This window comes from Sphingopyxis sp. GW821-FHT10B01, from assembly GCF_059415685.1.
The window spans coordinates 1-110,684 of sequence record NZ_JBWKNS010000004.1 but is presented as its reverse complement, the minus strand read 5'-3'; the positions used below and the strand labels follow the sequence as shown (position 1 = coordinate 110,684).

General features: G+C 64.8%; 120 protein-coding genes (1 of these 120 running past the window's edge). 56 read left to right on the top strand and 64 right to left on the bottom strand.

From position 1 onward, the window contains the following. The 9 genes from AC07NV_RS13210 to AC07NV_RS13170 form a co-directional block, all read left to right on the top strand. Positions 1 to 385, top strand: the final stretch of a protein-coding gene (locus AC07NV_RS13210; protein ID WP_495166827.1) for a prolyl oligopeptidase family serine peptidase. 1,775 nt of this gene lie to the left of the window's left edge; only the last 385 of its 2,160 coding nucleotides appear in the window; the start codon falls outside the window, past its left edge; the stop codon is at positions 383 to 385. Further along, positions 385 to 879 (top strand): GAF domain-containing protein, encoded by a 495-nt coding sequence (locus AC07NV_RS13205; protein WP_495166826.1) that lies wholly within the window; start codon positions 385 to 387, stop codon positions 877 to 879. The genes AC07NV_RS13210 and AC07NV_RS13205 overlap by 1 nt, the downstream gene beginning before the upstream one ends. A gap of 108 nt (positions 880 to 987) precedes the next feature. Beyond that, positions 988 to 1,845 (top strand): glycine zipper 2TM domain-containing protein, encoded by an 858-nt coding sequence (locus tag AC07NV_RS13200; RefSeq protein WP_495166825.1) that lies wholly within the window; start codon positions 988 to 990, stop codon positions 1,843 to 1,845. Positions 1,846 to 2,039: 194 nt separating this feature from the next. Beyond that, positions 2,040 to 2,570, top strand: a complete 531-nt coding sequence (locus AC07NV_RS13195) for a hypothetical protein (RefSeq protein WP_495166824.1) — start codon at positions 2,040 to 2,042, stop codon at positions 2,568 to 2,570. A gap of 184 nt (positions 2,571 to 2,754) precedes the next feature. Further along, the gene (locus AC07NV_RS13190) at positions 2,755 to 3,297 is read left to right on the top strand and encodes a hypothetical protein (RefSeq protein ID WP_495166823.1); all 543 of its coding nucleotides are present in this window, start codon (positions 2,755 to 2,757) and stop codon (positions 3,295 to 3,297) included. 68 nt (positions 3,298 to 3,365) lie between these two features. Beyond that, positions 3,366 to 4,688, top strand: a complete 1,323-nt coding sequence (locus AC07NV_RS13185) for a M28 family peptidase (RefSeq protein WP_495166822.1) — start codon at positions 3,366 to 3,368, stop codon at positions 4,686 to 4,688. Positions 4,689 to 4,791: 103 nt separating this feature from the next. Then, positions 4,792 to 5,247, top strand: coding sequence for a PilZ domain-containing protein (locus AC07NV_RS13180; protein ID WP_495166821.1), 456 nt, complete (start codon positions 4,792 to 4,794; stop codon positions 5,245 to 5,247). Positions 5,248 to 5,692: 445 nt separating this feature from the next. Beyond that, complete coding sequence (locus tag AC07NV_RS13175) at positions 5,693 to 5,974, top strand: hypothetical protein (RefSeq protein WP_495166820.1); 282 nt, start codon at positions 5,693 to 5,695, stop codon at positions 5,972 to 5,974. Beyond that, a complete protein-coding gene (locus tag AC07NV_RS13170; RefSeq protein ID WP_495166819.1) occupies positions 5,974 to 6,789 on the top strand; it encodes a ferredoxin--NADP reductase in 816 nt (271 codons plus the stop codon). Before AC07NV_RS13175 ends, AC07NV_RS13170 begins: the two co-directional genes overlap by 1 nt. A gap of 141 nt (positions 6,790 to 6,930) precedes the next feature. Here the strand turns inward: AC07NV_RS13170 and AC07NV_RS13165 are convergent, their stop codons facing one another. Continuing rightward, entirely contained in the window at positions 6,931 to 8,343 is a 1,413-nt protein-coding gene (locus AC07NV_RS13165; protein ID WP_495166818.1) for a M20/M25/M40 family metallo-hydrolase, read from the bottom strand. Between the two features lie 126 nt (positions 8,344 to 8,469). Here AC07NV_RS13165 and AC07NV_RS13160 point away from each other — a divergent pair, with 126 nt between their 5' ends. From AC07NV_RS13160 to AC07NV_RS13150, 3 genes are read left to right on the top strand one after another with little or no spacing between them, the layout of a single operon-like run. Then, positions 8,470 to 9,102, top strand: a complete 633-nt coding sequence (locus tag AC07NV_RS13160) for a lysophospholipid acyltransferase family protein (protein ID WP_495166817.1) — start codon at positions 8,470 to 8,472, stop codon at positions 9,100 to 9,102. Next, positions 9,099 to 9,914 carry a DUF1295 domain-containing protein gene (locus tag AC07NV_RS13155; protein ID WP_495166816.1) on the top strand — a complete coding sequence of 272 codons (816 nt, stop codon included), beginning with the start codon at positions 9,099 to 9,101 and terminating at the stop codon, positions 9,912 to 9,914. The genes AC07NV_RS13160 and AC07NV_RS13155 overlap by 4 nt, the downstream gene beginning before the upstream one ends. Beyond that, entirely contained in the window at positions 9,890 to 10,294 is a 405-nt protein-coding gene (locus AC07NV_RS13150; RefSeq protein WP_495166815.1) for a ribose-phosphate pyrophosphokinase, read from the top strand. The genes AC07NV_RS13155 and AC07NV_RS13150 overlap by 25 nt, the downstream gene beginning before the upstream one ends. Positions 10,295 to 10,447: 153 nt before the next feature. Here AC07NV_RS13150 and AC07NV_RS13145 read toward each other — a convergent pair whose 3' ends face one another. Further along, positions 10,448 to 11,377, bottom strand: coding sequence for an isopenicillin N synthase family dioxygenase (locus AC07NV_RS13145; RefSeq protein WP_495167271.1), 930 nt, complete (start codon positions 11,375 to 11,377; stop codon positions 10,448 to 10,450). Between the two features lie 123 nt (positions 11,378 to 11,500). On the opposite strand from AC07NV_RS13145, the gene AC07NV_RS13140 reads away from it, so the two are divergent. Next, positions 11,501 to 11,926: an EVE domain-containing protein gene (locus tag AC07NV_RS13140; protein ID WP_495166814.1), complete on the top strand. Its 426-nt coding sequence runs from the start codon at positions 11,501 to 11,503 to the stop codon at positions 11,924 to 11,926. A 13-nt stretch (positions 11,927 to 11,939) separates the two neighbouring features. On the opposite strand, the gene AC07NV_RS13135 is transcribed toward AC07NV_RS13140, so the two are convergent. The 8 genes from AC07NV_RS13135 to AC07NV_RS13100 all read right to left on the bottom strand — a co-directional run bounded on the left by AC07NV_RS13135 (position 11,940) and on the right by AC07NV_RS13100 (position 16,555). Beyond that, entirely contained in the window at positions 11,940 to 12,263 is a 324-nt protein-coding gene (locus AC07NV_RS13135) for a PilZ domain-containing protein (RefSeq protein ID WP_495166813.1), read from the bottom strand. 89 nt (positions 12,264 to 12,352) lie between these two features. Continuing rightward, entirely contained in the window at positions 12,353 to 12,940 is a 588-nt protein-coding gene (locus AC07NV_RS13130; RefSeq protein WP_495166812.1) for an SOS response-associated peptidase family protein, read from the bottom strand. 71 nt (positions 12,941 to 13,011) lie between these two features. Next, positions 13,012 to 13,185: a hypothetical protein gene (locus AC07NV_RS13125; protein ID WP_495166811.1), complete on the bottom strand. Its 174-nt coding sequence runs from the start codon at positions 13,183 to 13,185 to the stop codon at positions 13,012 to 13,014. Between the two features lie 58 nt (positions 13,186 to 13,243). Continuing rightward, positions 13,244 to 13,645, bottom strand: a complete 402-nt coding sequence (gene arfB / locus AC07NV_RS13120; protein WP_495166810.1) for an alternative ribosome rescue aminoacyl-tRNA hydrolase ArfB — start codon at positions 13,643 to 13,645, stop codon at positions 13,244 to 13,246. Then, the gene (locus tag AC07NV_RS13115) at positions 13,638 to 14,321 is read right to left on the bottom strand and encodes an RluA family pseudouridine synthase (protein ID WP_495166809.1); all 684 of its coding nucleotides are present in this window, start codon (positions 14,319 to 14,321) and stop codon (positions 13,638 to 13,640) included. Before AC07NV_RS13115 ends, arfB begins: the two co-directional genes overlap by 8 nt. 17 nt (positions 14,322 to 14,338) lie before the next feature. Next, positions 14,339 to 15,139, bottom strand: a complete 801-nt coding sequence (locus AC07NV_RS13110) for a DODA-type extradiol aromatic ring-opening family dioxygenase (RefSeq protein WP_495166808.1) — start codon at positions 15,137 to 15,139, stop codon at positions 14,339 to 14,341. Between the two features lie 4 nt (positions 15,140 to 15,143). Beyond that, complete coding sequence (locus AC07NV_RS13105; protein WP_495166807.1) at positions 15,144 to 15,740, bottom strand: FMN-dependent NADH-azoreductase; 597 nt, start codon at positions 15,738 to 15,740, stop codon at positions 15,144 to 15,146. Positions 15,741 to 15,859: 119 nt separating this feature from the next. Beyond that, positions 15,860 to 16,555, bottom strand: coding sequence for a pirin family protein (locus tag AC07NV_RS13100; protein ID WP_495166806.1), 696 nt, complete (start codon positions 16,553 to 16,555; stop codon positions 15,860 to 15,862). Between the two features lie 145 nt (positions 16,556 to 16,700). Between AC07NV_RS13100 and AC07NV_RS13095 the strand changes: the two genes are divergently transcribed. Continuing rightward, positions 16,701 to 17,636, top strand: a complete 936-nt coding sequence (locus AC07NV_RS13095; RefSeq protein ID WP_495166805.1) for a LysR family transcriptional regulator — start codon at positions 16,701 to 16,703, stop codon at positions 17,634 to 17,636. A gap of 191 nt (positions 17,637 to 17,827) precedes the next feature. After that, a complete protein-coding gene (gene ctrA, locus AC07NV_RS13090; RefSeq protein ID WP_495166804.1) occupies positions 17,828 to 18,535 on the top strand; it encodes a response regulator transcription factor CtrA in 708 nt (235 codons plus the stop codon). A 460-nt stretch (positions 18,536 to 18,995) separates the two neighbouring features. On the opposite strand, the gene AC07NV_RS13085 is transcribed toward ctrA, so the two are convergent. Then, entirely contained in the window at positions 18,996 to 20,336 is a 1,341-nt protein-coding gene (locus tag AC07NV_RS13085) for an acyltransferase family protein (RefSeq protein WP_495166803.1), read from the bottom strand. A gap of 353 nt (positions 20,337 to 20,689) precedes the next feature. Here AC07NV_RS13085 and parC point away from each other — a divergent pair, with 353 nt between their 5' ends. After that, a complete protein-coding gene (gene parC, locus AC07NV_RS13080) occupies positions 20,690 to 22,993 on the top strand; it encodes a DNA topoisomerase IV subunit A (RefSeq protein ID WP_495166802.1) in 2,304 nt (767 codons plus the stop codon). Between the two features lie 89 nt (positions 22,994 to 23,082). Beyond that, positions 23,083 to 24,762 (top strand): putative bifunctional diguanylate cyclase/phosphodiesterase, encoded by a 1,680-nt coding sequence (locus tag AC07NV_RS13075; RefSeq protein WP_495166801.1) that lies wholly within the window; start codon positions 23,083 to 23,085, stop codon positions 24,760 to 24,762. Here AC07NV_RS13075 and AC07NV_RS13070 read toward each other — a convergent pair. The 4 genes from AC07NV_RS13070 to AC07NV_RS13055 all read right to left on the bottom strand — a co-directional run bounded on the left by AC07NV_RS13070 (position 24,735) and on the right by AC07NV_RS13055 (position 28,095). After that, positions 24,735 to 25,943 (bottom strand): CCA tRNA nucleotidyltransferase, encoded by a 1,209-nt coding sequence (locus AC07NV_RS13070; RefSeq protein ID WP_495167270.1) that lies wholly within the window; start codon positions 25,941 to 25,943, stop codon positions 24,735 to 24,737. The genes AC07NV_RS13075 and AC07NV_RS13070 overlap by 28 nt on opposite strands. Continuing rightward, positions 25,940 to 26,524, bottom strand: a complete 585-nt coding sequence (locus AC07NV_RS13065) for a CoA pyrophosphatase (RefSeq protein WP_495166800.1) — start codon at positions 26,522 to 26,524, stop codon at positions 25,940 to 25,942. Before AC07NV_RS13065 ends, AC07NV_RS13070 begins: the two co-directional genes overlap by 4 nt. Next, positions 26,524 to 27,108, bottom strand: a complete 585-nt coding sequence (locus AC07NV_RS13060) for a DUF1285 domain-containing protein (protein ID WP_495166799.1) — start codon at positions 27,106 to 27,108, stop codon at positions 26,524 to 26,526. Before AC07NV_RS13060 ends, AC07NV_RS13065 begins: the two co-directional genes overlap by 1 nt. A gap of 483 nt (positions 27,109 to 27,591) precedes the next feature. Continuing rightward, on the bottom strand, positions 27,592 to 28,095 hold the full coding sequence (locus AC07NV_RS13055; RefSeq protein ID WP_495166798.1) for a GNAT family N-acetyltransferase: 504 nt from the start codon (positions 28,093 to 28,095) through the stop codon (positions 27,592 to 27,594). A 90-nt stretch (positions 28,096 to 28,185) separates the two neighbouring features. Between AC07NV_RS13055 and AC07NV_RS13050 the strand changes: the two genes are divergently transcribed. Next, positions 28,186 to 28,569, top strand: a complete 384-nt coding sequence (locus AC07NV_RS13050; protein WP_495166797.1) for a dihydroneopterin aldolase — start codon at positions 28,186 to 28,188, stop codon at positions 28,567 to 28,569. Beyond that, the gene (locus tag AC07NV_RS13045; RefSeq protein ID WP_495166796.1) at positions 28,566 to 29,327 is read left to right on the top strand and encodes an SDR family oxidoreductase; all 762 of its coding nucleotides are present in this window, start codon (positions 28,566 to 28,568) and stop codon (positions 29,325 to 29,327) included. The genes AC07NV_RS13050 and AC07NV_RS13045 overlap by 4 nt, the downstream gene beginning before the upstream one ends. 113 nt (positions 29,328 to 29,440) lie before the next feature. On the opposite strand, the gene AC07NV_RS13040 is transcribed toward AC07NV_RS13045, so the two are convergent. Together AC07NV_RS13040 and AC07NV_RS13035 are read right to left on the bottom strand one after the other, a co-directional pair. Then, a complete protein-coding gene (locus AC07NV_RS13040) occupies positions 29,441 to 30,874 on the bottom strand; it encodes an NAD-dependent succinate-semialdehyde dehydrogenase (protein WP_495166795.1) in 1,434 nt (477 codons plus the stop codon). A 49-nt stretch (positions 30,875 to 30,923) separates the two neighbouring features. Continuing rightward, the gene (locus tag AC07NV_RS13035) at positions 30,924 to 31,523 is read right to left on the bottom strand and encodes a TIGR02466 family protein (RefSeq protein WP_495166794.1); all 600 of its coding nucleotides are present in this window, start codon (positions 31,521 to 31,523) and stop codon (positions 30,924 to 30,926) included. A 46-nt stretch (positions 31,524 to 31,569) separates the two neighbouring features. Here AC07NV_RS13035 and AC07NV_RS13030 point away from each other — a divergent pair, with 46 nt between their 5' ends. Next, a complete protein-coding gene (locus AC07NV_RS13030; protein ID WP_495166793.1) occupies positions 31,570 to 32,490 on the top strand; it encodes an SMP-30/gluconolactonase/LRE family protein in 921 nt (306 codons plus the stop codon). 25 nt (positions 32,491 to 32,515) lie between these two features. Next, positions 32,516 to 33,205: a VIT1/CCC1 transporter family protein gene (locus tag AC07NV_RS13025; RefSeq protein WP_495166792.1), complete on the top strand. Its 690-nt coding sequence runs from the start codon at positions 32,516 to 32,518 to the stop codon at positions 33,203 to 33,205. Here the strand turns inward: AC07NV_RS13025 and AC07NV_RS13020 are convergent. After that, entirely contained in the window at positions 33,202 to 33,585 is a 384-nt protein-coding gene (locus AC07NV_RS13020) for a DUF488 domain-containing protein (RefSeq protein ID WP_495166791.1), read from the bottom strand. The two genes, AC07NV_RS13025 and AC07NV_RS13020, sit on opposite strands and share 4 nt — an antisense overlap. A 56-nt stretch (positions 33,586 to 33,641) precedes the next feature. Between AC07NV_RS13020 and AC07NV_RS13015 the strand changes: the two genes are divergently transcribed. From AC07NV_RS13015 to AC07NV_RS13005, 3 genes are read left to right on the top strand one after another with little or no spacing between them, the layout of a single operon-like run. After that, positions 33,642 to 34,745: a DUF2855 family protein gene (locus tag AC07NV_RS13015; RefSeq protein WP_495166790.1), complete on the top strand. Its 1,104-nt coding sequence runs from the start codon at positions 33,642 to 33,644 to the stop codon at positions 34,743 to 34,745. Between the two features lie 47 nt (positions 34,746 to 34,792). Beyond that, positions 34,793 to 35,197: a hypothetical protein gene (locus AC07NV_RS13010; protein ID WP_495166789.1), complete on the top strand. Its 405-nt coding sequence runs from the start codon at positions 34,793 to 34,795 to the stop codon at positions 35,195 to 35,197. Positions 35,198 to 35,213: 16 nt separating this feature from the next. After that, positions 35,214 to 35,873 (top strand): HAD-IA family hydrolase, encoded by a 660-nt coding sequence (locus AC07NV_RS13005; RefSeq protein ID WP_495166788.1) that lies wholly within the window; start codon positions 35,214 to 35,216, stop codon positions 35,871 to 35,873. 195 nt (positions 35,874 to 36,068) lie between these two features. On the opposite strand, the gene AC07NV_RS13000 is transcribed toward AC07NV_RS13005, so the two are convergent. Continuing rightward, positions 36,069 to 36,962, bottom strand: a complete 894-nt coding sequence (locus AC07NV_RS13000; RefSeq protein WP_495166787.1) for a LysR family transcriptional regulator — start codon at positions 36,960 to 36,962, stop codon at positions 36,069 to 36,071. 91 nt (positions 36,963 to 37,053) lie between these two features. On the opposite strand from AC07NV_RS13000, the gene AC07NV_RS12995 reads away from it, so the two are divergent. From AC07NV_RS12995 to AC07NV_RS12965, 7 genes are all read left to right on the top strand, one after another. Beyond that, entirely contained in the window at positions 37,054 to 37,764 is a 711-nt protein-coding gene (locus AC07NV_RS12995; RefSeq protein ID WP_495166786.1) for a CoA transferase subunit A, read from the top strand. After that, entirely contained in the window at positions 37,761 to 38,639 is an 879-nt protein-coding gene (locus AC07NV_RS12990; protein ID WP_495166785.1) for an HAD family acid phosphatase, read from the top strand. Before AC07NV_RS12995 ends, AC07NV_RS12990 begins: the two co-directional genes overlap by 4 nt. After that, a complete protein-coding gene (locus AC07NV_RS12985; RefSeq protein WP_495166784.1) occupies positions 38,639 to 39,274 on the top strand; it encodes a CoA transferase subunit B in 636 nt (211 codons plus the stop codon). The genes AC07NV_RS12990 and AC07NV_RS12985 overlap by 1 nt, the downstream gene beginning before the upstream one ends. A 130-nt stretch (positions 39,275 to 39,404) precedes the next feature. Beyond that, positions 39,405 to 39,716: a hypothetical protein gene (locus tag AC07NV_RS12980; RefSeq protein WP_495166783.1), complete on the top strand. Its 312-nt coding sequence runs from the start codon at positions 39,405 to 39,407 to the stop codon at positions 39,714 to 39,716. 80 nt (positions 39,717 to 39,796) lie between these two features. Further along, positions 39,797 to 41,092 (top strand): serine hydrolase domain-containing protein, encoded by a 1,296-nt coding sequence (locus AC07NV_RS12975; protein ID WP_495166782.1) that lies wholly within the window; start codon positions 39,797 to 39,799, stop codon positions 41,090 to 41,092. A gap of 84 nt (positions 41,093 to 41,176) precedes the next feature. Further along, complete coding sequence (locus AC07NV_RS12970; RefSeq protein WP_495166781.1) at positions 41,177 to 42,154, top strand: NAD-dependent epimerase/dehydratase family protein; 978 nt, start codon at positions 41,177 to 41,179, stop codon at positions 42,152 to 42,154. Continuing rightward, a complete protein-coding gene (locus AC07NV_RS12965; protein ID WP_495166780.1) occupies positions 42,142 to 42,822 on the top strand; it encodes a glutathione S-transferase N-terminal domain-containing protein in 681 nt (226 codons plus the stop codon). Before AC07NV_RS12970 ends, AC07NV_RS12965 begins: the two co-directional genes overlap by 13 nt. Here the strand turns inward: AC07NV_RS12965 and AC07NV_RS12960 are convergent. After that, positions 42,819 to 43,337 (bottom strand): sterol desaturase family protein, encoded by a 519-nt coding sequence (locus tag AC07NV_RS12960; protein WP_495167269.1) that lies wholly within the window; start codon positions 43,335 to 43,337, stop codon positions 42,819 to 42,821. The two genes, AC07NV_RS12965 and AC07NV_RS12960, sit on opposite strands and share 4 nt — an antisense overlap. A gap of 209 nt (positions 43,338 to 43,546) precedes the next feature. Here AC07NV_RS12960 and leuC point away from each other — a divergent pair, with 209 nt between their 5' ends. The 5 genes from leuC (at position 43,547) to AC07NV_RS12935 (ending at position 47,227) form a co-directional block, all read left to right on the top strand. Beyond that, positions 43,547 to 44,977 carry a 3-isopropylmalate dehydratase large subunit gene (gene leuC, locus AC07NV_RS12955; protein ID WP_495166779.1) on the top strand — a complete coding sequence of 477 codons (1,431 nt, stop codon included), beginning with the start codon at positions 43,547 to 43,549 and terminating at the stop codon, positions 44,975 to 44,977. Then, positions 44,974 to 45,564 (top strand): 3-isopropylmalate dehydratase small subunit, encoded by a 591-nt coding sequence (gene leuD, locus AC07NV_RS12950; protein ID WP_495166778.1) that lies wholly within the window; start codon positions 44,974 to 44,976, stop codon positions 45,562 to 45,564. Before leuC ends, leuD begins: the two co-directional genes overlap by 4 nt. A gap of 31 nt (positions 45,565 to 45,595) precedes the next feature. Continuing rightward, the gene (locus tag AC07NV_RS12945; RefSeq protein WP_495167268.1) at positions 45,596 to 46,591 is read left to right on the top strand and encodes an NADPH:quinone oxidoreductase family protein; all 996 of its coding nucleotides are present in this window, start codon (positions 45,596 to 45,598) and stop codon (positions 46,589 to 46,591) included. A 65-nt stretch (positions 46,592 to 46,656) separates the two neighbouring features. Beyond that, positions 46,657 to 46,866: a DUF167 domain-containing protein gene (locus tag AC07NV_RS12940; protein ID WP_495166777.1), complete on the top strand. Its 210-nt coding sequence runs from the start codon at positions 46,657 to 46,659 to the stop codon at positions 46,864 to 46,866. Positions 46,867 to 46,969: 103 nt separating this feature from the next. Then, complete coding sequence (locus tag AC07NV_RS12935) at positions 46,970 to 47,227, top strand: hypothetical protein (protein ID WP_495166776.1); 258 nt, start codon at positions 46,970 to 46,972, stop codon at positions 47,225 to 47,227. 38 nt (positions 47,228 to 47,265) lie between these two features. Here the strand turns inward: AC07NV_RS12935 and sdhA are convergent, their stop codons facing one another. From sdhA to ald, 7 genes are all read right to left on the bottom strand, one after another. Continuing rightward, entirely contained in the window at positions 47,266 to 49,068 is a 1,803-nt protein-coding gene (gene sdhA / locus AC07NV_RS12930; protein ID WP_495166775.1) for a succinate dehydrogenase flavoprotein subunit, read from the bottom strand. A gap of 1 nt (position 49,069) precedes the next feature. Further along, a complete protein-coding gene (gene sdhD / locus AC07NV_RS12925; protein ID WP_495166774.1) occupies positions 49,070 to 49,471 on the bottom strand; it encodes a succinate dehydrogenase, hydrophobic membrane anchor protein in 402 nt (133 codons plus the stop codon). Further along, positions 49,464 to 49,913 (bottom strand): succinate dehydrogenase, cytochrome b556 subunit, encoded by a 450-nt coding sequence (gene sdhC / locus AC07NV_RS12920; RefSeq protein ID WP_495166773.1) that lies wholly within the window; start codon positions 49,911 to 49,913, stop codon positions 49,464 to 49,466. The genes sdhD and sdhC overlap by 8 nt, the downstream gene beginning before the upstream one ends. Before the next feature lie 252 nt (positions 49,914 to 50,165). Next, positions 50,166 to 51,107 carry a hypothetical protein gene (locus AC07NV_RS12915; protein ID WP_495166772.1) on the bottom strand — a complete coding sequence of 314 codons (942 nt, stop codon included), beginning with the start codon at positions 51,105 to 51,107 and terminating at the stop codon, positions 50,166 to 50,168. A gap of 354 nt (positions 51,108 to 51,461) precedes the next feature. Beyond that, positions 51,462 to 51,941, bottom strand: coding sequence for a hypothetical protein (locus tag AC07NV_RS12910; protein ID WP_495166771.1), 480 nt, complete (start codon positions 51,939 to 51,941; stop codon positions 51,462 to 51,464). A 283-nt stretch (positions 51,942 to 52,224) separates the two neighbouring features. Beyond that, a complete protein-coding gene (locus AC07NV_RS12905; protein ID WP_495166770.1) occupies positions 52,225 to 52,467 on the bottom strand; it encodes a hypothetical protein in 243 nt (80 codons plus the stop codon). Between the two features lie 22 nt (positions 52,468 to 52,489). Next, on the bottom strand, positions 52,490 to 53,605 hold the full coding sequence (gene ald / locus AC07NV_RS12900; protein ID WP_495166769.1) for an alanine dehydrogenase: 1,116 nt from the start codon (positions 53,603 to 53,605) through the stop codon (positions 52,490 to 52,492). A gap of 159 nt (positions 53,606 to 53,764) precedes the next feature. On the opposite strand from ald, the gene AC07NV_RS12895 reads away from it, so the two are divergent. The 5 genes from AC07NV_RS12895 (at position 53,765) to AC07NV_RS12875 (ending at position 58,026) form a co-directional block, all read left to right on the top strand. Next, complete coding sequence (locus AC07NV_RS12895) at positions 53,765 to 54,265, top strand: Lrp/AsnC family transcriptional regulator (RefSeq protein WP_495166768.1); 501 nt, start codon at positions 53,765 to 53,767, stop codon at positions 54,263 to 54,265. 107 nt (positions 54,266 to 54,372) lie between these two features. After that, complete coding sequence (locus AC07NV_RS12890) at positions 54,373 to 55,725, top strand: methyl-accepting chemotaxis protein (protein ID WP_495166767.1); 1,353 nt, start codon at positions 54,373 to 54,375, stop codon at positions 55,723 to 55,725. A gap of 53 nt (positions 55,726 to 55,778) precedes the next feature. After that, positions 55,779 to 56,471, top strand: coding sequence for an SDR family NAD(P)-dependent oxidoreductase (locus tag AC07NV_RS12885; RefSeq protein ID WP_495166766.1), 693 nt, complete (start codon positions 55,779 to 55,781; stop codon positions 56,469 to 56,471). 3 nt (positions 56,472 to 56,474) lie between these two features. Continuing rightward, positions 56,475 to 57,446: a 50S ribosomal protein L11 methyltransferase gene (locus AC07NV_RS12880; RefSeq protein ID WP_495166765.1), complete on the top strand. Its 972-nt coding sequence runs from the start codon at positions 56,475 to 56,477 to the stop codon at positions 57,444 to 57,446. A 37-nt stretch (positions 57,447 to 57,483) separates the two neighbouring features. Beyond that, positions 57,484 to 58,026, top strand: coding sequence for a hypothetical protein (locus tag AC07NV_RS12875; protein WP_495166764.1), 543 nt, complete (start codon positions 57,484 to 57,486; stop codon positions 58,024 to 58,026). 30 nt (positions 58,027 to 58,056) lie between these two features. On the opposite strand, the gene phhA is transcribed toward AC07NV_RS12875, so the two are convergent. The 15 genes from phhA to AC07NV_RS12800 form a co-directional block, all read right to left on the bottom strand. Next, positions 58,057 to 58,926 (bottom strand): phenylalanine 4-monooxygenase, encoded by an 870-nt coding sequence (phhA, locus tag AC07NV_RS12870; RefSeq protein WP_495166763.1) that lies wholly within the window; start codon positions 58,924 to 58,926, stop codon positions 58,057 to 58,059. A 38-nt stretch (positions 58,927 to 58,964) separates the two neighbouring features. Next, entirely contained in the window at positions 58,965 to 59,585 is a 621-nt protein-coding gene (locus tag AC07NV_RS12865) for a molybdenum ABC transporter ATP-binding protein (protein ID WP_495166762.1), read from the bottom strand. Then, a complete protein-coding gene (gene modB / locus AC07NV_RS12860) occupies positions 59,575 to 60,270 on the bottom strand; it encodes a molybdate ABC transporter permease subunit (RefSeq protein WP_495166761.1) in 696 nt (231 codons plus the stop codon). Before modB ends, AC07NV_RS12865 begins: the two co-directional genes overlap by 11 nt. Further along, positions 60,270 to 61,034, bottom strand: coding sequence for a molybdate ABC transporter substrate-binding protein (gene modA, locus AC07NV_RS12855; protein ID WP_495166760.1), 765 nt, complete (start codon positions 61,032 to 61,034; stop codon positions 60,270 to 60,272). Before modA ends, modB begins: the two co-directional genes overlap by 1 nt. Before the next feature lie 7 nt (positions 61,035 to 61,041). Next, entirely contained in the window at positions 61,042 to 62,394 is a 1,353-nt protein-coding gene (locus tag AC07NV_RS12850; protein ID WP_495166759.1) for a PepSY-associated TM helix domain-containing protein, read from the bottom strand. An 11-nt stretch (positions 62,395 to 62,405) separates the two neighbouring features. After that, on the bottom strand, positions 62,406 to 64,415 hold the full coding sequence (locus AC07NV_RS12845; protein WP_495166758.1) for a TonB-dependent receptor family protein: 2,010 nt from the start codon (positions 64,413 to 64,415) through the stop codon (positions 62,406 to 62,408). A 70-nt stretch (positions 64,416 to 64,485) separates the two neighbouring features. Next, the gene (locus AC07NV_RS12840; RefSeq protein WP_495166757.1) at positions 64,486 to 64,890 is read right to left on the bottom strand and encodes a DUF2946 family protein; all 405 of its coding nucleotides are present in this window, start codon (positions 64,888 to 64,890) and stop codon (positions 64,486 to 64,488) included. 67 nt (positions 64,891 to 64,957) lie between these two features. Continuing rightward, positions 64,958 to 66,127 carry a sterol desaturase family protein gene (locus AC07NV_RS12835; RefSeq protein WP_495166756.1) on the bottom strand — a complete coding sequence of 390 codons (1,170 nt, stop codon included), beginning with the start codon at positions 66,125 to 66,127 and terminating at the stop codon, positions 64,958 to 64,960. Positions 66,128 to 66,286: 159 nt separating this feature from the next. Further along, complete coding sequence (gene ligA, locus AC07NV_RS12830) at positions 66,287 to 68,461, bottom strand: NAD-dependent DNA ligase LigA (protein ID WP_495166755.1); 2,175 nt, start codon at positions 68,459 to 68,461, stop codon at positions 66,287 to 66,289. After that, positions 68,458 to 68,856 carry a putative quinol monooxygenase gene (locus tag AC07NV_RS12825; RefSeq protein WP_495166754.1) on the bottom strand — a complete coding sequence of 133 codons (399 nt, stop codon included), beginning with the start codon at positions 68,854 to 68,856 and terminating at the stop codon, positions 68,458 to 68,460. Before AC07NV_RS12825 ends, ligA begins: the two co-directional genes overlap by 4 nt. Further along, positions 68,853 to 69,536 carry a GNAT family N-acetyltransferase gene (locus tag AC07NV_RS12820; protein ID WP_495166753.1) on the bottom strand — a complete coding sequence of 228 codons (684 nt, stop codon included), beginning with the start codon at positions 69,534 to 69,536 and terminating at the stop codon, positions 68,853 to 68,855. The genes AC07NV_RS12825 and AC07NV_RS12820 overlap by 4 nt, the downstream gene beginning before the upstream one ends. Before the next feature lie 3 nt (positions 69,537 to 69,539). Further along, entirely contained in the window at positions 69,540 to 70,199 is a 660-nt protein-coding gene (locus AC07NV_RS12815) for a hypothetical protein (RefSeq protein WP_495166752.1), read from the bottom strand. Further along, complete coding sequence (recN, locus tag AC07NV_RS12810) at positions 70,196 to 71,863, bottom strand: DNA repair protein RecN (protein WP_495166751.1); 1,668 nt, start codon at positions 71,861 to 71,863, stop codon at positions 70,196 to 70,198. Before recN ends, AC07NV_RS12815 begins: the two co-directional genes overlap by 4 nt. Positions 71,864 to 71,910: 47 nt before the next feature. Then, positions 71,911 to 72,705: an outer membrane protein assembly factor BamD gene (locus AC07NV_RS12805; protein ID WP_495166750.1), complete on the bottom strand. Its 795-nt coding sequence runs from the start codon at positions 72,703 to 72,705 to the stop codon at positions 71,911 to 71,913. A gap of 61 nt (positions 72,706 to 72,766) precedes the next feature. Beyond that, complete coding sequence (locus AC07NV_RS12800) at positions 72,767 to 73,480, bottom strand: peptidylprolyl isomerase (RefSeq protein WP_495166749.1); 714 nt, start codon at positions 73,478 to 73,480, stop codon at positions 72,767 to 72,769. 113 nt (positions 73,481 to 73,593) lie between these two features. Here AC07NV_RS12800 and AC07NV_RS12795 point away from each other — a divergent pair, with 113 nt between their 5' ends. The 3 genes from AC07NV_RS12795 (at position 73,594) to AC07NV_RS12785 (ending at position 75,594) form a co-directional block, all read left to right on the top strand. Beyond that, positions 73,594 to 73,971: an ArsR/SmtB family transcription factor gene (locus tag AC07NV_RS12795; RefSeq protein WP_495166748.1), complete on the top strand. Its 378-nt coding sequence runs from the start codon at positions 73,594 to 73,596 to the stop codon at positions 73,969 to 73,971. Between the two features lie 2 nt (positions 73,972 to 73,973). Then, entirely contained in the window at positions 73,974 to 74,507 is a 534-nt protein-coding gene (locus AC07NV_RS12790; protein WP_495166747.1) for an SRPBCC family protein, read from the top strand. Positions 74,508 to 74,616: 109 nt separating this feature from the next. Further along, a complete protein-coding gene (locus AC07NV_RS12785; RefSeq protein WP_495166746.1) occupies positions 74,617 to 75,594 on the top strand; it encodes an acyl-CoA thioester hydrolase/BAAT C-terminal domain-containing protein in 978 nt (325 codons plus the stop codon). 117 nt (positions 75,595 to 75,711) lie between these two features. On the opposite strand, the gene AC07NV_RS12780 is transcribed toward AC07NV_RS12785, so the two are convergent. The 7 genes from AC07NV_RS12780 to AC07NV_RS12750 form a co-directional block, all read right to left on the bottom strand. Beyond that, positions 75,712 to 77,391: a hypothetical protein gene (locus AC07NV_RS12780; protein ID WP_495166745.1), complete on the bottom strand. Its 1,680-nt coding sequence runs from the start codon at positions 77,389 to 77,391 to the stop codon at positions 75,712 to 75,714. 267 nt (positions 77,392 to 77,658) lie between these two features. Then, a complete protein-coding gene (gene pnp, locus AC07NV_RS12775) occupies positions 77,659 to 79,980 on the bottom strand; it encodes a polyribonucleotide nucleotidyltransferase (protein WP_495166744.1) in 2,322 nt (773 codons plus the stop codon). Positions 79,981 to 80,173: 193 nt separating this feature from the next. Further along, a complete protein-coding gene (gene rpsO, locus AC07NV_RS12770) occupies positions 80,174 to 80,443 on the bottom strand; it encodes a 30S ribosomal protein S15 (protein ID WP_293839114.1) in 270 nt (89 codons plus the stop codon). Positions 80,444 to 80,469: 26 nt separating this feature from the next. Beyond that, complete coding sequence (truB, locus tag AC07NV_RS12765; protein ID WP_495166743.1) at positions 80,470 to 81,429, bottom strand: tRNA pseudouridine(55) synthase TruB; 960 nt, start codon at positions 81,427 to 81,429, stop codon at positions 80,470 to 80,472. A 31-nt stretch (positions 81,430 to 81,460) separates the two neighbouring features. Next, complete coding sequence (locus tag AC07NV_RS12760; protein ID WP_495166742.1) at positions 81,461 to 81,871, bottom strand: DUF6491 family protein; 411 nt, start codon at positions 81,869 to 81,871, stop codon at positions 81,461 to 81,463. A gap of 84 nt (positions 81,872 to 81,955) precedes the next feature. Then, positions 81,956 to 82,495 (bottom strand): GNAT family N-acetyltransferase, encoded by a 540-nt coding sequence (locus AC07NV_RS12755; protein ID WP_495166741.1) that lies wholly within the window; start codon positions 82,493 to 82,495, stop codon positions 81,956 to 81,958. After that, the gene (locus AC07NV_RS12750) at positions 82,488 to 83,090 is read right to left on the bottom strand and encodes a thymidine kinase (RefSeq protein WP_495166740.1); all 603 of its coding nucleotides are present in this window, start codon (positions 83,088 to 83,090) and stop codon (positions 82,488 to 82,490) included. The genes AC07NV_RS12755 and AC07NV_RS12750 overlap by 8 nt, the downstream gene beginning before the upstream one ends. A gap of 234 nt (positions 83,091 to 83,324) precedes the next feature. On the opposite strand from AC07NV_RS12750, the gene AC07NV_RS12745 reads away from it, so the two are divergent. Continuing rightward, on the top strand, positions 83,325 to 84,734 hold the full coding sequence (locus tag AC07NV_RS12745; protein ID WP_495167267.1) for a WS/DGAT/MGAT family O-acyltransferase: 1,410 nt from the start codon (positions 83,325 to 83,327) through the stop codon (positions 84,732 to 84,734). 94 nt (positions 84,735 to 84,828) lie between these two features. Here the strand turns inward: AC07NV_RS12745 and rbfA are convergent, their stop codons facing one another. From rbfA to chrA, 8 genes are all read right to left on the bottom strand, one after another. Beyond that, on the bottom strand, positions 84,829 to 85,236 hold the full coding sequence (rbfA, locus tag AC07NV_RS12740) for a 30S ribosome-binding factor RbfA (protein WP_495166739.1): 408 nt from the start codon (positions 85,234 to 85,236) through the stop codon (positions 84,829 to 84,831). Further along, positions 85,233 to 85,790 (bottom strand): DUF1697 domain-containing protein, encoded by a 558-nt coding sequence (locus tag AC07NV_RS12735; RefSeq protein WP_495166738.1) that lies wholly within the window; start codon positions 85,788 to 85,790, stop codon positions 85,233 to 85,235. Before AC07NV_RS12735 ends, rbfA begins: the two co-directional genes overlap by 4 nt. A gap of 37 nt (positions 85,791 to 85,827) precedes the next feature. Further along, a complete protein-coding gene (locus AC07NV_RS12730) occupies positions 85,828 to 86,124 on the bottom strand; it encodes a GIY-YIG nuclease family protein (protein WP_495166737.1) in 297 nt (98 codons plus the stop codon). A 56-nt stretch (positions 86,125 to 86,180) separates the two neighbouring features. Further along, a complete protein-coding gene (gene infB, locus AC07NV_RS12725) occupies positions 86,181 to 88,745 on the bottom strand; it encodes a translation initiation factor IF-2 (protein ID WP_495166736.1) in 2,565 nt (854 codons plus the stop codon). 17 nt (positions 88,746 to 88,762) lie between these two features. Then, a complete protein-coding gene (locus tag AC07NV_RS12720) occupies positions 88,763 to 89,533 on the bottom strand; it encodes a DUF448 domain-containing protein (RefSeq protein ID WP_495166735.1) in 771 nt (256 codons plus the stop codon). After that, positions 89,514 to 91,175, bottom strand: a complete 1,662-nt coding sequence (nusA, locus tag AC07NV_RS12715; RefSeq protein ID WP_495166734.1) for a transcription termination factor NusA — start codon at positions 91,173 to 91,175, stop codon at positions 89,514 to 89,516. The genes AC07NV_RS12720 and nusA overlap by 20 nt, the downstream gene beginning before the upstream one ends. Continuing rightward, positions 91,175 to 91,720, bottom strand: a complete 546-nt coding sequence (gene rimP / locus AC07NV_RS12710) for a ribosome maturation protein RimP (RefSeq protein ID WP_495166733.1) — start codon at positions 91,718 to 91,720, stop codon at positions 91,175 to 91,177. The genes nusA and rimP overlap by 1 nt, the downstream gene beginning before the upstream one ends. A gap of 147 nt (positions 91,721 to 91,867) precedes the next feature. After that, positions 91,868 to 93,049 carry a chromate efflux transporter gene (gene chrA / locus AC07NV_RS12705; protein WP_495166732.1) on the bottom strand — a complete coding sequence of 394 codons (1,182 nt, stop codon included), beginning with the start codon at positions 93,047 to 93,049 and terminating at the stop codon, positions 91,868 to 91,870. 482 nt (positions 93,050 to 93,531) lie between these two features. Between chrA and dmeF the strand changes: the two genes are divergently transcribed. The 3 genes from dmeF (at position 93,532) to AC07NV_RS12690 (ending at position 95,234) form a co-directional block, all read left to right on the top strand. Then, a complete protein-coding gene (dmeF, locus tag AC07NV_RS12700) occupies positions 93,532 to 94,470 on the top strand; it encodes a CDF family Co(II)/Ni(II) efflux transporter DmeF (protein WP_495166731.1) in 939 nt (312 codons plus the stop codon). Between the two features lie 258 nt (positions 94,471 to 94,728). Then, entirely contained in the window at positions 94,729 to 94,935 is a 207-nt protein-coding gene (locus AC07NV_RS12695) for a cold-shock protein (protein WP_039576866.1), read from the top strand. A gap of 95 nt (positions 94,936 to 95,030) precedes the next feature. Beyond that, entirely contained in the window at positions 95,031 to 95,234 is a 204-nt protein-coding gene (locus tag AC07NV_RS12690) for a hypothetical protein (protein ID WP_495166730.1), read from the top strand. Here AC07NV_RS12690 and AC07NV_RS12685 read toward each other — a convergent pair. Beyond that, positions 95,231 to 95,734 carry a hypothetical protein gene (locus tag AC07NV_RS12685; protein WP_495166729.1) on the bottom strand — a complete coding sequence of 168 codons (504 nt, stop codon included), beginning with the start codon at positions 95,732 to 95,734 and terminating at the stop codon, positions 95,231 to 95,233. The two genes, AC07NV_RS12690 and AC07NV_RS12685, sit on opposite strands and share 4 nt — an antisense overlap. A 131-nt stretch (positions 95,735 to 95,865) precedes the next feature. Here AC07NV_RS12685 and AC07NV_RS12680 point away from each other — a divergent pair, with 131 nt between their 5' ends. From AC07NV_RS12680 to AC07NV_RS12670, 3 genes are all read left to right on the top strand, one after another. After that, a complete protein-coding gene (locus tag AC07NV_RS12680) occupies positions 95,866 to 96,351 on the top strand; it encodes an anthrone oxygenase family protein (RefSeq protein WP_495166728.1) in 486 nt (161 codons plus the stop codon). Positions 96,352 to 96,498: 147 nt separating this feature from the next. Then, entirely contained in the window at positions 96,499 to 97,626 is a 1,128-nt protein-coding gene (locus tag AC07NV_RS12675; protein WP_495166727.1) for a cell wall hydrolase, read from the top strand. Positions 97,627 to 97,776: 150 nt separating this feature from the next. After that, entirely contained in the window at positions 97,777 to 98,163 is a 387-nt protein-coding gene (locus AC07NV_RS12670; RefSeq protein ID WP_495166726.1) for a VOC family protein, read from the top strand. 105 nt (positions 98,164 to 98,268) lie between these two features. On the opposite strand, the gene AC07NV_RS12665 is transcribed toward AC07NV_RS12670, so the two are convergent. The 5 genes from AC07NV_RS12665 to AC07NV_RS12645 all read right to left on the bottom strand — a co-directional run bounded on the left by AC07NV_RS12665 (position 98,269) and on the right by AC07NV_RS12645 (position 104,362). Then, complete coding sequence (locus AC07NV_RS12665; RefSeq protein WP_495166725.1) at positions 98,269 to 99,984, bottom strand: ATP-binding protein; 1,716 nt, start codon at positions 99,982 to 99,984, stop codon at positions 98,269 to 98,271. A gap of 73 nt (positions 99,985 to 100,057) precedes the next feature. Further along, positions 100,058 to 100,825: a TIGR02186 family protein gene (locus tag AC07NV_RS12660; RefSeq protein WP_495167266.1), complete on the bottom strand. Its 768-nt coding sequence runs from the start codon at positions 100,823 to 100,825 to the stop codon at positions 100,058 to 100,060. Further along, positions 100,825 to 101,733 carry a sulfite exporter TauE/SafE family protein gene (locus tag AC07NV_RS12655; RefSeq protein ID WP_495166724.1) on the bottom strand — a complete coding sequence of 303 codons (909 nt, stop codon included), beginning with the start codon at positions 101,731 to 101,733 and terminating at the stop codon, positions 100,825 to 100,827. Before AC07NV_RS12655 ends, AC07NV_RS12660 begins: the two co-directional genes overlap by 1 nt. Positions 101,734 to 101,840: 107 nt before the next feature. Continuing rightward, a complete protein-coding gene (locus AC07NV_RS12650; protein ID WP_495166723.1) occupies positions 101,841 to 102,584 on the bottom strand; it encodes a hypothetical protein in 744 nt (247 codons plus the stop codon). A gap of 392 nt (positions 102,585 to 102,976) precedes the next feature. Then, positions 102,977 to 104,362, bottom strand: coding sequence for a glycosyl transferase family protein (locus AC07NV_RS12645; protein ID WP_495167265.1), 1,386 nt, complete (start codon positions 104,360 to 104,362; stop codon positions 102,977 to 102,979). A 172-nt stretch (positions 104,363 to 104,534) separates the two neighbouring features. On the opposite strand from AC07NV_RS12645, the gene nhaA reads away from it, so the two are divergent. Together nhaA and AC07NV_RS12635 are read left to right on the top strand one after the other, a co-directional pair. Beyond that, on the top strand, positions 104,535 to 105,818 hold the full coding sequence (gene nhaA / locus AC07NV_RS12640) for a Na+/H+ antiporter NhaA (protein WP_495166722.1): 1,284 nt from the start codon (positions 104,535 to 104,537) through the stop codon (positions 105,816 to 105,818). Continuing rightward, complete coding sequence (locus tag AC07NV_RS12635; protein WP_495166721.1) at positions 105,815 to 107,164, top strand: hypothetical protein; 1,350 nt, start codon at positions 105,815 to 105,817, stop codon at positions 107,162 to 107,164. Before nhaA ends, AC07NV_RS12635 begins: the two co-directional genes overlap by 4 nt. Positions 107,165 to 107,282: 118 nt before the next feature. On the opposite strand, the gene AC07NV_RS12630 is transcribed toward AC07NV_RS12635, so the two are convergent. Beyond that, positions 107,283 to 109,022, bottom strand: a complete 1,740-nt coding sequence (locus AC07NV_RS12630; protein ID WP_495166720.1) for an N-acyl-D-amino-acid deacylase family protein — start codon at positions 109,020 to 109,022, stop codon at positions 107,283 to 107,285. A 139-nt stretch (positions 109,023 to 109,161) separates the two neighbouring features. Between AC07NV_RS12630 and AC07NV_RS12625 the strand changes: the two genes are divergently transcribed. The 3 genes from AC07NV_RS12625 to AC07NV_RS12615 are packed head-to-tail and all read left to right on the top strand — an operon-like array spanning position 109,162 to position 110,569. After that, positions 109,162 to 109,911, top strand: a complete 750-nt coding sequence (locus tag AC07NV_RS12625; protein WP_495166719.1) for a class I SAM-dependent methyltransferase — start codon at positions 109,162 to 109,164, stop codon at positions 109,909 to 109,911. Positions 109,912 to 109,919: 8 nt separating this feature from the next. Continuing rightward, the gene (locus tag AC07NV_RS12620; RefSeq protein WP_495166718.1) at positions 109,920 to 110,225 is read left to right on the top strand and encodes an alkylphosphonate utilization protein; all 306 of its coding nucleotides are present in this window, start codon (positions 109,920 to 109,922) and stop codon (positions 110,223 to 110,225) included. A gap of 14 nt (positions 110,226 to 110,239) precedes the next feature. After that, a complete protein-coding gene (locus tag AC07NV_RS12615) occupies positions 110,240 to 110,569 on the top strand; it encodes a DMT family transporter (RefSeq protein ID WP_495166717.1) in 330 nt (109 codons plus the stop codon). The last annotated feature ends 115 nt before the right edge of the window (positions 110,570 to 110,684 follow it).

Here is a 110,684-nt window from a genome sequence, read left to right as displayed (position 1 = left end):
GCTGCCCGCCGTGGGTGTGATGGACATGCTGCGCTTCGACCGCTTTACCGCCGGGCGCTATTGGGTCGACGATTATGGCTATCCGTCGAAGGAAGGCGATTTCCGGAACCTGCTCGCTTACTCGCCCTACCACAATATCAAGGACGGGACGCCCTATCCCGCAGTGCTGGTGACGACCGCCGACACCGACGATCGCGTGGTGCCGGGGCACAGCTTCAAATATACTGCGGCGCTGCAGCATGCGAAAGCAGGCGACAAGCCGCACCTGATCCGTGTCGAAACGCGCGCGGGGCACGGGAGCGGCAAGCCGACCGACAAGATCATCGCCGAGGCAGCCGACAAATATGCCTTTGCGGCGAAATGGACCGGGCTGAGCGTGGAATAATGTCCACCGCCCTCGCCTTCACCGCCACCGAATCGACCGAACTCTGGGCCGAGGCAGGCGACGCCGCCGCAGCGCTCGTCGCGGGCGAACCCGACGGCATCGCCAATATGGCGAATATCGCGGCGCTGATCTGGCAGGCGATCCCCGACCTCAACTGGGCGGGTTTCTACCGCTTCGACGGGACCGAGCTGGTGCTCGGCCCGTTCCAGGGCAAGGCGGCGTGCATCCGCATTCCGCTCGACAAAGGCGTGTGCGGCGCCGCCGCTCGCCTCCGCACAACCCAGCGCGTCGAGGATGTCCACGCCTTTCCAGACCATATCGCGTGCGACGCCGACAGCCGCAGCGAACTCGTCGTACCGGTAATCGCGAACGACCGCCTCGTCGGCGTGCTCGACCTCGACAGCCCGGTCCCTGCGCGCTTCACCGCCGCCGACCAGGTGGGGGCCGAAGCGTTGATTGCGCGCATTGCGGCCACGCTCGCACCGGCTTCCTGACCCAAAATGATACGCATCGGTCACGGTTAACGGATTCGCGAAAAGGCGCTAATTTTGCTAACAAGCTGTTAACCAATCGGTTCAGGCCGGGGGAACAGGGAGTTTAGCATGCGCACGATTGTGTTGTTGGGAATGGCCGCAGGGTCGTTGTTGCTGGCGGGACGCGCCGGCGCGGAAATGCCGATGACCGCGGCGCCGAGCCTGTCGGACAGCGCCGCCTATGGCCATGATCCGCGCCCGTCGCTCGACTATGGCAATCCCGATGATCCCGACGCGCGGGTCTACACCGGCTATCCCGACCGCGTGCCCGGCGAAGCCGATTATCGTCAAGTGAATGGCACTTATGACGCCGACGGCCGCTGGACCGGGACCTGGAACGGCACCTATGAAGCGCCCGACGGCCGCCGCTATGACGGCCGTTACGAAGGCACGGTCGAAGGCCATGGCGCCGGCTATCCGCCGCCGCCCGCCTATGATCCCCGTTATGGTGGCGGCTATGACGCACGGTACAACGAAGATATGCAACGCCGCTGTGGCCGGGGGGGCACAGTGGGCGGCGCGGTTGTCGGCGGGCTCGTGGGGGGCATCGCCGGCAACCGCATAGCCGGACACGGCGATCGCACCGCGGGAACGCTGATCGGCGGCGGGCTTGGCGCTATCGCCGGCTCGGCCATCGGCAATGCCTCGGACAAGAAGAAGTGCGAAGAGTGGTGGTCGAGCCGTGGTTCGTACCAGAGCGGCTATTACCCCGGCGGCTATTCTACCAGCTATCAGCACGGCGGCTATGGTTACGGCTATTACACGCCCGGCGTCGTGGTCACGACGATCATCACGAATGGCGCGCCGATCGTGACCGAAACGGTCGAGACATCGACCCGCACCTATTATGAAAATGTGCCGGTGCGGAAACGCTATGTCGCGAAGAAGAAATGGAAGCCCCGGCCCAAGCCGCGCTGCGCTTGCTGATATTACCCGAATAGGTCTGGTCACCTATACTGGTCCCAGGGCCCGCCATCCTCCAGGATGGCGGGCCTTTTGCATATCGCGACTCGGCTCGCCGCGCAGTAGCAACGGTTCAGCGGCGCGAAAGCATCGCACGCCTAGAAAGGCGAGATTGCGGGCCGGACCATCCTGGGCCCGCCAGAGGGGAGTTTTCCTCGATGCGTAAATTGACCAGCTTCACCACCGCGGCAGCGATCGTCCTGACCTCGGTCGGGCTCAGCGCCGTGCCCGCCGAAGCGCGCGGACGCCATCATGGCGGCTGGGGATACCGCGACCGCGACAATATCAGCACCGGCGACGTGCTCGGCGGTTTGCTGATTATCGGCACCATCGCCGCGATCGCCAGCTCGGTGGGCAAGGACAAGCGCGAGCGCGCGCCCGACTATCGTTATGACCCACCCTATCGCGACAACCGGCAGGACGTGCCGCGTTACGAACCGGACACACAAAATGACCCCGTCCCCGGCGCCTATAATCGCGGCGAGACCGAATCGCGTGCCGCCGATGCGTGCGGCTGGGCGGTCGAGGCCGAAATGGGCGACGACGCCCGAGTCGACAGCATCACCGGTACCCAGCCGAACAATGGCGGCTGGTACGTCACCGGAACCGCCTCACGCCTCGGCGGCGACGTGCGCAGCTTTGGCTGCAGCTACCGCAACGGCCGCGTCGTCGACGTCAGCTTCGGCTGACGATTTCCAAATTCAACGCAGGCCCCTTGCCCCACGGCGAGGGGCCTTTTCTTTATGAACGCCGGCAAAACCAAGTCTGAACGCCAGATAAGCGCGGGGTTCAGCACCGTGTCACCGCCGAATCGGTACACCCTCCTCAACAGGCCGCGACGCTGCCGCCTGCGCTTTTAGAGGAGACCGAACCATGGCTATCAAGACCAACCTTACCAGGGCCGCAATTGGTGCGGCCACCGCCGGCGCGATGCTGATCGGCGCCACCCCCGCGATGGCCCGCGACCGCGATCACGATCGCGACGGGATCGGCGCGGGTGAAATCATCGCCGGCGCCGTCGTACTCGGCGGCCTCGCCGCGATCCTGTCGAGCGGCGATAACGACCGTTATGATCGCTACGATCGGGACAACCGCTATGACCGCGGCCGGGGCCGCTATGACGATGGCCGCTACGGCTATGGATATGACTATAACCGCTATGGCAACAGCCGCAGCGCGGTCAGCCAGTGCGTCAATTCGGTCGAGCGCGGCAGCCGCCGTTATGGCCGCACCGATGTCACCGAAGTGACGAGCATCGATCGCAAGCGCGACGGTTACCGGGTCAAGGGCCGCGTTATCGTCCGCGACGGTTACGGCGGTCGCTGGGGCCGCGGCGGATCCTATGACAAGGGCAAGTTCACCTGCGAAGTCCGTTATGGCCGCGTCCAGGACATCCGCTTCTCGGGTCTCGGCTGATATCGTCAAAGCCCCTCTCCTTTTGGGGAGGGGCTTTTCTTTGTCCGCGCCGCAGCGCATGAAGCGGCATGATCAAACAGAGCCTGCTCGCCGCCCTGCTGCTGACGGCGCCTGCCGCGGCTTTCGCCAAGGATGAGACCCCCGCCGCCGATCCGGCACGGCTGAAGGCATCGGTCGAAAAATTGGTGTCCTTCGGCACGCGCCATACGCTGTCGTCGGCGACCGATCCCGAACGCGGCATCGGCGCCGCGCGCAATTGGGGCGCGGGCGAATTCGAACGGATTTCCAAAGCCTGTGGCGGATGCCTGAAGGTCGAGCGGATCGCCGACCGCTTCGAAGGACCGCGCGCGCCGGCTGGCGTGATCGTCGAAAATGTCCTTGCGATCCAGAAAGGCAGTGGCGACCCGGCGCATGTCATCATGATCGCCGGCCATATCGACAGCCGCGTCAGCGACCCGATGAACTTCACCGCTGACGCGCCCGGCGCCAACGACGACGCCTCGGGCACCGCGCTGGTGATCGAGACCGCGCGCCTGTTGTCGAAGCAGAAGCATCGCGCGACGATCGTCTATGCGCTGCTGTCGGGCGAGGAACAGGGATTGTGGGGCGGCAAACTGCTCGCCAAACATGCGAAAGACCAGAATTGGCAGGTCGCGGCGATGCTCAACAACGACATCGTCGGCGGCACCCGCGGCACCGACGGCGCAATCGTCGACAACCGCGTGCGGGTGTTCAGCGAAGGCATCCGCGCATCGGAGGATCTGGCGGCCCAGCTCGCACGGCGCGGGATCGGCGGCGAGGACGACGGCCCGTCGCGCGCGCTTGCCAAGGCGGCCATCCGCGCCGGGGAACGGAACCCCGCGATCGGCCTCGAAGTGCTCGCGGTCCGGCGCCCCGACCGCTTTCGCCGCGGCGGCGACCATCTGCCCTCGCTCGAACTCGGCTATCCCGCGATCCGTTTCACCGTCGGGATCGAGGATTATGATCATCAGCATCAGGATCTGCGCAGCGAGAACGGCCGCAAATATGGCGATACGGTCGACGAGATGGATTTCCCCTATCTGGCACGTGTGACCACGCTCAACGTCGCCTTGGCGGGCGAACTCGCCGACGCGCCGCCAGCGCCGGCCAGCGTCAGCATCGACGGCGCGGTCAGCTCGAACACGACGATACGCTGGTCGCCGGTGACGGACGCCGCCGCCTATAAATTATACTGGCGACGCGCCGACCGCAGCGACTGGTCCGACAGCCAGACCATTTCCTCCGGCGCGCCGACCGAACTGGTGCTGCCCGGCGTCATCGTCGACGATAATTTCTTCGGCGTTTCGGCGGTGTCGGCAAATGGCAGCGAAAGCATCGTCACGTTCGGCGGGCTGCCGCCGGCCAAATAATTACCGAAGACGCTATACGAAAATTTACCTTCGATCTTTACGGCTATCGAGGGACCAAAATGATCGGCCGACGTGGGGGTTGGGCGAAGAAGATGAGTCGCGCATGTCCAGTCCCGAGGTTCCCCCAACCTCATCCGTTCCGTCCGACAAGCGTCAGCCGCGCCAGTCGCGCCTGGTGAAAGGTGCGCTCGCGTGTGCGCGGCTCGGGCAATTTGACGTGACGATCCGCAATGTGTCTGAAACGGGCATCGGTGGGCAGGGCCCCACTGCGCTGAGCATCGGCGAGCGAATCACCGTTTTCCTGCCGGGTCACGACCCGATGCTGGGCACCGTCCGCTGGGTCGTCGACAGACGATTCGGGATCGAAACCGACCGGCCGATCGACACGACATTGTTGCGCGTCGCACACGGCGGTGCGGCGCCCGCTACCCACGCGGTCGCCTCGGGCTTCGAGATCATTCCGCCACCCACCGCGCCCGCGCGCCGTCCGGGACTCGTTCTCGGCGCGTCGCAACCGGCCCATTTTGGCCGCAGTGTGTGGCAAGATAGACGGGAGTAGAGCCAGTCTATCGAAGGGAAAACAGCCATCCCCTTCGTCATACCGGGCCGGCATCCGGCCTTTTCCGATGCCCAAGCAGGCCTGAATCCTGAGCTGGTTCCAAGATCAAGCCCACGGCAACATGATATGAAGCCCTGGCAATCGGTCGGTCACGGTCATCAGCGCGAAAATATTGAATGGCTCTCTGCAGAAATTCTAAATTGCAAATGACTCGCAGTAACATATAAGCCCGTCCGGCGCAGCATCCTGCGCGCTGGAAAGGGAATCGATGTACGCCTTCGTCGACCAACCGGTGGAGAGCCTCGGCAACAGCGGGCGCTTCCTGCTCTGGGCGATGCGCGGCTGGGTTCGGGCGGCCGCGTGCGGGCAATGTCCGCCGCAAGCGTTGCACCGGGGCTTCGCCGCGGTCGACGCGCGGAACGCGCTTCCCGATTTCCATGTCGCGATGGCGCTGCTCGGCAGCGATGCCGTCGAGACGCTTCTTCTTGCACCGATGCCCTGCCCCCAGATTTCAGAGGATGAAGCAATTCTGCTTGGACTCTGGCGCGATATTTCGCTTGGGGATTCGGCAAATGCCCGCAGGGCGCTGGCCTTGCTGGCCGAGGGAGACAGCGTCGGTCCGATCGCGAACGCGATGGGCGCCGTGGTCGGCCAATTGGTCGGGGCGGGATTCGATATGCCGGCCCTCGCGGCCGGCGCCATGACACATCAGGAAAGTTCAAAGTGATGAGTGACCGTATTGCCGAAGCCGCCAAGCTGGCCCCCTCCGCCTCACTGACCGTCGAGGAGGTGCGTTCGGTGCGCCACTGGAACGAGCATCTGTTCAGCTTCACGATCACGCGGCCGCCGAGCTTCCGTTTCCGTTCGGGCGAGTTTGTGATGATCGGGTTGCCGGGCGAAGGACGCCCGCTGCTGCGCGCTTACTCGATCGCGAGCCCCGCTTATGCCGACGAGCTCGAATTTCTGTCGATCAAGGTGCCCGATGGCCCGCTGACCTCGCGGCTCCAGAAAATCCAGCCGGGCGATCCGGTCTATCTCGGCCGCAAACCCACCGGCACGCTCGTCGCCGACGCGCTGCTGCCGGGGCAGCGGCTGTTCCTGCTCTCGACCGGCACCGGCCTCGCACCCTTCCTCAGCCTCGCGCGCGATCCCGATATCTACGAGCGCTTCAGCCAGATCCAGCTCGTCCATTGCGTGCGGCAGGTCAGCGACCTCGCGTTCCGCGACGAGCTGGAAAGCCAGCTTGCCGGCGACCCGCTGGTGCAGGATCAGGCGCTGCTGCAATTTCATTACCTGCCGACGGTAACGCGCCAGCCCTTCCGCACCGAGGGACGCATCGATGCGCTGATCGAGAGCGGTAGCCTGTTCGGCCATCCGCTGACCGGCCCGGCGCATTTCGACCCCGCGACCGACCGCATCATGATGTGCGGCAGCATGGCGATGATTCGCGATCTCGAGACGCGCTTCGAGGCGCTGGGGTTCAAGGAAGGATCGAACGCCGCGCCCGGCGACTTCGTCATCGAGCGCGCGTTTGTGGGGTGAGGGACGGATTGTCTCCGCAGCATAACAGAGAATCGTCGCCCCCGCGAAGGCGGGGGCCGCAGTCGGCCTGACACGGCGTCGAAGGTTTAAACCGCCGGCGCCCCCCCTTCGCGGGGGCGACGAATGGGCAACAAGGACATGCTAAGGCTTGTCGGCATAGGCCTTCACCAGATCGAACATATAGTCGCGCCCGACATAGACCGAGCGGACTTCCATGCGTTCGTTCAGGCCGTGCGCGCCATTGCCGTCGGGGTCGCCCCACATGCCCGGGATGCCATAGGTCGGGATACCGACTGCGCCGAGGAAGGTCGCGTCGGTATAGCCGTTGGCCATCGACGGGATCACCTTCAGGCCGGGCCAATATTTATCGACGAGCGTCTGCATCGGGCCGATGACCTTGGGGTCGAGCGGCGGCGCGGGCGGCGCGGGGCGTTTGGGCGCCAGCTGGGTGATGGTGACGCCGGGGTCGCCGATCACCTTCGCGAGTTCGTCCTTGATCGATTCGATGCTGTGTCCCGGGAAGATGCGGCAATTGATGTTCGCCCCCGCGCGCTGGGGCAGCGCGTTCGGCGCATGGCCGCCGTCGAGCAAGGTCGCAACGCAGGTCGTGCGCAGGTTGCTGTGGAGGAACGCATCCTTGTTGACGATCGCCTCGGCCGCCTTGTCGGCGAGATTCTTCGACAGCGCGATCATCGCGGCGCCCGTCGCGTCACCGCGCGCGGCGCCGGCCTCGGCAAAGAAGCGCCGCGTCGTGTCGGTCATCTCGGCCGGGAAATCATAGTCCGCGACTTTGGTGAGCGCGCGCGACAGCTCGTAGATCGCATTGGCGGGCACCGGTGCCGAGCTGTGGCCGCCGGGATTGCGGGTTTCGAGGCGGAAGTTGGCGAAGGTCTTTTCGCCGACCTGCACCGACTGGCCGAGAATCTTGCCCTTGCCGTCGCTGTCGCCGCCGCCGCCTTCGTTCAACGCGAATTCGGCGTCGATCAGGTCGCGCTTGTTCGCCGCGAGCCATTCGACCCCGTTGAACGCGCCATTGGTTTCCTCGCCGCAGGTCAGCGCGACCTTCACCGTGCGCCTGGGCTTGTAGCCAGCCTGTTTGAAACGGATCAGCGTATCGACCCACACCGCCGCCTGCGCCTTGTCGTCGGCGGTGCCGCGGCCATAGAAATAGCCATTTTCCGCGACCATGACGAACGGATCGCGTTCCCAATCGGCACGCTTCGCCTCGACGACGTCGATATGCGCGACGAGCAGGATCGGCTTGGCACTCTTCGACGTGCCCGGATAGACGGCGACGAGGCCACCTTCTTTCGGATTTTCGGGGGTCGCGAAAAGAGTGAGCTGACCATCGGCGAAACCCGCCGTCTTCAACCGTGCCGCCATGCGTTCGGCGGCGAGCGTGCAGCTACCGGCCGAAAGCGTGGTGTTGGTTTCGACGAGTTCGCGGTAGAGTTCGCGAAAGGCGAGCTGGTCGGGGCGTGGCGGCGGTTCGGCGGCGATCGCGGGCGCCGCGAACAGCAAGGCGGACGTCAGCAACGCGGACAACGTCTTCATCAATATCTCCCCATTTTCATCGCGCGGAAGGGAGCAGAAAGACCGGGCGGCCGCAAGCCCGTGGTGCGCACCCCCTTGCGCCGCGCGCGGCTTTCGCGCAATCGCCGCCGAGGGAGAGGACCAAGCGTGACGAGAATAGATGATGACCCGCCGGGGCTGGTGGCGCGCGCGGTGCGTCGTCTGCTGCTTTTATTGTACCGGATGCGCGGATGGAAAGCGGTCGGCGAAGTGCCCGAGCCGCGGCGCTTCATCCTGATCGCGGCGCCGCACACGAGCAATTGGGATTTCGTGAACTTCCTCGGGCTGACCGCCGACCTCAAGATCCGCCCCTTTTTCATGGCAAAGCTGTCGTTGTTCCGCTGGCCGATCGGCGGTTTCATCCGCCAGATGGGTGGGGTCCCGGTCGATCGCCGCGGCGGCGGCAATGTCGTGCAGCAGACGGTGGAGGAATTTGCGCGGCGCACCGAATTCATGCTGACCGTCGCGCCCGAAGGGACGCGCGGCAAGGCGGCGAAATGGCGCACCGGCTTTTATCAAATCGCGCTCGCGGCCAAGGTGCCGCTCGTCGTCGGCTTCATGGATTATGGGACCAAGACCGGCGGACTTGGCCCGCTGATCTGGCCGACAGGCGATTTTCGCGCCGACATGATGAAGGTATTTGAGGTATATAGGGGCTGCACCGCTCGATTCCCCGAGCGGCAGGCGCGATCGATCGACGATATTGTCGGCGTGGATGACATACCGGATATGCGTGCATGAGTGACGCCCTTTTGCTGCTGGCGATCAATTTCGCGGGACTGCTCGCGGTGATCCTGCTGCTTTGGGGCCTGTCGGTCGTGATCCGCGACGTGTCGTTTATCGATGCTTTCTGGGCGTTCGGTATGGTGCTGCTCGCATGGGGGGCATGGTGGCAGGTCGGCGCCGAAGGGGCGCACGCCAAGCTGCTGCTGGGCCTCACCTCGCTTTGGGGGCTGCGGCTCGCGATCCATCTCGGGGTCCGCTGGGCCACGCATGGCGAGGATCCGCGCTATACGAAGATTCTCGCCCGGACGATGGAAACGAAAAAATGGAGCTGGGGCAAGGCGGCGCTGCTTACCGTCTTCCTGACGCAGGCGCCGTTGCTGTTCCTCACCTGCCTGCCCGCGCAGATCGGGATCTGGGCCAGTGCGGGTCATGCGGCGCCGGTGGGGATCATCGGCGGGATCGGCGCGGCCGCGGCCTTGATCGGCATCGCGTTCGAAACCATCGGCGACGCGCAGCTCGATCGCTTCCGGAAGGACCCCGCGAACAAGGGCAAGGTGCTCGACACCGGCCTGTGGCGTTACACGCGCCATCCCAATTATTTCGGCGATGCGCTGACCTGGTGGGGCATCTGGCTTGTCGTCGCCGACCTTGGCTGGGGACCCGCGCTCGCCAGCGTGATCGGCCCGGTCTTCCTGACCTTCACCCTCACCAAATGGTCGGGCAAGGCGCTGCTCGAAAAGGGGCTGCACAAGACGCGGCCCCAATATGCCGACTATGTCGCGCGCACCTCCGGATTCATCCCGTGGCCGCCAAAGACCAGGGTTTAGGGACCGAGGCGACCGCCGCCGACGTCAGCGCGCTCGGCGACGCGCCGCGCATCCGTGCGATCCTGACCGCCGCAGCGCGCGAGGGGCGCAGCGTCAGCTATTCCGAACTGCTGGGCGATTTGGGTTTCCGCTTCACGCGGCCCAAGATGCGCGCGGTGTGCAAGACGCTGGGCGAAGTCGATCGCCTGTGCGCGCTCGACGGCGAGCCCGATCTCGCGGTGCTGCTGGTGCGCGAAAGCGACCGGCTGCCGGGGCAAGGCTGGTGGGTCGGCGGGACGGCATTGCTGCTCGGCTATGACGGGCCGTGGGAAGGGCCGGCAGCGGCGCGATTTATCCGCGAGCAGCAGCAGCTGGCGTTCGATTATTGGGAGGAGCGGTGACCGCTTTCGGCCGGAAGTAGCGTTCCCCGGCGAAGGCCGGGGTCCAGGGCGCAACCAGCAGACGTCTGCTTTCTAACGCTCTGGGCCCCGGCCTTCGCCGGGGAACAGGAGCGGTAGAGAACGTCCGCTTTCCAGCCCAAAGCCGACGCTAGCCTATTTCTTGAGCCCAATCTCGCGCAGCCGTTCCTGCAGATAGTCGTCCGCCGTAATCGGTGTCGGGTAGAGGTTCGGATGCGACGCATCGATGCAGCTCTCCAGCGTCTCGATCGGATAGTCCGAGCGGAAGTGCAGGAAGAAGGGCATCGAATAGCGCGCAACGCTCGCGCGGCCTGCGTCGGGGTTGCGGACGCGGTGGGTGGTCGAGGGCAGCTTGTTGTTGGTCAGCCGTTGCAGCATGTCGCCGACATTGACCGCCATCGCGCCCGGCGGCGGGCTGACCGGAAGCCAGCTGCCGTCCTTATCGAGGATTTCGAGGCCCGCCTCTTCGGCACCGAGCAGCAGCGTGATCGTGTTGATGTCCTCATGTGCTTCGGCGCGGATGCCCTTTGCGGGGGCTTCGACGGGCGGATAGTGGAGCAGGCGCATCACGCTGTTGCCGTCGGCAACGGTGTCGTCGAAGAAATCGGGCGCGAGGCCGAGGTAGCGCGCGATGCCCGACAGCAGACGGCCGCCGACGCGGTCAAATTCGGCGAACAATTTGTCATAGGCGGCGCGGAAGCCGTCGACTTCGGCGGGCCAGACATTGTTCGGCTGCTGCGCGGCGAGGCGATGCCCGGCGGGCAGGTCGCGGCCGACGTGCCAGAATTCCTTGAGGTCGACTTCTTTTGCACCCTTGGCGATCTCGGTGCCGAACGGGGTGTAGCCGCGCGCCCCGCCGCCGCCGGCGATATGATAGGCGCGCTTCACATCTTCGGGCAGCGCGAAAAAGGCTTTCGCCTTGTCCCAGGCTTCGTCGATCAACGCGGGATCGATGCCATGGTCGGTGATCATCGCAAAGCCGAAGCGTTCGAACGACGCTCCGAAATCTTTCGCGAACTGGTCGGCGGGAAGCGACATGGAAATGGTCGGAACAGCGGCAGTCATCATATCATCCATATTGGGCGCAGGCTTGGGCCTCCGCGACTCTGTTCCCGCATGTACGACCGTCGGCGGTGCAGGGAAAGAGGCTCGCTCTTTTCAAACCGGACGCAGACGGTAAGAGGGCGCATGGCAAAATCATATTGGCTGATGAAATCCGAACCCGACGCCTATGCGTGGGACCAGCTCGTCAAGGATGGCACGGGCATCTGGGACGGTGTGCGCAACCACACGGCAAAGCTCAACCTGAAAGCGATGCAGGTCGGGGACGAAGCGCTATTTTATCACAGCAATATCGGCAAGGAATGCGTGGGGATCATGACGGTCACCGAGGCGGCGTTTCCCGATCCGACTGCCGACGAGGGCGCGCCCTGGGTCGTCGTTCGCGTCGCGCCCATCCGCCCGCTCGCCCATCCGGTGACGCTCGCGGCGATCAAGGCCGATCCCAAGCTCGCCGACATGGACCTGCTCCGCCAGTCGCGGCTGTCGGTCGGGCGCGTCCAGCCCGACGAGTGGAAGCATATTTTGAAGAAGTCGGAAAAGCCCGGGGGGTGATATCCGGCCGCGCCTAGCGCAGCTTCACCTGCAGATGTTTCGCCACCGACGGATGGAGCGGATGGACAAACTCGCAGCCATGATTGTTGCCATCGGACCGGCGGACGATCGCCTCCAGCGGCTGCAGCCCGGGCAGGCTCACCCAGATATGCTTGCCGATCTGCGGGCGCGAATAGGTCATCATACGAAAGCCGGTCGACGACAGGTCGAACAGTTCGACGTCAAAGGGGTTCAGCCCCGGTTCGCGAAAACGCGCGCGCGCGGTCACAGGCGCGCGCTCGGCACCGCGCCCGGCAGCCGGCGCCTTTCTGGCTTCGATAATGCGATTCCCCAACACGGATTTGGTCCCAGCGGTCATTGCTTGATTCACCCGGCTTTTAAGGCGCCATTGGTTACCCCAAAGTGAAATTATATGGTGAAAATCGGCTACACCGGCGGCGCATCGCCGACCGTCATCAACTGGCCCGGATAGGGCACCGCGAGCGCCACCGCCGCGCGCCATTCGCCGCTCATCCAGGTGGCATGATCTTCGGGATGCAGGATCAGCGGCATCCCCTTTGGCTGATGGTGCGCAACCAACCGGTTCGGGTCGGTGGAGATGATGGCGAAGCAGGGCCAATCTTCGCCCTGACGCAGGATACCGGCAAAGGCGAAAACGGGGTGCGCGGGCACCGAAAACCAGTGCTGGCACTTGGCCCCCGGCGGCCCCGACCATTCAGCAAAGGAGGTCGCAGGGATCAGGCAGCGCAGTTCGGGGTGGCGCAGCGTGCCGATCCAGAAGGGGCTTTGCAGGTTGCGGACGGCCGTGACCGGCCGGTCGCCTTGCGGGGGCGGCGGGACACCCCATAGTTTCGGGCGTAAATAGCGGCGCGATCCGCCGCGGCCGTCGCTGACGATTACCGGCGCAGGGCGGCCGGGCGCGACATAATCGCCGGTCCAGGGATCTTCGCCGGCGTCGGCCCCGAACGTTGTGGCGATCAGGCTAGCAGGGGCATCGAGACGATAGAGATTCATTCGGCGACGCTCGCCTCGGGGCGGGATGCTGTCAATGCGGGGGCGTCGCCGCGCAGAGGACGGCGCGGCGACTATTTGTCCCAGGGGGACTTTTCGGAGTGGTCGGGGGTGTCGCTCTGGCTCACCCGATCGGCGGCGCGATCCGCTGCGACGATGACGCCCGCGCCCATCATGCCGCAGCCGACAAAGCTCAGGATGCTGAGGCAGCCAAGGCCCATCAGGACCGATTTCACTATTTCGCTCATATGCGGCTCCGCTGAACTGAACGCGGACGATTCTAGCGGGCGAGCGTAAAAATGCGGTTTACTCTGTTGGCTTTACACGTCCGCGACCGGCTTTGACGCTGCTGCGCGCTTTCTTGCTGTCGACGCGGCGCGCTTTGGCCGCCTTGCTCGGCTTGGTCTTGATGCGGCGCTCGGGACGCACCAGCGCGGCGTCGATCAGGTCGGACAGGCGTTCGCGGGCATCGGCGCGGTTGGCTTCCTGCGTGCGATAGCGGCGCGCGAGGATGATCAGTTCGCCCTCGGTCGTCATCCGGCTGCCGGCAAGGGTCTTCAGTCGTTTATAGGCATCGGGCGTGAGGCCGAGGGCATAGACGTTGACGCGCAATTGGCACGCGGTCGCGACCTTGTTGACATTCTGTCCGCCGGGTCCTGTGCCCGCGAGAAATTTCTCGCTGATCGCGCTCTCCGGTATCTCAGCCACGCGTCGGCTCCGCTCCCTCCGGCGCCGCGAAGCCCAAGGCGATGAAGCTGTCAGGAAAGGGCGCCTCGGCAATTATCGACGGCTTGACGTCACGTTTTACGACCAGCCGTTCGGCGTGCAGCAGCGTGCGGGTTTTGGTCCCGCCGCGCCCGTACACGGGATCGCCGACGAGCGGGAAGCCGAGCCCCTCGAGCGCGTGGACGCGCAGTTGATGCGTGCGGCCGGTTTCGGGGCGGAAGCGGAGCAGGCTGTGCTCGCCCACGACCGCGATCTTTTCCCAGTGCGATACCGACGGCTTGCCTTTCGGGTCGCCAACCATGCGCCAGCCGTCCTCGGCGGTCGATACCTTGCCAAGCGCGATATCGATCGTGCCGCCGTCGCCGTCGGGGATGCCGTCGACGATGGCGAGATATTGCTTTTCGACCTCGCGGCTTTCGAACGCGCGGGTGAAGCGGCCGTGCGCCTTGGGATTGCGCGCGAGCAACAGGCAGCCCGAGGTGTCGCGGTCGAGCCGGTGAACCGCGAGCGGCCAGCGCTTGAAGCCGAACTTCAAAAGGTCGAGATGGTTTTCAAGGCTGATGCTGCCGTCGCGCGGGGCGTCGACGGGCAGGCCGGCGGGTTTGTCGATGACAAGGGCCTCGCCGTCGAGGAAAAGAACACGGTCTGAAAGGAGCATGGCGCGCTATAGGCGCGCTAGCCGAAAGCGTAAACGTCCATCGCGAGCAGGCCGTAGGTAACGCTGTGATGCAGCCGCTCGGCGGCGAATGGCTCGCCGCCTGCTCCCATCGCGACGAAGAGCGGCAGGATGTGGTCGGGCGTCGGATGATTGTCGCGGCCGTGCGGCGCGCGCTCGACACTATGGAGTACATCGTCGATGGCGCCGTTGGCCATGCGATCGGCGACCCAGTCGGTGAAATCGGTGACCCAGGCCGGCGCCGGGGCGTCGATCGGCAAGCGGGCGGAGAAAAGCGCGCGCAGATTGTGCGTGATGCTGCCCGACCCGATGATCAGCACGCCGTCGTCACGCAGCGGCGCGAGCGCCTGGCCGAGGGCATAATGCCATACGGGCGAGGCGTTCGACGCGATCGAAAGCTGGACCACAGGAACGTCGGCGCCCGGATAGACGAGCGAGAGCGGCACCCACGCCCCATGGTCGAGCCCGCGGTCGGGGTCGGCGGTGACGGACAGGCCGTGCCCGGCGAGCAGGTCGACAACCTGCTGCGCCAGCCCCGGATCACCCGGCGCGGGATAGCGCATCGCGAAAAGTTCGTCGGGAAAGCCGCCGAAATCGTGGATCGTCGGCGGCATAGGCGAAGCCGTGACCGTCGCCCGGCCGCCCTGATATGCCGCATCATGATGCGCCGAGACAACAAGGATCGCGCGCGGATGCGGCAATTGGGTGCCCAGCCCGGCGAGGAAGGTCCGCGCCGGGCTGGGCTCGAGCGCCATCATCGGCGAGCCATGCGAAAGGAAGAGGCTCGGGAGACGACGCATCGGTTCAGGCCGCCTGCTTCAGGCCATCGATCACCGAGGTGGCGCGTGTGACGGCTTCGCCGTCCATCATGTGGCCGTCGGCGGCGATGACGGTGACATCGGTGATACCGACGAAGCCGAGGATATGCTTCAGATAGCCGCTGGCGAAATCGACTTCGCTGCCCAGCGGCACGCCGCCCGAGGCGAAGACGATGAACGCGCGCTTGCCCGTTAGCAGCCCTTCGGGCCCGGCCTCGGTATAGCGGAAGGTGCGGCGGGCACGGGCGATCAGGTCGACCCACGCCTTCAGCGACGCGGGGATCGCGAAATTATAGATCGGCGCGGTGATGACGATCGTGTCGGCGGCTTCGAGCTCGGCGATCAGTTCGTCCGATCCTGCAAGCACGGCCTTTTGCTCGTCGCTGCGCGCCTCTTCGTCGGTGAAATTGGCACCGACCCAGCTTTCGGTAAGCAAGGCGGGCGGGTTCGCATGAAGGTCGCGGCGGGTGACGGTGGCGCCATAGCCTTGTTCGACAAGGCGATTGACCAACTGGTCGGCGAGCGGACGCGTGGTCGAACCTTGGTTGCGGGCGCTGGCGTCGATGCGAAGAATATGGGTCATCGGATATACTCCTTTTCACTTCAGGGGGGAGAGGAAGGGGGTGCCGCGAGCCGGGGGAACTCGCGGCACAGGGTGGGCCGCCGTCAGGGAGGGGGAGAGGCGACGGCCCGGGGACTTCTTCAGAGGCTGTCGACCAGCACCAGTTCGGCGTCGTCGAGCGCTTCGACCTTGATCGTGCCGACATCGCGGAGCGCGATGCCGTCGCGGGGGTCGGCATCCTCGCCATTGACGCGGATGCGGCCCTTGGCGGCGACCAGATAGGCATGGCGTCCGGCCTCGAGATCGTAGGAGATGCTCTCGCCGGCGTTCACCGTTGCCGCGGCAACGCGGGCATTGGCGCGGATCGGCAGGGCGTCGTCACCCTCGATGCCGCTTGCCAGCGTCACGAACTGGCCCGAACGGTCGGCCTGCGGGAACTGGCGTGCGCCCCAGCCGGGATTGCCGCCGTCACGATCGGGCATGATCCAGATCTGGAACAGCGTCGTTTCCTCATCCTCGAGGTTGAACTCGCTGTGCGTCACACCGGTACCGGCGCTCATCACCTGGACGTCGCCCGCTGCGGTGCGGCCGGCATTGCCCATCGAGTCGCGATGGCTGATCGCCCCGGTGCGAACATAGGTGATGATTTCCATGTCGCGGTGCGGATGCGGGGGAAAACCTGCCTGCGCCGCGATGGCATCGTCGTTCCAGACGCGGAGAGCGCCCCAGCCCATCCGTTTCGGATCGTGATAATTGGCGAACGAGAAATGGTGACGGGCGTCGAGCCAGCCATGGTCGGCGTGGCCCAGCGTGTCGAATTTGCGAATGTCGATCATGGCCTTGTCCTTTCATCCTGCTTCCGGCTTGCTCCGTCATCGGGGCCGGGAAGCGCTGTCTTGTTGAGGACAAGATAGTCATTGGGATCGTTTCGAAAATAGCATAGATAGAAACCCATCGTTTCCGATTCGAGGGTGAATTTCCATGGCGCTCCCCGATTATGAAGGCTGGGCCTGTTTCGTTGCGGTCGCCGACAGCGGCGGTTTTACGGCGGCGGCGGCATCGCTCGGCCTGTCGAAGGCCAGCGTGTCGAAAGCGGTGACGCGGCTCGAAGCGTCGCTGGGCATCACCTTGCTTCATCGCAGCTCGCGCGTCGTGACGGTGTCGACCGCCGGGGCAGGTTTGCTCGACGAGGCGCGCGCGATGGTCGCAGCGGCGACCGCAGCGACCGAGGCGGCGCGCGGCGACCGGCTCGATCTTGCCGGACCGATCAAGCTCGCGGCACCGATGAGCTTCGGAATCAAGGTGCTGGGCCCGCCGCTGGCGATTTTCCTCGAACGGCATCCGGCGGTCGAGATCGAGGTGGTGTTGAGCGACGCGCGGAATGATCCGGTCGCCGAAGGGATCGACCTGACGCTGCGCATTGCGCCGCTCGCCGATTCCAGCCTGCTCGCGCGCACGATCGCGCCGGTCGCGGCTTCGGTGATCGCCAGTCCGGCCTATCTGGAAAAGCATGGAGTCCCGAAGCACCCGCTCGAACTCGCGGGCCACCGGCTGATCGGATACGGCCACCGCCAGCGCGCGATGCCGCTGCATTTTCACCGCAAGGGCGAAGAGGCAACGGTGCTGCCGACAGGACCTCTGTTTGCGAACAATGGCGATATTGCGGTGCCGCTGGTCGTTGCAGGGGTCGGGATTGCCGTGTTGCCCGACTTCATCGCCGCCGACGAACTCGCATCGGGTGCGGTCGTGCCGATCCTGACCGATTGGTCGACACCGCAGGCGCATCTGCATCTGTTGTCGCCGCCGTCGCGTTTGCGTCCGGCGCGCGTCAGAGCGCTTTCGGATCATCTGGTCGATACGCTGAAAATTTCCTGCACAGGCGCGCATGCGCAATATCTGGCGCTCCGCGGCAACTGAAATCCGGCCAAACCACTGTTGCAAATTGGCCGCGACTCGCGGACTTCTGCGGGTTAAGTCAAAATTAACCTTTTCCCTTCATTAGTTTCATGGTTAATGTTCCGGCAGTCCTGCAACGGGGGTTGGTCGGTGACATCCTTGATGGTCATGCGATCGGTTCGCGGGATTATCGTGGGAAAAAGGGGTGCCCAATGCGCGTACTGCTGATCGAGGACGAGCCGACGACCGCGAAAGCGATCGATACGATGCTCACGACCGAGGGCTTCAATGTCTATACCACCGATCTCGGTGAGGAAGGCCTGGACCTGGGCAAGCTCTATGATTACGATATCATTCTGCTCGACCTGAACCTGCCCGACATGCACGGCTATGACGTGCTGAAAAAGCTGCGCACCGCCAAGGTGCAGACGCCGGTGCTGATCCTGTCGGGTGTTTCCGAAATGGATTCGAAGGTTCGTTCGTTCGGCTTCGGTGCCGACGATTATGTCACCAAACCGTTCCACCGCGACGAGCTGGTTGCCCGCATTCATGCGGTCGTCCGCCGGTCGAAGGGGCACAGCCAGAGCGTCATCAAGACCGGCAAGCTGCAGGTCAATCTGGATACCAAGACGGTCGAGGTCGACACGACCCGCGTGCATCTGACCGGCAAGGAATATCAGATGCTCGAGCTGCTCAGCCTCCGCAAGGGTACGACGCTGACCAAGGAAATGTTCCTGAACCACCTCTATGGCGGCATGGACGAGCCCGAACTGAAGATCATCGACGTCTTCATCTGCAAGCTGCGCAAGAAACTTGCGCTCGCTTGCCACGGCGAAAATTATATCGAGACGGTCTGGGGCCGCGGTTACGTCCTTCGCGACATCGACGACGAAGGCAATGAAGTGCGCCGCGTCGCCTGACGCGTCACTTCGCAAATATATTACCGAGAAAAACCGGCGCGGAGCGATCCGCGCCGGTTTTCTTTTGGCGGTGTTTGGCTCTAGCCCGCTGGAAGGCGGCCGACGACCAATTGGAAGCAGATTTGTTCCCGTTTGCATCGAGCGAAGTCGAGATGCCCATCGGCGTGGCGCAAGGTCGCAGGGTGTCTCGACTTCGCTCGACACGAACGGACGCGGGACGTGTCCGAAAGCGATCAGTCGCTGCCTGTCGGCCGTCGTCACCCCGGGTCAAGTCCGGGATGACGAAGGTCTGAATGGGACCAAGAGTTGCTGTTCCCCGGCGAAGGCCGGGGTCCAGGGCGCAACCAGCAGACGTCTGCTTTCTAACGCTCTGGGCCCAGGCCTTCGCCGGGAAACAGGAGCGGTAGCGAACGACCGCTTTCCACCCCAAAGCGGACCAACCTCCGCCATGCATCGCGCATCATGCCCGCGACTGCGTCAGCCGGTGGACGGGGCCGAATTGCGCAATCGCGGCGCCCACAAAGGGCAACGCAACGAGCCAGAGGCGCACGCCGGTGACGCCGAGCGGGCTTGCTATGCTGATCGCCGCGGTGGCGCCGAGTCCGGCGCAAATCAGCAGTAACCCGACGATCAAGCGCCAGTGCGGCACCTCGCCGCTGTCCTTGCTCGCGCGTTCATAGCGCGCGAAGAGCATGATCAGCGGGAAAAGCGCCGCGATGTAGAGGATGAACCACACCGGGCGTGCGAGCCACCATGCCGCGGTGCCCGGCGCGACATCGAGCCCGATCCCGCCGAGCAGCCAGGCCGCGAGCATCACGAGCACGAAGGCCGTGAGGTGCCAGAGATAGATCGTCATGATCATGCCGTTGACGAGCACGACGCTGGTCCAGAGGCGAAGATTGTCGAGCATCCGCCGCCCTGCGGGTTCGAGCGCCAGCGCGAAACCCGCCTGTGCGATGCCGAGCGCGAGCAAAGCGAGCGTCGGCGGCATCGAGTTGCTGAGGCCGCTTCCCGGCACGCCGATCATCGCGACCGGATAGGGTCCGACGCCGACGAGTAGCCCGAGCGCGAGGAGCCCGCCGACGCCCCACAAAAGCGCCCTGCTCGGCGCCAGCCGTCCCTCGCTCCACGCAAAGCCGAGCTGGTGGATCGCAAGCCAGACGAAGGCGAAGTTGAGGAAATTCACATAGGGCACGTCGAAGCGCAGCGCCGCGACATCGATCGCCACCGCGCCCGCGACGAGCGCCCAGAAGGAAGCGAACCCCCAACGCTTCCACGCCTTCCACGTCAGCGGCACCACCGCCGCGACCATCAGATAGACCGACAGGAACCACACCGGGATCAGCGCGAGCTGCGCCGCCATCGCGACGACGCCGCGATCGATCCCCATCAAGGTGCCGAACATCGCGACGAGCGTCCAGATCAGGAACAAGGGCAGCACCGGATTGATCAGCCGCTGGAGCCGTCCGCTGTACCAGCTTTCATAGCTGCCGCCCTTGCGCAGCGTCGCCGCCCACGACATGCCGTTCGAGAAACCACCGACGAGGAAGAAGAGCGGCATCACCTGAAACCCCCAGGTCAGCCACTGCGTCCACGGGAGGATACCGAGCAGATGCCCGCCCTCGACGGCGCCGTCCTTCATATAGGGCGCAGCGACCAGCCAATGGCCGACGACGACCGCGAGGATCGACAGCGCGCGGAGGAAATCGACGTAGCGGTTGCGCTCGGGCGGCGCCTGAAGCGCCATATGCTTTGCCCGCGACCAGATGCTTTTCCGAACGGCGTCCGTGGTTTCGCTCAAGATACCGTCCCTCCCCGGTGGAAACCCCAAGCTAGTGACGCGCGCTCTCAAAGCAAGGCGCGATACGACGGGAAGCGGTAGAGCATCGCTCCCGTAATCGGGCCTTTCCTACATAATCGCGCTGTGGCAGCCTTCGATTTCGCTCTTTGATTTGTCCACCCCACCCCCTGAAGAGACACGCCCGTCCGGCCGCACTAAAGCGACAAAGGAGACAGTTTCGGCGCGTGCGTACGAATCTTTTGTCGCTTTAAGGCCGAATATGACCGCGTCGCACCATCTCGCGACCCGGCGCGGCGGCACGACGAAGCTTGGCCTTTGCCTTGGCGCGCGAGCCTTGCTATCGGCTCCCGACAATGGCCAGCACCACAGACGATCCCGACAATCCAGAACCCGTCGCCGGCATGACCGACACCCCGTTCGGCAGCGCGCTGTCCGAACGCTATCTCGTCTATGCCCTGTCGACGATCACCGCGCGGTCGCTCCCCGATCTCCGCGACGGACTGAAGCCAGTGCATCGCCGTCTGCTGTGGGCGATGCGCGCGATGCGGCTCGATCCGTCGCAGGGTTACAAGAAATCGGCGCGCGTCGTCGGCGACGTGATCGGTAAATTCCACCCGCATGGCGACGTCGCGGTCTATGACGCGATGGTCCGCCTCGCGCAGGATTTCTCGCTCCGCTACCCGCTCGTCGACGGCCAGGGCAATTTCGGCAACATCGACGGCGATAACGCCGCAGCCTATCGTTATACCGAAGCGCGGCTGACGCGCGTTGCCGTCGACCTGATGCAGGGCCTCGACGAAGGCACGGTCGATTTCCGTCCGACCTATAATGGCGAGGATGAAGAGCCCGAGATCATGCCGGGCCTGTTCCCGAACCTGCTCGCCAACGGCGCGAGCGGGATCGCGGTCGGCATGGCGACGAACATCCCGTCGCATAACGCCGCCGAGGTGATCGGCGCGGCGCTGGTGCTGATCGAGAATCCGCAGGCGGAGCTGTCGGACCTGCTCGAGCATGTCAAAGGGCCTGATTTTGCGACGGGCGGCATCGTCGTCGACAGCCCCGAAACGATCGCCCACGCTTATGAAACCGGCCGTGGCGGCTTCCGCCTCCGCGCACGCTTTTCGACCGGAAGGCTGGAAAGCGGCGACTGGGAAGAGAGCGGGATCGAGAAGCAGTCCGGCGGCACCTGGCAACTCGTCATCAGCGAAATCCCCTATGGCGTCGCCAAGGGCAAGCTGATCGAGCAGATCGCGCAGCTGATCGCCGACAAGAAACTCCCGATCCTCGAGGATGTCCGCGACGAAAGCGCCGAGGACCTGCGCATTGTCATCGAACCCAAGAGCCGCAACGTCGACCCCGACATCCTCAAGGAAAGCCTGTACCGGCTGACCGACCTCGAGAACCGCTTCGCGCTGAACCTCAACGTCCTCGATGCGACGCGCACACCCAAGGTGATGGGGCTGCACCAGCTGCTCACCGAATGGCTGCAGCACCAGATCGTCGTGCTCGTGCGCCGCGCGCAGCACCGCATCGCGAAGATCGACGACCGGTTGGAGCTGGTCGCGGGTTACATCATCGCCTTCCTCAACCTCGACCGGATCATCGAGATCATCCGCACCGAGGACGAGCCGAAACCGGTGATGATCGAAGAATTCATCCTGACCGACCGCCAGGCCGAGGCGATCCTCAACATGCGCCTGCGATCCTTGCGCAAGCTCGAGGAAATGGAGCTGAAGCGCGAGCAGGCCGACCTGACCGCCGAGCGCGAGGAACTCGTCAAACTGGTCGAAAGCCCGGCGCGGCAGAAGACGCGGCTGCGCAAGGATCTGGAAAAACTGCGTAGCGTCTATGGCTTGGAGACCTTGCTCGGCGCACGGCGCACGACGATCGCCGAGGCCGCGCCGGCGCGCGATATTCCGCTCGACGCGATGATCGAGAAGGAACCGGTGACGGTGATCCTGTCGAAGCGCGGGTGGATTCGCGCCCAGCGCGGCCACGTCGCCGCCGACCAGTGGGCCGAATTCAAGTTCAAGGAAGGCGACGAGCTGTTGTTCGCGGCGCATGCGCAGACGACCGACAAGCTGCTGATCGCGGCAAGCGACGGCCGCTTCTTTACCATCGGCGCCGACAAATTGCCCGGCGGACGCGGCTTTGGCGAGCCGCTGCGCCTGATGGTCGACATCGATCCCGAAGCGCGGATCGTTGCGATGATCCCGGCGACCCCCGAAGGACGACTGCTGCTCGCCTCGACCAGCGGCCACGGCTTCGTCGCGCAGATGGCCGAGGTGATCGCCGAAACGCGCAAAGGCCGCAACGTCGTCAATCTGAAGCCCAAGGCATCGCTCGCCATCGTCCGCGCAATCGTCGCGTCCGACGACAGCGTTGCGGTGGTCGGCGAGAACCGCAAACTCGTCGTCTTTCCGATTGCCGAAGTGCCGGTGATGGCGCGCGGCCAGGGCGTGATGCTGCAACGCTACCGCGATGGCGGGCTGTCCGACGCGGTCAGCTTCGCCTTTGCCGACGGACTAAGCTGGGCGATGGGCGGCGACACCGGCCGCACACGCACCGAAACCGACCTCGCCCCTTGGCGCGTCGCACGCGGTGCGGCGGGCAGAATGCCGCCAACGGGTTTTCCCAGGAACAATCGCTTCGGCTGAACGTAAATCCATGTAGCCGTAAATAGCTTCTTTACTTCCCGTAACCTAGGCATGGGGCAATGGGGAAAGGTCGCATAAAACCTTCTGTTATGCCTATCGATAGAACCGGTGAAGACCGGCCCTTGTTGTTTGTCGGCTGGATCGACGCATTGCCTGTTCCGGCCGCGCTGATCAGACCGATGGCGCGCGGCAATTTTCGGCTCCACGCCAGCAACACAGCGTTCGACCGGCTGAAGCTGTCGCCCACGGGCGTCGATGCACCAATTGAATTGCTGCGCGCGATCGAGCGCGCGTCGCAACATCCCGACGACTCGCAGGAATTTTCGTGTCAGCTCGGCGAAGGAGTCAGCGCACGCGATCTGCGCGGATCGATCGGCCCCTTGCCCACCGAATCGGGGGACGACGGGCTGTTCCTGCTGACGCTGATCGACCGGACACAGGAGATGATGACCGAGCGGAACCTGCGCCGCGAACTCGTCTCGGACAGCCTGACCGGTCTTCCCAACCGCGCCGGGTTCGAGGAACTGGTCGAACAGCGCCCCCATGGCGACGGCATCGCGGCCGATCATGCGATCCTACTGCTCGACCTCGCGCGCTTTTCCCGGATCAACGAGCATATCGGCCCGATGGCAGGAGACGAGCTGATCATCACTGTCGCGCGGCGGCTGAAATCAAGCCTGCGTAGTGGCGACATATTGGCCCGTACCGGCGGCGACGAATTCGCTATCTCGTCGCGCGTCGCGGGCGGCCGCGCCGATGTACGCGAAATGGCGCGGCGCATCCGGGGCTGCTTCGACCATCCGTTTCGCATCGGCGAATTGAAGGTCAGCGTCGACTGCGCGCTTGGCTGCGCGATTCAGCCTGCGGCTGACACCGATGTCGCCGATCAGATCCGGCATGCGCAGATCGCACTCAAGCGCGCAAAGCAGACCGACCGCATCGAAATCTACGAACCCGAAGCGGCCATGCTGTCCGACAATCGCTTTGGCATGGAAACCGAACTGCGCAACGCGATCGAGGAAGACAGGCTGCACCTTGCCTTTCAGCCGCTGATCGAACTGTCGAGCGGCCGGGTCGCAGGGTTCGAAGCGCTGGCGCGTTGGGACAACAGCAACGGTCATTCGATTTCACCAACCGAATTCATCCCGATCGCCGAAGATTCGGGACTGATCGTCCCGCTTGGCCAATGGGCAATCGGCAAGGCCGCTGCGATGCTTGCCGAATGGGACAGCCAGCATGGCGCGATTGTCGACTGCTATTTCTCGGTCAATGTCTCGGCCATCCAGCTGATCCGCGACGATGTCGCGGCGGTCGTGCGCCAAGCGCTCGAAACGCATAAAATCGGCGGCGAACGGCTGATGATCGAACTCACCGAAAGCGCGATCATCGGCGATCCCGATCTCGCCTTATCGGTGCTCAGCGAGCTGAAGGCCCTCGATGCGCGCGTCGCTATGGACGATTTCGGCACCGGCTATTCGAACCTCGCCTATCTGCAGCGCCTGCCGATCGACGTACTCAAGATCGATCGCAGCTTTGTCGAACATATGGTCGATGACCGCGACAAGGTTGCGATCGTCCGCACGATCCAGAGCCTGGCCGAAGTCCTGGGGATGAAGACAACGGCAGAAGGTGTCGAAACCGCCGATCAGGCACGGCTGCTATCGGCGCTGGGATGCGATTTCGGGCAGGGTTTCCTGTTTGCGCGGCCGTTGGACAGCAAAGCCGCGCTCGATTTCTGGCGTCAGTCGCTGGTGCGGCCGATCTTCTGATCGACGAGCTGCGCAACGCGCGCGGCATCCGGAAAACCCTCCGCTACCCACTCGGCCTCGACCGCTTTCAGGATGCGCGCGACCTCCGGCCCCACCGCGATCCCGCGCGCGACGATGTCACCGCCCTTGAGCGGCAGATCCGGGACTACCCAATCCGATAAGGCTTCCACGACGGCCGTTGCAGCCGCCGCGTTGGCCGCAAGCAAATGGACGTCGCGCGCGGCCTCGATACCGATCCGATGGGCAAGCTGGCGCACCGGCTTTTCGATATCGGTCCGGCTTCCACCCAGCGCTGCCAGATGTTTGCGCTGCCGCGTCGAAAGGCGAAGCCGGCTCGCGACCTGTTCGGCGACCGCGGCGTCTGCGGGAAGCAGGGCCGCGAGGCGGCGCAGCGGCGCGACGGCCACCGCCGCCACGTCCTCGTTGGCCACCAATCGGTCGAGCGCGACCGCAAAGTCCGGATCCAGCTCGGGCAGCAGCACCTCGAAAATGCCATCGGCCGCCATTTGCCCGACGATCGCGCGCGGATCGGGCAACGACAGAATCTTGAGCAGCTCGTCTGCAATGCGTTCGCGCGACAGGCTTTTGAGCGAGTGTCGCGCGGCCACGACCGCGGCGTGACTTGTCGCATCGAGGTCACCATGGCCAAACCGCGCAGCAAAGCGGTAGAAGCGCAGGATCCGCAGATGGTCCTCGGCGATGCGCGTCGCGGCCTCGCCGATAAAGGCGACGCGCCCGACCGCCAGATCGGCGAGACCGCCGAACCAGTCGTCGACCGCACCGGTATCGGGGTCGGCGTAAAGCGCGTTGATCGTAAAGTCGCGCCGCGCCGCATCGTCGCGCCAGTCGCTGGCGAAAGCGATGGTCGCACGGCGTCCATCGGTCTCGACATCGTGGCGCAGCGTCGTGATTTCGTGATGATCGCCGCTCGCGATCGCGGTGACGGTGCCATGGGCGATTCCCGTCGGGATTACCTTGATATCGGCCGCCGCCAGCCGCGCCGTTACATCCTGCGGCAGCAAAGGCGTCGCCAGATCGATATCGGTGACGGGCAGGCCGAGCAGCGTGTCGCGCACCGCCCCGCCGACGATCTTTACCGCGCCGCCATCGGCAGACAAGGCAGCGACGATCCGGTGCAGCCCCGGCCTTGTCCGCCATTCGGCTTCGGGCAACCGCGTCACCGGTGCCAGCCCGCCGGCATCCGCCGCGCCAGATTGATGATGATGCCCGCCGTCACGCCCCAAATCCGCCGTCCTTGCCAGTCCATGTCATAATAGTGGCGATCGTGCCCCTGAAAATTCGCGTGATGACGCGCATAATTGTCGGGATTGAACAAGATATCGAGCGGCACTTCGAACCAGTCCTCGACCTCGTCGGGATTGGGATCGAGCGGCAGGTCGGGCGCGATTACGCCGAGCACCGGGGTGATGATATAGCCGCTGCCCGACCGATAGGGTTCGGTTGCGCCGGCAACCATCACGTCGCGGCGATCGAGCCCGATTTCCTCCTCCGCCTCGCGCAGCGCCGCGTCGATCGCGTCGCGGTCACCCGGGTCGATCTTGCCGCCCGGAAAGGCGACCTGCCCCGCATGGCTGCGCAGCCATTGCGGGCGCTGGGTCAGGATGACCCCGGGGTCGGCGCGGTCGGTGAAGGCGATCAGCACCGCTGCATCGCGCAGCGTCGGCGTGCCCAGATACGCCTCGTCCTCGCCCGCGTCGGGGAGTAGATTATCGAGCGCTATGCGCAGCTTTTCGGACAGCATCAGGCGTCCACCAGCGGGAAGCGCGCACCGTTCGACCAGATCGCGGGCGGATCGCCGGCATCGGCGAGGGCCATCTCGACCATCTCGTAATAGAGCGCGCGGTCGATCCGCGCTTCGAGCCCGTTGCCGATCGCGCCGCGCACATGCAGCCGCGGGTCGGGATGGTCGGCGTCGCCGCCAAAGACAAGTGGATGGCCGGGGCCCGCCATGACGAGATCGTCGGTATCGAGGCGAAAGACGAGCTTGCGCGCCGCCCCCTCGCCTTCGCTCTTCATCTCGACCGCGCGGAACGGCGTGTCCTCGACGGCGATCGCCAGCTTCTCGGCCGGGGTAACCAAGACATGGCTGCCGTCGGGTTCGCGGCGCAGGATCGTCGAGAACAGCTTGACCATCGCGGGCCGGTTGATCCGCCCGCCCTCGTGAAACCAGCTTCCGTCGGCGTGGATTTGCATCGCGCTGTCGCCGGTCCGCTCGGGGTGCCATTGTTCGACCGGCGGCAGTTTATGCGCCGCGAGCAGTTCGGCCGCCTCGGCCAGCGAGAGCTGCGAGAAGTCTTTGGGAAGCGAAGGTGCGGGAGTGACCATTCCCCTGACATAGGAAGGTGGGTGCTCAAGTAAAGGCGCGATGGCGGAGGCAGGCGTGGCGGGAGTATCGGAAAACTGCGCAACTTCACTCGCGATTTGCATTTCGGGCGGTCGCCGACGGGGGCCACACCGCATGGATCCCGGATCAAGTCCGGGATGACGAAGGGGGGATGGCGAATGGCAGCGAAGGGGCAAGGCCATATTTCCGAAAGCCGCAGAAAACTGCGCAACTTCACGCACGATTCGCTTTACCCATGATTTTTCGTCACCCCGGACTTGATCCGGGGTCCCGCTTCCCACCGTCGCCAAGCGGGACCCCGGATCAAGTCCGGGATGACGGTAGAAGGCATCCGCCACGGGACAAGGAATGGCAGAAAACTGCGCAACTTCACTCGCAAATCGCAGTAGGAGGCGGAAATCAGAGGCCATCCAGCAAAGCTATGCGGCCCGGATAATGTAGGACAGCTTTTTCTGGGGAGCCGCCTAGCGCGGGCCGATCATCCCCGCGTCCGTCGGCAAGCTGTGCCCGTTCACCGCCCGCGCGAGCAGGCGGCGCGCCTCGAACGGTCCGGGCAAGTCCCACGCGCCGGTCGCATCGGCATCAAAGCCGAAGAACCGGCCATAATATTCGGGATCGCCGATCATCATCAGCGCGCTGTCCGCCTTGGTTTCGGCCGCTTCGAGCATATGCGCCATCAGCGCACGGCCGTGACCGCCGCGCTGGGCATCGGGGCGCACCGCGACCGGGCCGACCATCACGAGCGGCGTCTGCGTGCCCGCCGCGCCGCGATGCGCGACCGGCCAGCACTGGATCGTGCCGATCAGTAGCCCGTTCTCGACGAGGGCAAAGCTCAGCGCAGGCACCGCATCCACGCCTTTACGGATGCGATAGGCGGTTCGTCCAAAGCGATCCGACCCGAAAGCAGCGTCGAGGAGATCCTCGACGGCCTGCGGCTCGATATTCGACAATGGAAGTAACTCGACCAACGCGCACCCTTTCGCTAATGCGGCGGCGCTTTAGGGTCCGGCGCCGGTATTGCAAAGCCGAATGTCTCGCCCGTTCGACAGGATGATCTTGTGACCGATAGTTTGTGGCTGGAAGTGGACGGGCTGACCGTCCAGGTGCTGACCGGCATTTATTCCGAAGAAACCCATCTGCCGCAGCCGCTGCGCATCTCGGTGCGTGCGAAGCTGGCGATGGCCGATCATTATGATCCAGTGACGCCACTCAGCGCATCCAAAAATTACATGCACCTGAAATTCGCGGCGACCGAGGGTATCCCGAAGGATGTCCATTTCGTGCTGATCGAGAGCGTCGCCGACCATATCATCGATACTTTGTTCCTGCAGGACGAGAAGATCCACGAGATCGAGGTCAAAATCGTCAAGCTCGCGATCGCCGAGGAAGGCGAAGAAATCGGCATCACGATGCGCCGAAGTCGTTTGGGTGCCCGGAAATGACGCAGAAGCTCGCTCTTGTGACGGGCGGGCTGCACCGCGTCGGCGCGGCTATTTCGGCGCGGCTGGTGCGCGAAGGCTATGCGCTGGCACTCCACAAACGCAGTCCGGGCGAGGCCGATCGGGTGCTGGCCGAAGCACTCGCCGAAACGGGCGCGACGACTCATCGTTTCGCCGCCGACCTTGCCGATCCGGCCGCAGTCGATGGCCTGATCCCTGCAGTGATCGGGAAATTCGGCCGCGCGCCCGACTTGCTCGTCAACAATGCGGCGCTGTTTGCGGAGGGCGAGTGGGCCGATCTTTCGGCCACCGCGCTCACCGAGATGATGCAAGTGAACCACCATGCCCCGGTGATGCTCGCCAAGGCGCTGGTTGCGGCGAGCGAAGGACAGCGGCCGGCGATCGTCAACATTGTCGATCAGCGTGTCCTCCATCCGGTGCCCGACCAGATCGCGTACAGCCTGTCCAAATCGGCGCTGTGGCAGTCGACCGCGACGCTGGCGGTCGCGTTCGGGAACCGCGCGCGCGTCAATGCCGTTGCGCCAGGGCTGACGATGGCGACCGAGGATTATTCGGCGGCGCAGGTCGCGAAGTTGGCGAAGCTTATGCCGCTGGGAGCGCTGCCGACGCCGGCACAGATTGCCGACGCCGTCGTGTATCTTGCCCGCGCCGAAGCCGTCACCGGGCAGACGATCTTTGTCGACGGCGGTGCGCATCTGGCGCCGATGGCACGCGATTTCGTGGCGCTGGAGCGCGATTGAGCTATCCAGACCCGTTCGCCCTGAGCTTGTCGAAGGGCTGTTCTTTCTTCTGACGGCGTCAAAGAGAAGAACAGTGCTTCGACAAGCTCAGCACGAACGGATTGGGAGGCAGTTCAATAGATGTGAACCGCCTTCGTCACCAGATAGCCGTCCAGCCCCTCGGGCCCGCTTTCGCTGCCGAAGCCCGATTCCTTGATCCCGCCAAACGGGGTGTCGAGCGTCGAGATGACGAAGCTGTTGACGCCGACCATCCCGCTTTCGATGGTATCGACGATGCGGTTGATGCGGCGGCCATTCTCGGTGAAGGCAAAGGCCGCGAGGCCATAGGGCAGCCGGTTCGCCTGCTCCAATGCCTCTTCCTCGGTACCGAACGGGCGAATCAGTGCCATCGGGCCGAACGGTTCATTGTTCATCGCATCGGCCTCGATCGGCACGTCGGCAATTGCGGTGGGCTGAAAGAAATAACCGTCGCCGGTCGCCTCGCCGCCGGCGATGACGCGCGCGCCCTTCGCCTTCGCATCGGCGACCAGCGCTTCGAGCGCGGGCGCGCGGCGGGCATTGGCGAGCGGCCCCATCTGCGTATCGGCGTCGAGCCCGCTGCCGATCTTCACCTTCGCGGTGCGCTCAGCAAAGCCCTTCACAAAGGCGTCGTAGATGCCCTGCTGCACATAGAAGCGCGTCGGCGAGATGCAGACCTGCCCGGCGTTGCGGAACTTCTGCCACACGACCTTGTCGAGCGTGGCCTCGAGGTCGCAATCGTCAAAGATCAGCACCGGTGCGTGACCGCCAAGCTCCATCGTGATCCGCTTCACGCCGTCGGCGGCGAGCTTCATCAGATGTTTGCCGACCGCGGTCGATCCGGTGAAGCTGACCTTGCGGATCACCGGGCTCGCCAGCAAATGCCGGCTGATCATGTCAGGGTCGCCATAGACGAGCTGGACGGCATCGCCGGGAATGCCGGCGTCGACGATGCAGCGCATGATCGCGCTGGTGCACCCAGGGGTTTCTTCGGGCGCCTTGGCGATCACGACGCAGCCCGCGGCGAGCGCGGGCGCGATCTTCTTGACCATCAGATTGACCGGGAAGTTCCACGGACTGAAACCCGCGACGGGGCCGACCGGATGTTTGGTGACCATCGCGCGCTGGCCCGCGGGACGCTGGAGCACGCGGCCTTCGATGCGCTTTCCTTGCTCCGCGAAATAGTCGAACAGCCCCGCCGCCGACAGCACTTCGCCGCGCGCCTCGGCGATCGGTTTGCCCTGTTCGAGCGTCAGCAGCGTCGCGATATGCTCGACGCGCTCGCGGATGATTCCGGCTGCCTTGTGCATCAGCGCCGCGCGTTCGTCGGCAGTCTTGGCGCGCCACACCGGCCAGCCGCGGTCGGCGGCAGCGAGCGCCTCGTCGAGATCGGCAGCGGTTGCAACCGGTAGCTCTGCGATCGTACCGGCGGTCGCGGGGTTATAGACCGGCCGCGCCTCGCGCCCTTCGCCGCTCCGCCATGCGCCGTTGATGAAGAGCTGGAGGTCGGCGTCGTAGGTCGCGGTCATGGATGGTCCTTTGCCAAGGAGTTGGGGGATGGCGGTGATATAGGATCGCTCAGCGATAGTTAAAGCTGATGCTGATGCGCTCACCCTTGCCCGAATGCGGCATCACTTCGTGGCGCAACCAGCTTTCCCACAGAAAAACACGGCCAGCGGCGGGTTCGGCATAGATGAAGGGCAGCAGATGCTCGGGCGCATCGTCGGTGCGACCCGGTGCCGCCATCAACATCGCGAGCCGCGGATCTTCGAGCTTGAGCGCCCCCGATCCGGGCGGGACGGTGACATAGAAAGTGCCCGAGACGATGCTGTGCGGGTGGATATGGCCGCTATGCGTGCCGCCGGGCTTCATGACATTGACCCACAGGCTGTCGAGCTTGAGCGGCTTGGCGAGATCGAAATGGCACGCCTTGGCGAAGACCTTGACCTCCTTGTCGAGCAGGCGCTTCAGGTCGTGGAACGCGGGATCGCGTTCGGGCAGGTCGCCGAGGCTCGCGTAGCTGGTATAGCCCTTATAACCATGGTCGCGGCTCCAGCGCCGGCCCGCACCATCCTCCTCGGCAAACAGGCGGCTGCTTTCCTCCAGCTCTTCGAGCAGGTCGGGTGTGCCGATGTCGGCCTCGTAAAAATTGGTGGCGAAGAGCGTGCGAACGGGCATGATGGCCGCAAAGCACAGCAAGTGCGCGCACGCAAGGGAGACGAGGATGGCCGAGTTTGAACTGATCGCCGACGGATTGCGTTTTCCCGAAGCCCCCGTGGTGATGGACGATGGCAGCGTCATTGTCGTCGAGATCGAGGCAAGCCGGATCACCCGCTGCTGGCCCGGCGGGAAGAAAGAGGTCGTCGCAACCCCCGGCGGCGGCCCCAACGGCCTCGCGATCGGCCCCGATGGCAAGCTCTATTGCTGCAACAACGGCGGGTTCAACTATGTCGAATCGAACGGCTATCTCGCGCCGCACGGCATCGCCGAAGATTATTCGGGCGGGCGGATCGAGCGCATCGATATCGAGACCGGCGAAGTGGAGATTCTCTACAAAACGGGCGATCATGGCGTGATCTTGCGCGGCCCGAACGACATCATGTTCGACGCGCACGGCGGCTTCTGGTTCACCGACCATGGCAAGATCGATTATGCCAAGCGCTGCCACGATATCGTCGGGATCTTTTATGCCAAGGCCGACGGCAGCTTTATCGAGGAAGTGATCTTTCCTTCGAACAATCCGAACGGCGTCGGCATCTCGCCCGACGGCAACACGCTCTACGCCGCCGAAACCTACACATGCCGCCTGATGAAGTTCAACATCATCGCTCCCGGCAAGGTCGACGACGCCGCAGGACCCGGCGGTCCGGGCATCCCGCTCTATCGCCCGGCGGGTTATAAATTCTTCGACAGCCTTGCGATGGAGGCGAACGGCAATATCTGCGTCGCGACGATCGGCGAGTGCGGGATCAGCGTCGTTTCGCCGACGGGCGAACTGGTCGAATTCGTTGCAACCGACGATATTTTCACCACCAATATTGCCTTCGGCGGACCCGACGGGCAGGATGCCTATCTGACGCTGTCAGGTACGGGACGTCTGGTAAAGACGCGCTGGCCGCGGCCGGGATTGCAGCTGCAATATTAATGACCGGCAATATTGAGGGGAATCCATGCACCGCGAAGATCACGCCGTCACCCGGATCGGCTGGCTGCGCGCCGCGATCCTTGGCGCAAACGACGGGATCGTCTCGACCGCGAGCCTGATCGCGGGCGTCGCGGCGGCGGGAGCGAGCCAATCGTCGATCCTCGTCACCGGGGCCGCAGGGCTGGTTGCGGGCGCGATGTCGATGGCGGCGGGCGAATATGTGTCGGTAAGCTCGCAAGGCGACGCCGAAAAATCCGACATCGAGCTGGAGAAGCGCCACCTTGCGGCCGACCCCGAGTTCGAACTCGAGGAGCTGACGCTCATCTATCAGGAGCGCGGGCTGGGTCGCGCGCTTGCCGAGCAGGTCGCGGTGCAGCTGACCGAACATAATGCGCTCGACACCCATTTGCGCGACGAGCTGGGCATGACCGACGCGATGGCGGCGCGGCCGGTGCAGGCAGCCGCCGCTTCGGCTGCAAGTTTTGCTCTCGGTGCGGCATTGCCACTCGCGACGGTGTTCGTCGATCCGGGAGATTCGTTGCCGCTGACGGTTTCGTCGGCGTCATTGGTATTTCTCGCAATCCTGGGTGCGCTCGGGGCGCGGGCGGGCAACGCGCCGATGCTGCGTCCGGTCGTGCGGGTGACCTTCTGGGGTGCGATGGCAATGGCGGCGACGATCGCGATCGGGTCGCTGCTCGGGACAACGGTCGGCTAGCAGCGCTCCAGCCATTCGCGGAGTGCGACGGCATTGTTCCGTTCCTCGCTCTTCGCGGCGTAGAGCAAGGTCACCGGCCCCGCCTTTGCCGCAGCATCGAGCGTGAACAGCGCCGCCCTCACCTCTTCGCTATTCGCGTCGAGTTCGGCGAAATAGTCGAGCCGGAACGCGTCCCACGCCGCGTCCGAATCGGCGGTTTCGCCATGATAGCGTTTGCGCAGGCCATCGCTGGGCGACAGCGGCTTGAGCCACGCAGCGAGCGCCGCCTTCTCCTTCGACACGCCGCGCGGCCACAGCCGGTCGACGAGGAAACGCGCGCCATCGCCGGAGCCAGCCGGTTCGTGAATGCGTTTGACTGCGATTGTCAGGGGCTTCGTCATCTGTATGACTATCGGTCATCCCGCGGCCGCGGGCAAGACAATCGGAGGGGTCCGGAATGAGCGCAAACAGCTGGGCGATCGACATCGATCGCGACGATATAACGCAAGCCCGATTGGTCGAGGACGCCGATACGCCGCTTGCGCCGGGGCAAGTGCGGGTCCATCTCGACAGCTATGCGATGACCGCCAACAACATCACTTACGCGGTGTTTGGCAAGCCCGCCGGGCTGTTCGGCAACGACCAGGGCTATTGGGATTTCTTCGCCGAGCGCGAAACGCCGGGCCGCCTGCCGGTCTGGGGCTTTGCGACCGTGACCGAAAGCGCTGCCGATGGCGTCGCGGTTGGCGACCGCTTCTATGGCTATTATCCGATGGCGAGCGAGGCGGTGCTGACCGTCGGCAAGGCCGGTCCGGGCGGTTTCACCGACGTGACGCCGCGCCGCACCACCCTGCCCCCCATCTATAATAATTATCAGCGGATCGAGGCGCTGGAGGGTTATCGCGCCGCCGACCACGATTATTGGCCGGTGTTCCGTCCGCTCTTCCTGACCGGCTGGCTGATCGCCGACCAGTTCGAGGATGAGGGCGATTATGGCGTTCAGCAGATCCTGATCGCGAGCGCATCGAGCAAGACCGCGATCGGCCTGGGCTTCGCGCTCAAACAGCGCGCGGTGCGACCCGAAACGATCGGCCTCACCAGCGCGGCCAATGTCGATGCGCTCGCCGCGCAGGGCATTTACGACCGCGTCGTCAGCTATGACCAGATCATGACGCTGAACGCGACAACCCCGGCCGCGCTGGTCGATATGGCGGGCAATGGCGCGGTGACGCGGACCGTGCACAGCCATTTCGGCAACCAGCTGCAGGCCTCGATCGTCGTCGGCAAGTCGCACTGGGACGCGCAGGCCGACGTCGAGGGATTGCCCGGCCCCGAGCGTCAGGGCTTTTTCGCACCGGGCCGCAGCCAGAAGCGCATCGCCGACTGGGGCGGCGCGGCCTTCGGGCAGAAGATCGCCGAGGCGTGGCTGGCGTTTATGGACGTTGCGCCGCGGCTGGCATCGGTCGATAAGCGCAGCGGCGGCGACGCGGCGCTCGCCGCCTATCGGGAGATGCTCTCGGGACAGGCCGACCCCGCGAAAGGGATCGTGATCGTTCCATGAGGGTCGTAAGGAGCAGTCCCTTTCATCGCCGCCGGAAAGGACAAACCATGCTTCGCACCCTCGTTTTCGCTACTTCGCTCGCGCTCCTGCTTCCGGCGGGAATGGCGCTCGCCGAAACACCCAAAGCCGCACCCGCACGCAAGCCCGACCTCGCTGATCGCGTCGCGGGCACTTACAAGGGCGACGTCATCTCCGATGCACGCGGCTCCTCGAAAGATGGTGTCACGATTATTGTTACGCGCGTCGGGCCCAACAAGGTCGAGATCAAATCGGGCTATGCGCGCATCCCGACCGTGACCATCCCGCTCGAAAAGGCGATGGACGCTATCCTCGCCGCAAGCGGTCCCTCGGTCTTCCTGCTCGATACGGTGCGTTCGCCCGACCGGCTCGACCTCACCATCGACGATGCAAGCTGGTCGGGCATCCGCGTCGCCAGCCCAGCCAAGAAATAAGGTTCACATCTCTCCCATGACTTACACCACGGTTATTTTCGACTTCGGCGGCGTCATCACGGCGTCGCCGTTCGAAGCCTTCAATCGCCTTGAGGACGAACGCGGCCTGCCGCGCGATTTCGTACGCCGCGTCAACGCGGCCAACCCCGACGGCAACGCCTGGGCGAAGTTCGAACGCGCCGAGATCGATGCCGCCGCGTTCGACGCGCGGTTCGCCGAAGAGGCACGCGCGCTGGGGCATGAACTGGAGGGCGACGCCGTGCTTGCCGTCATCGCGGGCGCGGTGCGTCCGGCGATGGTCGCGGCGCTCGACACGTTGAAGGCGCGCGGCTTCACCATCGCGTGCATCACGAACAATGTGCCTGGGGGCAAGATGGGCATCCGCGGCGCGGGGATGACGCGCAGCGAAGAGGCCGCGATCGAGGTCGCGGGCATCATGGCGCGCTTCGCCCATGTCATCGAGTCGAGCAAGGCGGGGGTGCGCAAGCCCGACCCGCGGATTTATCGGATGATGTGCGAGGCGCTGGGCGTCGAGCCTGAGGAGTGCATCTATCTCGACGACCTTGGCATCAACTGCAAACCGGCGGCAGCGCTGGGCATGCACGCGATCAAGGTGACGAGCGGCGAGCAGGCGCTCGCCGACTTGTCCGCGGTGTTGGGGATGGAGTTGCCCTGACGACGGGCCTTGCGATCACGCCCTGAATGAAGGCTCCCGCGTGGAGAGCTGACGTCAGCTCATCTCGTGATCCCCGGCGAAGGCCGGGGCCCAGAGCGCAATAGCGTAACGCTGGCTTTCTACCGCTCTGGACCCCGGCCTTCGCCGGGGATCACATAAGAATCAGCCGCAATCGGTCGTTACCCGCTGTCCGGCTCAGACCGCCACCTCTGCAAGATTCAACTTCGCCGCGCGTTCGAAGATTTGCGTCAGCACTGGCTCGGTGTCGGTCACACGCATCGCGACCTGAAACTCGACCGGGGTCAGCGCCGGCATGCCGTCGATCGGGGCGAGCGCGCCGCTTGCCACTTCGCTGCGCACCATCGGCTGCGGGAAGATGCCGATGCCCCCGCCCGCCTTCGCAATGTCGATCATCGTGCGCGCATTGTTGCAGAGGTTGAGCGACTTTTGCGCGATGCGCGACGCCGCGATCGCCTCGCGCATCCGGCCGTGGATCGGCGAATGGCTGGCGAGCGACCAGACGGGGAGCGCGGCTTCGCCGCCGGCAAAGGCCGATGCGACCGCGGGGCTCGCGAGCCAGACCAGTTCGACCGCGCCGATCGGGCTGGTCTTCAGCGCGGGGTGCGCGATCGGTCCCGCGGCAAAGGCGATGTCGGTGCGCCCCGTGAGCAGCTGCTGGATCAGGTTCGCGGTGAGGTCGATTTCGATCTCGAGCCCGACATTGGGCATGTCGGCCTTCAATCCCGCGACGAAGGCGGGAAGGCAGCTCGCCGCCGCAATCTCGCCGGCGCCGATGCGCACCACCCCGCTCGCCTCGCCATATCCGCCGCTGCCGAGCAACGCGACCTGCATGTCGCGGAGCAGCGGGTCGCAGTCGCGCACCAGCTTGCGCCCCGCCGCGGTGAGCGACATCGCGCGGCCTTCACGGCGGAACAGCGCCGTGCCGAGGCGCTGTTCGAGTTCGCGCATCCGCGCCGACACCGTCGGCTGGGTCGTGTTGAGCCGCTCGGCCGCAGCCGAAAAGGTGCCGAGCCGGTCGATCCAGAGCAGGGTTTCGAGATGATAGAGCGAGACGCGATTGATAGACATCGTCTATGTATAATCCAAAAATCGAACAATTAGAATTGATGGATCAAATGCGCCAAGGTCGCGCGCGACACCATTGCAGGAGAGCCGTCCCATGGGGAAGAAGCAATATCCCGACGCCGCCGCCGCCCTCGAAGGCCTGCTGTTCGACGGCATGCAGATTTGCGCAGGCGGTTTCGGCCTTTGCGGCATCCCCGAACGGCTGATCGACGCGATCCGCGATGCGGGCACCAAGGATCTGACGATCGCCAGCAACAACGCCGGGATCGATGGCGAAGGACTCGGCAAACTGCTTCGCACGAAGCAGGTCAAGAAGATGATCTCGTCGTACGTCGGCGAGAATAAGGAGTTCGAGCGGCAATATCTGGCGGGCGAGCTCGAGGTCGAATTCTGCCCGCAGGGCACGCTCGCCGAACGCTGCCGCGCGGGCGGCGCGGGCATCCCCGGCTTCTACACCAAGACCGGCGTCGGCACGCTCGTCGCCGAGGGCAAGGAAGTGAAGAATTTCGACGGGCAGGATTATATCCTCGAACGCGGCATCTTTGCCGACCTCGCGATCATCAAGGGGTGGAAGGCCGACGAGAGCGGCAACCTGATCTTCCGCAAGACCGCGCGCAACTTCAACCAGCCGATGGCGACTGCAGCGAAGATCTGCGTTGCCGAGGTCGAGGAAATCGTCCCCGTCGGCAGCCTCGACCCCGACAGCATCCACCTGCCGGGCATCTATGTGAAGCGCCTGATCGTCGGTGCGCCCTATGACAAGAAGATCGAGTTCCGCACGGTTCGCCCACGCGAGGAGGCATGATGCGCGCGCTTCCGGTTGCGGCGGCACTGCTCCTTACGGGCTGCGCGAGCGCTCCGGCCGAGGTAACGACCGCTCCCCCGCCGCCGCCTGCTGCGCAGGTCGAAGCCGCGAAGCCGCCGGTCGCGCTGCAATATCTCTATGGCTCGCCCGAGGCCGCCGTGGCCGTGCGCGCGGTCAACGCGCGGATCGCCGACTATGGCGTGTGGCGCATCAAGCAGCGCCCGAAGGACAGCGTCGTCCTGGCCGCTGGCGCGGGCATTGACGCCCCGCGCTTCGAGCCGTGCGGCAACAAGCCGTTCGCCGCGGTGTTCGACGCCGACGAGACGCTGATCTGGAACCTTGGCCCGATGCGGCATTTTGCTGAAAAAGGCACCAGCTTCGATCTCAAGGTCTGGGACCAGTGGGAAAAGACCGGCGCGGGTAAGGCGGCCGCGATGCCGGGCAGCGTCGAGATGGTGAACAAACTGCGCGCTGCGGGCATCACCGTGATCGCCAACACCAACCGCAGCGCCGCCAATGCCAAGGGCAGCGAAGACACGCTGCGCGCCGCCGGGCTCGGCGATTTCAAGCATGGCGAGACGTTGTTCCTGATGGGCGACGATGCCGGCGGGTCGAGCAAGGATGGACGCCGCGCGACGATCGCGTCGAAATATTGCGTGATCATCCTCGGCGGCGACCAGCTCGGTGATTTCAGCCAGCAGTTCAATGACAAGGCGCTTCCCGCCGCAAGCCGCATGGCGCTCGCGACGGGCGCGGGCGCCACCGCACTCTGGGACAAGGGCTGGTTCCTTTTCCCCAACCCTGTCTACGGCCCGTGGGAAAAACTGGGCTGGGGCGATGCCTTCCCCTCCGACAAGCAATGGGAGCCGAAATAATGGCCTGGACGCGTGATGACATGGCGGCGCGCGCCGCAAAGGAACTGCAGGACGGCTATTACGTCAATCTGGGCATCGGCATCCCGACTCTGGTCGCGAACCATATTCCCGAGGGGATGACGGTCACGCTACAGTCGGAAAATGGCATGCTCGGCATCGGCCCCTTCCCTTTCGAGGGCGACGAGGATGCTGACCTGATCAATGCCGGCAAGCAGACGATCAGCGAACTGCCGCAGTCGGCCTATTTCTCCTCTTCCGACAGCTTCGCGATGATTCGCGGCGGCCATATCGACCTTACCGTGCTCGGCGCGATGGAGATTGCCGAGAATGGCGACATCGCCAACTGGATGATCCCCGGCAAGATGATCAAGGGCATGGGCGGCGCGATGGACCTCGTCGCCGGCGTGAAGAAGATCATCGTCGTGATGGAACATAATGCCAAGGACGGCAGCCCCAAGTTCATCCCGGCGTGCACGCTGCCGCTGACCGGCAAGAATGTCGTCGACATGATCATCACCGACCTTGCGGTGTTCCGGCGCGACGATCATGACAGCCCGTTCAAGCTGATCGAGCTTGCACCGGGCGTGACGGCCGAGGAACTCGCCGCGAAAACGACGGCGCATTATATTACATAATGTCGCGGCCAACCCCGGCTCCACCTGGCTGATTGTCGGCGGGTGGCTGTCGGTTCTGGCCGCGCTACTGCATATCGCCTGTATTTTCGGCGGTCCCGACTGGTATCGTTTTTTCGGCGCCGGCGAAGGCATGGCGCGTGCTGCGGCGCGGGGCGAGCTACGGCCGACGCTGATCACCCTCGCGATCGGCACAATCCTGCTGATCTGGGCGGCCTATGCCTTTTCGGGTGCGGGCAGCTTGCCGCGCCTGCCGCTGCTGCGGACGGGCCTGATCGTCATTTCCGCTATCTATCTGTTCCGTGGTCTCATTTTTGTGCCTTTCCATCTGTGGCGTCCGCAACATACCGACAGTTTCGCGATCTGGTCTTCGTTGATCGTCCTTGCCTATGGCGCGGCTTATGCCGTCGGGACATTCAAGGCCTGGCGCCATCTTGCGCCCTGAGCGCGCTCCGGGGGTGACGGCCGGGGAAGTCGCGGCTAAGACGACGGCCACATATAAGGTCGCATTCTAGTCACGGGTCCATGCAGCGCGTTTTACTTGTTCTGATCGCGATCGCCGCGCTGGGATTGGCGGGCTGGTTTGGTGTTCACGCCTTGGGCGGGAAGCACCCCCTTGCGAGCATCCCGATCCCGATCAAGACCGCTGAGAACCTTCCCGACACGCCCGCCGAATGGCGCGGGCGGATCGACTATCGCGCGCTCGACCGGCAATTGTCCGACCTGTCGCAGCGGCCAGAGATGGCGGGGCTGGCGGTAGCGGTGGTCGAAGACGGCGAATTGCGTTTCGTCCGTACCTATGGCTTCGCCGACAAATCGACCGGCGCGCCGGTAACGCCGCAGACACTGTTCCGCTGGGCCTCGGTTTCCAAAACTGCAACGGGCGCACTCGCGGCAGCGCTGGCGACCGATGGCTCTGTCGATCTGAATCGTCCGGTTGCCGACTCGCACGCGACGCTCCGCCTGCCCGGCGGCGCCGAGGCACGGGTGACGCTGGAGGACGTGCTGGCCCAGCGCACGGGTCTCACCAAAAATGCCTATGACGAAAAGCTGGAGGAAGGGCAGGACCCCGCGCTGCTGCGCAGGGGCCTTGCCGCCGCACCGCTGCAATGCGACCCCGGCACCTGCCACACCTATCAGAATGTCGCTTTCGATACCGCGAGCGAGATATTGTCGCGGGCGGCGAACGAGCCTTTTTCCAATGCGGTCGAGGACCGGTTTTTCCGCCCGCTCGGCATGGTCAGCGCGGGCTATGGGATGAAACGGCTGACCGGCGCCAAAGATTGGGCAAAACCGCACCGCAATCAGGAAGTCCGCCCGGTCAAGGAGGCCTATTGGCGCGTTCCCGCGGCCGCGGGCGTCGAAAGCGACATCGTCGATTTCGCGACATGGATGCAGGCGATGATGGGGAACCGTCCCGATGTGCTGCCGCCCGCGGTGTTACAGCTTGCCCATCGCCCGCGTGTCGGCACCGCGCGACTCTATGGCGGGCCTTTGCGTCAGGCCATCAGCGATGCGAGCTATGGCCTGGGCTGGCGAAGCTTTACCTATGCCGGCCACCGGCTCGAAGGCCATTCGGGCGCGGTCTCGGGCTATCGCGCGACGATGATTTTCGAACCATCGACGCGGACCGGCGTCGTGGCCCTGTGGAACAGCGATTGGGGATTTCCCTTCCGCATCCCGTTCGCGGCGATCGACAGCTATCACAAGCGCGAGGATGCGGGCTGGCTCGACCTCAGCAAGCTGCCCCCGCAGACGGGGACCGCTGCCGGGGCCAATCCGGTTGCCGCGGATACAAAGGGGGCAGACCCCTCGCCCTGAATTCGGATTGCGCGGGGCACGCTTGTCCCCCGGACCGCTGACTGTGTATGAGGCGCGCATCCAAGACAGAGAGGAGAATCATCGATGCGCGTGCTGCTGACCGGTTCGTCGGGTTGGCTGGGGCGCTATCTGGCTCCCCTCCTCGCCGAAAATGGACATGAGGTCACCGGCCTCGACGTCGTGCCGGGCGCATATACGCAGGTCATCGGTACCGTTGCCGACCGCGCGCTCGTTGACCGGACGATGGGCGAGCATGGCATTGAGGCGATCATCCACGGCGGCGCGCTGCACAAGCCCGACATCGTCCGTTATCCGCGGCAAGCCTTTGTCGACGTCAATGTCACGGGCACGCTGAACCTGATCGAGGCGGCGGTCGCGGCGGGCAACGACCGTTTCCTCTTCACCTCCACCACCTCGCTGATGATTCGCGCCGATGTCCGCGCGGGCGCGGGCGACAATGGCGCATGGTGGATGGACGAGGATTTCGGTCCGATCGAACCGCGCAACATTTATGGCATCACCAAACTCGCCGCCGAGCAGGCGTGCAAGCTGGTCCACCGCGAGCATGGGATTGCGGCGCTGATCCTCCGCACCGGACGCTTCTTTCCAGAGGATGACGACACGCACGAAGCGCCGGGCGGGGAGAATCTCAAGGCCAATGAGTTGCTGAACCGCCGGCTGACCGTCGAGGACGCCGCCGCCGCACATCTCGCCGCGCTGGAGGCTGCACCGGCGATCGGCTGCGACACCTTCATCCTTTCCGCCCCACCGCCTTTCGCGCGCGAGGACGCCGAAGAACTCGCCCGCGATGCCCGCGCGGTGATCGCGCGCCATTATCCCGACGCCGCCGAACTATATGCTGAGGCCGGCTGGGTGCTCCCTCAAACGATCGACCGCGTCTATGATCCGTCGCGCGCCGAGCGCCGCTTCAATTGGCGCGCCGCGAGCGATTTCGGCAGCGTGCTCGCCGCACTCCGCGAAGGCACCGAACTGCCCTTCGCGCACGACCCCGATTACACATCCCCCATCGTCACACAGGAGCGCCAGGCATGTATGTGCTGATCACCGCCAATCGCAATTATTCGAGCTGGTCGCTGCGTCCTTGGGTGTTGATGCGCGCGCTCGACATCCCGTTCGAGGATCAGATCGAGCCCTTCACCAACCCGATCAACTATGACGAGTTTCGCAGCTTTTCGCCGACCGGACAGGTGCCCGCACTGCTCGACGAAGGACGGACGGTTTATGATTCGCTCGGCATCACGCTCTACCTCGCCGACCGGCATGAAGGCGTATGGCCGACCGATCCCGACGCGCGGGCCTGGGCGCAATGCGCGGCGGCGGAAATGCACAGCGGGTTTTCGGCCCTGCGCAACGATTGCACGATGAATGTCGGCGTTCGCGTGACGCCAAAGCCGATGTCGGGTGCGCTCCGCGTCAATGTCGAGCGCATTCGCGAATTGTTCGAACAGGGGCTGTCGCGGTTCGGCGGCCCCTTCCTCGCGGGCGATCGCTTTACGGCCGTCGACGCCTTTTTTGCCCCGGTCGCCTTCCGTATCCGCACCTATGGCCTCAGCGTCAGGGCAGGACAGGCCTGGGTCGACCGCATCCTTGCGCATCCGGCGATGGCCGAATGGGAACGGCAGGCGCTGCTCGAGAACTGGCGCGAGGAAAGCCATGAAGCGGAATTGTCGGCAGCAGGCGTGATTACGGCCGATTACCGGACGGGCTAGTCGGCGAGCGCCTCGCGCACCACCGCAATCCCTGCCTCGCGCTGCACCTTGAGTTCGGCTTTGAGCTTTGCGGGGTCACGCGCAAACACGAAGCCGAAGCTGACCCCGCCTTCCTTACCGATCGTCGCATGGTGGAGCTTGTGCGCCTGAACCAGACGCTTCGCATAGCCGCGCCGCGGCACCCAACGAAAATAGCGCTGGTGGACCAGCCCGTCGTGCACCAGCGTATAGATGATACCATAAAGGAGGATGCCCAGCCCGATCCATGTTCCCGGCTCCCAAGCCGAGGCACCCATGATCATCGGACTACCCGCCGCGAACATCGAAATGCTCATCGCCGCACCGAAAATGGCGAACAGGTCGTTCTTTTCCAGAATCTTGTCGTGCGGCTCATGATGGTCGCGATGCCAGGCCCAGCCGAAGCCGTGCATGATATATTTGTGGCTCGCCCAGGCGACACCTTCCATCGCCGCGACGGTGGCGAGAATGAGCGCGATGATGGCGAGGAGCGACATGGGTGCATTATAGGCCGGTTCCTCACGCGAGGCCACCGCCCCTCATTCGTCACCCCGAACTTGATCCGGGGTCCATGGCATCGGCCGCGGGAATGGATCCCGGATCAAGTCCGGGGTGACGAATGAGGGCACGAGAAGCCCGCGACCGAAAATTGCGTTTTTGATCGCCACTCGCTTGCATTGTTATCGCACGGGCTTAAGTGAACCGCATGACCCGGCCCCGCACCCTCTATGAGAAAATCTGGGACGCGCATGTTGTCGAACAGCGCCCCGATGGTACCTGTCTGATCTTCATCGACCGCCATCTTGTCCATGAAGTCACCAGCCCGCAGGCGTTCGCCGGGCTTCGCGCGAACGGCCGCACGGTGCGCCGTCCCGACCTGACGCTGGCGGTCCCCGACCATAATCTGCCGACGACGGCGCGCAAAGACGCGGCGGGCAACAAGCTGCCGATCGCCGACACTGAAAGCGCGGCGCAGCTCGCGGCGCTCGAAACCAACGCGCCAGCGTTCGGCATCCGCTATATCGACGCCTTCGCACCCGAACAGGGCATCGTCCATGTCGTCGGTCCCGAGCAGGGCTTTTCGCTGCCCGGCACGACGATCGTGTGCGGCGACAGCCACACCGCGTGCCACGGCGGCATCGGCGCGCTCGCCTTTGGCATCGGGACGAGCGAGGTCGAGCATGTGCTCGCGACGCAGACCCTGCTGCTCCAGCCGTCGAAGACGATGGAAGTGCGCGTCGAAGGCGACGTCGGCCCCGGTGTCAGCGCAAAGGATATCATCCTCCATATCACCGGCGTCATCGGCGCTGCAGGCGGAACCGGCCATGTCATCGAATATACCGGCAGCGCGATCCGTGCCTTGTCGGTCGAGGGCCGCCTGACGGTCAGCAACATGGCGATCGAGGGCGGCGCACGCGCCGGACTGATCGCGCCCGACGAGACGACCTTCGCCTATCTCAAGGGCCGTCCCTATGCGCCAAAGGGGGCCGACTGGGATGCCGCGATCGCTTATTGGAAAAGCCTCGCGACCGACCCCGGCGCGACCTACGACAAGACCGTCATCATCGACGCCGCCGACATCGCGCCGAGCGTCACCTGGGGCACCAGCCCCGAGGATGTCGTGCCGATCACCGGCCTCGTCCCCGATCCGAAAAGCTTTTCCGACCCGTCGAAGCAGGCGGCCGCCGCGAAATCGCTCGCTTACATGGGGCTCGAGCCCGGCACGCGGATGCAGGACGTGCCGGTCGAGAATATCTTCATCGGCAGCTGCACCAACAGCCGGATCGAGGATCTGCGCGCCGCCGCTGCGGTCATCAAGGGCCGCCACAAGGCCGACAATGTCAAATGGGCGATCGTCGTCCCCGGTTCGGGACTGGTGAAGGCGCAGGCCGAGGCCGAAGGGCTCGACCGCATCTTTACCGACGCGGGGCTCGAATGGCGCGAGCCGGGCTGCTCGGCATGCCTCGCGATGAACCCCGACAAGGTGCCCGCGGGCGAACGTTGCGCCTCGACGAGCAACCGCAATTTCGTCGGCCGCCAAGGGCCGGGCGCACGCACCCACCTCGTCAGCCCCGCGATGGCCGCCGCCGCGGCGGTAACCGGCAAGCTCACCGACGTGCGGGAGCTGATGGCATGACCCCGATCGAGAAGGTCGAAGGCCGCGCGATTCCGTTCGGGCTCAAAAATGTCGACACCGACGTCATCATTCCCGCGCACTGGTTGAAGACCACGACCCGCGAGGGCATGGGGCGCGGGGCGTTCGAAAGCCTGCGCGCCGATCCTGATAATCTGTTCGACAGCGCCGAGTTCAAAGGCGCGCCGATCCTGATCGCGGGCGACAATTTCGGTTGCGGGTCGAGCCGCGAACATGCGGCATGGGCACTCGGCGACCTTGGCATCCGCGTCGTCATCGCGCCTTCTTACTCCGACATCTTCTCGGGCAATGCGGTGAAGAACGGCATCCTGCCCGTTGTGCTGCCGCAAGCAGCCATCGACCGGCTGATGGAGGTTGCAGCGACCGATCCCGTGCATGTCGACCTCGACACGCAGACGGTCACGACGCCCTTCCAGGATCGTTTCACCTTCGAGATCGATCCGTTCCGCAAGATGTGCCTACTCGGCGGGCTCGACGAGATTTCGCTGACCGAAAAGAGCGACGCGGCGATTGGGGCCTACGAAAAACAGCTCGACGCAGATCGGCCGTGGATGCGCCCGGCAGCATAAGGCTTACCAAACACCATCAGAGGAGAAGATGATGAAGGCTCTCTTGTCGACCGCAACCGGCGGCCCCGAAACGCTCACGCTCGGCGAACTGCCGCGCCCGGCCGCGGGCAAGGGCCAGATCGTGATCGATGTGAAGGCCTGCGCGGTCAACTTCCCCGACGTGCTGATCATCGAGGATAAATATCAGTTCCGCCCCGAGCGTCCCTTCGCGCCGGGCGGCGAAGTCGCGGGGCTGGTCGCCGAAGTTGGCGAAGGTGTCACGGAATTCAAGGTCGGCGACCGCGTGATCGCAGGCTGCGGCAACGGCGGAATGTCCGAAGCCGTCGCGGTTTCGGTGCATAATGTCTATCACCTGCCCGAAGCGCATGACTTCGCCGAAGGTGCGTCGTTGCTGATGACCTATGGCACCAGCATCCATGCGCTGGTCGATCGCGGGCATATCGGGGAAGGCGACACATTGCTCGTCCTCGGCGCGTCGGGCGGAGTCGGCATCGCAGCAGTCGAGCTGGGCAAGGCATTCGGCGCGCGCGTCGTCGCGGGCGTATCGAGCGAGGCCAAGGCCGAGATCGCACGCCAGGCCGGCGCCGACGAGGTTGTCGTCTATGGCTATCAGCCGTTCGACAAGGATGCGTCGAAGGCGCTCGCCGAAAAGTTCAAGGCGGCGGTCGGGCCGAACGGCGCCAATGTGATCTATGACGCAGTCGGCGGCGATTATGCCGAGCCCGCGCTGCGTTCGATTGCGTGGGAGGGCCGTTATCTGGTCGTCGGCTTCCCCGCCGGCATCCCGCGCCTGCCGCTCAACCTGACGCTGCTCAAAAGCTGCGACGTCGCCGGGGTGTTCTGGGGCGCGTTCGTGATGCGCGAACCGGCGCGCAACCGCGCCAATATCGCGCGGCTGTTCCAGCTGTGGGAGCAGGGCAAGATCAAGCCGCGGGTCACCGAAAGCTTCGCGCTTGCCGATGGCGGCAAGGCGATCGCCAAGCTCGGCGACCGCAGCGCGGTCGGCAAGCTGGTCGTCACCATCTGAAATACCGGCCCGACCCCGCGCTGACCGAGGCGCTGCGCGAAATCGCAGCGCCGGGCCGAATCGAGGTGCGGGTGACGCCCGGCGCCAGCCGCGACGGGGTGACGATCACCGACGGCGCCGTGCAGGTCCGCGTCACCGCGCCCCCCGCCGACGGCGCCGCAAACGAGGCCGTGCTGAAACTGCTTGCCGCCGCTCTGGACCGGCCGCGGCGCGACCTGACGTTGCTGCGCGGCGCGGCGGCGCGGATCAAATTCGTCGGTATCGCGCCCGATTAACCAATTGGCAGGGGCTGGGCTTTATACCCGGTAGCTAGGACTAACTGGGCAAGGTGATTTCATGACGCGCCGCCGCTCGAAAAGCGATGACAGACACACGGACGTGAGTATCGCGAATATTTCGCGTACCCGCCGTGCGCAACTCGTCGCCGAATTCGAGGGCGAGCTTGGCATCGACTATAAAGCGCGCGCCAAAGCCGCCGAGGCCGAGCGGCGCTGGATCGCCCGCAAGACCTTCATCGTCTGGACCATCGCGCTGATGTTCTTTGCCATCGCGTGCCAGAAATTGTGGATCATGGGACAGGATGTTGACGTGCCCTTCTCCGACCTCAATCCGATAGAGAGCATCTTCGGCAAATAGGCCCGATCAACGATCGGAAAGAGCCGCCGCGGCGCGGATCAATAGACCCGCGCCTTCGGCTTGATATATTCGACGTCGTCCGACAGCGTATATTCGTGAACCGGACGGTAATCGAGGCGAACGCCGCCGCCCTTGCCGCCCCAACCGTCGAACCAGCTGATCGTGTGCTTCATCCAGTTCGCGTCGTCGCGATTCGGGAAATCCTCGTGCGCATGCGCGCCGCGGCTTTCCTTGCGGTTGAACGCCGAATGCATCGTTACCGTCGCCTGCGAAATCAGGTTGTCGAGCTCGAGCGTTTCGATGAGGTCGGTGTTCCAGATCAAGCTGCGGTCGGTGACATGGACGTCGTTCATCCGCTGATAGGTTTTGGTCAGCTTTTCCTTGCCCTCGGCCATCAGCTCGTCGGTGCGGAACACCGCAGCGTGCGCCGACATGGCGCGCTGCATCTCGAGGCGGATTTCCGCGGTCGGCGAGCCGCCATTGGCGTTGCGGAAATGGTCGAGACGGCCAAGCGCGAGGTCGGCGCTGTCCTTGGGCAGCGGCTGCTGCGCCGCGCCGGGGGTCAGGATTTCCTTGAGGCGATGCCCGGTCGCGCGGCCGAACACCACGAGATCGATCAGGCTGTTCGAGCCCAGACGGTTCGCGCCATGGACCGACACGCACGCCGCTTCGCCGACCGCGAACAGGCCGGGGACGACGGTGTCGGGGCCGTCCTTGCCGAGCGTCACGACTTCGCCATGATAGTTACAGGGAATGCCGCCCATATTGTAATGGACCGTCGGCACAACGGGGAGCGGCTGGCGCGTCAAGTCGACGCCCGCAAACACCTTACCGCTTTCGGTAATGCCGGGCAGGCGTTCGTGGAGCACCGCGGGATCGATATGATCGAGGTGCAGGAAGATGTGATCCTTGTGCGGGCCGACACCGCGGCCTTCGCGGATTTCGAGCGCCATCGAACGCGACACGACGTCGCGCGACGCCAGATCCTTCGCCGAAGGGGCGTAGCGTTCCATGAACCGCTCGCCCTCGGAGTTGGTGAGATACCCGCCCTCGCCGCGTGCGCCCTCGGTGATGAGGACACCCGCGCCGTAGATGCCGGTGGGGTGGAACTGGACGAATTCCATGTCCTGAAGCGGCAGGCCGGCGCGCAGCACCATGCCGCCGCCGTCGCCGGTGCAGGTGTGCGCCGACGTCGCGGTGAAATAGCTGCGGCCATAACCGCCGGTCGCAAGCACGACCGCCTGGCTGCGGAAACGGTGGATGCTGCCATCCTCGAGGCACATCGCGATCACGCCGCGGCACGCGCCGTCTTCCATGATCAGGTCGAGCGCGAAATATTCGACGAAGAAGTCGGCGTCATATTTCAGCGACTGCTGATAGAGCGCGTGGAGCATCGCATGGCCGGTGCGATCGGCCGCCGCGGCGGTGCGCTGGACCGGCGGGCCCTCGCCCATATTCTGCATATGGCCGCCGAACGGGCGCTGATAGATGGTACCGTCCTGATTGCGGCTGAACGGCACGCCGGCGTGTTCGAGTTCGTAAACCGCGTTCGGCGCTTCGCGCACCATATATTCGATCGCGTCCTGGTCGCCGAGCCAGTCGGAGCCCTTGACGGTGTCGTACATATGCCACTGCCAATGGTCGGGCGAATTGTTGCCGAGCGAGGCGGCGATGCCGCCCTGCGCCGCGACGGTGTGGCTGCGCGTCGGGAACACCTTGGTGATGCAGGCGGTCTTGAGGCCGGCTTCGGCGCTGCCCATCGTGGCGCGCAGGCCCGATCCGCCGGCGCCGACGACGACGGTGTCATAGATATGGTCGATAATCTTATAGGCTTCGGTCATGTCACATGCCCCCCGGCGCAGGCGACAGGGGCGCCAATACAATACGGATGATGGCGAAGATGCCATAGGCCGCGCCGCCGATGGCGTACAAGTTGAGCAGCACGATCGCGAACAGATGCGCCGCGCCGTGGACATAATCCTCGATCAGGACCTGAAGCCCGAGGCGAAGATGCCAGAAGACGCTGACGACCATCAGGATCAGCGCGAGCGCAACCATCGGGTCCGATGCCCAGCGGTGCACCGCGGCATGGTCGCCGAGCGGCAGGCGGATGAGCGAGACAAAGAGAAATCCGACGAGCAGGATGTTCGCCAGCGCGGTCAGCCGCTGTTGCAGCCAGTGCTGCGACCCATGTTTTGACGAGCCGAGTCCGCGAACTTTGCCAAGGTGCGTTCCGTTACCCATTGAGCGCCTCCTTGCAGATGTAGAGCCAGGTCGCGATGGTCGCGAGCACACCGCCGGCAATCACGACGGTCGACCAGAGTTTGTTGGTCTTGAGTTCATAACCCGCCCCGATATCGAGCACGAAGTGGCGCAGACCCGAGAAGAGATGCTGGAAGAAGGCCCAGGTCAGCCCGATCAGCACGATCTTGCCCACTATATTGGTGATCTGGTGAAACAGGCCCACTTCGGGGCTGGGGTCGTGCCACACGCAGGCGACGAACGCCGCATAGGCATCGGGACCGGCGGCAATCGCGCCGAGCCACCAGAGGAACATCCCCGCGCCGACGATCGCGAGGCCGTCGCCGCTGGCGCGATGGAGGATCGAGACCGCCATGGCGGGGCCCCATTTATATACCTGCAGATGCGGGGAGCGCGGACGCGCACTCGGTTCGTTGCCAGCCATATCAGCCCTGTCTTGACTCTAAACGGTCGATGCGGTGCCGGTTAAGCCTTCCCGCCGCGATATGCAATTGCTTAGGAGCATAGGGGATTAATTCATGATGGTTTGGGCGGCATCCTCGCGCGGGGCCGGCCCCATCGCCGTCATTCCCGCGAACGCGGAACCCCAGTTGCGGCGCTGTGCCAGAGCGCGGCCGCGCTCATTCTTCCTTCGCCGAGTCTCCGCCCGCGCGGGGATGACGAAGGAGGGGGCGGGTTAACCGCTCGCCGATTTGCGCGCCTTTGTGCCGTCACCGGGTTCGGGATCGTTCGCAGGCGCCGGCAATCCGAAGAACGCCAGCCGCGCGATCTCGCCCGCTTTGCGCAGCGGGGCGATTGCGGCCTCACGCTGCGCTTCCCACGCCTCTTCCTCGGCGACGTCGAGGGTGCGTTCATAGCCTTCGTCGCCGAATGCACCCTCCTCGATCCCGATATAATCGGGCGGCGGCGGGAAGTTGGTGCGCCATTCACCGCTTGTGTCGTCATGCCAGATCGTCATCGCCGCAGCCTCCTCTTCGGGGGTCGGCTCGCTTTCGGCCTCTTCGTCCAAACCCCCGGAAAACTGCGCAACTTGATCCGCGATCGCGCTATCGCGCCACAGGCTGGCGAGCGGGTTGGCACGGTTGTCGCGCGCCGCGAGCCAGACGGCGAGCGCCGCGCCATGGCCCCCGGCATCGGGGTTTTCGGCGTCGACGTCGAACAGCGACAGAAAGCCCACCCAGTCGCCCGCGATGATCTGCGCGAACATCTCCTCGCCCGCCCGCGCGCGGACATCGACCATGCGGTCGAGCCGTGCGAGCATCGCAAGCCCAAGCCGCGGATCCTGGCGGCGGCGCTTGGTGGTCTGTGCCCCCATTTCGGTGCGGTTGCCGCGATCGGTCATCTCCTCGATCCCCCAGATCGCGCGGTCGAGCAATTCGTCGGCAAGCCGCCCGCGCGCGATCAGCACCGCCGCCGCCCAGCCGAGCGCGAATGCCTTGCCCTGCGGCCGTTGTTTGAGCTGATACGCCGCCGCGGCCGACATGCACACCATGGCAGAGGCGATCCTCACCGACCCGGTGGTGGCGAGCTGTTCGAGAAATTCGCGCTGAAGCCGCGGCGTCCAGCGGTAGCTGCCGGGGGCGGGAATGTCGGCGGGGTTGGGAGCGGATGCGTCCATCGATTCGTCCTTTCGGTGAAGTGAAACCGACAGAATGAACCATATGGGTACAATGTAGGAAAGATTTTATCCGCGACACCGATCCTATTTCGTCATCTCACCGAATGCGCACTCGACCCGGGCGTCGGGAATGGCGGCCAAGGACCGGTTGCGGACATAGGTACCGTCACCCCGGGCTTGACCCGGGGCCTGCCTTTGCCTTTCGGTCGGCAAGGAAGGCGGGTCCCGGGTCAAGCCCGGGATGACGAAAGGCAATGGCAGTTCACCACCCCATAGCCGTCATTGGCTCCGATCGCGTCCGAATGACCGCAATCGACCGATTGCAGACATCAGATCGTTGCCGTTGTTCCATATCTAGATGATCGGGCGTCCCCAGCGAGCGCTTCCAAACGCGACGCTTTGCCATTGATCTCTGTTCCGTTGAAATATGCTGATGCGAAAATCGCCCCCAGCGATACCTGCGGTCTGCACGTCAGTGATTACAAACGCAAAATCGCCATCAAAAAGGGGCGACCGCAGGGTCAAGCGTTCGTGACATCCGGGTACCGATGATGCGGCGTCGATGATGCGGAATCCAAGTTGCAAGGCTTGGCGGGGTATCCGGTATGTCGCGGATCGTTTGGGTTTCGCACGCGCCCATGCCATGGCTATTTCGTCGAACCGCGCATCGCCCGCGCGGAATAACTTGCTCTCCCCATTGAACAATAGCGCATCGGGCCAAAAAACGCTCACCGCTGGGCTTACAGTAGAGATAAGACAGGAACTATTCGTCGCCCGCATGTCTGCGAGGGAGAGGTTCAAGACGCTTTCCTCGCCGTCTGTCGGTGCTTCCATCACCTTCTCTTGAGCATCCCATTGACCTTCGCATGCGCACAGAAGGAGTGGCAAGGAGAGCATCGCTGTTCGGAAAGGTCGGCCGGGCATCGCAATGTAATAACATATCTTATCGATAAAAATAGCGGCTAGTTGTCCTACGCCAAAGCAATGTCGGATGTCCGCTTTCCACCCCAAAGCCGCCCGTCGCCCAAGAAAAAGGGCGGCACGCGGCCGCCCTCCGGTTCCCGGATCAGGTCCGGGCGACGATCTCCTGCGCACGGTCAGCGCGCGGGGCGATGCGTCACTTGATCTTGCCGCGGTTCGCGTAAAGCAAAGCGGCGAGTACGGCGGCCGAACCGATACCGATGCCGGCAGCCGCAGCCGTTTTCCAGCCGCGCTTGCCATTGCCCTTGGCCGCTTCCTTGTCCGCGGCTTCGGCCGCATCGGCCGCTTCCTGTTGCTGGCGGCGCTCGCGTGCGGCGCGCAGCACTTCATTTTCTTCCTGTTCGTCGTCGTGCGGCGGCGGGGGCACTTGGTCGGTCATCGTCTCTCTTATGTCCTTGTTATCAGGCGAGTGCCTGTTCGACAGGCACATATTCGGTTCCAATGGCTTCCGCCACGGCTTCGAACGTTACCTTACCATTCCATACGTTCAAGCCCTGTGAAAGATGCACGTCGCGGCGGAGTGCTTCTTTCCAGCCGAGATCGGCGATGCGCAGCGCGTGCGGCAGGGTGACATTGTTGAGCGCATAGGTGCTGGTGCGCGCGACCCCGCCGGGCATGTTGGCGACCGCATAATGGACGATGCCGTCGACCACATAAGTGGGGTCGGCGTGGGTCGTCGCATGGCTGGTCTCGAAGCAGCCGCCCTGATCGATCGCGACGTCGACGAGCACCGATCCCGCCTGCATCGTGCCGAGCATGTCGCGCGTGACGAGCTTGGGCGCTTCGGCGCCGGGGATCAGCACCGCGCCGATGACGAGGTCGGCTTCGGCGACGCATTCGGCGAGGTTGGCGCGGTTCGAGAAGCGCGTCTTGGCCCGCGCCTCGAAAAAGGTGCCGACGCGTTCGAGCACTTCGGGGTCGCGGTCGAGGATGGTGACGTCGGCGCCGAGGCCCGCCGCCATCTGCGCGGCGTTGAAGCCGACGACGCCGCCGCCGATGATGCACACCTTGCCCGGCGCGACGCCGGGGACGCCGCCGAGCAGCACGCCGCGGCCGCCGTGCGCTTTCTCGAGCGCGGTCGCGCCGGCCTGGATCGACATGCGCCCCGCGACCTGGCTCATCGGTTTGAGCAGCGGCAGACCGCCATGCGGGCTGGTGACGGTTTCATAGGCGATGCACACCGCGCCCGATTTCATCAGGTCGCGCGTCTGGTCGGGATCGGGCGCGAGGTGGAGATAGGTGTAGAGGATCTGCCCTTCGCGCAGCATCGCGCGCTCGACGGGCTGGGGTTCCTTGACCTTCACCACCATGTCGCACTGCGCGAAAATCTCTTCGGCGGTCTGGACGATCTCGGCGCCGGCCTCGACATAATAGCGGTCGTGCGCGCCGATGCCTGCGCCGGCGCCGGTCTGGACGAGCACGCGGTGGCCGTGGACGTGCAGTTCGCGTGCGCTTTCGGGGGTCAGGCCGACGCGATATTCGTGATTCTTGATTTCCTTGGGGGTGCCGATGATCATGCTTCGCTCTCCATATCGTCGCCGCCGGTCGCGCCATTGCGTCGCCGCGGACTCCATGCTGCGCATATAGCAGTTTCGGCGCGCGAGGTGCTTGCATATCCGTCCCGCTTTCGCGACAAACGCGCACGATTTTTGCGTGGGATGGACCAAGGACGCACAATGATTGACCGGATCGACGTCAAGTTGCTCGACTTGCTGCAGCGGCAAGGCCCGCGCCCCGCCGCCGAATTGGGCGAAGCGGTGGGATTGTCGGCGTCGGCGTGCCACCGGCGCATCCGCGCGCTCGAGGCGGCGGGGATCATCGCCGGCTATACCGCGCGGCTGAACCCCGAGAGCATCGGCCTCGGGCTCGACGTGTTCGTCGACATCAGCCTGACGTCGCAGAGCGAGGAAGCGCTGACCGCGTTCGAGAGTGCGGTGAAGAGCTTCGACGAAATCCTCGAATGCCAATTGCTGTCGGGCGCGTCGGACTATCGCCTCCGCGTCGCGGCGCGCAACGTCGCCGATTTCGACCGGTTGCACCGTCACTGCCTGTCGCGCCTGCCCGGGGTCGCGGCGATGCACAGCGCCTTTGCGCTGCGCACGATCAAGGCGTTCGAGGGCTATCCGGTGCCCCGCCCGGCGGGCAGCGTCGAGGGCAAGACTCCGGCGCCGGGTTAACGGCGAATTTACCACTTCCACCGCATATCCCGTTCACCAGTTTAGCCGACGCATGCAGGCGGCAGATCCCCGCACGTCTTACGGGGATCGATCAGGGAAGCAGGATCATGGTGAAGGAAAATCCGATTCATAAGCAGCAGATCGATCCGGTGCCGATGGCCGATCGCTTCCCCTTTTACGACCTCGACGGGCGGCTGGCCGCTCATGCCGCCGAGATTCACAATATCATCGCCGGCCGCGAGGACGCGATCGCGGCGGCCTATTGGACCGCGTTCAACGCGCTGCCCACGGTCGACCGCCGCGTCGAGGGCGAATTGCTCGAATCCTATATCCGCGGCAGCGCACGCCACACGGTGACCAAATATGCCGACGCGGCGGGCCAGGAGGTCGCGACGATCGCGTGCCAGAACGCCCATATGGCGCGGCGCGTCAAGCTGCCGCTTGCCTCGGTGATGTCGTGCATCGCCGAAAGCCAGCGGCTGACCATCGAATATGTCGTCGAGGCGTGCATGGGCGATGCCGAACGGCTGGCGCGGCTGACGAGCGCGATCAACCGCCTCGCCCTGCTCGAATTCGACATCATGCACCGCTACGCCAAAAAGCTCGACCGCGCCGTAATTTCCGGCGAGCGGCAGACGCTCGCGGGCGATTTCGACCGCTCGATCGCGTCGCTGGTGCAGGACACCGACGGCGTGCGCGAACAGCTCGCCCGGCAGGCGGCGTCGGCCGACCAGGCGGCAAAGGGCATGATCGCCAAGACGAGCGAAGTCGCCGCCGCGTCCGAACAATCGGCGATGGCGATGCGCGAAGCCGCCTCCACCGCCGCGGGCCTGATCCGCGCGATCGAGGATGCGCGCAGCGAGGTCGAAGCATCGGCCAGCGTCGCGACGCGCGCATCCGAACAGGCGGGCGAAGCTGTCGCGATGTCCGAAACGCTGTCGCACCACGCCGAATCGATCGAGTCCATCCTCGGCCTGATCCGCGAGATCGCGGGCCAGACCAACCTCCTCGCCCTCAACGCCACGATCGAAGCGGCACGTGCCGGCGATTCGGGGCGCGGCTTTGCCGTCGTCGCGCAGGAAGTGAAGAGCCTCGCCAACGAAACCGCGCGCGCGACCGACGATATCGCGGGCAAGATCACCGCGATCCAGCAGGCGACACGCGGGTCGGTTTCGGCGAACCAGTCGATCCAGCAGACAATCGTCGAGGTCCAGCAGTCGGCGCAGCGCATCCGCGACGCGATGGACGCGCAGGCGCAGACGGTCACCTCGATCACCGCCGCGGTCGACGAAACCGCGCTTGCCGCCGATTCGATGTCGTCGACGATCGCGAGCATCCGCAACGATTCGGGGATGGTGGCGAGCGAGATCAGCGTGCTGAGCCAGGAATTCGCCAAGATGGGCGGGCGCTTGCAGCAACTGGAGCTAGCCGCGAGCGAGTTCAGCCGCCGGGTGGCCTGACGCCGTCGCGCCGCGCGCTTGGCAAGCCCTGCCCCGCTGCCTAAGGCGGGAGCATGAGCACGCATATCCTGATCACCGGCGCGAGCCGCGGCATTGGCGCGGCGATCGCCGGCGCCCTCGCCACCGAGGCGGCCAAGGTCGTCGCGCTGTCGAGCGCCGACGGCGACCTGTCCGACCCCGCCACCCCCGACCGGCTGTGGCAGGCGAGCCTCGACCGGCTGGACGGCCGCATCGACGTGCTGATCAACAACGCCGGGGTGTTCGAAGCCAATCCGCTGGGCGGTCCCAACGCCGACTGGCTCGCGAACTGGAACCGCACGATGCAGGTCAATCTGACCGCGAGCGCGCAATTGTGCCGCCATGCGGTGCTGCACTGGCACGAACGCGGCGCTCCCGGCCGCATCGTCAACATCGCGAGCCGCGCGGCGTACCGCGGCGACAGCCCCGCGCACTGGCATTATGCGGCCTCGAAATCGGGCATGGTCGCGATGACCAAGACGATCGCACGCGCCTATGCAAAGGACGGCATCCTCGCCTTTGCGATCTGCCCCGGCTTTACAATGACGGGGATGGCCGACGATTATCTCGCGAGCCGCGGCGGCGACAAATTGCTCGCCGATATTCCGCTGGGCCGTGTCGCGGGGCCTGAGGAAGTGGGCGAAATGGCGCGCTGGTGCGCGCTCGACGCGCCGGCATCGATGACGGGCGCGGTGCTCGATGTGAATGGCGCGAGCTATGTGCGCTAGACCATGAGCTGGATCGTCTCCCTCCCCTGCACCCGCGACGAAGCCGAAGCCTTGTCGGGCGATGTGCCGCAACTCGATGGGGCGCCCGAAGCCCCGGTGGTCGTGACGCGCGAGATCGATGAGGATGCGGGCGAATGGCAGCTCGATGCCTATGTCGAGGAAAAACCGAGCACCGCGCTGCTCAAGATGTTGCAGGCGCTGATCCCGAGCGCGAAGGGCAAAAAGCCCGTTGTCGAGAAGTTACCCGAAGAGGATTGGGTCACACTGAGCCAGCAGGGCCTCGAACCCGTGCAGGCCGGCCGCTTTTTTGTCCACACGAGCAGCTATGCCGACCGCGTCCCTGCGGGCGCAACCGCTTTCCTGATCGACGCGAGCCAGGCGTTCGGCACCGGGGGCCATGACACGACCGCGGGATGCCTGGCAATGCTCGACCGGCTCGCGCGGGCCGGCGCAAGCCCCCGCAACATCGCCGATATCGGTACCGGAACAGGCCTGCTCGCCTTCGCCGCAATGGCGTTGTGGCCGCGCGCGAAGACAATCGCGTCGGACATCGATCCCGCGAGCATTTTCGTCACGCGCGACAATGCGGAGATAAACGGCGTGCCGCTTGGCCGCGGCGGCGGCGGCCTCGCGCTCGCGGTGGCACCGGGGACGGACCATCCGGCGATCCGCCATCGCGCACCCTATGATCTGGTCATCGCGAACATCCTTGCAGGGCCACTGATCACGCTGGCCCCGGATATCGCCGCGGCGACCGCGCCCGGCGGCCATGTCATCCTCGCGGGCCTCATCGCGCGCCAGATGGAGCCGGTGCTCGCCGCCTATCGCGCGCAGGGGTTCCGCCCGATCGCGCGCGAGGGGAGCGACCAATGGCCGTGCCTGCTGCTGATCAAGCGCCGCCGCTATGGCTGGCGCCGCAAGGAGCGCGCCTTCCACCGTGCGAGCCCGTCGGACGCGACGTTCGGGAGTTGGTGAGAGGCTCGGCCCCAACGACGCTCGAAAGGACAAGTCCATGGAAATGCTGTCCAGTGTCCGGATGGTTCCCCGCTGGCCATCGACGTATGTCACGGTCGATGAGCGCGCCTATCATGCCCTCCAATGTGCCTGCGCGATGCTGCCCGACGGGGTTCGGCTTATTTTGACGCGCGGCTATGAGCCAAAAAAATCGCATCTGGGACGGCTGCGTATTTTGTTCAGAGCCGGCGGAATCCTGGCATTCACAATCCTGTTTCCGCACCGCCGCAACGAGATCGGCCCGATATTCGGCGCGAACGGGCACGACATCGACGGCACACATATCGATGTTTCGGTCGAGATAAATGGAAAGAGGCTGAGGTTTTTACCTTTGGGCGTTTTTACGCCCATCCGGGTCCAGAGAATCCTTTACGACAAGCATGCCAAAATCGTCGATTCCGTCCGCGCCGCCTTGATCGCCTCCGGCTTTCTCATTCATCCGAATCATACGGAAAGTTTCCAGATTCATTGCGATTTCATTGGTCGCCCTGAACCGGACTGTGACCATTCCCGCACGTCAACTGCTGCGGCGCGCCTATAGCCGAGCCGCCATCAGGGATTGCGGTCAATATCAGGCCTTCGCTGTCGCATATTCCTGCGTACCATGGGTGATCACTTCGTCGCCGGGCAAAATGTCGGCGATCGGAATCGGTGGCAGCGCGGAATTTTCGCCGTAGAGCGGCGCGAAATCGGTGTTCACCGTGGTATCGAGCAGCTGGTCGAGGCTGTCGATGACGAAATAATTCTGCTGGAAATCGTCGATCCGGTAATCGGTCCGCATCACGCGCGCGAGGTCGAAACCGATGCGGTTCGGGCTGTCGCTATCGAGCGCGAAGACGCTTTCGGCATAGGAGGAGACGATGCCGGCGCCGTAGATGCGCAAGGCCCCAGCTTCGCGGATCAGCCCGAATTCGACCGTGTACCAATAAAGCCGCGCGAGCTGTTTCAGCGCGTCGAATTTCAGGCTGCGCAGCCCGCCTTCGCCATAGGCGACCATATAGTCGGCGAACACCGGGTCGGCGAGCATCGGGACATGGCCGAAGACGTCGTGGAAGACGTCGGGTTCCTCGAGGTAATCGAGCTGCTGCGGCGTGCGGATGAAATTGCCCGCGGGAAAGCGCCGGTTTGCGAGATGATCGAAAAAGACCTCGTCGGGAACGAGCCCCGGCACCGCGATCACCTGCCACCCCGTCGCGGCCATCAGCCGCGCGTTGAGCTCGCGATAATCGGGGATGCCCGGCTTTTCGAGGCGCAGCACGTCGATCCCGCGCAGGAAGGCGTCGGCGGCGCGGCCGGGCAGCATGCCCGACTGGCGCGCGAACAGGCGGTCCCACATCATATGTTCGTCGGCGGTAAAGGCGTCCCAATTTTGCGAAATCGTCCAGTCGGCCGCGGCGCCAGGCGGCGGCGTGTCGTGGACATGGGTCAACGGGTTTTCCATTCCCGACCTTCTAGCATAAAATGGTTTCAGATGAAACTTCACCCATCGAGCGGTACCACCGAGGTCGCCAGCCGGTCGACCTCGGCGCGGTCATGGCTGACGTAAAGGATCGGCAGTTTGAGTTCGTCGCGAATCCGCTCGATCACCGTCATGATACCGCCGCGCCGCGCGGCATCGAGCGACGAGAGCGGTTCGTCCATCAGGAGAATTTCGGGACCGGCGAGCAAGGCACGGCCGATCGCCACGCGCTGCGCCTCGCCCCCCGACAGCGTGTGCGGCCAGCGGTCGAGCAGATCGCCGATGCCGAGAAAGCGGACGGCTTCGTCGAAGGTCATCCAGCGGTCGGCGGGGTCGGCGAGATTGTGGCCGTAGAGGAGGTTCGCGCGGACGCGGCGATGCGGGAACAGGCGGCCGTCCTGAAAGACATAGCCGACGCGGCGCGCCTCGGGCGGCAAGTCGATGCCGGTTCCGAACAAGGTTCGTTCGCCGATGCGGATGTGCCCGCGGTCGGGTTTCAGCAGCCCGGCGACCATATTGAGGATGCTGGTCTTGCCCGCCCCCGACGGTCCGAACAACGCGGTCACCCCCTGCCCCGCGGTGAAACGCGCCGCGACACTCCGTTCGCCGAGCCGTTTTTCGACGTCGATATCAATCGCCATGGCCGCGCCTTCCCGCATGGGTGCGCCGCACCAGCCATTCGGAGAGGACAAGCGCGCCGAGCGACAGCGCAACCGACAGCAGCGCGAGCCGCGTGACCATCGCTTCGCCGCCCGGAACCTGCAGCGCCGAATAGATGGCGAGCGGCAAGGTGCGCGTCTCGCCCGGAATGTTCGACACGAAGGTGATCGTCGCGCCGAACTCGCCGATCGAGCGCGCGAAACCGAGGACGAGCGCAGCGAGCACGCCGGGGAACGCGAGCGGCAGGCTGATCGTCCGGAAGCAGTGCCATCGTCCGGCGCCGAGCGTCCGCGCCGCACCTTCGAGCCGGCGGTCGATGCCCTCGATCGACAGCCGCATCGCGCGCACCATCAGCGGCAGCGCCATGATCGCGGCGGCGAGCGCCGCGCCGGTCCAGCGAAACATGAGGCTGACCCCGAACCAGCTTTCGAGCCAGCGGCCGACGGGGCCGAACGGGCCGAAGGCGATCAGCAGCAGCCAGCCGGTGACCACGGGCGGCAGGACCAGCGGCAGGTGGACGAGCGCATCAAGGACGACGCGGCCGGGGAAGCGGTAGCGCGCGAGCAGCCATGCAAGCGCGAAGGCGATCGGCAGCGTGGCGAGCACCGCGACGCCGCCGACCTTCAGCGACAGCGCGACGATCCCCCACTCTTCGGCAGAGAGCATCAAGGGGCCGGGAAGCCGTGGCGCGCGAAGATCGCGCGGCCCTGTTTCGAGAGGAGAAAGACGCGGAAGGCGGCGGCGTCCTTGTTGCGCGACCCTTTCAACACCGCAACCGGATAGCGGATCGGCGGATGGCTTCCGGCAGGGAATGTCCCGACGATGCGAACCGTTTTCGAGGCGCGTGCGTCGGTGGCGTAGACGATGCCGAGCGGCGCCGCGCCGCGTTCGACGAGCGCCATCGCGGCGCGGACATTTTCGGCGGGCGCGATTTTGGCGGCGACGCCGGCCCAGACGCCGAGCGCGCTCAGCGCCGCTTTCGCATATTTGCCCGCGGGCACCGCGTCGGGATCGGCGAGCGCGAGGCGACCGGTGCCGAGCGCCTTTGCGAGCGGAAACCCGCGCGCCGGGGTCAGCCGGACCTTGCTCGATGCGGGGGCGATCAGCACGAGCCGGTTGCCGAGCAAGGTCGTGCGCGTGCCGGGGCGCAGCAGCCCGGCTTTTGCCACGGCGTCCATCCATTCCTCGTCGGCCGAGAGAAACAGGTCGGCGGGGGCGCCCGCAATGACCTGCCGCGCGAGGGCGGACGAGGCAGCGAAAGAGAGGACGGGTTTGGCGTGGCCTTTGGCGGCCCAGGCATTGGCTGCATCGGTCAGCGATTCCTGCAGGCTCGCCGCCGCGAGCACCACCGGGCCGCGCTCCTGCGCCATCGCTGCCGGAGCCAGCAGCAGGGCGACAAGCGCAGCGAACAGGTGGAGGATGCGGGTCATGCCGTGACTATAGGCGCGGCTTTGCCTTCGCCGCAACGCCAAGCCAGCGTGCGGTACGCGGGAGGCGCGGCAGAATCAGGCGTTCGGCGATCCAGAGCAGGATCAGCGAGGCGGCGAGCAAGGGGAGAAGCGCGGCGAGGATCAGGATCAGCGCCGCAACGCCCCTGAGCTTTGCGGGGTCGCGCGGGTGTGGCGGGGCGCCGAGCGCTTCGCCGGGCTTGCGGCGGCGCCACATCAGGAAGCCCGAGATGGCGAGCGTGAACAGCGCGAGCGCGGTGGCGACGCCGATCAACTGGTTGGCGAGACCGAACAGCTGCCCCTCGTGCCACGCGATGCCATAACCGACGGCGCGGTCGATCGCGTGTTTCCCGGCAAAACCGCTGCGCGCGACTTCGAGACTGGTTTCGGGATCGTAGCTGACCTTGCGGACCAGCGGGCGGTTCTGGGTCAGCGTCGTCAGCGTCCAGACATGGCCGTTGGGCGGGCCGAAGGCGTTGGGCGCGCCGGGCGGCTGGATAATCGCGGGGGCGGGCATATGTTCGGTGCGCGCGCGAAGCACGATATATTCGAGGCGCGCGCGCGGGGGCGGTCCGGCGGGTTCCGTGGCCATCATCGCGCTATGGTTATGCGCCGCGTGCGGATCGGCGCCGCCTTTCCAGTCCTGCACCCCCGACACCCAGCCCATTTCGGCGCGGACGGTGCGCAGCCCGCTCGCCCAGACCTCGGTCCATGGCAGCGCGGTGAAGAGCAGGACGAGCGCAAGCCCCGAGACCCAGAAGCCGGTCACGGCGTGGAGGTCGCGCAGCGCGGTCCGGCCGCCGAGCGACAGGCGCGGCCAGACCATTCCTGCGGCACCGCGCCCGCGCGGCCACCAGAGATAGAGGCCGGTCAGGATCATCACGATCGCCCAGCTTGCCGCGAGCTCGACGAGCAGGCGGCCGGTGCGGCCGATGAGCAAGGTGCCGTGAATGCGCGACAGCCACGCCGAGATACGCTGGTCGGGGTCGGCGGCGCCGATCACATTGCCTTGGGGCGAAACCGCGATGTCGTGCATCGTGCCGCCGGGCAGGCCGATATGAACGATCGCCGCATCCCCCGGCGCTTCGGGAATGCGGTAATAATGGAAGCTCGCTCCGCGATTGGCCGCGAGCGCGGCGGCGACCTGTGCATCGGCATCGACCGCGCCCGCCGTAGGAAGGCCGCGCCAGGCGCGCTCCTCCCACCGGTCGATCTGCGGCTTGAACAGATAGGCCGCGCCGGTCGCCGACAGGACAAGGATGAAGGGGATGACGAACAGCCCGGCATAGAAATGCCAGCGCCAGATCGTGCGGTAGAGCGGAATCCGGTTGATGTCGGCCATCCCCTGTCCTCCTAGAAGCGCGCGCGGATGCCGGCGGAGACCGCACGGCGCTCGACGGGATAATAGATCGCCGATGCGGGCGTGACGGCGATCGCCGCGCTGATGTCGCCGATCGCGTGTCTGCCGGTGATGTTGCGGACGTCGACAAAAGCGTCGACCCCCTTGGCGATCGTCGCGCCGCCGGTGATACCGATCAGCGCATAGCCCGGCGTGCGCACCTGATTGCGATAATCGGCGAAGGGCCCATCGGGGACCCATTCGAGGTTCGGCGCGATATGGAGCGCGTCGGTGCCAAGGCGGAGTTCGGCGCGATAGGCATGGCGCGGGACGACCGGCAGGCGATTGTCGCCGAACTGCGCGTCGTTCCGGAAGCGGAAGTCGCTGTAGGTGTAGACCTGTCGCAAGCGCAGCCAGCCGGTCGGGGCGAGGTCGAGCCCCGCCTCGATCCCCTGATGCAGCGTGCGGTTGGCGTTGAAGGTCGCGGCGGGAATGTTGCTGTTGGTCGTGTACTGGAGCAGCTCGCCCTTCAGCGTCGAGCGGTAGACGGCGAGGTCCCAGCTTGCGAAACCGAGCTTGCCGCGCGTGCCGATCTCGGCGGTCCACGCACGCTGCGGGCGGATGTCCGAAACCACCGTGCTCGTCGGCGGGGTGCCGATCGTCTGGAAGACCTCGCCGAAGCCGGGGAATTCGGCCGAGCGGCTGTAGTTGGCGAAGATCTGGATATTGGCGGCGGGTTCGAACAGCAGGCCGACTTTGGGCGAGAAGGCGTCGAAGTCGATCCGCCCGTCGGTCGCGGGGGTGCTGGAGACATTGACGTGCCGCTTGCGCCAGCCGTCGGCATAGACGCCGCCCGCGATCAGGGTCAACGCCGCGACCGGCCGCACGCGCACCTCGCCATAGAGCGTCGCGGTCTGCGCCTTCTGGTCGGCGTCGAAGGTCAGCGCGCCGCGCCGGCCGCCGTTGTTGACGAACTGCCGCGCGTCGGTGGTGCCGCGGCGGATCTCGCCGCCGAAGGTGACCTCGACGGGCCCCGCGGCGTAATCGGCGCGGAAGAAGCTGCCGATATCGACCGACTTCTGGTCGATGAGCTGGAAGATCGGATGATGCAGCGACTTCGCGTTGACGAAGCCGCCGACGTCGAGGGTCAGCGCGCCCCAGTCGAAGGTCGTCCGGTTCTGGAGGCGGAGCGAGTCGATGTCGCGCCCCTGATCGCCCGCGATGGCGCCGGCATTGGCCTTGCGCGGGGTCGTGAGCGCCTCGGCCCGCGTCAGCGCGCCGGGGAGCTGCTGGTCGATGTTGTTGACGCTCGCATAGAAGCGCGTGCCGACCACGTCGCTCAGCTTCAGCCCGACATTGCCCTGAAAGCGCAGGCTGCGCCGCTTGGCATGATCGCGGTCGCCGTCCGAAGTGTCGGCGCTGATCGCGCCCCATGCGTCGACGCGGTCGGTTGCGACGCCCGCCGAGACAAGCCCGCGCACGCTGTCGAAGCTACCGACGTCGGCGCGCAGATAGACGCCCCCTGCGGTGCGCCCCGTCGGGGTCACACCGTTGATCGCGCCGCCGAGCGTGCCCGACCCGAAGCGCAGCGCGTTGGCGCCGCGATACACTTCGAGATGGTCGAAGAAGATCGGTTCGAGTTCCTGGAAATCGCCATTGTCGTCGGCGAGGTTGATCGGCACCCCGTCCTGCAACAGCGTCAGCCCGCGCATGTGAAAGCCGCGCGAGAGACCCGAACCGCGGATCGAGAGACGAACCTCCTGCCCGTAACGCGGCTGGAGATAGACGCCGGGCGAGAAGGCGAGCGTGTCGCGCAAGCTGACGACCGATTTGTCGGCATAGTCCTGGTACGAAACGACATCGGTGCCGCCGGGGGTTCGCGACGCGCGGTCTTCGGCGGCGTCGGTGGCGGTGGGCGCGGTGACGATGATGGTCGCGTCCGCCTCTTCGGCATGGACGGGCGCGGCGACGAGACAGGTGGCGAGCGCCAGCAACGGCGCCGCCCCATGGATACGGGTTTTCATGATTTTTCCTTCGCTGAATGCAGTCACGGGCTGCACCGCGCGAAAGCGCGGGCAGCCGGTCGGGTCTGGATCAGGCGAAGGCGGGTGGTCCGGTACTCGGCGGCAGCGGCGAGGCGATTCCCGGCGCGAAGCCGAGCGAGCGGGCCGGAGCGGGAACGGGTGCGGCGACGAGCGGTGCGGCGGCGAGCACGGCGACGTCAGGCACGATCGGCGCGTTGGCAAGCGCGCCCCATGGGCAATGTTGCTGCGCTTCGCCCGCCTTGTGATCGCCGGCCTTTTCGCCCGTCTTCTCGAACTCGATCGTCATCGTGCCGCCGGGGTTGGCGGGGTCCGAACAGATGCGCACGGTGATCGACCCGCCGGCATCGCTTTCGATCATCCAGCCCGGCGCGACGAGCACCCGCGCAGCAAGCGCGAGCAACAGCGGCAAAAGCAGCAATAGGCCGGGACGGCGAAAGGCGGCGAGCAGGCCCACGAACCGCGCCTTATGACGCGCGTGCCGGGCTGGCAAGCGGACAGATCGCCCTATTCCGCCCCCAAGGCTATTCGGCCGGCGTCTCGTCGGTCTTCTTGCCGGTGCGCGTCCACGGATAGAGGAATTGGCCCCAATAGCTGCGCGGGACATCCTCGGGGATGCCGTAATTTTCGGGCCAGCGGTCCTTGGGCAGATGGAAGGTGCCGAACAATTTGTCGATCCACGGGAAATGGATCGCGAAATTGACGTCGAACGCCTCGCGCTCCAGCCCGTGATGCCAGTGGTGGAAGCGCGGGGTCGCGATCCAGTGTCCGAGCCGGTTGAAATTGCCCCCGACATTGGCGTGGAGCAGCGACGACCAGACATAGACGAAGCCGATATAGGCCTGCATCACCGACGGCGCGAACCCCAGGGTGAAAAGCGGCAGCGAGGTGATCGAGCGCAGCAGGATGATCTCGACGAAATGCATCCGCGACCCCGCGAGCCAGTCCATCGACTTCGCGCTGTGGTGCACCGCGTGGAACCCCCAGAGGAAAGGGTAGCGGTGGAAGGTGCGGTGGAAGAAATATTGCGCCATGTCCGACGCGACGACGACGATCAGAAACTGCACGATCCACGGCAGCGAGGCGACCCCGGCGCGGAGCGCCTGCCAGTTGCTGGTGTGTTCGTTGATGATCGTCGAGGGCGCGAGCGCGAGGAAGCCGAGCACCTGCACGAACATCGTGCTGACGAGATAATAGAAAAGATCCTCGCGCCATTCGGTGCGGAACAGGCGCTGGGTGCGGCGATGCGGGAAAGCGCGTTCGAGCGGCGCGAACATGAAGCCGGTGACGAGCAGGTTCACGACGAAGAAGTCGAGCCCGAAGAAAATGCCCCAGTCGCGCGTCTCCTGCGGCTGCACATTCGAGCCGCCGACGAGGATCGCGGCGAGCCCGATCATCAGTGCAGTGAGGCCAAGTACCTTGCGCGGCCGCAGCAGCAGGCTGAGCAACGACAGGCCGTAGCTGACGAGCAGGATCGCGTGGACGAGGCCGCGGAAACCGCCCCAATGCTTGATGATTTCGAGCTCGGGGGTCGCGAACCAGTCGGGAAAGCGCAGCGCGATCACCATGAAGAAGCCCGCGATCGCGAAGAGCAGACCGAAGAAACCCGACAGCCAGCCGCTGCCGAAGCGTCGCACTTCGGTATGCGATTCGAGATCGCGCATCAGATTGTTCAGATAATCACGCTTTGCCATGTGGTCCCCTCACAGCATTTTCGCCGCGCCGTCTGTGATGAGGCGCACGGCATATCACGATCCTCTTAGTCGTCATGCCGGGCTTGACCCGGCATCCGCCTTTACTCCTTCGAGAAAGGCAGGCCCCGGATCAAGTCCGGGGTGACGAAATGGTATCACTTACCCCGCCGCCGCGACAATCTCTGCCCATTCGGCCTCGTCGATGACCTTGATTCCGAGCGCGCTCGCCTGTTTGAGCTTCGACCCCGCTCCCGGTCCGGCAACGACCAGATCGGTCTTGGCGCTCACGCTGCCCGCAGCCTTGGCGCCGAGCGCTTCGGCCTGCGCCTTGGCTTCGTCGCGGCTCATCGTCTCGAGCTTGCCCGTGAAAACCACCGTCATGCCCGAAACCTCGCTCTCGCGGGTTTCGACGACATAGCGCGGCGGTGACACCTCGGAGAGGAGATCGTCCCACAGATCGCGATTGTGCGGTTCGTGGAAAAAATCGCCGAGCGCCTCGGCCACCGCCGGGCCGATGCCGTCGGCGCGCACTTCGAGGATCGCCTTGATCGCCTCCATCTTGCGCGCGGTAAATTTGCCGTCCGATTCGCCCTCGGCCTGCGGGTTTGCGTCGAGATACGCCTGAATTCCGGTCGCCTTTGCCGGCAGCAGCGCGATGTCGCCCAGCCCCTTGAGCAGATCGCGCGCCGTCACCGCACCGACATGGCGGATGCCGAGCCCGAAGAGCAGGCGCCCCGCGTCGGGCGCGCGTTTGGCCTCGATCGCGGCGAAGAGATTGTCGACCGACTTTTCCTTCCACCCCTCGCGCCCGAGCAACTCGGCACGGTGGCTTTTCAGCCGGAAGATGTCGGCGGGGCCCTTGTCGAGCCAGCCGAGGTCAAGAAACTCCTGGATGCTCTTTTCGCCCAGCCCCTCGATATCGAGCGCGCCGCGGCTAACGAAATGACGCAGGCGCTCGAACTTCTGCGCGTTGCAGATGAGGCCGCCGGTGCAGCGGACGTCGACCTCGCCTTCCTCGGCGACCGCCTCGCTGTTGCAGACGGGGCAATGGTCGGGGAAGATGTACGGGGCGCGATCCTCGTCGCGGGTGAGGTTCTCGACGACCTGCGGGATGACGTCGCCAGCGCGCTGGATGACGACGCGGTCGCCGGGGCGCACGCCGAGGCGGCCGATCTCGTCGCGGTTGTGGAGCGTAACGTTCGAGACGACGACGCCGCCGACGGTCACGGGGACGAGCCGGCCGACGGGGGTCAGCTTGCCCGTGCGGCCGACCTGGATATCGATCGCTTCGAGCGTCGTCTGCGCACGTTCGGCGGGGAATTTATGCGCGATCGCCCAGCGCGGCGCCTTCGCGACAAAGCCGAGGCGTTGCTGCCAGGCGAGGCTGTCGACCTTGTAGACGACGCCATCGATGTCGTAATCCATGTCGGCGCGGCGACGCTCGATTTCGGCATAATGGGCGAGGATATCGGCGACGCTCTCGAAACGCTTCAGCAGCGGCGACACCGGGGCGCCCCAGCGTTCGATCTGCTTCATCACGTCATATTGGGTTTCGGCGGGGAGTGTGCTGACTTCGCCCCAGCCGTGCGCGAGGAAGCGCAGCGGGCGCGAGGCGGTCACGCTGGCGTCCTTCTGGCGCAGCGAACCCGCGGCGGCGTTGCGCGGGTTCGCGAACTGGCGGACGGTCGCGGGATCGAACTCTTGCTCGCGCTGCGCGGCGAGCACCCGGCCCTCTTCCATCAATCGTTCGTTGAGCGCCGTAAAATCGGCCTTCGCCATATAGACTTCGCCGCGGATCTCGAAGACGTCGGGCGCGGCGCCGTTCAACTCCTGCCGAATGTCGGCGATGGTGGCGACGTTCGGGGTCACATCCTCACCGACGCTGCCGTCGCCGCGCGTCGCGGCCTGCACCAGCCTGCCCTTTTCGTAGCGAAGCGAGCAGGACAGGCCGTCGATCTTGTCTTCGGCGGTCAGCGCAACGACCGCGTCGCCTGGCAGGTTCAGGAAGCGCCGCACGCGCGCGACGAATTCCTCGACATCCTCGCCCGAAAAGGCATTGTCGAGGCTCATCATCCGCTGCGCGTGGGTGACTTTGGCGAGCGGCGACGCCTCGACCGCGGCGCCGACCGATTTGTTCGGGCTGTCGGCGCGGATCAGCGCCGGAAAGGCGGCTTCGAGGTCGTTGTTGCGGCGAACGAGCGCGTCATAATCGGCGTCCGAAATCTCGGGCGCATCTTCGGCGTGATAGCGTTTGCTGTGATAGGCGATCTGCTTCGCGAGCCGCATCAATTCATTGGCGGCGTCGGCCTGCGACAGGGATTCGATTTCGGTCATGCACCGGTCTTTGCCACCGGCTTGAACTCGGCGCGAGTACCAAATCCTGCGATTAGCGGGCGACCCTTTTTGATCGCGTCCTGCACCGCGGGGAGTTTCAGCGAGGCGGCGTGCGCCTCCTTGCTGTCCCACAGTTCGACGATCCAGATTGCGTCGGGGTTCGCGCTATCCTCGCCGATCAGATAGGCGATATTGCCGGGCATCGTGCCGGTGCTTTCGGACAATATCGCTGTCAGCGCGGCACGCTGCCCCGGCTGCGCCATCATCTGGCCGAGCAGGCCATATTGGGGGTCGGCGTCTTCCATCTTTGCCTCCAGAGCGCGCAGTTTTGTGACGGGGAGCAAGGCGGCGGCCATCGCGAGCAGCGCGGCGATATGTTCGCGCCGGTTCATCATTTCGCGATCGCCAGCACATGCACCTCGCGCCGGATGCGAAAGCCAAGCGATTCATAGAGCGCGATCGCGCCCGCATTATCGGCATAGCTGTGAAGGAAGGGCTGCTCGCCGCGCGCGACCATTTCGCGCATGACATGGCCGATCAGCGCGCGTGCAAGTCCGCGACCGCGGCAATCCTCCCACGTCGACACGCCGCTGACCTCGGCCATGCCGGGGACAAGGATGCGTTGGCCCGCCATAGCAAGCAGCCGGCCGTTATCTCGGATCCCGAAAAAGGGGCCGTAACGGTGCGTTTTCGCGCCCCAAGGTCCGGGCTTAGCGTGCTCGGCGAGCGCCGCCATTTCGGGGGCGTCGTCCTCGCCGAGCAGGAGGATCGCGGGTTCGGCATCGCGCGGCGCGGGCGGGGCGCCCTCCGCAACCATCTGCGTGAGTATGGCGCGCTTCACCTCCCGCGTTCCGGCGGGAACCGGCCAGGGTTCGCCTTCGACGATCCAGATTTCGCCCTCGTCGGGAACAAGCGCCGCGAGCGCAACTTGCGCGTCACTGCCGGTATCGGCGGCGGCACCAAAGACGCCATAACCGCGATCGATCCGCACCGCCCGCGCATCCCCCTCGGCGAGATGCGCCTGCCGTCCGGTCAGCATGCTCCAGACCGGCCGGTCAAGCGGATGCGCCGCCATGGCTCAGTCCCGTTCCATCGCGAGCGTTTCGGTCGCCGGAATCTTCATCCCCTCGAACGCCTGATCGGCATAGGGGCCGGCGGGATCGACCCAGTGGAGGAAGAGATGCGCCGACCAGCGATTGGGGTTCGGCATCAGGCGGCCATGGGCGCGGTGGACGCCTTGATAGAGAACGGCGTCACCGGGCCGCATCGGCACCGAGTCATAGGCTTCGCCCCCGAAATCGGGGTCGGCGCGCTGGCGCGGGGTGTCGATATGCTGCGACCCCACCTCGAGCGGCCACGGCTTGCCGTCGCTCGCCGCGAGGAGCAGCGACAGGCTATGCTCGCAGGCGTGCCGGTCCGAATGGATGAAGCAGAGGTCGCCTTCGCGGTACATGCGGAAATAGCAATAGGTCGGGCGAAGGTCGTGCCCGACGAGCGCGGTCATCGCGGGGGTCATTCCCCACAGGAAAGTCGTCAGCGGCAGATAATGCATGCCGTACACCTCGACCGCCTCGGTCTTGAGCAGCGGCGACCCGCGCTTGAGCTTGTCGAACGACACGCCGCCGCGCAAAAGGTCCGACTTCAGCATGCCGAGCAACACGTGCGTGACGTCGGTCGGAACCAATCCGGGCAGCGCGAGATAGCCGTTGTCGCGATAATCCTGCGCGCGGTCGGTCATGTTGTTTCCAGCAATCGTTCGGCCTGCGCGCGCGCTTCGGCGGTCACCTCGGCGCCCGACAGCATGCGCGCGATTTCTTCGCGGCGGCCGGCTTCGTCGAGCGCGTGAACGCTGGTGCGCGTCACCGTGCCTTCGCTCGACTTGGCGATGATGAAATGCGCCGCGCCCTTCGCGGCGACCTGCGGGCTGTGGGTGACGGCGAGCAACTGCTTGCCCGCGCCAGCGAGGCGCGCGAGGCGCTCGCCGATCGCGCTCGCGACCGCGCCGCCGACCCCGCGGTCGATTTCGTCGAAGATGATCGTGTCGGCGCCGCCCTCTTCGGCGAGCGCGACTTTGAGCGCGAGGATGAAGCGCGAGAGTTCGCCGCCCGACGCGATCTTGGCGAGCGGCGCGAAGGGCGCGCCCGGATTGGTCGAGATCAGATATTCGACGCGGTCCATGCCCTCCGGCCCCCAGCGCTCGGCGGGGAGGCGTTCGACGAGGGTCTGGAAGCGCGCAGTGTCGAGTTTCAGCGGCACAAGCTCGCCCGCGACCGCAGCGTCGAGCCGGGTCGCGGCCTTGGCGCGCTGGTCGGAGAGGGCGGTTGCGGCGTGCGTGTAAGCAGCGGCGGTTTCGGCGACCGCTGCTTCCAGCTTCGCGAGCCCCGCGCTGCCGCCCTCGATCGCGTCGAGCCTGGCGGCGAGCGTGCCGGTGAGCTCGGCGAGTTCGTCGGGCTGGACATTGTGCTTGCGCGCCATCGCGCGGAGCTCGAACAGGCGCGTCTCGGTCGCCTCGAGCCGGTCGGGGTCATATTCCATCGCGCGCGCGGCTTCGTGGAGCTTGCTCTCGGCCTCGTCGGCTTCGATGATCGCGCGATCGAGCCCCGCGAGCGCCTCGGCGAGCAAGGGATGGTCGCCCGCGAGGCGGTCGAGCCGCCGCGCCGCGCCGCGGAGCTGCGCAGGACCGCTGTCGCTGCCCTCGAATGCCTCCATGATCGCGCCGAGGTCGCCGGCGACCTTCTCGCCCTTTTGCATGGTGGCGCGCGCTTCGGAGAGTTCGGCGTCCTCGCCGGGTTGCGGCGCCAACGCCTGCAATTCGGCGACGCAATGCTCGAGCCATTCGCGATCGCGTTCGGCTTCGGAGATTGCGGCCTTCGCCGCAGCGAGTTTGTCTTCGGCGCCGCGCCATGCGGCATGCGCCGATGCGACGCCACGGGTATCGGCGCGCGCATAGGCGTCGAGCAAGGCACGGTGCCCGGCGGGGGCGAGCAGGCCGCGGTCGTCGTGCTGGCCGTGGATTTCGACGAGCCAGGTTCCGATTTCGCGCAGCAGTGCGGCCGAACAGGGCTGGTCGTTCAGAAAGGCGCGGCTGCCGCCGTCGGCTTTCAATGTGCGGCGGATCAGCAGCGGTTCGCCGTCTTCCAGCGCGATTTCGTTTTCGGCAAGCAGCGCGGCGAGCTTCGTCCCCGATGCCGGCGCGACAAAACTCGCGGTCACCTGTGCCTTGTCGGTCCCCTGGCGCACCAGCGCATTGTCGGCGCGCGCGCCGAGCGCGAGGCCCAGCGCGTCGAGCAGGATCGACTTGCCCGCGCCGGTCTCGCCGGTCAGCACGCCCAGCCCGGCCTCGAAATCGAGGTCGAGCCGTTCGATCAGGACGATATTGGCGATGGATAGAGCGGTTAGCACGAGCCGTCCTTACCGCAGAACAAAGGCAGAATCTATTCCCGGCGCGATCAGGCGCTGGGGGCGTTCTTCTGCATCAGCTTGTAAGCGCGCGCGTACCATTCGTTGCCCGGGTAATTGGCACCCAGCACCGCCGCCGATTTCTTCGCCTCGGCCGGGATACCCAGCGCGAGATAGCATTCGGTCAGGCGATACAGCGCTTCGGGCGCGTGGCTGGTCGTCTGATATTTGTCGACGACCTCACGGAAACGGATCGATGCCGCGAGCCAGTTCGAGCTGCGCTGATAGAAACGGCCGATCTCCATTTCCTTGCCCGCGAGGTGATCCTGCACCAGGTCGACCTTCAGGCGCGCGTCCGATGCATAGCGGCTGTCGGGATAGCGGCGGATCACTTCGCCGAGCGCATTCGACGCCTGCTGGGTGATTTTCTGGTCGCGCGTGACGTCGCTGATCTGCTCGTAATAGCTGAGGCCGATCAGATAATAGGCGTAGGGCGCGTCCTTGTTGCCCGGGTGAATCGCGAGGAAACGCTGCGCGGCCTCGATCGCCGGGGTATATTCGCGGTCCATATAATAGCTGAACGAGCTCATCAGCTGCGCGCGGCGCGCCCACGGCGAATAGGGGTGCTGACGCTCGACTTCGTCGAACAGCGCCGCCGCAAGACCGTACTGGCGGCGGTCGAGCCGGTCCTGCGCTGCGCGGTACAGCGTGTTGACGTCGCGGGCGACGTAACGCGTATCCTTCTTCACATTACCGCCCCCCGCACAGGCCGCCAGCATGGGGGTGATCACAAGTGCGGCGGCGAGCAGGCGCATGGTCGCGCGCGAAGGGGTACGATGAGTCATGCGCGCGGTATAGCCACAGCGCAGATGAACGCAAAATAAATGATGGGGGTCCGACGCAGCTTTACGGCGCCTTGACCACGCACCCCTTTGGCGCATCGACCGGCGCCGGAACGCGACGCGCGGTTTTGATCGTCACCTGCGGTTCGAGCATCTGGCCGACCATCACGCCCTCGCCCGCGGTCGGCGAGACCGGCGCGTTGAAAATCTGCCCGGCGATGTCGGCGCCCGCGACCAGCTCGCCGAACACCGCAAACCCCGCGCCGTCGCCGCCCGGCACATCGGCGTCGAAGCCCTTGATATCGGACAAGAGCAGGAAAAAATCGCTCGTCGCATCGCCGGGCCGGAGCCGCGCCATCGACAGCGCGCCCTTGCAGTTGGTCAGCCCCGTGACCGTGGTCGGCTCGTGCGCGATCGGCGGAAAATTCCTGCGGGGATCGCCGCGATTGCCCGCCTGAATCAACTGGTTCGCGGGGCCCCAGCTTTTCGTCGAGCGATAGAATTTGAACCCGTCCATCCGCTTTGCGTCGACATAGCGGAGGAAATTTGCGGTCGTCACCGGCGCACGCTTGTCCTCCAGCCGGACGATGATCGTGCCAAGGTCGGTGACGAGCGAGACATAAGGGCGCGTGTCGGGCGCCTTCGTCTCGACGGGCACCGGCAAGGGCGGCGGCGGCGGCGGCGCCGACATCATCGGCTTCGGGGGCCGGGGTGCAGGCGTTGGCGCGGGCGCCGCAGCGGCGGTCATGGCGAGCAGCGAAAGCAATGTGGTCAGCATGGACATGACATAAACAAAAAAAGATCGTCATGGCGACCCCTGAAAAGACGGCACAGATGCATCATTCAACCAAACGGTTGACAATTAAATCTGCCTGGGCAATATTCAACCACATGGTTGAACATGATTCGCAGATGCTCGATACGATCTTTCACGCGCTTGGCGACGCGACGCGCCGGGCGATGCTGGGCGAGCTGGCCGCCGGCGAACGGACGGTGGGCGAGCTGGCCCGGCCCTTTGCCATGTCGCTCGCCGCGGCGTCGAAGCATATCAAGGTGCTGGAACAGGCCGGGCTGGTCCGCCGCGATGTGCGCGGCCGGACCCATGTCTGCAGCCTCGACCCGGTGCCGCTTGCCAGCGCGGACCAGTGGCTCGGCATCTATCGCCGCTTCTGGACCGACCGGCTGGACACTCTCGAACGGCTGCTGCGCGCAAATGATGCGGTGCCCCCTCCCCCCAAACAGCCCCTCCCCGGGAAAGAAGGAGAATGACGATGACGACGATGCTTACCCAGGACAATTACGGACTGGTCACCCCGCCCGCGACACTGACGATCGAGCGCCTGCTCCCCGGTCCGGTCGAGCGCATCTGGTCGTACCTCACCGACAGTGAACTGCGCCGCCAGTGGCTCGCCGCGGGTGCCATGGAGGAAAAGGTCGGCGCGCCGGTGGAGCTTGTGTGGCGCAACGACGAGCTCACCGACCCGCCGGGCGCACGTCCCGAGGGTTTTGGCGACGAGCACCGGATGAGCTGCGAGATCGTGGCGATCGACGCGCCGCGCCTGCTCGCGATCAGCTGGGGCAGCACCGGCGGCGTGACCTTCACGCTGGCCGAAAAGGGCGATGAGGTGCTGCTGACCATCGTCCACCAGCGTGTCGAGGATCCCTCGGTGCTGCTCAATGTCAGCGCGGGCTGGCACAGCCATATCGACGTGCTCGAAGCAAAGCTGCGCGATCGGACGCCGACGCCGCATTGGGATAATTTCGCACAGCTGCGCAGCGTTTATGCCGAGCGTCTGTTCGACTGATCGCGCCGGTACCGGGTCAGGAAGGGGCTGCGAAAGCGGCTCCTTCTTTTTTGTGGAAAGGCTGCCCGCTGCCCTATACAAATAAGACAGCGAGACATGGAGGGCGGCCATGAAGCGGAAATGGAAAATCACACTCGGCATATTGGGGGCGCTGGTCATCGTTGGCGCTGGCGGGATGGCGTGGATGATCGCGCAGCCACCACCGCCCGCGAAGATCGCCGAAGCAGGCCCTACCGGGCAGCGGATCGCGCGCGACGGAATTTTCGCCAACTATTATCCGGTCAAGGGCGCGGGGCCGCATCCGGCCATCCTGCTGCTCGGCGGTTCGGAAGGCGGGCTGGGCAGGGATATGCGCGCGCTGGCGCTGCTGTTGCAGGCCGAAGGCTATAGCACGCTCCAGCTCGCCTATCACAATGCGCCGGGCAAATCGGCAAAGCTCAAGAACATCCCGCTCGAAGATTTTACCAAGGGGCTCGACTGGCTGAAGAAGCAGCCCGGGGTCGATGCGAAGCGGCTCGGTATCGTCGGCTATTCGAAGGGCGCCGAGGCCGGGCTGGTCGTCGCAACGCGCACGCCGGGCATTCGCGCCGCGGTGCTCGGCATGCCCTCGAGCGTCGTCTGGGACGGAATGACGGGCGAAAATTATATGTTCGGTTCGTTCAGCTCGTCGTGGAGCGAAGGCGGCAAGCCCCTCCCCCACCTCGCCTATAAGGGGCAGCCGGGCAGCGACGGGCTGATGCCGGTATTCGTGAACGGGCTGAAGGAAGTGGACAAGAACCCGGCGGCGATCATTCCGGTCGAGAAATTCCCGGGCAAATTGCTGCTCGTCTGCGGCGAGGCCGAGAAACTGTGGCCGAGCTGTCCGATGACCGACCAGATCGTCGCGCGCGCGGCGAAGGCCGGCGCTGCGGCGCCGGCCGTGCTGCGGTACAAGGATGCCGGCCACGGCGTGATGGGGGCGCCCTTCGCCGACGAAAAGGCGCGACGATATTGGGCGAAGCTTGGCGGGTCCGAAGCAGGCAATGCGGCGGCGCGGGCGGATAGCTGGATGAAGATCCGCGCGTTCCTAAGGGCGGAGTTGGGGTGACAACAAGAGAGAATTGAGGTTCGCCCGGAACGGCAATGCTTGGCGCGCAAGCTCGTTACCCTGTTGAGACGCTAGGGCGACGAGGAGTCATCCCCGCCGCCCCGCTCGGTGACTTGCTTATCCGATCATCCCCACGCGGACGGCGACTCGGACGCGCTCGGCGACCGCTAGGCCATCGCTCTTGGTAATGAGAACTTTGATCTGGTCCCCGATTTTCAACGTCTGGCTATTGGTCAAGGATTTGCGGACCCTCGTTCCGAAATTTGGCGACAAACGGGTTAGGACCGGCTTGATGCCCTGTGAGATGCCATTTGCATAGGCATCGGCCTCGATAATCCCGCCATTGCTTCCGGGCGTGCGGATGCTGCCGGTGATCGTCACGCTATCGACCCAGGCGTTTCCTTCCGGGATGGCCCAGCCGCCCGCGTCAGAAGCGATGTGAGAAGGATCAAGCCATTCGGTGCCATCGGTTCCGCCAAGCACCTTCTCGAAGAAGAAAGTCTCGTAGCGCGTAGCGATAGTGTTGCTGATATCCTCGACCTCACGGTAAAATGCGCGTCCGCTCGCCATGGTCAGGAATGCTGTGCCTAGCTTGCAAGAGCGGGCACCCGCCGCAAACACCGCGAAATCTTCACCATATGCGCTTCCCTCGTAGGTGACGTTCGAGAGAGTAACACAATTTGCCTTGATCTCAGTAAAAGTGATGCTGTCACCGGGAACAAAAGCATAGGGCAGGCCATAGGGGAACAGGATTTGCCCCGTGCTTGCATTAAAGGAAAAGACGGGCATCGACAGGCCCGCATTGGCGCCGTCGTTGACGATCAGCGCGGCGGCGACATCAAAATCGGTCCCGATCATCCCACCGACAATGATGCCGCCTGTCCCAGCTCCGACGACCCCGGTCACTGTCCCCGTGTAGCGGCGAGCGTTATGACCGAAGCGCACCGCAGCCTCGTAGCAATTTTCGAGGTTGATGTTGTTGCCGACCATTCCAGCAGAAGCACGGATATCGATGCCGTAATCGACCGCAGTGACGTGGCGAAGGTTGCTGAGTATCCAGCGGTTCGGCGCTACCGCGCCAGGGGCTGCGACGCCCTCGAACAGGATACCGATGCGGCCGTCACCAGGGACGGGATTGCTGCCGCCCGAAACGCGGACATTGTCGAGCACGCCGTAATAAGGCGCGTGCGGATCGTAGAGGCCCTTCACGTGGATGCCGATTTGCGACGCCGCGAGAAGGTCGATTGATGTGTCACGGATCAACGGACTGTCGCAATTCTCGAATGCGAACGCCGTGCGCCCGGTGCCGGACAGCCGGATATTGCCGCCCGTCACGCGCGGGCGGGCAATCTGGTTGCCGGCCCCTGAAGTTCCCCAGCCATAGGAGAAGAGGCGGGCTGCCGGGCTAGCGTAAAGCCACGTCCTGCCAAGCGACAGATCAATCTCGTCCCCCACCTCATAGGAGGTCGTCCCAAGGTTCATTTCCATACCGGGAAAGACAATCGTTCCACCAGGATAATCGCGAGCGGAAAGGTCGCTTAGTGCCGACGACAATGCTGCGCCGTCATCGGCTGTCCCATCGCCCGCGGCGCCAAACTGCTGAGGGGTTACGGGTGCGATGACGCCTAATTTTGTTTGGCCGACGCCGACCATGCCAGCGCCCAGTGGGGACGCGAGGGCAGCTCGGGACACGCCGAGCGCGTCGATGGCCTGCTTCGTCCGAAGCGGTGTCATCGTCTTGTCATTGGCAATCCCGACCTCGGCTTCGGCTTGCGTGGCAATGGGGGCGCAGCTCATAAGTTCTCCTTTGCAATTCTGCCGAAGAACATTCCGGCAGTACAAAAAGAGAACATTGAGAATCCTATAGCGCAACCTACATTGCGTCCTATTTCGTCATGCTATCACTAGGACGAACAAATTCGGGCAGGTTCGCAACCTGTTTACAGACAGACAGGTCCATATGCGCGACTTTGGCGTCGATCCCGTAGCTGACACCTTCTACCCTGCCGCCAAGAAAAAAGGGGCCGCTTTCGCGGCCCCTTTCCAAATTCGATAGCGGAAGGCTTAGTCCTTCAGGAAGTCGGGCACATGGCCCTGATCTTCCGGACCTTCGCTGCGTTCGCGGCGCGGGCCACGATCGCCGCGACCTTCGCCGCCGCCGTCACGGCGCGGGCCGCGGTCACGACCGCCACCGCCGCCTTCGCGACGCGGGCCACGGTCGCCGCCATCACGGCGCGGACCACGATCGCCGCGCGGTTCGCGGGCTTCACGCGGCGGGCGCGTGTCTTCCAGCTCTTCGCCGGTTTCCTGATTGACGACGCGCATCGACAGGCGAACCTTGCCGCGCGGGTCGATCTCGAGGACCTTGACCTTGACTTCCTGGCCTTCGCTCAGGACGTCGGCGACCTTCTCGACGCGCTCGTTGGCGATTTCGCTGACGTGGACAAGACCGTCCTTGCCGCCCATGAAATTCACGAACGCACCGAAATCGACGAGGTTGACGACCTTGCCGTCATAGATCTTGCCGACTTCGGCTTCCTCGACGATGCCCGAAATCCACTTGCGCGCGGCTTCGATCTGCTCGGGATCGCTCGACGAGATCTTGATCAGGCCTTCGTCGTCGATGTCGACCTTGGCGCCGGTGGTCGCGACGATCTCGCGGATCACCTTGCCGCCGGTGCCGATGATGTCGCGGATCTTCGACTTGTCGATCTGCATCGTCTCGATACGCGGCGCGTGCGCCGACAGCTCGGTGCGGGCTTCGCCCAGCGCCTTTGCCATTTCGCCGAGGATGTGCGCGCGGCCTTCCTTCGCCTGGTTCAGAGCGGCTTCGAAGATGTCGCGCGTGATGCCCGCGATCTTGATGTCCATCTGCATCGTGGTGATGCCTTCGGACGTGCCCGCCACCTTGAAATCCATGTCGCCGAGATGATCTTCGTCACCAAGGATGTCCGACAGGATCGCGAAATCCTTGCCTTCGAGGATCAAGCCCATGGCGATGCCCGAAACCGGACGCTTGAGCGGAACGCCCGCGTCCATCATGGCGAGCGAACCGCCGCAAACCGACGCCATCGACGAGGAGCCGTTCGACTCGGTGATGTCGCTGGTGATGCGGATCGTGTACGGGAACTCGTCCTTCGTCGGCAGCACGGCATGCAGTGCACGCCATGCCAGCTTGCCATGGCCGATGTCGCGGCGGCTGGGCGCCCCGAAACGACCGACTTCGCCGACCGAATAGGGCGGGAAGTTATAGTGCAGCATGAAGTTCGAGTAGCTGAGGCCATTGAGGCCGTCGATCATCTGCTCGCTGTCCTTGGTGCCCAAGGTGCAGGTCGCGATCGTCTGCGTCTCGCCGCGTGTGAACAGCGCCGAGCCGTGCGCGCGGGGCAGGAAGTGCGTTTCGGCGAGGATCGGACGAATCTGTGTCGTCGTGCGGCCGTCGATGCGCTTGCCGTCCTTGAGAATGGCGCCGCGAACGATTTCGGCTTCGAGCTTCTTCACCAGCTTGCCGGCAGCCATCTGGTCCTGCGGCGCGGCGTCGGCGAAAGCAGCCTTGGCGGCAGCGCGCGCGGCGTTCAGCGCGTTCGAGCGGGCCGATTTGTCGGTCAGCTTGTACGCAGCGGCGATGTCCTTGCCGATCAGCTTCTTCAGCTTGTCCTTGGCGGCCGACAGGTCAGCCTGTTCGGCCATGTCCCAAGGCTCCTTGGCAGCCTGTTCGGCCAGCTTGACGATCGCCTTGACGACGTCCTTACACGCGTCGTGCGCGAACAGCACGGCGCCGAGCATGATCTCTTCCGACAGCTCATTGGCTTCGGATTCGACCATCATCACCGCGTCGTAGGTGGCGGCGACGACGAGGTCCAGGTCGCCCGCGGCAACCTGCGCATCGGTCGGGTTCAGGATATATTCGCCATCGACATAACCGACGCGCGCGGCGCCGATCGGGCCCATGAAGGGCACGCCCGAAATGGTGAGCGCGGCCGACGCGGCGACCATCGCGAGGATGTCGGGTTCATTGTGGCCGTCATAGCTCAGGACCTGGGCAATGACGTTGATTTCGTTGTAGAAACCTTCGGGGAACAGCGGACGGATCGGACGATCGGTCAAACGCGAAACCAGCGTTTCCTTTTCGGTCGCGCCGCGCTCGCGCTTGAAGAAGCCGCCGGGGATGCGGCCTGCGCCCGAATATTTTTCCTGATAGTGGACGGTGAGCGGGAAGAAATCCTGCCCTTCCTTGACCGTCTTTGCAGCGGTCACGGCAGCCAACACCATCGTTTCGCCGAGCGTCGCGACAACCGCGCCATCGGCCTGACGGGCAACCTTGCCCGTTTCGAGAGTCAGCGTTTCACCGCCCCACTCGATCGATACTTTTTTCACGTCAAACATGGAGTTTCCTTCGCCCGCCGGGCCCGATGCCGGGCGGGGCCTCTAGTTCCGGGTAATCCGACCCGGGGCGGTGCGGGGCGTCTGTCTGCCCCAATGGCGGTCCCGCCGGATGCGGGAGCGGCCCTGTGGTCCGGCAAAATCGCGCGGGACCAATATGACAGCGGCCCCGGAAGTCCGGGGCCGCCAGAAATTCTTATTTACGAAGACCCAGCTTCGCGATGAGAGCCTGATAACGACCCTCGTCCTTCTTCTTCAGATAGTCGAGCAAGCTGCGACGCTTGTTCACCATCATCAGCAGGCCGCGGCGGCTGTGGTTGTCCTTGTGGTGCGCCTTGAAGTGGGCGGTCAGCGTGTTGATGCGGTCGGTCAGGATTGCGACCTGCACTTCCGGCGAACCGGTATCGCCCTTTGCGCGGGCATTGTCGGTGATGACTTCGGTTTTGCGCTCAGCAGTAATCGACATAATCTTTTTTCCTCGAACATCCTTGTTTACAGATTGAAGCCGCGGACGACCTTCAGCGTTCCCGCCAAAGCCTCGATCAGGGCAACGGGACGCATGTCGCTGTCCCTTCCCCAATAGAGCCCGTCATCCGTGCACCCCCCGGTCCAGACACGACCCTGACGGATCGCCCCTGCCGCTTCCGGGGAAAGGTTCAGAGCCGGGATGTCGACCAGCCCTGCCTCAAGCGGCAGAAATACTTCTGATTGGGCGGCCCCTTGGCCGAAAGCGTTCAATTTGTCCAGCGAAATCGCCTGTTCCAGATCGAACGGCCCGGCCTTGGTGCGGCGAAGCATTATGACATGACCGACGGTCCCGACGGCGTGCGCGATGTCGCGCGCGAGGCTGCGAATATAGGTGCCCTTCGAGACATGCGCGGTGAGGGTGATTTCATCGACCCCCTCCTCTTCCCCTGCCTCGTCACCCCGGACTTGATCCGGGGTCCACGACTTCGCCGCCGGAATGGATGCCGGATCAAGCCCGGCATGACGAAGGGAAAATATCTCGACGCTGCGCGCCTTCATCTCGACCGCCTCGCCCTTGCGCGCCAGGTTGTAGGCGCGCTGGCCATCGATCCGGATCGCCGAAAAAGCGGGCGGCACCTGTTCGATCGGGCCGGTGAAGCGCGGCAGCACCGCCTCGACCTCCGCAAGCGTCGGCCGGACGTCGCTTGTCGCAACCACCTCGCCCTCGGCATCGAGCCCGGCGGTCTGGGTTCCGAAAGCGATGGTGAAGTCGTATATCTTGCTCGCATCGAGCATCCGCCCGCACAGCTTGGTCGCCTCGCCGAGCGCGATCGGCAGCACCCCCGTGGCGAGCGGATCGAGCGTGCCGCCATGGCCGACCTTGACCTTGCCCAGCCCCGCCTCGCGGCACACGCGCTTGACCGCGCCGACGGCCTGCGTCGAGCCCAGCCCCAGGGGTTTGTCGAGGATGATCCAGCCGTTCATCCCGCGCCGCTATGGCGTAGGGCGGCGGCTGTCAATTTGACTTGGCGGCTTTCGCAGCGTCGTCGGCCGCCTTCTTCTCTTTCTTTGACGGTGGCGCCGCCGAGGTCACGAAGGAGGTCAGCGGACAACGCTCGCCGCGCACAAGGATCGTTGCGAACTTGTCGAGCCGCGAAACGCCGCGCGTATCGACACCGATCGCCTGCGCGAAATCGATATCACGGCAAAAGGAGGCGAAGGTGCCGTAGAACCATTCGCCGCGGCGGCCTTCGACCCAGATGCCGCGATCGCGGTCGGCCTGCCAGTTGCGGATCGATGCATCGCTGGGGAAGACGATACTCGATTCGACGCCGAGTTCGCGTGCCTCCTTCGCGGGCTCGGTGGCCGCCGCTGCCGAAAGGGGGAGCAGCATGGCGGCCAGGGAGAGAGCGAGATTCGGTTTCATGTCATATCTTTCGGTCGGCATTACCCTACCCGATGCGCGTGCTAGCAGAAGCAATCTGAACCTGCACTGACCCGAAACAGGCCATCAGCGCGCGGCCCACTCGTCCGCGAGCAGCGACCAGAGCCCGGTGTCGCGAACATATCCCGTCCAGGTCTTGCGTTCGGACCGCAGCACGCCTTCCTTGGTACAGCCAAGCTTGGCGACCGCCGCCTGGCTGCGCTTGTTGCGTTCGTCGATGCGAAATTCGATGCGGCGGATGCCGACGGCGAAGGCATGGTCGAGCATCAGCCGCTTCACGCGGCCGTTGAAGCCCGTGCCGCGCGCATCGGGGTGGATGAAGCTGTTCCCGATCTCGACCGTCTGCGCCGACACGTCGGGACGCAGATATGCGGTCATGCCGACGAGCGTGTCGCCGTCCATGATTGCGTAGGGCATGCGGCTGGTGCCCCCGATCAGCACATCGAAACTCTTGTCGAAATGACCGGGGCCGAAGCTCGACGAATAGATCGTCCAGATATCGGCATCGGCGGCGCAAACGGCGCGCAGCGCCTCGCGGTGCGCTTCGGTGAGTTTGACGAGTGCGAGGTCGCCGTCGGCGAGTTCGACGTAAAGGCGATCAAGCATCGGCCAGCGCCTCGGCGGCTTCGCGCCGCTTCGCCATGAAGTGGCGCCGGCACAGCGCGACATAGCGGTCGTTGCCGCCGATCTCGGTCTGCACGCCTTCGACCACCGCGCGGCCCGCTTCGTCGACGCGCAGGTTCATCGTCGCCTTGCGCCCGCATTCGCACACCGCCTTCAATTCGACGAGCGCATCGGCGATCCCGAGCAGCGCCGCCGATCCAGGAAAGAGCTCGGCCGAAAAATCGGTGCGGAGGCCATAGCAGAGCACTGGGATACCGACCTCGTCGGCGAGCCGTGCGAGCTCGAGCACCTGCGCGCGCGTCAAAAACTGCGCCTCGTCGACGAGCACGCAGGCGAGCGGGCGTTCGGCGTTTTCGGCATTCACCGCGGCCCACAAATTGCTGTCGGGGTCGAATTTATGCGCTTCGGCGATCAGCCCGATACGACTCGTCACCTGCCCCGCTCCGTAGCGATCATCCAGCGCCGCGGTCCACAGCATCGTTTCCATGCCGCGCTCGCGATAGTTGAAATCCGCCTGCAACAGCGTCGTCGATTTGCCGGCATTCATGCTGGCATAATAGAAATAGAGCTTGGCCATAGAGAGGGCGATAACGCCTTCGATGGCCCCCGCCAATCATCAAACTATCGCCACCCCCGGACGCGTCACGCGCCGTGTCCGACTTGATCCGGGGTCCATCCCGTGCCAGCGGCTATGGACCCCGGATCAAGTCCGGGGTGACGATGCGTGGGGTGCTTGACTCGACCACGCCCCCTGTCATGCTGCGCGACAAAAGATGCAGCATAAACAGTGGGGAGAGCTGCCGTGCGACTGATGCCCGTGACCGACGCGATGTTCCTGTGGGGGGAAAGTCGCGAAACCCCGATGCATATCGGCGGAATCAATCTCTATACGCTGCCCGACAAGGTCGACGAGACCGAGTGGTTGAACGAGCAGCTGGCGCTGCTCCGGCAATCGGAAGGACTACGGCGGCCGTTCAGCGAGGTGCTGAAGCTGACGCCGCTCGGCCAATATGGCCCGATCCGGCTGGAACCCGACCGCGACATCGACATGCATTATCACGTCCGTGCCGCGGCGCTCCCCAAGCCAGGGCGGTATCGCGAGATGTTCGAGCTGGCTTCGCGGCTTCATTCGGGGCTCCTCGACCGCACGCGTCCCCTGTGGGAAATCACGCTGATCTCGGGCCTGCCGAACCGGCAGATCGCGACCTTCAAGAAGGTGCATCATGCGTTGATGGACGGCGCCGCGAGTATCCATTTCTATAATTCGATGCTCTCCGCCGATCCCGACGAGCGGCGCGCCTTCTCGCCGCTGTCGGTCGAGGCCTATGAAGCCTATAAGCGCCAGTTCCCGACGCCAAAAAAGCCGCCGCGCCCCAATCTGACCGACATCAAGGCAATCGGCGATTTCCTGAAGGAGCAATGGGGGAACAGCGTCGGGGTGACGAAGGCGCTGAACCAGTATGTCGCGGCGATGTTCGGCATCGGCGGCGACGGACTGAGCACGCCGTTCGCCGGGGTGCCCCGGACCAGTTTCAACCGCAATATCACCGGCGCGCGCCGCTTTGTCGCGCAAAGCTGGTCGCTCGAACGCGTGCGCGCGATGGGCAAGGCCTATGACGGGACGATCAACGACGCGGTGCTCGGCATGTGCGCGGGGGCAATGCGCAAATATCTGCAATCGCTCAACGAGCTGCCCGACAAACCGCTCAAAGCCATGGCGCCGGTATCGATCCGCCCCAAGGACGACGTCGATTCGGGCAATTCGGTCGCGTCGGTGACCGCCAATCTCGCGACGCATATCGACGACCCGGCCGAGCGCATGGCGGCGATCCAGGCTTCGATGAATTCGGCCAAGGCGCAGCTCCGCGCGATGACCGCAGCGCAGATCCAGCTCTATACCGCGATCACCAGCTTCCCGATGATGCTGACCGCGCTCACGCGCACCGCCGACCGTTTTCCCGCTTACTCGGTGACGATATCGAATGTGCCGGGCCCGCGCGAGCAGATGTACTGGAACGGCGCGCGGCTCGACGGCATGTATCCCGCAAGTATCCCGGTCGACGGCATGGCGATGAACATCACGCAGGTGTCGAACAACAAGAATATCGACTTCGGCATCACCGCGTGCAGGCGGAGTGTGCCGCACGCCCAGCGGATGATCGACTATCTGGAAGAAGCGCTGGTCGAACTGGAGCAGGCGGCGGGGATCAAAGGGAAGTAACCACCCTAAACCCTTCGCATCAAGCAAAGTCGGGATACCCCCGGCCTTGCGCCATCTTGATGGGTATCTCGACTTCGCTCGACACGAACGAAGCTCAAATGTCGCCTTGCCCCTCACCACTCTCCAAATCGCGCGCGACCTTCGGGTCGCGCAGCAATTTGTCGATATGGCTCGCCTCGTCGAAGCTCTCGTCGGACAGGAATTTCAGCTTCGCGGCATATTTCAGCGCCATTTTTTCGGCGACGCTCTTTTGCAGCCAGGCGGTGTTGGTGCGCAGCGCCTTGAGGATCGCTTCCTCTTCCTTGCCGAGCAGCGACTTCACGAAGACGGTCGCGTGGCGCAGATCCGACGACATACGCACTTCGGTGACGCTCACCGGATGCCTGGCCAGCAAATCGTCGTGCACATCACCGCGCGCGAGGATGTCCGACAGGATATGGCGCACCTGTTCGCCAACGCGCAGCGCACGGACCGTCGGGCCTTTGTCCTTTTCGGTTTTCATGGCTCCGCTTTCTCCAACTGGTCGAGCTTGTCGATAATCCGGGCGATCGAGCGCATGTTGCGCGCCGTGCCCTTATGTTCCAACCGGCGCTCGATAACCCGCGCGGTCAATTTGCTGTCGGCGACGCCGTCACCATAGTCGATAAAAAGCGCGCGATCGCCGAGCGCGAGGCGCTCGTTCGGCTTGATCCATTTGTCGCTGGCGAGCGCGTCGAACTGGGCCGCGGTCGGCTGGCCGTCGAGGAACATCGTATGGACGAACTTGTCCTCATTCGTCCCCGCAAACGGATTGTCGGCAATAGCTGCCGCGAGCTCGTCGCGGTTGCGCACGAGCGCGGCACAGCTCATGTCGAACCGGTCGTCGACCATCAGCGTCAGCTTTTCCTCCAGCCCGCGCGTCGGCCGCGCGGGGTGCGAAAAGATGACATTGCCGCTGGCGACGACGGTTTCGACGTCGGAAAAGCCTTCTGCCTCGAACGCCGCGCGCAGGTCGACCATCTTCAGCCGGTTACCGCCGACGTTGATGCTGCCGAACAATGCCACATAGCGAGCCATGCTCAATGTATCCCCGCGAAGGCGGGGACCCAGAGCGTCAAGGCGCGAGCGTCGGATATAAATCGTGCCACAGCGGATTATTCTCTTCGATCGCGCGCAATTTCCATGCACGATTCCATTTCTTCATACGCAGTTCGTGGGCGCGGGCATCCTGAATATCGTCGAACGCCAAATACCAGACGAGCAGCTTGCAATCATAGTCACGCGTGAACCCCTTAACGACGCCGCTCCGATGTTCCCACACCCGCTTTACGAGGTTGCTCGTCACTCCGATATAGATGGTGCCGTTGCGGGCGCTGGCCATGATGTAGACATAGCCCGGCCGGTTTCCCATCCATCGTTGCTCCGTGCCGCTCTGGACCCCCGCCTTCGCGGGGGCACAGGGTCAGTTTACAGCGTCCGTTCGCGCAGTTCGACTTCGAAGACTTCGAGGTGGTCGCCCGCCTTGATGTCGTTGGTATCGGCCAGCACAACACCGCATTCGAGACCGGCGCGCACTTCGGCGACGTCGTCCTTGAAGCGGCGGAGCGACGAGATCGTCGTTGCCGAGACGATGACGTCGGCACGCGTGAGACGCGCATGCAGCCCCTTGCGGATCGCGCCTTCGAGCACGAGCAGACCGGCGGCCTTGTCGCGCTTGCCCGCGGGGAAGACGTCCTTGACCTCGGCGCGGCCGACGACGGTTTCGACACGTTCCGGACCCAGCTCGCCCGCCATTTCCTTCCTGATCTCGTCGGTCAGGTGATAGATGACGTCATAGTACATGAACCGGACGTTTTCGCGCTTCGCAATGTCGCGCGCCTTCGAGTTCGGACGGACGTTGAAGCCGATGATCGGCGCCTTGGTCGCCGCCGCCAGCGTCACGTCGCTCTCGGTGATCGCACCGGCGCCCGACTGGAGCACGCGGACGCGGATCTCGTCGGTCGACAGCTTGTTCAGGGCATTGACGATCGCTTCGACCGACCCCTGCACATCGCCCTTGATGATCACCGGGAACTGAATGACGTTCGCCTTGTCGGCGAGCGCCTCGAACATGCCTTCGAGGCTGACCGGCGCCTGGACGGTGCGCTTGCGCGTCGCCTGTTCCTGACGATAGGTCGCAACTTCGCGGGCGCGCGCTTCATTCTCGACGACGGTGAGCGTGTCGCCCGCCATCGGAACGCCGCCCAGACCCAGCACTTCGACCGGCATCGAGGGCGTAGCGGCTTTGATCTGCTTGCCCTGATCGTCGATGAGCGCACGGACACGGCCGCTTTCGGCGCCGCAGACGAAGATGTCGCCGACTTTCAGCGTACCGCGGCGGACGAGGATCGTCGCCACCGGGCCGCGGCCCTTGTCGAGCTTGGCCTCGACCACCGTGCCTTCGGCGGCGCGGTCGGGGTTGGCTTTCAGCTCCATGATCTCGGCCTGCACCGCAATCGCTTCGAGCAATTTGTCGAGGCCGGTCTTCTTGAGCGCCGACACTTCGACATTCTGGACGTCGCCGCCCATTTCCTCGACCACCAGCTCATGTTCGAGCAGGCGTTCGCGGACGCGCTGCGGATTGGCGCCTTCCTTGTCGACCTTGTTGATCGCAACGATGATCGGCACGCCGGCCGCCTTCGCATGCTTGATCGCCTCGATCGACTGCGGCTTCAGCCCGTCGTCGGCCGCCACCACCAGGATGACGATGTCGGTGACATTGGCACCGCGCTGACGCATCTCGGTAAAGGCTTCGTGGCCCGGCGTATCGAGGAAGGTAACGAGCGAGCCGTCGGGGGTCTTCACCTGATAGGCGCCGATATGCTGCGTGATGCCGCCGGCTTCGCCCGCCTGCACATTCGCACCGCGCAGCGCGTCGAGCAGCGACGTCTTGCCGTGATCGACGTGACCCATGATCGTGACGACCGGGGCGCGCGGCTTCAGATGTTCGGCATCGTCGACGTCTTCGTCGTGACGAATGTCGATGTCACCTTCGCTGACGCGGATGATTTCATGCCCGAACTCGGTGACGAGCAATTCGGCGGTGTCCTGATCGATCGTGTCGGTGCTCGCCGACGGGACGCCCATCTTGAACAGCGCCTTGACCAGATCGCTGGTCTTTTCGGCCATGCGGTTGGCAAGATCCTGAACCGTAATGCTTTCGGGCACAACGACTTCGCGGATCTGCTTCTCGCGCGGACCCGACGAGGCGGTGTGCGAACGCTTTTCCTTTTCGCGGGCACGCTTCAGCGCCGCGAGGCTGCGCGCGCGCGCGCCTTCGTCTTCGTTCAGCGCCCGCGTGACGGTGAGCTTGCCCGACTGGCGGCGGCTGTCGCCGCCACGAGTTGCCTTCGGCTCGGGACGCTTGGGTTCGGGGCGCGGGGGCGCCGCGACCGGGGTAAAGCGGCGCGGTGCGGGAGCGGCGCTGGTCGTTGCGCGCGGCGCCGGCGTGGGCGCAGCGTCGCTCTGCGGCGCAGCAGCAGGCGCTTCGGCGGCGGGAGCAGCGGCGGCAGCGGCGGCAGCGGGCACTTCGGCCGCGGGCGCGGCGGGAGCGGGCTCGGCGGCCTTCGCGGTCGTCTGCTCGACCTTGGCTTCAGCGCGCGCCTTTTCCTCCTCTGCGGCGCGGGCACGCGCGGCTTCGTCGCGGCGGCGATTATCCTCTTGCGCCGACATGCGCGCCTCTTCGGCTTCGCGCAGCAGCTGTGCCTGGCGTTCCTGACGCGACATCAGGCTGTCATTCTCGCTGACGCGGGGCGCGGCCGGCTTCGGAGCCGGCGCGGGAGCTGGCGCGGGCGCCGGAGCGGCCTCGACCTCTTCGACCTCGACCGGCGCGGCTTCGCCCGGACGACCGAGCACGCGGCGACGCTTCACCTCGACCACCACCGTATTCCGGCGCCCGTGGCTGAATTGCTGCTGCACCTGTCCGGCCTCGACCGTCCGCTTCAGCCCCAGGGGCTTGCGGGTAAGGGTCGGTTTGTCCTGTTCGTCACTCATCGAAACTTATCATTCCTTCAAAACGCGTCCGAAGCGGCGGTGCTGGTCGGCAGCGCCCCCTTTTTTTCCTCGCCAGAGGCTGGCGCGGCATGCGGGTCGGAATCGCGATTGGCCGCGTCCCTACTCCATCCTGTGAAAAACTGCCAGCGGCTCAAATGCGCCAGCACCCGGTCTGCGGCGCGGGCGTCGATAATCGCCAGATGCACCGCATTCTCCCGCCCTAATGCCATAGATAGGGTGCCCCGGTCCACCGGCAAGACTTTGCCTTCGCGGCCCGACCCTTCGGCGTCCTCGCCGACGCGCCACGCCTGCGCCAGTTTCTTTCGCCCGTCCTCGCCCGCGTCGCTGGCGTGGAGAAGCAAGCGAACCTGGCCCTTGCGCGCCGCGGTTTCGATCTTTTCATTGCCGCTGAGCAACGTACCCGAGCGCGATTCCAGCCCCAACCGGTCGAGCGTGGCCCGCTCCAGCTGCGCCTCGATGCGCGCGCCCAGATCGTCGGGGATCGTGAAATTGCTGTCCTGAAGCGCGCGCGCAAGGCCGCCCTTCAGCTTGCCCTTCGCTTGGCTCGCTTCGAGTGTTGCGCGGTCGACGCCGATCCACGCCCCGCGTCCCGGCGCCTTGCCGTGCACGTCGGGCGCGATTGTGCCGTCGGGCCCGAGCGCAAGGCGCACGAGCCGTTCGGCCGGCGCAACCTCGCCGGTGATGACGCAGCGCCGCTCGGGCACATGCTGGCCGCGCCGTCCAGCGCGGTCTGGTTCGCTCAGCTGATCATTGTGCGGGGTCCGCATCGGCGGCCTCCCCGGTTAGCGGCTCCGCCGCGGGCCCAGCTTGCGATGCTTCGGCCGCCGGTTCGCTCGACTCTTCGTCGTCGAACCAGTGGGCGCGTGCCGCCATGATGATCTCGTTACCCTGCTCTTCGCTCAGGCCATATTCGCCCAGCACGCCGCCCTTGTCCTCGGCGCGTTCGCTGCGCGGCGGGCCGCGGCGGTTGTCGGTGCGCTTCTTGGCGATCAGTTCGTCGGTCGCGAGGTCGGCCAGATCGTCGAGCGTCTTGATGCCCGCCTTGCCGAGGATGACCAGCATCGCTTCGGTCAGGTGCGGAATGTCGGCCAGAGCGTCCTCGACGCCGAGCTCGCGACGCTGCGTGCGCGACGCTTCTTCGCGGCGCTCGAGCCCTTCGGTCGCGCGGCTCTGCAGCTCCTGCGCCAATTCCTCGTCGAAGCCTTCGATGCTCGCGAGCTCCTCGATGCCCACATAAGCAACTTCTTCGAGTTCGCCGAAGCCTTCGGCAACGAGCAGCTGGGCGAGCGTTTCGTCGACGTCGAGCTCTTCCTGGAACATCGTCGAGCGTTCGACGAATTCGCGCTGGCGCTTTTCGCTGGCGTCGGCCTCGGTCATGATGTCGATCTGGCTGCCGGTCAGCTGGCTGGCGAGGCGGACATTCTGGCCGCGGCGGCCGATGGCGAGCGACAGCTGGTCGTCGGGAACGACGACTTCGATACGGCTGTCATCCTCGTCGATCACGACGCGCTGGACCGTTGCGGGCTGGAGCGCGTTGACGACGAAGGTCGCCGTGTCTTCGGACCAGGGGATGATGTCGATCTTTTCGCCCTGCATTTCCTGAACCACCGCCTGAACGCGGCTGCCCTTCATGCCGACGCAGGCGCCGACGGGGTCGATGCTGCCGTCATAGCTGATGACGCCGATCTTGGCGCGCGAACCCGGGTCGCGGGCGGCGGCCTTGATCTCGATGATACCATCGTAGATTTCGGGCACTTCCTGCGCGAACAGCTTCTTCATGAAGTCGGGGTGCGCGCGGCTGAGGAAAATCTGCGGGCCGCGGGTTTCGCTGCGCACCGACAGGATCAGCGCACGGACGCGATCACCGACGCGCATCAGTTCGCGCGGGATCTGCTGGTCGCGGCGGATCACGCCTTCGGCGCGGCCGAGGTTGACGACGATGTGGCCGAATTCGACCGATTTCACGACGCCGGTGATGATCTCACCCGCGCGATCCTTGAATTCCTGATACTGGCGCTCGCGATCGGCTTCGCGGACCTTCTGGAAGATCACCTGCTTCGCCGACTGGGCGTCGATACGGCCAAGGTCGACCGCGGGCAGCGGGTCGACGATGAAGTCGCCGAGCTGGGCGTCCTTCTGCAGCTTTTGCCCCGCAGCCAGATCGACCTGCTTGAAATAATCCTCGACGGTCTCGACCACCTCGACGACGCGCCACAGGCGCAGGTCGCCGGTCTGGACATCGAGCTTGGCACGAATGTCGTTCTCGGCACCGTAGCGGGCGCGCGCGGCGCGCTGGATCGCTTCTTCAATGGCCTCGATAACGATGGCCTTGTCGATCATCTTCTCGCTGGCGACGCTGTTGGCGATCGCCAGCAGTTCGGCACGGTTGGCGGAAATGGCAGTGGCCATCAGTCCTGTCCTTCTTCTTCCATTTCGTCGGCGCCTTCGGCTGAAAGCGGGACGGTTGCGGCAATTAATTTGTCGGTGAGAACGAGCTTCGCCGTGTCGATCGCGTCGAACGGCAACTTATGCTCGACCTCTTGAGAATCCTGGATCGTCACGACATCGCCCTCGATGCCGATCAGCACACCGCTGAAGCGCTGACGCCCGTCGCGCTTTTCCTTCAGCGCAATCTTGGCCTCATGCCCCGCCCAGTCGGCGAAGTCGGCGGGGCGCGTCAGCGGCCGGTCGATGCCGGGCGACGACACTTCCAGCCGATACGCCTGATCGATCGGGTCCTTGCCCGCTTCCTCGAGCGCGTCGAGCTGGGCCGAGATGCGGCGCGACAGGTCGGCGCAATCTTCGATCGTCAGCTGGCGCGTGTCGGGGCGCTCGGCCATCACCTGCAGCGTCGGGTCGCTCTCGCCGCCAAAGAAGGCGACGCGCACCAGCGCAAGGCCCAAAGCCTCGGCTTCGGGCGCGATGATCGCATTCAGGACGTCGAGATCGGCCAAAGAAAATTCCTGTTTCGGATGACCGGAAAGCATGTGGGTACAGCCGCCGCGGCCCGCGGCCCCGACGTCCCAACTGGCTAACCATGTCAAGAAGTAGGCGGCATATAGGCTTTGGCGGCTGAGTCGGCAAGGGGGGAATACGGGCCCCTAAGGGTTAAGCAGCCATCCCGCGACACCTGCGCCGATCACCAGCGCCGGGGCGACCCATTTCCCCTTGAGCAACATGACCGCCGCAACCGCGCCGCCGAGGATGACGACGCCCGCCACGGGGTTCGATACGCGCAGCGCCGTGGCCCAACCAAGTTGCAGCAGAGTCGCCGCGATCACCCCGACGACGGCCGCGGCAACCCCGCCGAGTACCCGGTGCAGCGCGGGGTTTTCGACCACCGCCTCCAGCCGCTCGAAAAAGATCATCGAAAAGGCGAAGGCGGGGAGGAACATTCCGACGGTGATCGCGACCGCGCCGGGAAACCCGCCCGCCACATAGCCCGCGAAAGTCGCGAAGATGACGAGCGGCGCGGGCAGCATCCCCGCCAGCGCAACGCCGTCGAGAAAGCTCGCATCGGACAGCCAGCCGCGCCCGACGGTATCGGTGCGCACATAGGGGATGGCGGTATAGGCGCCGCCGAAGGTCAGCAGCCCGCCCTTCAGCCCTGCGATGAAGAGCGCGATAACCCCTGCCTCGCTGACCGCCATGCCTGCCTTCACTACCGGGCCTGCGTCCGAGGCGAGAAACGCGAGCAGGACGGCGGCGACGAACACCGCAGCGGCCACCACCGGCCGTGCGGCAAAGCTGTAGACCAGCCCCGCGGCGATCAGCGGGATCCAGAACGGTACGCCCAGCAGCGTCGCACCGAGCGCCGCCGCCGCGAGCAGCCACAGCAGCCTGTCCTCGAGGATATGTGTCCCGATCCGCTGCACCGCGCGCAGGATGATCGCGAGCACCGCAATCTGGACGCCGAGGAACACCGGCGCGGTTCCCGGATTGCCGACGATCCAGTCCTTGTAGAGCCAGGCCGCGCCGAGCATCAACACGAAACCCGGCAGCATGAAGCCGAGTCCGGCAAGCAGCCCGCCGATCCGCCCGCGCGCAACCATGCCGAGATGGACGCACAGTTCGTGCGCTTCCGGCCCGGGCAGGATCTGCATTACTGCAAGCAGCCGGTTGAAGCGCGCGGGCGATATCCAGCGCTCCTCTTCGACAAGCGCCTGTTTCACCATCGCGATCTGCGCGACGGGTCCGCCGAAGGCGAGGAAGCCGAAGCGGAGAAACCGCAGGAAGAGCTGAAAGAGAGAAAGCGTAGGGGGTGAAGGCTCTAAAGTCGACATGGCAAGCGCGCTCCTTGCCGCAAATGCGGCATGATGGAGCGGATCTTGGACAGCAAGCCGTCTGGACGGGCGTCCGCATTTGCCCGTGCCGCAACAAATAGCATGGCGGAAGCGTGAGGGAAGAAAGATTAGCTTTTCGCGGTTGAAGGCAGGAATGAAATCAGCGGCAGGTTTCGACCAATTGCGGTCACCAAGTCACCCAACCCCCGTTCGCATCGAGCGAAGTCGAGATGCCCATCGGCGCGGCGCAAGGTCGAAGGGTGTCTCGACTTCGCTCGACACGAACGGCTTTTGACGACGGCTAACGACCAAAAGCTGCCGCCACCCAGTTCGTCATCCCGGCGAAGGCCGGGATCTCACCCTCTCGGATTCACGCACCGGCGAGATCCCGGCCTTCGCCGGGATGACGAGAATAGGAAACGTCCGCTCACCACCCCAACGCAGACCCTTGCCATTCTTTTTCCATGAGATAGGCAGCAGTCATGTCGTTCGATGACGAAATCGAGGCGCTGGCCCACGACCATGTCTTTCTGGGCAAGCGGCACGACGAGAATGCCCGCCGCACTCTGTGGGTCGTCGCGCTCACCGCCGCGATGATGGTGGCGGAGATCGCCGCAGGCCTCGCGTTCAACTCGATGGCGCTGCTTGCCGATGGCTTTCACATGGCGACGCACGCCGGCGCGCTCGGCATCGCGGCGCTCGCCTATGCCTATGCAAAACGCCATGCCCATGGCCGCCGCTACAGCTTCGGCACCGGCAAGGTCGGCGATCTCGCGGGCTTCGCCTCGGCGCTCGTGCTCGGCATCGTCGCGCTCGGTATCGCGTATGAATCGGCGATCCGGCTGGTCGATCCCAGCCCGGTCGCCTTTGGCGAGGCGACGATCATCGCAGTGATCGGACTCGGCGTGAATATCGTCAGCGCGCTGCTGCTCGGCCACGGGCATGATCATGGAGCGGGGCATGCGCACGGTCACGACCATCATCATGGCGACGCGCATCACCACGACCACCCGCCGGAGAAGGATAATAATCTCCGCTCGGCCTACCTCCATGTCGTTGCCGACGCGTTGACGTCGGTGCTTGCAATCGCGGCGCTGCTCGGCGGGCGCTATCTGGGCTGGGTGTGGCTCGATCCCGCAATGGGCGTCGTCGGAGCGGTCGTCATCGCGGTCTGGGCCTGGTCGCTGATGCGCGATACCGGCGCGGTGCTGCTCGACGCGACCGACGCCGCGCTCGAAGCCGAAATCCGCGACCTCGTCGAGACACCCGGCGACGCAAGAATCATCGACCTCCACGTCTGGCGCGTCGGTCCGGGCGCGCATTCGGCGATCATCAGCGTCGTCGGCGCGACACGCGAAGCGATCTGCGCGCGCGTAAAACCGGTGCACGAGATCGAACATCTGACGGTCGAGATACGCTGAATTTCGCCGGGTGGGGCGGGTCCATCGACGGTCACCGCACGGTGTAAATTCCAGCCGTTTATTTCCTCCGTAAACGCCCGGGAATTACGGATATTCCCAAAAACCTTGACTTTTCGGCAAATTTGATCCAATATTCATCGGCTAACGTCGCCTGCGACGGAAATTTGATGCCTACCGGCGGATACTTCCCTTCACGCGCTACCAGCTCCTCCGGTGCTTTTACCGGTTGATTCCCTGTTTTCGTGAAAGGAAACACCCATGCCCATCGGCACCGTAAAATTCTTCAACAGCGACAAAGGCTATGGTTTCATTGCCAATGAAGATGGCTCGGGCGACAGCTTCGTGCACATCAGCGCCGTCGAGCGCGCCGGCATGTCGACGCTGAACAAGGAACAGCGCGTTTCTTACGAGCTGGAAACCGACCAGCGCGGCAAGACGTCGGCTGTCAATCTTCAGCCTGCTTGAATGATCTCCGGCCCGGCATCCTTCGGGGCGCCGGGCCGGACCATTCGCCGATCACTCGGTACCCAAGCTCGCGCAGCCACCCAGGGAGCTATCCTATGGATATGAACGAGCTTTTCTACCGGCACCAGATGGCCTTGATGGCCGTGGGCCAACTGCGTGGCGCCAGCGCGCGTCATGCCGATTTCGACCTGCCCGGCCACTATGCCGACCGGATCGACGCCTATCGCGCCCGTCGCGGTATGAGCCGATATTTTCCCAAAACAGCCCGCCCCGAAACGGCGCCGGTCATCGGCGCCTAGCCGACCCGCTCGATGTCGATGTGCGGCCAGCGCGCCGCCAGCCGCTCGGCCCAGCGTTCATACGGCCACGGGATCACATCCTCGCTGAACCAGAACAGCCGGTTGCCTTCGAGGTCGTAGAGATGGACCGCGTCGTCGCTATCTTCCTGCTGGACGATGCGGAGGCGGGAGATGCGCGAGGGATGGATGCGACCTTCGTCGCCGCCGCGCGGACCGATTCGCCCCTGCCACCACACCAGGTCGCCCGTCGCGGGATCGATAAAGCTGCCGCGGTTCGGATTGGCGAGCATATTGAGCCCGGCCCCCAGCGCGACGAGCGCGCCGAGCCCCTGCGCCAGCGGCACCAGCCACGGTGCGCATTCGTTCCCGTCGTCGCGGCAATTGTCGGCAGGGTCGATCGTCGAACCCGCCCAGAAAAAGAACAGACCAAAGGCGAGCAGCAGCCACATCCGATAGTCGGTCCGCGCACTGCGCCGATAGGATGGGATAGCGTTGGTCATCGCGCATAATCTAGCGCGGGAACCTCAACGCCCGGCTAACGACCGGCCCATTGCGGATTCGCGATGGATATTGAGGCGATCGAGCTGCTATCACCATCGACGGACAGAGCCGCAACCAAGGAGCTGTAACGATGGAAAGCCCGCTGATTGCCGCGTTGCTCTGGTTTTCGATCGTCGCCTGCGGGCTGCTCGCGGGCCTTTATTTCGCCTTTTCGGCTTTTGTCATGACCGCACTCGATCGCATCGAGGTGCCGGCTGGCGTTGCGGCGATGAACAGCATCAACCGGGTGATCCAGCGCTCGCTGTTCATGCCGCTGTTCGTCGGCAGCAGCCTGTCGAGCCTCGCGCTCGCGGTCGTCGGCGCGCTGCATATGGACGAAGCCGGTGGTGCCGGGATGCTTGCCGGGGGTGTCATCTATGTCACCGGCATGTTTGTCGTGACGATGGTCTTTAACGTGCCGCGCAACAATGCGCTGGACGCAAGCGACCCGGTCAGCCCGGCGGGGCGGGCGATTTGGGCCCGTTACCTGAAGGAATGGACCATCTGGAACCATGTCCGCACCCTCGCCTCGACCGCGGCACTTATCCTGTTCGTCGGCGCGCTCGGCGCGCGCTAAAAGGCCCTCGTCCCGCAACGCCGCGCGTCCCCGGCAGCAATAGACAGCGATGGTGCAACATTTTGTTGGCGTTTCAGCGTATATGGTCGGCTGGCACATCGTCCGCGCGAATCGCGCGCGGCGGACGCGATGGAATTTGACACACGCATGAAGCCCGAGTTGAACCTGGCCGCCCGCTCGACGTGGCGCGACCCCATGCCGGAAAAGCCGGCGGGGCCGGGGCGCGCCTTCTGGGCGGCGATCGTCGCGGTGATGTCGGTAGCCTGCCTCGCGTTCCTGCTGTCGAGCGGCCAATTGCGCGCGCCGGTGGTCTTCGGACCGTATAGCGTGTCGGTGCCGCTCACCTTCCAGCCTTACGATCCCGAACGCTGGGCGATCATGAACGCCGAGGATTATGAGGACGCGCTGAAGATCGACCCGACGCTGCCCAATCCCGACAGCGTCGGTTATGGCGACGCGGCGGCACTGCCGCCGACCGATCCCGCGCTGCTCCGCGATGAAGCGTTCGTCGGCCCACCCGCTAAAAGCTATGTTTTCCGGGGCGTTACCGCGCTCGACCGCGAGCGTGCGCATTATTGCCTGACCTCCGCCATCTATTATGAAGCCGCGTCCGAAACCGACGACGGAATGCGCGGCGTCGCGCAGACGGTGATCAACCGCGTCCGTCACCCAAGCTTTCCGAACACCGTGTGCGGTGTCGTTTTTCAGGGATCGCAGCGCGCGGGCGTGTGCCAGTTCACCTTCAGCTGCGACGGCGCGATGGCGCGGGCACCCGAACGGCGGAACTGGTTGCGCGCCAGCCGCATCGCGTCGGCCGCGCTCGGCGGTTATGTGTTCCCGAAGGTCGGGCTCGCGACACATTATCACACGCAGGCGATCTGGCCGCGCTGGGGCAAGAGCCTGGTGATGACCAATATCGTCGGCGCGCATATCTTTCATCGCTGGCGCGGCCGCTGGGGGATGCCCGACGCATTTCGCGCGCCGTATCTCGGCCGCGAACCCGTGCCCGGCCCCTATCTGCCGCTCGCGCAGCAGTTGGCGATCCTGAAGGGTCAGGGCCTGCCGCCCGGCGCCGGGCCCGCACCGATGCTCACCGGTGCCGCCGCGCCGCTGCCCGAAACGGCCGCTGCGCCCCTGCCCGGCACGATGACGCCGGTGGCCCCCGCCGCGCCGCCGCCCATCGCGCCAACCGCGCCGGCCTATACCGATCCCCGGCTCAACCAGTCGGGCCAGATCCGCGAAGAATTCCGCGGCAGCGGAGAGTGGAAACGCTAGGGCAATCGGCTTAGACCATTCCAGTCGTCACCCCGGACTTGATCCGGGGTTCATTGACCGGGAGCCCGGCTTTGCAGTCATGGATCCCGGATCAAGTCCGGGTTGACGACCGGATCAAGTCCGGGATGACGAGATGTCAAGGAGGCTCGCATGGGACATGTCAAAGGCATCGGCGGACTGTTTTTCCGGGCGCGCGACCCCGACGCGCTGAACGCATGGTACCGCGAACGGCTGGGCGTCGGGGGCGGCTGCAGCGCCGACGAAAGCGTGCCGCCGAACCAATGGGTCTGGAACGTCACGGCAGGCCCGCTCGTCTTTGCGCCGTTCAAGGCCGACACCGACTATTTCCCCGCCGACCGCCAGCACATGCTGAACCTGCGCGTCGACGATCTCGACGCGGTGCTCGTGCCGTTTCGCGACGCGGGTGACGAAATCATCACCAAGGATGAGTGGAACGACCCCGCGGTCGGGCGCTTTGCACGCGTGCACGATCCCGAGGGCAATCCGATCGAGCTTTGGGAGCCGCCCAAAACATAATATAGTCATCCCGGCGAAGGCCGCGATCTCAACGGCGCGTTACAACGTTATGGAGAACCCCCGGCCTCCGCCGGGGTGACGGTTCGGGTTATGGAGAATGGGGCTTTACCGCCCCTGGCTGCGCCAGCGCTTGACGACGCGCTCAAGCATCTCCAGTTCGCCGCCCGTCTCGCGCCACAGTTTCGAGAAGAGCGGATCGCTCGACGCCGGACGCTTGTCCTCTTCCAACGTATCCAGATAGACGCGGATCGGGATCGACACGCCCTCGCCGCAGACAATGCATTCGCGGTTGCGCAGCGCCGGGATCGAATCGATGAAACCGCGCGCGCCTTCGGGCATCGCGGCTTTCACGAAATGCTGATCGCGTTCGTTGTTGAGGCGCATCGAGATGATCGTGCCGCACTGCGACAGCACCCCTTCGGCCAGATCGGACGGGCGCTGGGTGATCAGGCCCAGCGACACGCCATATTTACGGCCTTCCTTGGCGATGCGTTCGAGGACCTTGCGGACCGCCTGCCCCTGACCGATGTCCTTGGCCGGGATGTAACGGTGCGCTTCCTCGCAGACGAGGAGGATCGGGCGTTGCGGCTCGCCGCGCGACCAGATCGCATAGTCAAAGGTCAGGCGCGACAGCACCGCAACCACGACCGACGTGATGTCCGATGGAACGCCCGACACGTCGATGATCGAAATCGGCCGGCCGTCCGACGGCAGGCGGAAAATCTTGCCGAGAAAATTCGTCATCGTGTCGGCGACGAGCATGCCCGAGAACATGAAATTATAGCGCGGATCGGCGCGCATTTCCTCGATCTTGCCCTTGATGCGCATGAACGGCGCGCTCGATGTCGCCTTGTCGAGCTTGCCCATTTCGTTCTGCAGGATGTTGAGCAGGTCGGAGAGCAGATAGGGAATCGGCGAATCGACCGTGATCTTGGTCATGCCTTCGGCGAGCCGGTTCTTGGTCCGCGCCTGAAGCAGGCAGCGCGCCAGCACGTCGCAATCGGACTGGCGGTCGCGGCCCTCGGCGGTGACGAAGACTTCGCAATGTTCTTCGAAATTCATCAGCCAATAGGGCATGGCGAGGTTGTCGACGTCGAACAGCGCGCCGATCCCCTTGAACGCCGCCGAATATTCGCCGTGCGGGTCGATCATCAGGATGTGACCTTGCGGCGCGAGCTCGCAAATCTTGTGCAGGATCAGCGCGGCGCTGGTCGATTTACCGGTACCGGTCGACCCGAGCAGCGCGAAATGCTTGCCGAGCATCGCGTCGACATAGAGCGATCCCCGAATATCCTTGGTCGGATAGACGGTACCGATTTCGACATGCGCGCGCTCATCGGCGGCGTATATCTGTTTGAGGTCAGCGCTGGTGGCTGCAAAGACCTGACTGCCAGGGATCGGGTAACGGGTGACGCCTCGGCGGAAATTATGGATGCGGCCGGTGATCTTTTCCTCTTCACCTTCGCCGAGGAAGTCGATCGTCGCGACGATCAATCCCTCGCCGCGTTCGTGGAGCTGCTGGTCGCGGATGCTGGCGATCAGCCAGATACTGCCGACGCGAACCTTGACCTGCGCGCCGACCTGACCGGCCATCGCCACCGCGGAATCGCCGGACGATGCCAGTTTGCCGATCGTCGCGGCGTCGAGGAGGATACGCGACGCCGAACCCGAAATATCGACCACTTCGCCGATCATCAAATCGTCGCGATGATGGATGGCGGCCGGTGCGACCGAGGCCGCTGCGCCGCCTCCGCCGGTAAGCCGGACGTGCTGCGCCGCCGTCAAATCTCCGGCACTGAATCCGCCACCCTGCATGTCCATGTATCCGCCCCGCCTATTGTGGTCCCATCCTGAGCTATCGCAGAGGAGGGTAAATAGGCTGTGAACTTTCGCGTCAGCGGCGCCGGAAAATCGCCGAAGCGCCGTAACCGAGTATCAGTGACAGGAACACCGCGGCAAGACCGTAGAGAAAGCCGTGACGCTGCGCCGCAAGGGCGACGAAACGTTCGAACCCGGCCTTGCGTATCTGGACATCGCGCGATGCGACCGCGAGCACGCGTCCGCCGCTGATCAGATAGGTTTCGGCGCGGTACGTCCCCACGGGAACGCGGGCCGGCACGGGGATGCGGGCGCGGTAAAGCACCCCTTCGGTAATTTCGACCGCCGCCGGATTTTCGTAAAACAGCCCGATCCGGCGATATAGCTCGATCAGCCCGGCCTCGAAGCGCTCGAGCTTCCTGGCTCCCGAAAACCCGGTCGGCGACATCGAGAGATTGGCCAGCCCGAGCTCGAAGATCGCCGCAGTCCGTTCATCGACAAGCTTGTCGATCGGGCGCGACGAGCCGATCGCATAGAAACCGGGCGAGGTGCGCAGCCGGATGCTGGCAGCATTGACCCAGATGCCGGCGACGCGCCGCTTTTCCCGCAGGACGATCGGCCGCACCGGCCCCTTCAACACAACGACGATGTCGGCGCGGTCGTCGGGCAAGCGCTGGCCCGGGTAGAGGATCGCGCCGAACAGCAACAGCTCCTCGCCGGTAAAGCTGTACTGGATATCGATGTTACGGCTCGACACGTCGGGCACCAGACGCGGATCGGCCGCGTGCGCCGCCACGGGCAGAAGCAATATGGCGAGCCAGAGGACCAGGGCGCCCGGACGCATCATTGCACCGTATAGATTTCTTCGGGACGGATGAAGAGATCGACCCCCATCCGTAGCGCAACGAGCAACACGATCGCCGCGAGCGCCATACGCAGATATTCGGGTTTCACTTTTTGCGCAAAGCGTGCGCCGACTTGCGCCCCGACGACGCTGCCAAGGAGCAGCAGTCCGGCAAGCACGATGTCGACCGCACCCGTGGTCAGCGCATGAACCATCGTGGTTGCGATCGTCACGAACAGGATCTGGAACAGCGAGGTACCGACGACGACCTGCGTCCCCATGCCGAGCAGATAAAGCATCGCCGGCACCATGATGAAGCCGCCGCCGACGCCGAGCAACATGGTCAGCACGCCCCCGACCAGGCCGAGCAGGAGCGGCGCGAGCGGCGAGATATAGAGACCCGAGCGATAAAAGCGCCAGCGCATTGGCAGGTTGGCGACCATCGGATGATGGCGCCGCTTGCGCGCCGGGGCAGGCAAGCCGGCCTGCGCGGCGCGGTAACTTCCCCACGCTTCACGCCCCATGAAGGTGCCAACGATGCCGAGCAGTGCGACATAAAGGATGTTGATCACCGTATCGATCTGTCCCCAGGCGGTGAGCAACTCGAACAATCCGGCACCGATCAGCGAACCGAGCAGGCCGCCCGCGACCAGCACGCCGCCCATGCGAAGATCGACCCCGTCGCGTTCAAGATGCGCCATCACGCCCGACACGCTCGCGCCCGTCACCTGCGTCGCCGCCGATGCCGCAGCGACCGTCGGCGGGATGCCGTAGAAAATGAGCAGAGGCGTCGTCAGGAAACCGCCGCCGACGCCGAACATGCCCGACAGGAAACCCACACCGCCACCGAGCAAGATAATGACCAGCGCGTTGACCGAGAGATTGGCGACTGGGAGGTAAAGATCCATGGGCCCCGACGAACGTCCGCGGCGCCAGAACAGCGCCGATTCTGGCGACCCTAAACCATTTTTACGAAGCGGGGAATCGACTGTGGCGGCTAATTTCGCGCAAAGGCTCAGAAGTCGGCGGCCAAGGTGAGCGCAACGCCGCTTTCGGGTCTGGCTTCACCCGCAACGCGTTGCCGCCAGTCGAGCGCGATGCGGCTGCCCTCACCGACGTCGGGCAGGCGCAGCGTCAACCGCGGACCAACGTCGACACGCGCCGCGCCGGGCTGCACCGCCCCCGCCGCCAACGCGCCGAGACGCAGCGGCGATGTCTCGTCGGGCCCAAGCCCGCGGTCGACGACGATCGCGCCGTCGGCAAAACCATCGCGCCGCCGCGTCCCGACGACACCCGCCTGCGCATAGGCGTCGAGCCGGAAACCCGCAGGCAGCGCGACATCCGAGACGCCGCCCGTCACCATCGCAGCCAGCGCGGTGCGGCCCTCTGGCCCCAATGCGACACGTTGTTCGATCGCCAAATCGACCGGCAGGTGCGCGAGCGGCGCATAGGCAAGCCCGAACGCAACCTCGCGCTGCTCCGGCCGCTGCACCGCGATCGTCGCGCGGGCATAGGCGCGGGCGCGCCCGCTGTCGCCAAAGCCATAGCCGAGCCGTAGCCCTGCCTGGCTGCCGCCGAGCTGGCTGGCCGCGCCGATGGTTCCCGGCGCACTCCCGACACCGTCGCGCAAATAGACCCAGCCCGCGAGTGACCAGCCGGAAAGCTGTCGCCGAATCCAGAAGGGCTTGCCCTGCCCCGGATCGGCGCGTGCGGCGGGCGCAAGCGGGAACCACAGCGGCGCGCCGACGGCAGAGCGCACGGCGCCACCGGGCGGAGACGGCAAAAATCGCACCATCAATGCGAGGCGAAGGCTGTGACGGTCGGCGCCACCGCCCCCTGTCGGCATATCCGGGGGGTTGCCATTGGCGAACGGCGCAGACGTGGAGATGGCTGCTAAACGGCGCGCCGCCTGTACGCCTGCCGCGCGCTCGGATTTGTGACGCAGGAGGACAACAGGCGCGCTTCCCGTCTGCATTTCGGCCGAAAAGGGCGTCGGTACGGTCCAAGGCGCGCGCGCGGCCTCCGGCGGGGTAGGAATGGGGATATCCCAAGCCGCCACCATCCGGACGGCAACCCATCCCGAAAGGCAAATCAGCAGGAAACGGAACGCCCTTGCGTCGCTGCTCCCGCGCATGGCCGGGGCAAAAGATATCATGACGGCGCCGCTCGCGACCGCTTCGGCTCAAGCACTGGCGTGCCGTGGAAATGGTCGGTCTTTTCCCACACCACGTGCCCCGAGCGAAGCATACGCCAATAGAGCATCACGGCGCGCCGTGCCGCCAGCATAGCGATGATATTGGCGACGAATGCGCGCGGCAGCGCCAACATCGACTGGCCCAATCCATACCAGCGAGCCGTGAAAAAACCACGCATGCCCAGTCGCCACAACAGGAGCCCGGCATTGATGGAAAAGACTGTCCATAGCGCGCCGCCCGGCAGCGACATCCCCCAACCCAGTAGTTCATGCCCGGCCCAGCCGACTGCCGTGACGATCATGGCGGCATAAGCGGCGAGAAGGACGAGCGCAGCCAGTGGCGCGCGGCGATCGCGCCATAGCATCCACCGCGCGAGCCAGATGTCCGGGCCGAACCGTTTGGCATGTAGGTGGTTCGACCCGATCCAGCCCAACGAATCCCAGCCCGCCAGCGCGATGCCAGCAATCCAGCGGGACTTCTGCTTCACCGAAGTCTCTACCGAAATCGGGAAGGCGCCGCGCGAAGCAATGCGGTCGCCGCGCGTCCCCAAAACGTCGACAAAAGACGTGCGAAGGCCATAGGCCCCGATCAGCATGCCCAGTTCATAATCTTCGGTGAGACTGTCGGCACGAAAAGGCTGCCCGCCACGCTCGACAGCAAGGAGCGCCATGGTCGACCGGCTGAGTGCACAGCCAACACCGGCTGAGGGGATTGGGAGACCAAGCCGCGAGCGAAGCGCGACCTCCTTGCCGTGGGCCTCCGCAAATTCGTCGCAATAATGACCGCCGACCCATGTCGATCTGCGATCAAAAAACGGGATGACGGGTATTTGCACCATCGCATATCTGGCAAGCTCTCGCCGATAGAGCGCCAGTTCTTCGGGATGCACATGATCCTCGGCATCGTGGAGGACGATGCCGGCAAAGCGAAAACCTTCATCACGCTCATCCTCGCCCAACGCGGCCCAAAGTCCGTTGAGATTGTCACCCTTCGTCGTCGGGCCATCATGTGCACCGATTACCAGACGAAGCCGCGGGTCGCGCGCAATCAGCGGCGATATAGCGAGAATGGTTGCGGCATCGTTGGGGTAGCAGCCGATATAGATGCGAAAATTCTCGCCCTCCCACGCCGCCAGTGCGCGGGTCAACGTCGCAGGCAAGACGGCGGCTTCCTTCCATGCCGGAAGCAATATCGCCAGCTTTCCGAAAAGTGGCGCAGCCGCTTCGGCCGGTTGAGCCCGATCACGGCTCGTGATCCAAAACAGATCGAAAAACAGATCATCGATTCCAAAAATAAGAATTCCGACCGATGCGAACAGCATCAGTTCGTGACCGGTGCCCATCACCAGCCATTCCAGCCATGCGGTCGATAGCTCCACCCTGTTCGTCTCGCCCCACGCGATGACGTGACGTCATCCACACCGATAGGCTAGAGAAGGGCGTGCATTTGTAAAGCTGGGCACCTGCCGATAGGTAACCGTCAAACGTCCTGACGAACCAAGGAATAATTGATCTATGAATCGCAGTTTTCCGTCTCGTTCCGCGTTGCGCGACTTTCTCGCGAGCGAAAGCGCAGGGGGTATGCTGCTTATTTTTGCAGCCATATTGGCTATGATTGTCGCCAATTCCCCGTTCGGGACGCTCTATCACGATATCATTCATACGGAGACCGGCCCGGTCCTGACCGACAAGCTGGGGCCGATGACCGTCCATCTGTGGATCAACGACGGGCTGATGGCGGTATTTTTCCTGCTCGTCGGGCTCGAAATCAAGCGCGAGTTCGTCGACGGCCGGCTGGCGAGCTGGGATCGACGGCGGTTGCCGTTCATCGCCGCAGCGGCGGGGATGGCGGTGCCAGCCGCAATCTACATGCTCTTTGCCGGCGGAACACCGGGGCTGACGCAGGGCTGGGCAATTCCGGCGGCAACCGACATCGCCTTTGCCATGGGGGTGCTCGCGCTGCTCGGACAGCGCGCACCGACCTCGCTCAAGCTGTTCCTCGTGACCGTCGCGATTGTCGACGACATGGGGGCGGTCGCGATCATCGCGCTTTTCTATACGGCCAAGATCAACCTGCTCGCGCTCGGCGCGGCGGCCGTCATCCTCGGCCTGATGTTCGCGATGAGCCGCTACCGCGTGAAGAGCCTGCCGCTCTACCTGCTGATGTTCGCCTTACTGTGGTACGCGATGCTGCTCTCGGGCGTCCACGCGACGATCGCCGGGGTGCTGGCGGCGATGGCGATCCCGTTCGAGCGCACGCCGGGCGCGCCCGACAGCGAGCATTCGCCATTGCACCGGCTCGAACATGGTCTGCACCCCTGGGTCGCCTTTGCGATCGTGCCGCTGTTCGGCTTCGCGAACGCCGGGGTCGATGTAAGCGGGCTGACCGCCGAACAGATTCTCGCGCCGCTGCCGCTCGGCATCGCGGCGGGGCTGTTTATCGGGAAGCAGATCGGTATTTTCGGAAGCGTCTGGCTGGCGGTCAAGCTCGGCATCGCGGGCAGGCTGCGCGGTGCGACCTGGCTGCAGGTCTATGGCGTCGCGATGCTGTGCGGCATCGGCTTCACGATGAGCCTGTTCATCGGCGGGCTCGCCTTTCCGGGCGATCCGCTGCGGGTCGAGGAGGCCAAGATCGGCATATTGATGGGGTCACTGTTCGCTGCGCTCGCCGGCTATGCGGTGCTGCGCTTCGCGCCATCGCATCCGGACCAAGACGCCGTCGAACGAGCGTCCGATGCCGAGATCGCCGCCGATGGCGATGTGCGTGACACGTCCGAGAGCAACGGTATAGCGCGATGATGCGCAACCTCATCGCCCTGTCGCTGATCGCCGCCCTGCCCGGCTGCGCCGCGAGCCAGACCGAAGGCCCGACCGGCAAAGCGAGCGTCGCCACGGTCGAGGTGCGCCGCACCGCCGCATCGACCAAAGCACTCGACGAGATCGCCGCTGCCTATCTGCGGCTGACGCTCGAGATCGGCACGCACGAAAGCGGCTATATCGACGCCTATTATGGCCCGCCCGAACTGCAGAAGGCCGCCGAGGCGGCGCCGCGCGACAAACCCGCATTGCTCGCGGCGGTGCGCGAACTGATGGCGCAAATCGATCTCGCCGCGCGGCGCATGTCCGACCCGCTCGAACGCCGGCGTGCCACCTTCCTGCGCGCGCAACTCCGCGCCGCTGAAACGCGATTGCAGATGATGCAGGGCACGCGCTTCGCCTTCGCCGACGAGGCCGAGCGATTGTTCGGGGTGCGGCCGCGGCTCAAACCCCTCGCAAGCTACGACCCCGAGCTGGCAAAGATCGACGCGCTCGTCCCCGGCAATGGCCCGCTCGCCGACCGCGTCGAGGCCTATCTCGACCGCTTCACCATCCCCAAGGACCGGCTGCAGAAGACCTTCGACGCCGCGATCGCACGCTGCCGCGGCCGCAGCATGGCGCATATTCCGATGCCCGAAGGCGAGAGCTTCCGGCTCGAATTCGTCACCGGAAAGAGCTGGAGCGGCTATAACTACTATCAGGGCGGCTATCACAGCCTGATCCAGGTCAACACCGACCTGCCGATCCGCCTGTCGCGCGCGCTCGATCTCGGTTGCCACGAGGGATATCCGGGGCATCACCTGCTCAACATGAAGCTCGAAGAAGGGCCGGTCAAACAGCGCGGCTGGGCCGAATTCAGCGTCTATCCGCTCTACAGCCCGCAGAGCCTGATCGCCGAGGGCAGCGCCAATTACGGCATCGACCTCGCTTTTCCCGAAAGCAGCAAGGCCGATACCGAACGCGACGTCCTGATGCCGATCGCCGAGATCGCGGTGCCGGCCGACGACCGCTACTGGCAGCTGCTCGCGGCAATCAAGCGCGCCTCGGGGGCGCGGCTGACGATCGCGCAGCAATATCTCGACGGCATCATCGACCGCCCGACCGCGGTCGCGCTCACCCAGAAATATCTGCTCGTCTCAGCCCAGCGGGCCGAGCAATCGGTGAGCTTCACCGACCAGTATCGCAGCTATGTGATCAACTACGGGCTCGGCGAGACGATGGTGCGCGCCTGGGTCGAGCGCGGAAAACCAGGCCGCGACGAGATGTGGCGGCGCATGGCAAAGATCGTCAGCGAACCGACTTTGCCTTCGGATTTGCTGGTTCGCTGACTGAAACAGCCCCTCCAATTTCCGTTCGCCCTGAGCTTGTCGAAGGGCCGTTCTTTCTTTGGTCAAAGAAGGGCGGTGCTTCGACAAGCTCAGCACGAACGGATTAGAGGGGAATGTTTTACTCCGCCGCCATTGCCATTTCGACGCGCTGCGGGCCGCGGATCACCCCGCCCGGCGTCGGACCCTGCATCGCGCCATCCTTGAAGGTCACCACACCCGACTTCACCGTCGCGACATAGCCGTCGGCCTTTTGCAGCAAGCGCTTGCCGCCCGCGGGCAGGTCGAACGCGAGCCACGGCTTGCCGAGCTTGATCGCATCCATGTCGATGACGTTGAGATCGGCGAGATAGCCCGGCGCAAGCACGCCGCGATCTTCGAGCCCATAGAGCAAGGCGGTGTCGCGGCACTGGCGCTTCACCGCATGTTCGAGCGCAATGCGATGGCCTTTGCGGTCGCGCACCCAATGCTGGAGCATGAAGGTCGGCGAGGCGGCATCACAGATCGTCCCGCAATGCGCGCCGCCGTCGGACAGGCTGTTCACCGTGTCGTCCGACGCCTGCAAATCCTCGAGGAAGTTGAGGTTGCCGTCGCGGTAGTTCAAAATCGGGAAATAGATGAAACCCTTGCCGTCGTCCTTCATCAGCAGATCATAGGCATATTCGGACGGCGAGACGCCTGCGGCGACCGCACGCGCCATGATGCTTTCGTCCATTTTCGGCTCATAGTTGAAGTCGGGGTCCATTTCGAACTGCACCGGCCAACCCAGGGCGACGACCTTGAGGAAATCGAGGATATCGCTTTCGGGCCAGATATTTTCTTCCTCGATCATCCGCGCCTTGAACGCCGGGTCCTTCAACTTGGCAAGCTGCGCGTCCCAGGGAAGATCGATGATCTCGTTCCACGCGGGCTTGAAGCGGAACGGGTGCACCGTACCCTGCCACGCCATGATCACGCCGTTGCCGCGCAGCGCGATCTGCGCGACAATATTCGCGCCGGTCGCATTCTGACGGCGCATTTCCTCGATCTGCTCTTCAAGCGGCAGTTCCTTGGCGATCGACTGGAGTGCGGCGAAGGTCACCGGCAGCCCGGTTTCGCGGCTGAGGTCGCCCATCCACTGGAACTCGTTCCACTCGCGCTTCATGTCGCTTGCCATTTCGAACACGCCGTAACCGACGCGGCCCATCGCGCGGCCGATCGCGATCAGTTCTTCGGCGGTCGCGGTGGTGCCGGGGACGAGTTCGCCGTCGACCGACTTGTGGAGCACGGTGCGGCTGGTCGAGAAGCCGAGCGCGCCCGCGCGAACGCCTTCCTCGACGATGCGCGACATCTCCGCGATGTCCTGTTCGGTGGGGATCGCGCCGGGCTTTTCGCGGTCGCCGAGCACATAGGCGCGCACCGCGCCGTGCGGGACGTGGCATGCGACGTCGACGGTGCGCGGCAGCTTTTCGAGCGCGTCCATATATTCGGGAAAGGTTTCCCAATCCCACGACATGCCTTCGGCGAGCGCGGTGCCGGGGATGTCCTCGACGCCTTCCATCAGGCTGATCAGCCATTCGTGGCGGTCGGGCTTGGCGGGCGCGAAGCCGACGCCGCAATTGCCCATCACGACGGTGGTGACACCGTGCCAGCTCGACGGTGCCATTTCGGCGTCCCACGTCGCCTGCCCGTCATAATGGGTGTGGACGTCGACGAAGCCGGGGGTGACGATCTTCCCCGCCGCGTCGATTTCCTTGGCGCCAGCACCCAGGTTTTCGCCGACCGCGACGATGCGGTCCCCGTCAATCGCGACGTCCGCAACAAAGGGCGTCCCGCCCATACCATCGACGACCGTGCCGCCGCGAATCACCAGATCATGCATGTCCGCTCTCCCAAGTCTTTTGGCCTGATTTTTAGTTTCACCGAGAAACCTATCATCAAAATCGCGATATGCAAATAAGTGCGCGGAGACGGCGACGAGGCGCTATGATGGCGCCATAAAATCATCGGGAGTCGTTGCCATGATCCGCTCGCTTACCCTCGCCCTTCTGCTCGCCGTTTCGGCGACGCCGCTCGCCGCGAAGCAGGCCCCCGCCCCCAACTACAAGGCGGCACTAGCCGATCCGGCGCGGCCCGCCGCCGACCGGACACGTGACGCGGCGCGCAAACCCGCCGAGCTGCTCGCCTTCGCGCAGATCAAACCGGGCCAGAAGGTCGGCGACTATGTCATGGGCGGCGGTTATGTAACGCGGCTGCTCGCCGCCGCAGTCGGCCCGACGGGCAGGGTCTATGGCTTCCAGCCCGCCGAATTCATCGCATTCAAGAAACAATATGGCGACGATCAGGCCGCGATCGACGCCGCCTACGACAATGTCGATGCCGTCGCCGGCCCCTTTGCGGCGCCCGCCTTTCCCGAACCGCTCGACACGATCATCACGGTGCAGAATTTCCACGACCTCTATTTGAAACCCTTCCCCGCAGGGACGGGCGACAAAGCGAGCGCGGCACTGTTTGCGGCACTGAAACCCGGCGGGACATTGATCCTCGTCGACCATAGTGCGGCGAAAGGCAGCGGCACGACCTTGTCCGACAGCCTGCACCGGATCGACGAGGATGCGGTGGTTGCGACGCTGACCAGGGTGGGTTTCAAGCTTGAGGCGGAAAGCGACCTCTATCGCCGCGCCGCCGATCCGCGTAGCGCCAATGTCTTCGACAAGGACATCCGCGGCAAGACCGACCAGTTCACCCTGCGCTTCCGCAAACCGAAATAAGGATCAACATGGCCGACGATGATTATGTCTATGACGAAGCGAGCGGCGAATGGCTGTCTGCCGGCGATGTCGCCGCGCGCGACGCCGCGGCGACGGCGGGCCCCGAGGTGCGCGACGCCGTCGGCAATCTGCTCGCCGATGGCGATTCGGTCGTGCTGGTCAAGGATCTGACCGTCAAGGGCGCGGGACAGACATTGAAGGTCGGCACCGTGATCAAATCGATCCGCCTGACCGGCGACGACCAGGAAATCGATTGCCGGCACGAGGGGATCAAGGGCCTCGTCCTGCGCGCCGAATTCGTCCGCAAGCGCTGAGCGGAGACAAGGCCTTGCATTATATCTATCTCGGCATCGCGATTGTCGCCGAAGTGATCGCGACATCGTTCCTGAAGCAATCCGACGGTTTCCGGAATATCGGCCCGTCGCTGATCATGGCTACGGGCTATGTCGTCGCCTTCTATTTCCTGTCGCTGGCGCTCCGCGACATCCCGACCGGCGTCGCCTATGCGATCTGGTCGGGGGTGGGTATTGTGCTGATCGCGACGGTCGCCTGGGTCTTGCAGGGTCAACGCCTCGATACGCCCGCAATCATCGGCATGACGCTGATCGTCGCTGGCGTTGCGGTCATGAATATCTGGTCGAAGACCGCCGCCCACTGACGGACAGCGGTCTCGCTCGTCAGGAAAACAGGCCTTTCCGCGGCCCCATATACCCGAAGAGGTAGGCGGCGACTTTTCGCATTTGTATTTCCTCGGCGCCTTCTGTGATGCGGTA

Coding starts and splice junctions, on each gene's coding strand:
- AC07NV_RS12885 (WP_495166766.1), top strand. CDS start 55,779: ATGAGCACGCATATCCTGATCACCGGCGCGAGCCGCGGCATTGGCGCG.
- AC07NV_RS12815 (WP_495166752.1), bottom strand. CDS start 70,199: ATGACCGACCGCGCGCAGGATTATCGCGACAACGGCTATCTCGCGCTG.
- AC07NV_RS13155 (WP_495166816.1), top strand. CDS start 9,099: ATGAGTGACGCCCTTTTGCTGCTGGCGATCAATTTCGCGGGACTGCTC.
- AC07NV_RS12890 (WP_495166767.1), top strand. CDS start 54,373: ATGGTGAAGGAAAATCCGATTCATAAGCAGCAGATCGATCCGGTGCCG.
- AC07NV_RS12910 (WP_495166771.1), bottom strand. CDS start 51,941: ATGGAAGCACCGACAGACGGCGAGGAAAGCGTCTTGAACCTCTCCCTC.
- AC07NV_RS13105 (WP_495166807.1), bottom strand. CDS start 15,740: ATGACCCATATTCTTCGCATCGACGCCAGCGCCCGCAACCAAGGTTCG.
- phhA (WP_495166763.1), bottom strand. CDS start 58,926: ATGGAAAACCCGTTGACCCATGTCCACGACACGCCGCCGCCTGGCGCC.
- AC07NV_RS12945 (WP_495167268.1), top strand. CDS start 45,596: ATGAAGGCTCTCTTGTCGACCGCAACCGGCGGCCCCGAAACGCTCACG.
- AC07NV_RS12630 (WP_495166720.1), bottom strand. CDS start 109,022: ATGCATGATCTGGTGATTCGCGGCGGCACGGTCGTCGATGGTATGGGC.
- AC07NV_RS12680 (WP_495166728.1), top strand. CDS start 95,866: ATGGAAAGCCCGCTGATTGCCGCGTTGCTCTGGTTTTCGATCGTCGCC.
- AC07NV_RS12845 (WP_495166758.1), bottom strand. CDS start 64,415: ATGAAAACCCGTATCCATGGGGCGGCGCCGTTGCTGGCGCTCGCCACC.
- AC07NV_RS12865 (WP_495166762.1), bottom strand. CDS start 59,585: ATGGCGATTGATATCGACGTCGAAAAACGGCTCGGCGAACGGAGTGTC.
- rpsO (WP_293839114.1), bottom strand. CDS start 80,443: ATGTCGATTACTGCTGAGCGCAAAACCGAAGTCATCACCGACAATGCC.
- AC07NV_RS13005 (WP_495166788.1), top strand. CDS start 35,214: ATGACTTACACCACGGTTATTTTCGACTTCGGCGGCGTCATCACGGCG.
- AC07NV_RS13095 (WP_495166805.1), top strand. CDS start 16,701: ATGGCGCTCCCCGATTATGAAGGCTGGGCCTGTTTCGTTGCGGTCGCC.
- AC07NV_RS13075 (WP_495166801.1), top strand. CDS start 23,083: ATGCCTATCGATAGAACCGGTGAAGACCGGCCCTTGTTGTTTGTCGGC.
- AC07NV_RS12990 (WP_495166785.1), top strand. CDS start 37,761: ATGATGCGCGCGCTTCCGGTTGCGGCGGCACTGCTCCTTACGGGCTGC.
- AC07NV_RS13205 (WP_495166826.1), top strand. CDS start 385: ATGTCCACCGCCCTCGCCTTCACCGCCACCGAATCGACCGAACTCTGG.
- AC07NV_RS12785 (WP_495166746.1), top strand. CDS start 74,617: ATGAAGCGGAAATGGAAAATCACACTCGGCATATTGGGGGCGCTGGTC.
- AC07NV_RS13110 (WP_495166808.1), bottom strand. CDS start 15,139: ATGCGTCGTCTCCCGAGCCTCTTCCTTTCGCATGGCTCGCCGATGATG.
- AC07NV_RS13025 (WP_495166792.1), top strand. CDS start 32,516: ATGCACCGCGAAGATCACGCCGTCACCCGGATCGGCTGGCTGCGCGCC.
- AC07NV_RS13040 (WP_495166795.1), bottom strand. CDS start 30,874: ATGACCGCGACCTACGACGCCGACCTCCAGCTCTTCATCAACGGCGCA.
- rbfA (WP_495166739.1), bottom strand. CDS start 85,236: ATGAAAACCGAAAAGGACAAAGGCCCGACGGTCCGTGCGCTGCGCGTT.
- AC07NV_RS12780 (WP_495166745.1), bottom strand. CDS start 77,391: ATGAGCTGCGCCCCCATTGCCACGCAAGCCGAAGCCGAGGTCGGGATT.
- AC07NV_RS12675 (WP_495166727.1), top strand. CDS start 96,499: ATGAAGCCCGAGTTGAACCTGGCCGCCCGCTCGACGTGGCGCGACCCC.
- AC07NV_RS12800 (WP_495166749.1), bottom strand. CDS start 73,480: ATGCTGACCACATTGCTTTCGCTGCTCGCCATGACCGCCGCTGCGGCG.
- AC07NV_RS13170 (WP_495166819.1), top strand. CDS start 5,974: ATGAGTGACCGTATTGCCGAAGCCGCCAAGCTGGCCCCCTCCGCCTCA.
- AC07NV_RS13045 (WP_495166796.1), top strand. CDS start 28,566: ATGACGCAGAAGCTCGCTCTTGTGACGGGCGGGCTGCACCGCGTCGGC.
- AC07NV_RS12625 (WP_495166719.1), top strand. CDS start 109,162: ATGATCCGCTCGCTTACCCTCGCCCTTCTGCTCGCCGTTTCGGCGACG.
- AC07NV_RS12620 (WP_495166718.1), top strand. CDS start 109,920: ATGGCCGACGATGATTATGTCTATGACGAAGCGAGCGGCGAATGGCTG.
- AC07NV_RS12670 (WP_495166726.1), top strand. CDS start 97,777: ATGGGACATGTCAAAGGCATCGGCGGACTGTTTTTCCGGGCGCGCGAC.
- AC07NV_RS12835 (WP_495166756.1), bottom strand. CDS start 66,127: ATGGCAAAGCGTGATTATCTGAACAATCTGATGCGCGATCTCGAATCG.
- AC07NV_RS13000 (WP_495166787.1), bottom strand. CDS start 36,962: ATGTCTATCAATCGCGTCTCGCTCTATCATCTCGAAACCCTGCTCTGG.
- sdhC (WP_495166773.1), bottom strand. CDS start 49,913: ATGGCTGGCAACGAACCGAGTGCGCGTCCGCGCTCCCCGCATCTGCAG.
- AC07NV_RS13200 (WP_495166825.1), top strand. CDS start 988: ATGCGCACGATTGTGTTGTTGGGAATGGCCGCAGGGTCGTTGTTGCTG.
- AC07NV_RS13130 (WP_495166812.1), bottom strand. CDS start 12,940: ATGAATCTCTATCGTCTCGATGCCCCTGCTAGCCTGATCGCCACAACG.
- parC (WP_495166802.1), top strand. CDS start 20,690: ATGGCCAGCACCACAGACGATCCCGACAATCCAGAACCCGTCGCCGGC.
- AC07NV_RS12995 (WP_495166786.1), top strand. CDS start 37,054: ATGGGGAAGAAGCAATATCCCGACGCCGCCGCCGCCCTCGAAGGCCTG.
- modA (WP_495166760.1), bottom strand. CDS start 61,034: ATGACCCGCATCCTCCACCTGTTCGCTGCGCTTGTCGCCCTGCTGCTG.
- nhaA (WP_495166722.1), top strand. CDS start 104,535: ATGAATCGCAGTTTTCCGTCTCGTTCCGCGTTGCGCGACTTTCTCGCG.
- AC07NV_RS12645 (WP_495167265.1), bottom strand. CDS start 104,362: ATGGGCACCGGTCACGAACTGATGCTGTTCGCATCGGTCGGAATTCTT.
- AC07NV_RS12970 (WP_495166781.1), top strand. CDS start 41,177: ATGCGCGTGCTGCTGACCGGTTCGTCGGGTTGGCTGGGGCGCTATCTG.
- AC07NV_RS12685 (WP_495166729.1), bottom strand. CDS start 95,734: ATGACCAACGCTATCCCATCCTATCGGCGCAGTGCGCGGACCGACTAT.
- AC07NV_RS13065 (WP_495166800.1), bottom strand. CDS start 26,524: ATGCTGTCCGAAAAGCTGCGCATAGCGCTCGATAATCTACTCCCCGAC.
- AC07NV_RS12660 (WP_495167266.1), bottom strand. CDS start 100,825: ATGCGTCCGGGCGCCCTGGTCCTCTGGCTCGCCATATTGCTTCTGCCC.
- AC07NV_RS13030 (WP_495166793.1), top strand. CDS start 31,570: ATGGCCGAGTTTGAACTGATCGCCGACGGATTGCGTTTTCCCGAAGCC.
- AC07NV_RS12960 (WP_495167269.1), bottom strand. CDS start 43,337: ATGTCGCTCCTCGCCATCATCGCGCTCATTCTCGCCACCGTCGCGGCG.
- truB (WP_495166743.1), bottom strand. CDS start 81,429: ATGAACGGCTGGATCATCCTCGACAAACCCCTGGGGCTGGGCTCGACG.
- AC07NV_RS12980 (WP_495166783.1), top strand. CDS start 39,405: ATGGCGCGTGCTGCGGCGCGGGGCGAGCTACGGCCGACGCTGATCACC.
- AC07NV_RS13165 (WP_495166818.1), bottom strand. CDS start 8,343: ATGAAGACGTTGTCCGCGTTGCTGACGTCCGCCTTGCTGTTCGCGGCG.
- AC07NV_RS13100 (WP_495166806.1), bottom strand. CDS start 16,555: ATGATCGACATTCGCAAATTCGACACGCTGGGCCACGCCGACCATGGC.
- AC07NV_RS12755 (WP_495166741.1), bottom strand. CDS start 82,495: ATGCTTGATCGCCTTTACGTCGAACTCGCCGACGGCGACCTCGCACTC.
- ald (WP_495166769.1), bottom strand. CDS start 53,605: ATGATCATCGGCACCCCCAAGGAAATCAAGAATCACGAATATCGCGTC.
- AC07NV_RS13020 (WP_495166791.1), bottom strand. CDS start 33,585: ATGACGAAGCCCCTGACAATCGCAGTCAAACGCATTCACGAACCGGCT.
- AC07NV_RS12965 (WP_495166780.1), top strand. CDS start 42,142: ATGTATGTGCTGATCACCGCCAATCGCAATTATTCGAGCTGGTCGCTG.
- AC07NV_RS12665 (WP_495166725.1), bottom strand. CDS start 99,984: ATGGACATGCAGGGTGGCGGATTCAGTGCCGGAGATTTGACGGCGGCG.
- AC07NV_RS12695 (WP_039576866.1), top strand. CDS start 94,729: ATGCCCATCGGCACCGTAAAATTCTTCAACAGCGACAAAGGCTATGGT.
- AC07NV_RS12985 (WP_495166784.1), top strand. CDS start 38,639: ATGGCCTGGACGCGTGATGACATGGCGGCGCGCGCCGCAAAGGAACTG.
- infB (WP_495166736.1), bottom strand. CDS start 88,745: ATGAGTGACGAACAGGACAAACCGACCCTTACCCGCAAGCCCCTGGGG.
- ligA (WP_495166755.1), bottom strand. CDS start 68,461: ATGACCGAAATCGAATCCCTGTCGCAGGCCGACGCCGCCAATGAATTG.
- AC07NV_RS12850 (WP_495166759.1), bottom strand. CDS start 62,394: ATGGCCGACATCAACCGGATTCCGCTCTACCGCACGATCTGGCGCTGG.
- AC07NV_RS13140 (WP_495166814.1), top strand. CDS start 11,501: ATGGCAAAATCATATTGGCTGATGAAATCCGAACCCGACGCCTATGCG.
- AC07NV_RS12735 (WP_495166738.1), bottom strand. CDS start 85,790: ATGGCTCGCTATGTGGCATTGTTCGGCAGCATCAACGTCGGCGGTAAC.
- AC07NV_RS12895 (WP_495166768.1), top strand. CDS start 53,765: ATGATTGACCGGATCGACGTCAAGTTGCTCGACTTGCTGCAGCGGCAA.
- AC07NV_RS12905 (WP_495166770.1), bottom strand. CDS start 52,467: ATGACCGACCAAGTGCCCCCGCCGCCGCACGACGACGAACAGGAAGAA.
- AC07NV_RS12635 (WP_495166721.1), top strand. CDS start 105,815: ATGATGCGCAACCTCATCGCCCTGTCGCTGATCGCCGCCCTGCCCGGC.
- AC07NV_RS12805 (WP_495166750.1), bottom strand. CDS start 72,705: ATGACTCATCGTACCCCTTCGCGCGCGACCATGCGCCTGCTCGCCGCC.
- leuC (WP_495166779.1), top strand. CDS start 43,547: ATGACCCGGCCCCGCACCCTCTATGAGAAAATCTGGGACGCGCATGTT.
- AC07NV_RS13175 (WP_495166820.1), top strand. CDS start 5,693: ATGGCGCTGCTCGGCAGCGATGCCGTCGAGACGCTTCTTCTTGCACCG.
- sdhD (WP_495166774.1), bottom strand. CDS start 49,471: ATGGGTAACGGAACGCACCTTGGCAAAGTTCGCGGACTCGGCTCGTCA.
- leuD (WP_495166778.1), top strand. CDS start 44,974: ATGACCCCGATCGAGAAGGTCGAAGGCCGCGCGATTCCGTTCGGGCTC.
- AC07NV_RS12915 (WP_495166772.1), bottom strand. CDS start 51,107: ATGGACGCATCCGCTCCCAACCCCGCCGACATTCCCGCCCCCGGCAGC.
- AC07NV_RS13180 (WP_495166821.1), top strand. CDS start 4,792: ATGTCCAGTCCCGAGGTTCCCCCAACCTCATCCGTTCCGTCCGACAAG.
- AC07NV_RS12745 (WP_495167267.1), top strand. CDS start 83,325: ATGCCCGTGACCGACGCGATGTTCCTGTGGGGGGAAAGTCGCGAAACC.
- AC07NV_RS12795 (WP_495166748.1), top strand. CDS start 73,594: ATGGTTGAACATGATTCGCAGATGCTCGATACGATCTTTCACGCGCTT.
- AC07NV_RS13015 (WP_495166790.1), top strand. CDS start 33,642: ATGAGCGCAAACAGCTGGGCGATCGACATCGATCGCGACGATATAACG.
- AC07NV_RS12820 (WP_495166753.1), bottom strand. CDS start 69,536: ATGGCGGCGCATCCGCTTGACCGGCCGGTCTGGAGCATGCTGACCGGA.
- AC07NV_RS12760 (WP_495166742.1), bottom strand. CDS start 81,871: ATGAAACCGAATCTCGCTCTCTCCCTGGCCGCCATGCTGCTCCCCCTT.
- AC07NV_RS13125 (WP_495166811.1), bottom strand. CDS start 13,185: ATGAGCGAAATAGTGAAATCGGTCCTGATGGGCCTTGGCTGCCTCAGC.
- AC07NV_RS13010 (WP_495166789.1), top strand. CDS start 34,793: ATGCTTCGCACCCTCGTTTTCGCTACTTCGCTCGCGCTCCTGCTTCCG.
- AC07NV_RS12720 (WP_495166735.1), bottom strand. CDS start 89,533: ATGCGGACCCCGCACAATGATCAGCTGAGCGAACCAGACCGCGCTGGA.
- AC07NV_RS12690 (WP_495166730.1), top strand. CDS start 95,031: ATGGATATGAACGAGCTTTTCTACCGGCACCAGATGGCCTTGATGGCC.
- AC07NV_RS13190 (WP_495166823.1), top strand. CDS start 2,755: ATGGCTATCAAGACCAACCTTACCAGGGCCGCAATTGGTGCGGCCACC.
- AC07NV_RS12790 (WP_495166747.1), top strand. CDS start 73,974: ATGACGACGATGCTTACCCAGGACAATTACGGACTGGTCACCCCGCCC.
- nusA (WP_495166734.1), bottom strand. CDS start 91,175: ATGGCCACTGCCATTTCCGCCAACCGTGCCGAACTGCTGGCGATCGCC.
- AC07NV_RS13060 (WP_495166799.1), bottom strand. CDS start 27,108: ATGGTCACTCCCGCACCTTCGCTTCCCAAAGACTTCTCGCAGCTCTCG.
- dmeF (WP_495166731.1), top strand. CDS start 93,532: ATGTCGTTCGATGACGAAATCGAGGCGCTGGCCCACGACCATGTCTTT.
- AC07NV_RS13185 (WP_495166822.1), top strand. CDS start 3,366: ATGATCAAACAGAGCCTGCTCGCCGCCCTGCTGCTGACGGCGCCTGCC.
- AC07NV_RS12825 (WP_495166754.1), bottom strand. CDS start 68,856: ATGATGAACCGGCGCGAACATATCGCCGCGCTGCTCGCGATGGCCGCC.
- chrA (WP_495166732.1), bottom strand. CDS start 93,049: ATGTCGACTTTAGAGCCTTCACCCCCTACGCTTTCTCTCTTTCAGCTC.
- AC07NV_RS12875 (WP_495166764.1), top strand. CDS start 57,484: ATGGAAATGCTGTCCAGTGTCCGGATGGTTCCCCGCTGGCCATCGACG.
- AC07NV_RS13115 (WP_495166809.1), bottom strand. CDS start 14,321: ATGCTCCTTTCAGACCGTGTTCTTTTCCTCGACGGCGAGGCCCTTGTC.
- modB (WP_495166761.1), bottom strand. CDS start 60,270: ATGCTCTCTGCCGAAGAGTGGGGGATCGTCGCGCTGTCGCTGAAGGTC.
- sdhA (WP_495166775.1), bottom strand. CDS start 49,068: ATGACCGAAGCCTATAAGATTATCGACCATATCTATGACACCGTCGTC.
- AC07NV_RS12880 (WP_495166765.1), top strand. CDS start 56,475: ATGAGCTGGATCGTCTCCCTCCCCTGCACCCGCGACGAAGCCGAAGCC.
- AC07NV_RS12730 (WP_495166737.1), bottom strand. CDS start 86,124: ATGGGAAACCGGCCGGGCTATGTCTACATCATGGCCAGCGCCCGCAAC.
- AC07NV_RS12655 (WP_495166724.1), bottom strand. CDS start 101,733: ATGGATCTTTACCTCCCAGTCGCCAATCTCTCGGTCAACGCGCTGGTC.
- AC07NV_RS13145 (WP_495167271.1), bottom strand. CDS start 11,377: ATGACTGCCGCTGTTCCGACCATTTCCATGTCGCTTCCCGCCGACCAG.
- AC07NV_RS12750 (WP_495166740.1), bottom strand. CDS start 83,090: ATGGCCAAGCTCTATTTCTATTATGCCAGCATGAATGCCGGCAAATCG.
- pnp (WP_495166744.1), bottom strand. CDS start 79,980: ATGTTTGACGTGAAAAAAGTATCGATCGAGTGGGGCGGTGAAACGCTG.
- ctrA (WP_495166804.1), top strand. CDS start 17,828: ATGCGCGTACTGCTGATCGAGGACGAGCCGACGACCGCGAAAGCGATC.
- AC07NV_RS13195 (WP_495166824.1), top strand. CDS start 2,040: ATGCGTAAATTGACCAGCTTCACCACCGCGGCAGCGATCGTCCTGACC.
- AC07NV_RS13035 (WP_495166794.1), bottom strand. CDS start 31,523: ATGCCCGTTCGCACGCTCTTCGCCACCAATTTTTACGAGGCCGACATC.
- AC07NV_RS12975 (WP_495166782.1), top strand. CDS start 39,797: ATGCAGCGCGTTTTACTTGTTCTGATCGCGATCGCCGCGCTGGGATTG.